The sequence below is a fragment of the Flavobacterium sp. genome, from assembly GCF_027490375.1.
In the GTDB taxonomy this organism is placed as follows: Bacteria; Bacteroidota; Bacteroidia; order Flavobacteriales; family Flavobacteriaceae; genus Flavobacterium.
The window spans coordinates 1-83352 of sequence record NZ_JAIXYH010000075.1; the positions used below are offsets into that span (position 1 = coordinate 1).

At 39.7% G+C, this 83352-nt stretch carries 75 protein-coding genes; 41 read left to right on the top strand and 34 right to left on the bottom strand.

The window, feature by feature from the left end; translation table 11 throughout:
- The first annotated feature begins 532 nt into the window (after positions 1-532).
- Positions 533-1045 carry a hypothetical protein gene (locus tag Q0064_RS11135; RefSeq protein ID WP_298148309.1) on the top strand — a complete coding sequence of 171 codons (513 nt, stop codon included), beginning with the start codon at positions 533-535 and terminating at the stop codon, positions 1043-1045.
- Between the two features lie 768 nt (positions 1046-1813).
- On the opposite strand, the gene Q0064_RS11140 is transcribed toward Q0064_RS11135, so the two are convergent.
- The 7 genes from Q0064_RS11140 to xrtF form a co-directional block, all read right to left on the bottom strand.
- Positions 1814-2512, bottom strand: a complete 699-nt coding sequence (locus Q0064_RS11140; RefSeq protein WP_298148310.1) for a VTT domain-containing protein — start codon at positions 2510-2512, stop codon at positions 1814-1816.
- A gap of 151 nt (positions 2513-2663) precedes the next feature.
- Positions 2664-3395, bottom strand: coding sequence for a heavy-metal-associated domain-containing protein (locus Q0064_RS11145; RefSeq protein ID WP_298148311.1), 732 nt, complete (start codon positions 3393-3395; stop codon positions 2664-2666).
- Position 3396: 1 nt separating this feature from the next.
- Positions 3397-3735, bottom strand: a complete 339-nt coding sequence (locus tag Q0064_RS11150; RefSeq protein WP_298148312.1) for a cation transporter — start codon at positions 3733-3735, stop codon at positions 3397-3399.
- A gap of 9 nt (positions 3736-3744) precedes the next feature.
- Positions 3745-5748 (bottom strand): TonB-dependent receptor, encoded by a 2004-nt coding sequence (locus Q0064_RS11155; RefSeq protein WP_298148313.1) that lies wholly within the window; start codon positions 5746-5748, stop codon positions 3745-3747.
- A gap of 46 nt (positions 5749-5794) precedes the next feature.
- The gene (locus tag Q0064_RS11160) at positions 5795-6211 is read right to left on the bottom strand and encodes a hypothetical protein (protein WP_298148314.1); all 417 of its coding nucleotides are present in this window, start codon (positions 6209-6211) and stop codon (positions 5795-5797) included.
- Between the two features lie 112 nt (positions 6212-6323).
- On the bottom strand, positions 6324-6779 hold the full coding sequence (locus Q0064_RS11165; protein ID WP_298148315.1) for an exosortase F system-associated protein: 456 nt from the start codon (positions 6777-6779) through the stop codon (positions 6324-6326).
- Complete coding sequence (gene xrtF / locus Q0064_RS11170) at positions 6769-7308, bottom strand: exosortase family protein XrtF (RefSeq protein ID WP_298148316.1); 540 nt, start codon at positions 7306-7308, stop codon at positions 6769-6771. Before xrtF ends, Q0064_RS11165 begins: the two co-directional genes overlap by 11 nt.
- Before the next feature lie 67 nt (positions 7309-7375).
- Between xrtF and Q0064_RS11175 the strand changes: the two genes are divergently transcribed.
- From Q0064_RS11175 to Q0064_RS11255, 17 genes are all read left to right on the top strand, one after another.
- Entirely contained in the window at positions 7376-7831 is a 456-nt protein-coding gene (locus Q0064_RS11175; protein ID WP_298148317.1) for a GAF domain-containing protein, read from the top strand.
- Between the two features lie 7 nt (positions 7832-7838).
- The gene (locus tag Q0064_RS11180; RefSeq protein ID WP_298148318.1) at positions 7839-8771 is read left to right on the top strand and encodes a hypothetical protein; all 933 of its coding nucleotides are present in this window, start codon (positions 7839-7841) and stop codon (positions 8769-8771) included.
- A 353-nt stretch (positions 8772-9124) separates the two neighbouring features.
- The gene (gene rpsO / locus Q0064_RS11185; RefSeq protein WP_094487111.1) at positions 9125-9394 is read left to right on the top strand and encodes a 30S ribosomal protein S15; all 270 of its coding nucleotides are present in this window, start codon (positions 9125-9127) and stop codon (positions 9392-9394) included.
- A gap of 172 nt (positions 9395-9566) precedes the next feature.
- Positions 9567-11822 carry a polyribonucleotide nucleotidyltransferase gene (locus tag Q0064_RS11190; protein ID WP_298148319.1) on the top strand — a complete coding sequence of 752 codons (2256 nt, stop codon included), beginning with the start codon at positions 9567-9569 and terminating at the stop codon, positions 11820-11822.
- A gap of 189 nt (positions 11823-12011) precedes the next feature.
- Positions 12012-12677 carry a hypothetical protein gene (locus tag Q0064_RS11195; RefSeq protein WP_298148320.1) on the top strand — a complete coding sequence of 222 codons (666 nt, stop codon included), beginning with the start codon at positions 12012-12014 and terminating at the stop codon, positions 12675-12677.
- A 385-nt stretch (positions 12678-13062) separates the two neighbouring features.
- Positions 13063-13569 carry a hypothetical protein gene (locus Q0064_RS11200; RefSeq protein ID WP_298148321.1) on the top strand — a complete coding sequence of 169 codons (507 nt, stop codon included), beginning with the start codon at positions 13063-13065 and terminating at the stop codon, positions 13567-13569.
- Between the two features lie 239 nt (positions 13570-13808).
- A complete protein-coding gene (locus Q0064_RS11205) occupies positions 13809-14159 on the top strand; it encodes a hypothetical protein (protein ID WP_298148322.1) in 351 nt (116 codons plus the stop codon).
- Positions 14160-14371: 212 nt separating this feature from the next.
- The gene (locus tag Q0064_RS11210) at positions 14372-14644 is read left to right on the top strand and encodes a hypothetical protein (protein WP_298148323.1); all 273 of its coding nucleotides are present in this window, start codon (positions 14372-14374) and stop codon (positions 14642-14644) included.
- Positions 14645-15126: 482 nt separating this feature from the next.
- Complete coding sequence (locus Q0064_RS11215) at positions 15127-15726, top strand: Crp/Fnr family transcriptional regulator (protein ID WP_366095171.1); 600 nt, start codon at positions 15127-15129, stop codon at positions 15724-15726.
- Positions 15727-15862: 136 nt separating this feature from the next.
- Positions 15863-16870 (top strand): zinc-dependent alcohol dehydrogenase family protein, encoded by a 1008-nt coding sequence (locus Q0064_RS11220; protein ID WP_298148324.1) that lies wholly within the window; start codon positions 15863-15865, stop codon positions 16868-16870.
- A 136-nt stretch (positions 16871-17006) separates the two neighbouring features.
- Positions 17007-17435, top strand: a complete 429-nt coding sequence (locus tag Q0064_RS11225; RefSeq protein WP_298148325.1) for a nuclear transport factor 2 family protein — start codon at positions 17007-17009, stop codon at positions 17433-17435.
- Between the two features lie 148 nt (positions 17436-17583).
- Complete coding sequence (locus Q0064_RS11230) at positions 17584-17940, top strand: DoxX family protein (RefSeq protein WP_298148326.1); 357 nt, start codon at positions 17584-17586, stop codon at positions 17938-17940.
- A gap of 103 nt (positions 17941-18043) precedes the next feature.
- Entirely contained in the window at positions 18044-18910 is an 867-nt protein-coding gene (locus Q0064_RS11235; RefSeq protein WP_298148327.1) for a pirin family protein, read from the top strand.
- A 4-nt stretch (positions 18911-18914) separates the two neighbouring features.
- Complete coding sequence (locus Q0064_RS11240) at positions 18915-19994, top strand: alkene reductase (RefSeq protein WP_298148328.1); 1080 nt, start codon at positions 18915-18917, stop codon at positions 19992-19994.
- A 67-nt stretch (positions 19995-20061) separates the two neighbouring features.
- The gene (locus Q0064_RS11245; protein WP_298148329.1) at positions 20062-20808 is read left to right on the top strand and encodes a glucose 1-dehydrogenase; all 747 of its coding nucleotides are present in this window, start codon (positions 20062-20064) and stop codon (positions 20806-20808) included.
- A 54-nt stretch (positions 20809-20862) separates the two neighbouring features.
- Positions 20863-21630 carry an SDR family oxidoreductase gene (locus tag Q0064_RS11250; RefSeq protein ID WP_298148330.1) on the top strand — a complete coding sequence of 256 codons (768 nt, stop codon included), beginning with the start codon at positions 20863-20865 and terminating at the stop codon, positions 21628-21630.
- Between the two features lie 798 nt (positions 21631-22428).
- Positions 22429-23292 (top strand): sigma-70 family RNA polymerase sigma factor, encoded by an 864-nt coding sequence (locus Q0064_RS11255; protein ID WP_026707723.1) that lies wholly within the window; start codon positions 22429-22431, stop codon positions 23290-23292.
- Positions 23293-23560: 268 nt separating this feature from the next.
- On the opposite strand, the gene Q0064_RS11260 is transcribed toward Q0064_RS11255, so the two are convergent.
- Positions 23561-23851, bottom strand: a complete 291-nt coding sequence (locus Q0064_RS11260; protein ID WP_298148331.1) for a helix-turn-helix transcriptional regulator — start codon at positions 23849-23851, stop codon at positions 23561-23563.
- Positions 23852-23874: 23 nt separating this feature from the next.
- On the opposite strand from Q0064_RS11260, the gene Q0064_RS11265 reads away from it, so the two are divergent.
- From Q0064_RS11265 to Q0064_RS11290, 6 genes are all read left to right on the top strand, one after another.
- Positions 23875-25671, top strand: coding sequence for an AHH domain-containing protein (locus Q0064_RS11265; protein WP_298148332.1), 1797 nt, complete (start codon positions 23875-23877; stop codon positions 25669-25671).
- 3 nt (positions 25672-25674) lie between these two features.
- Positions 25675-26385: a hypothetical protein gene (locus Q0064_RS11270; protein ID WP_298148333.1), complete on the top strand. Its 711-nt coding sequence runs from the start codon at positions 25675-25677 to the stop codon at positions 26383-26385.
- Complete coding sequence (locus Q0064_RS11275; protein ID WP_298148334.1) at positions 26382-26864, top strand: hypothetical protein; 483 nt, start codon at positions 26382-26384, stop codon at positions 26862-26864. The genes Q0064_RS11270 and Q0064_RS11275 overlap by 4 nt, the downstream gene beginning before the upstream one ends.
- 323 nt (positions 26865-27187) lie before the next feature.
- A complete protein-coding gene (locus tag Q0064_RS11280) occupies positions 27188-27430 on the top strand; it encodes a hypothetical protein (RefSeq protein ID WP_298148335.1) in 243 nt (80 codons plus the stop codon).
- Positions 27414-28256, top strand: a complete 843-nt coding sequence (locus Q0064_RS11285) for a GLPGLI family protein (protein ID WP_298148336.1) — start codon at positions 27414-27416, stop codon at positions 28254-28256. Before Q0064_RS11280 ends, Q0064_RS11285 begins: the two co-directional genes overlap by 17 nt.
- 328 nt (positions 28257-28584) lie before the next feature.
- Positions 28585-31224, top strand: coding sequence for a hypothetical protein (locus Q0064_RS11290; protein WP_298148337.1), 2640 nt, complete (start codon positions 28585-28587; stop codon positions 31222-31224).
- A 31-nt stretch (positions 31225-31255) separates the two neighbouring features.
- Here the strand turns inward: Q0064_RS11290 and Q0064_RS11295 are convergent, their stop codons facing one another.
- Complete coding sequence (locus tag Q0064_RS11295; protein WP_298148338.1) at positions 31256-32392, bottom strand: Fic family protein; 1137 nt, start codon at positions 32390-32392, stop codon at positions 31256-31258.
- 296 nt (positions 32393-32688) lie between these two features.
- Here Q0064_RS11295 and Q0064_RS11300 point away from each other — a divergent pair, with 296 nt between their 5' ends.
- Positions 32689-33408 (top strand): MotA/TolQ/ExbB proton channel family protein, encoded by a 720-nt coding sequence (locus Q0064_RS11300; protein WP_298148339.1) that lies wholly within the window; start codon positions 32689-32691, stop codon positions 33406-33408.
- Complete coding sequence (locus Q0064_RS11305; RefSeq protein ID WP_094487033.1) at positions 33398-33790, top strand: biopolymer transporter ExbD; 393 nt, start codon at positions 33398-33400, stop codon at positions 33788-33790. The genes Q0064_RS11300 and Q0064_RS11305 overlap by 11 nt, the downstream gene beginning before the upstream one ends.
- Before the next feature lie 184 nt (positions 33791-33974).
- Here Q0064_RS11305 and Q0064_RS11310 read toward each other — a convergent pair whose 3' ends face one another.
- From Q0064_RS11310 to Q0064_RS11330, 5 genes are all read right to left on the bottom strand, one after another.
- Complete coding sequence (locus Q0064_RS11310) at positions 33975-36755, bottom strand: AsmA family protein (RefSeq protein WP_298148340.1); 2781 nt, start codon at positions 36753-36755, stop codon at positions 33975-33977.
- A gap of 81 nt (positions 36756-36836) precedes the next feature.
- Positions 36837-39725, bottom strand: a complete 2889-nt coding sequence (locus Q0064_RS11315) for an alpha-amylase family glycosyl hydrolase (RefSeq protein ID WP_298148341.1) — start codon at positions 39723-39725, stop codon at positions 36837-36839.
- A 76-nt stretch (positions 39726-39801) separates the two neighbouring features.
- Positions 39802-40821 carry a SusE domain-containing protein gene (locus tag Q0064_RS11320; RefSeq protein ID WP_298148342.1) on the bottom strand — a complete coding sequence of 340 codons (1020 nt, stop codon included), beginning with the start codon at positions 40819-40821 and terminating at the stop codon, positions 39802-39804.
- A 51-nt stretch (positions 40822-40872) separates the two neighbouring features.
- Positions 40873-42453 carry a RagB/SusD family nutrient uptake outer membrane protein gene (locus tag Q0064_RS11325; protein WP_366095179.1) on the bottom strand — a complete coding sequence of 527 codons (1581 nt, stop codon included), beginning with the start codon at positions 42451-42453 and terminating at the stop codon, positions 40873-40875.
- A gap of 21 nt (positions 42454-42474) precedes the next feature.
- Positions 42475-45483, bottom strand: coding sequence for a SusC/RagA family TonB-linked outer membrane protein (locus Q0064_RS11330; RefSeq protein WP_298148344.1), 3009 nt, complete (start codon positions 45481-45483; stop codon positions 42475-42477).
- A gap of 226 nt (positions 45484-45709) precedes the next feature.
- Between Q0064_RS11330 and Q0064_RS11335 the strand changes: the two genes are divergently transcribed.
- The 9 genes from Q0064_RS11335 to Q0064_RS11375 all read left to right on the top strand — a co-directional run bounded on the left by Q0064_RS11335 (position 45710) and on the right by Q0064_RS11375 (position 59348).
- A complete protein-coding gene (locus tag Q0064_RS11335; RefSeq protein ID WP_298148345.1) occupies positions 45710-46738 on the top strand; it encodes a LacI family DNA-binding transcriptional regulator in 1029 nt (342 codons plus the stop codon).
- 152 nt (positions 46739-46890) lie between these two features.
- A complete protein-coding gene (locus Q0064_RS11340; RefSeq protein ID WP_298148346.1) occupies positions 46891-48444 on the top strand; it encodes an MFS transporter in 1554 nt (517 codons plus the stop codon).
- A complete protein-coding gene (gene pgmB / locus Q0064_RS11345) occupies positions 48437-49102 on the top strand; it encodes a beta-phosphoglucomutase (RefSeq protein ID WP_298148347.1) in 666 nt (221 codons plus the stop codon). Before Q0064_RS11340 ends, pgmB begins: the two co-directional genes overlap by 8 nt.
- A 42-nt stretch (positions 49103-49144) precedes the next feature.
- On the top strand, positions 49145-51445 hold the full coding sequence (locus Q0064_RS11350) for a glycoside hydrolase family 65 protein (RefSeq protein ID WP_298148348.1): 2301 nt from the start codon (positions 49145-49147) through the stop codon (positions 51443-51445).
- A 170-nt stretch (positions 51446-51615) separates the two neighbouring features.
- A complete protein-coding gene (locus tag Q0064_RS11355; RefSeq protein ID WP_298148349.1) occupies positions 51616-53445 on the top strand; it encodes a glycoside hydrolase family 13 protein in 1830 nt (609 codons plus the stop codon).
- A 2-nt stretch (positions 53446-53447) separates the two neighbouring features.
- Positions 53448-55805 (top strand): TIM-barrel domain-containing protein, encoded by a 2358-nt coding sequence (locus Q0064_RS11360; protein ID WP_298148350.1) that lies wholly within the window; start codon positions 53448-53450, stop codon positions 55803-55805.
- Positions 55802-57460 (top strand): alpha-amylase family glycosyl hydrolase, encoded by a 1659-nt coding sequence (locus tag Q0064_RS11365; RefSeq protein ID WP_298148351.1) that lies wholly within the window; start codon positions 55802-55804, stop codon positions 57458-57460. Before Q0064_RS11360 ends, Q0064_RS11365 begins: the two co-directional genes overlap by 4 nt.
- Positions 57461-57469: 9 nt before the next feature.
- Positions 57470-58147 (top strand): glycerophosphodiester phosphodiesterase, encoded by a 678-nt coding sequence (locus Q0064_RS11370; RefSeq protein WP_298148352.1) that lies wholly within the window; start codon positions 57470-57472, stop codon positions 58145-58147.
- Positions 58137-59348, top strand: coding sequence for an NAD(P)/FAD-dependent oxidoreductase (locus Q0064_RS11375; protein ID WP_298148353.1), 1212 nt, complete (start codon positions 58137-58139; stop codon positions 59346-59348). Before Q0064_RS11370 ends, Q0064_RS11375 begins: the two co-directional genes overlap by 11 nt.
- Here Q0064_RS11375 and Q0064_RS11380 read toward each other — a convergent pair.
- The 17 genes from Q0064_RS11380 to Q0064_RS11460 all read right to left on the bottom strand — a co-directional run bounded on the left by Q0064_RS11380 (position 59337) and on the right by Q0064_RS11460 (position 73713).
- Positions 59337-60707, bottom strand: a complete 1371-nt coding sequence (locus Q0064_RS11380; protein ID WP_298148354.1) for an NADH-quinone oxidoreductase subunit N — start codon at positions 60705-60707, stop codon at positions 59337-59339. The genes Q0064_RS11375 and Q0064_RS11380 overlap by 12 nt on opposite strands.
- A 9-nt stretch (positions 60708-60716) precedes the next feature.
- Positions 60717-62159, bottom strand: a complete 1443-nt coding sequence (locus Q0064_RS11385; RefSeq protein WP_298148355.1) for an NADH-quinone oxidoreductase subunit M — start codon at positions 62157-62159, stop codon at positions 60717-60719.
- Between the two features lie 9 nt (positions 62160-62168).
- Positions 62169-64055: an NADH-quinone oxidoreductase subunit L gene (gene nuoL, locus Q0064_RS11390; RefSeq protein WP_298148356.1), complete on the bottom strand. Its 1887-nt coding sequence runs from the start codon at positions 64053-64055 to the stop codon at positions 62169-62171.
- Positions 64056-64058: 3 nt separating this feature from the next.
- On the bottom strand, positions 64059-64379 hold the full coding sequence (gene nuoK / locus Q0064_RS11395) for an NADH-quinone oxidoreductase subunit NuoK (RefSeq protein WP_094487052.1): 321 nt from the start codon (positions 64377-64379) through the stop codon (positions 64059-64061).
- Positions 64379-64900, bottom strand: a complete 522-nt coding sequence (locus Q0064_RS11400; RefSeq protein WP_298148357.1) for an NADH-quinone oxidoreductase subunit J — start codon at positions 64898-64900, stop codon at positions 64379-64381. Before Q0064_RS11400 ends, nuoK begins: the two co-directional genes overlap by 1 nt.
- Positions 64900-65445 carry an NADH-quinone oxidoreductase subunit I gene (locus Q0064_RS11405; RefSeq protein ID WP_094487054.1) on the bottom strand — a complete coding sequence of 182 codons (546 nt, stop codon included), beginning with the start codon at positions 65443-65445 and terminating at the stop codon, positions 64900-64902. The genes Q0064_RS11400 and Q0064_RS11405 overlap by 1 nt, the downstream gene beginning before the upstream one ends.
- A gap of 262 nt (positions 65446-65707) precedes the next feature.
- Entirely contained in the window at positions 65708-66760 is a 1053-nt protein-coding gene (gene nuoH / locus Q0064_RS11410) for an NADH-quinone oxidoreductase subunit NuoH (RefSeq protein WP_298148358.1), read from the bottom strand.
- A 3-nt stretch (positions 66761-66763) separates the two neighbouring features.
- Complete coding sequence (locus tag Q0064_RS11415; protein ID WP_094487056.1) at positions 66764-67807, bottom strand: 2Fe-2S iron-sulfur cluster-binding protein; 1044 nt, start codon at positions 67805-67807, stop codon at positions 66764-66766.
- 31 nt (positions 67808-67838) lie between these two features.
- Positions 67839-69206 (bottom strand): NADH-quinone oxidoreductase subunit NuoF, encoded by a 1368-nt coding sequence (nuoF, locus tag Q0064_RS11420; protein WP_298148359.1) that lies wholly within the window; start codon positions 69204-69206, stop codon positions 67839-67841.
- A 1-nt stretch (position 69207) separates the two neighbouring features.
- Positions 69208-69570, bottom strand: coding sequence for a HepT-like ribonuclease domain-containing protein (locus Q0064_RS11425; RefSeq protein WP_298148360.1), 363 nt, complete (start codon positions 69568-69570; stop codon positions 69208-69210).
- Entirely contained in the window at positions 69560-69853 is a 294-nt protein-coding gene (locus Q0064_RS11430) for a nucleotidyltransferase domain-containing protein (protein WP_298148361.1), read from the bottom strand. Before Q0064_RS11430 ends, Q0064_RS11425 begins: the two co-directional genes overlap by 11 nt.
- Positions 69853-70383 carry an NAD(P)H-dependent oxidoreductase subunit E gene (locus Q0064_RS11435; protein WP_298148362.1) on the bottom strand — a complete coding sequence of 177 codons (531 nt, stop codon included), beginning with the start codon at positions 70381-70383 and terminating at the stop codon, positions 69853-69855. Before Q0064_RS11435 ends, Q0064_RS11430 begins: the two co-directional genes overlap by 1 nt.
- 7 nt (positions 70384-70390) lie before the next feature.
- Positions 70391-71626, bottom strand: coding sequence for an NADH-quinone oxidoreductase subunit D (locus Q0064_RS11440; protein ID WP_094487061.1), 1236 nt, complete (start codon positions 71624-71626; stop codon positions 70391-70393).
- Positions 71627-71641: 15 nt separating this feature from the next.
- Positions 71642-72163: an NADH-quinone oxidoreductase subunit C gene (locus Q0064_RS11445; RefSeq protein ID WP_298148363.1), complete on the bottom strand. Its 522-nt coding sequence runs from the start codon at positions 72161-72163 to the stop codon at positions 71642-71644.
- Between the two features lies 1 nt (position 72164).
- Positions 72165-72716, bottom strand: coding sequence for an NADH-quinone oxidoreductase subunit B (locus Q0064_RS11450; RefSeq protein WP_094487063.1), 552 nt, complete (start codon positions 72714-72716; stop codon positions 72165-72167).
- Between the two features lie 25 nt (positions 72717-72741).
- Entirely contained in the window at positions 72742-73107 is a 366-nt protein-coding gene (locus Q0064_RS11455; protein ID WP_298148375.1) for an NADH-quinone oxidoreductase subunit A, read from the bottom strand.
- A 120-nt stretch (positions 73108-73227) separates the two neighbouring features.
- Positions 73228-73713: a TspO/MBR family protein gene (locus Q0064_RS11460; RefSeq protein ID WP_298148364.1), complete on the bottom strand. Its 486-nt coding sequence runs from the start codon at positions 73711-73713 to the stop codon at positions 73228-73230.
- Positions 73714-73769: 56 nt separating this feature from the next.
- On the opposite strand from Q0064_RS11460, the gene mvaD reads away from it, so the two are divergent.
- From mvaD to Q0064_RS11490, 6 genes are all read left to right on the top strand, one after another.
- Positions 73770-74846, top strand: a complete 1077-nt coding sequence (mvaD, locus tag Q0064_RS11465) for a diphosphomevalonate decarboxylase (RefSeq protein WP_298148365.1) — start codon at positions 73770-73772, stop codon at positions 74844-74846.
- A 15-nt stretch (positions 74847-74861) separates the two neighbouring features.
- Positions 74862-75800 (top strand): mevalonate kinase, encoded by a 939-nt coding sequence (locus tag Q0064_RS11470; RefSeq protein ID WP_298148366.1) that lies wholly within the window; start codon positions 74862-74864, stop codon positions 75798-75800.
- Between the two features lie 6 nt (positions 75801-75806).
- The gene (locus Q0064_RS11475) at positions 75807-76718 is read left to right on the top strand and encodes a geranylgeranylglycerol-phosphate geranylgeranyltransferase (RefSeq protein WP_298148367.1); all 912 of its coding nucleotides are present in this window, start codon (positions 75807-75809) and stop codon (positions 76716-76718) included.
- 618 nt (positions 76719-77336) lie between these two features.
- Positions 77337-78767 carry a hypothetical protein gene (locus Q0064_RS11480; protein ID WP_298148368.1) on the top strand — a complete coding sequence of 477 codons (1431 nt, stop codon included), beginning with the start codon at positions 77337-77339 and terminating at the stop codon, positions 78765-78767.
- Complete coding sequence (locus Q0064_RS11485) at positions 78752-79282, top strand: hypothetical protein (RefSeq protein ID WP_298148369.1); 531 nt, start codon at positions 78752-78754, stop codon at positions 79280-79282. Before Q0064_RS11480 ends, Q0064_RS11485 begins: the two co-directional genes overlap by 16 nt.
- Positions 79283-79705: 423 nt before the next feature.
- Positions 79706-80566 (top strand): pseudouridine synthase, encoded by an 861-nt coding sequence (locus tag Q0064_RS11490; protein ID WP_298148370.1) that lies wholly within the window; start codon positions 79706-79708, stop codon positions 80564-80566.
- Between the two features lie 22 nt (positions 80567-80588).
- Here Q0064_RS11490 and tsaB read toward each other — a convergent pair whose 3' ends face one another.
- The 3 genes from tsaB to Q0064_RS11505 all read right to left on the bottom strand — a co-directional run.
- Complete coding sequence (tsaB, locus tag Q0064_RS11495; RefSeq protein WP_298148371.1) at positions 80589-81257, bottom strand: tRNA (adenosine(37)-N6)-threonylcarbamoyltransferase complex dimerization subunit type 1 TsaB; 669 nt, start codon at positions 81255-81257, stop codon at positions 80589-80591.
- On the bottom strand, positions 81257-82555 hold the full coding sequence (locus tag Q0064_RS11500; RefSeq protein WP_298148372.1) for an efflux RND transporter periplasmic adaptor subunit: 1299 nt from the start codon (positions 82553-82555) through the stop codon (positions 81257-81259). Before Q0064_RS11500 ends, tsaB begins: the two co-directional genes overlap by 1 nt.
- Before the next feature lie 2 nt (positions 82556-82557).
- The coding region (locus Q0064_RS11505) for a TolC family protein (protein ID WP_298148373.1) at positions 82558-83352 on the bottom strand (795 nt) is incomplete at its 5' end.

Here is an 83352-nt window from a genome sequence, read left to right on the forward strand (position 1 = left end):
TAGACTCGATGAATTCACCACTTAACTTGTCGATTTAGTATTAAGATTGGAGTATTAAGTATTAAGACTTTAATGAGTTTGCCACTTGACGTGCCGTCTATCTGCCCGAACCCCGAATCGTCGGTGCCTGAGCCTGTCGAAGGCAGATGTCATTTTTGGATAACGAAACGTTCTGCGTTTTCCTCAGCGGTATAGAATTCGACAAAATTCTGTGCGTTTCAGTGTTTTCTGCGAGCTAAAAAAGCTGCTAGTAGAGCCTGACAAATGCAAACATCGTGTACTTTGTGAAACACTTTGTGAAACATTGTGCTCCCAAAATCTTGCATTCTCAAAATCTCAAAATCTTAGAATTCCTAACCCGATTCCCTCCTGAAATTAAATCCGACTGAGGCAATCATTTGCAAAATTCAAACATACCTAATTACTAAACTGATAAAACACTTAGTTTTAACGAATATACTTTAAAAGAACCATTCTCAATTTCAGTAAAAAATTGCTGATCTTAGCAATCTAATATCAATTAAAAAAGTATATGGAGATTAACACTTTTTGGAACTTGGTCTTGAAGGGTATTGGGCTATGGCTATTGATGAATTGTCTTTACATTTTTCCTCAGCTTACCTCTTTACTACTCGTAAGCCAAATAGAGGATGGCTGGAACTCTTCTATTTCAGAAATATCTATTGGACTATTTGCCCTATTTGCTTATCTGTATATTTCCGTCCTTTTCTTGTTCAAATCTGCTTGGCTTATAAAAGTTTTAAAATTGGAACGAAATTTTAAAGAGAGCAGACTTGAAATAAGTACTTCTAAACATACCGTTTTGAAAATTATCATTGTTCTCATCGGCGGACTTACCTTTATTGAAAGTTTACCGAGCCTGATTCAAAACATTTATCAATTCCTGCAACAGAAAGAACTTATTACCGATTACCGCGATGCCTCTTGGATCGTTTTCGATAGCTTAAATTCTTTAATTGGCTACTTATTTATTACAAATAGCAGCGTAATTGCTACCTTTATAGATAAACAAGAAGAAAAATAAAACAACTACTAAGCAATTGGTAATTAATTCTTTACAGATACCTCGTTGCTAAATGAAATCAGACAGCATCTTATCTTAGCGTGGTTTAAACAAACTTTTTTTACCGCAAAGAACACAAAGCTATTACGCAAAGAACGCAAAGCAAATTCTCAGCAGCTTTCAATCTCGAAATCTATCAATCTTTCAATCTCGAAATCTTTCAATCTCGAAATCTCGAAATCTCGAAATTTTAAAAAAGTATGGTTTTTCCGTAAAATTAATTTTTAGGAATTTCGTATGGGGAATGTCCCTACGTATCCCTCCCGCCCTACGTGACGAAGTTTTCGAAAAAAATCGACATACAATTACGGTTTTTCCACATTTTTTAACCGACAAGATTGGCGTAATGAGTTTTAAGACTTTGATGAGTTCACTACTTAACGTGTCGATTTTCCTCCCGAACCGCCATTAAATTAACCGCAAAGAACACAAAGCTATTACGCAAAGAACGCAAAGCAAATTCTCAGCAGCTTTCAATTTCGAAATCTCAAAATCTCGAAATCTTTCAATTTTTCAATCTTGTAATCTTGTAATCTTGTAATCTCATAATCTTCCCCCCCTTCCCTGCCCCGGATAGAAACGGAAAGCCTTTGGTAAAAAAGCCGTTTTGCCAAACAACAAAAAAAGCGCGACCAACGGAAGCGCTTTTTTTGTTTGTGAGGCACGGCTTTTTGACAAAGCTTGCAGTGTATAGCCGGATTAGGCCCTTAAAATAATTAACATTGACAACTACTCCGGATCGGTTTCGTTTGTTGGCGCTACCGATTTTTTGCCGAACTTGTATATCACCGGAATCATAGTAACAGCAACTAAGCCAATAACAATAACTTCGATGTGTTCTTTTAAATCGATTTGATAATTCTCCAACAAGAAACCGTACAAATAATGCCCGGCGAAAATGAGCGAAAACGACCAAACGAAGGAGCTTAGAATGTTGTAAAACATAAACTTTTTGCGATCCATGTTTACAATACCTGCCACAATGGGTGCAAAGGTTCGGAAAATGGGAACGAAACGCGCAAAAATGATGGCGCGACCTCCGTGCTTTTCGAAGAAATCTTTCGACTGAACCAAGTACTTTTTCTTCCACCAAAAACTGTCTTCTTTACTATACAAATAATAACCGCTTTTGGCACCAAACCAATACCCTACAATGTTGCCCAAAATTCCCGCAACTGCTACGAGCGTAGATAAAAGGGTAACGTTTAAAAAAGCACTTTCGATGAAAACCACGTTTTCGATGAGTTCGCGGTTGTAGATACCTGCTAGAAAAAGCAAGCTATCACCGGGAAGAAAGAAACCCGCGAACAAACCGGTTTCGGCAAAAACGATAAACAACACGATGAATAAGCCAACTTTTAGACCGTTTATATCGAAATGAATATAGAACAACGGGTCTAGTAAGTTTTTCCATTCAAAATTTTCCATCTGTGTTTGTTTTGTGATTGTATGGGCGAAAATACTAATTAATGCGGCTACTGCCTAGCGCAGCCAATGTGTTTACCAATTTATTAACGCGTTTTTAAGCGATTTAAAAGCAACTACCTTTTCAGAACGCTAACGATCAGTCAACTACAAGTTAGCCGAACAACATAGCCACTCCCAAAACGATCATGATGCTGTTCTCGATAAAAGTTGCTTCGGTCATCGGCAATTTAAGCACGGTTCCCAAACAGGCACAGCGGATTTTTTGCTTGTGCAATAAGGTTCGCGTTACGCCTAAAGTGGTGGGAATTAACGTTATTAAACTCACTATAATCGCCGGAACAATTGCCATTTCAAGCAAAAACAAAATGCCTAAAAGCAGTTCCAGAAAAGGGTAAGCGCGTGCGTAGCTTTGGCTCTTGGCGGCAATCGGATCGTACATGGCAAAACTTTGTGCAAAACCGCTCACGTCTAGGAGTTTGAAAAACGAGAAAACAAGATAAAACACGCCCATAAAAAGCAGCATCATTCGTTTGGGTTCAAACTCGGGAACGCTTCCGAGAACGGTGCCGAGCAAAAGAAATCCGAAGATTAAAAAAAGCGGAAACAGTTGTTTTAATTTAGAAACCTCAGCTTCGGTTTCGATTACTTTCTGCTTTACAGGCGCGGGTTCTTCTACTTCGTGATAAGCCGTTACGGTATATTTTCCGGGCAAGGCTTCGTTTAGTGCTTCTGCCGAATAGCGAACAGCAGCATCTACTACGAGCTTTCCTTCGGCCATGTCAACCAAAACGTGTTGCATATCGGGCAAAACCGACAATGTACTTTCAACGGTAGCTTTACAACTTGTGCACGTCAGTCCGTTTATATGATATATGGTCCGCATATCACTCCTTGCGATCGTATTTACAACAATGGTGCAGTTTGTTGTAGGTGTCGTCGCTGGCTTTTACATTGTTGGTGTCGTGCCCTATTTTTGCGATCGCCTTCTCAACATCGGCTACTGAACATTTGGTTTCGTTTATGATGAGGTGTAAAACCTTGTCGTCGATATGCCATTCGGCCGATTTAACACCAGGTACGCTGTACGCAGCCTTTTCGATGCGTTTCTTGCATTGCTCGCAATTGCCGTTTACTTCGATATTTACTTTTGCATTTTTATTTTTTTGTTGTGCTTGTGCGGAAAAAGCCACAAACAACAAAACGAGGTATACTAAATTTTTCATGATATATAGTTAATTGATTTTAAAACGCAATCCTGCGTAATACATTCTTCCAAAAACAGGGCCATAAACTACCGAGGCCTCGAAATTGTTGCCAAACGGATCGTTAGCACCACTAATTACTTGAGGTTGTCTAAAATTTGTTGCGTTTTCAATGCCGCCGTACACTTCGAAAACTTTGGAGAAAACGCGGGTTACTTGGGTGTTTAGCGTGCCGAATGCAGCCGACTTCTGCGGCAAATCGGTTGTGGCAGGTAGTACTTGCGATCCGAGCCAATTATACGTTGCATCGAACTTCCAGCGTGAACCATTTTCGTGTTCATGTGTCGAAAACTCGCCGTTTACAAAAAAACGGTGTTTTGCTTGCAGCGGTCGTTGATTTGCACCCGACGCAAAATCGGTTTTCATGTCGTAATATTTATACGAAGTTCGCAAGTTCAGATGCGTTAAGATGTTGATGCTAAAATCGAGCTGTACGGCATTAACAAACGAATCGCCTTGAAGCATACGAACCGATAATTCATTGGCTCGGTACGGATCAATAACCACTTGTTGTTGAAAATCGGTGCGGTAAATATCGGCACCAATACTGGCACTACGTTTAAAAAGTTTAAACGATTGTGAGTAGCTAAAACCGTAATTCCACGCAATTTCTGGATCTAGTCCATAAATTTCGCCGTTGCCGCTAGCTACATTCCAAATTCGATTGCTGGCAAGAAATTGTTGGTTTTCGGCAAAGATATTGGCAATGCGTTTGCCGCGTCCGGCGCTAACTCGAAGTGTACCGCCTTCCCAAGGGTTGTAACGTGCGTGTAAACGCGGTGTAGCAAAAACGCCCAAACGGTTGTGATAATCTACTCGAGCGCCAGCTACTACACTAAAATCGTCGGTATTGTCGTACGTATATTCAAAGAAAGCTCCAACCGAAGTATCGATGCGATGCGGGTTTGCCACGAAATTGGGTACACGAACTGTTTCGCCATACTGATCGAAATTAAACGACAATCCAGCTGCAAATTTGTTTAACGTATTCGAGATGATAGAATTAAAAATCAAATTTGAATAGAAATTTGTTTGGCTAATTCCGTATTGATTTAGTCCGTAAAACCCTTCTTGATTGTGATACGAAAATGCGTTTTGAAATCCGATGGATTGGAACGGCATGTCTGGAAACACGTAGCCAACTTTAGTTGACGCATCGAATCTCTGCGTATTGATTTCGGAACCCCAAGCGCCGTCGTGCAGAAATCCGGCATGGTCGCGAAAATCTTTTTGGCCGGCTATTTTCTGGTCGTTTAGGTATCGGAACGTAAAAAATCCGACGACTCCTTTTTCGTTGTTGGTGTACTGATACCGATTGAGAATATTGACTTGTTGTCCGGTTGGATTGTCGAGAAAACCATCGTGATTCATGTCGTTTTGAACAACACGAGCATTTCCGTGCACCAGCAAAAGTGATTTCCATCGCTGCGATAGGGTTTGGGAAATATGCGTATTGAGTTCAAATCGCGCATCGGAAGAGCCGTAGAAATTGACGAAAAATCGTTCTGCCTCGAACGGCTTAAGCAATTCGGTATTAATTTGTCCGGAAATACTTTCAAAACCGTTGACTACCGAACCGGCACCTTTTGTAATTTGAATACTCTCAATCCACGTGCCTGGCGTAAACGACAAACCAAAAGCCTGACTGGCACCTCGAACCGACGGAATATTCTCTTCAGTGATTGTAAGATACGGCGATGTTAAGCCGAGCATTTTTATTTGCCTTGCGCCGGTTAACGCATCTGCGAAAGCAACATCAATAACCGGATTGGTATCGAAACTTTCTGCCAAATTACAACATGCAGCTTTTAGCAACTCCTTTTTTGTCATCACATAGGTGTTGGCTGCGGGCTTTTTCAGTTGTTTTAGCGAGCGTTCATTCGCTTTTAGATTTACTTCCTGTAAGGTATCTTGCGCGAAAGTATTAGCACTAAACACAAGTGCAAAAAGGCATAAAACCTTTATTTTATTCATTATAAAAATCCATTAAAAGTTAATTACTGATTCAAAAACCAATAATTTAACCCAAATGGATTCTTAGCGCACAAAATAAAATGTAAAGCGGTGGTGCGTGCGCATCGGGAAGTAGTTCTAAGATTTGTTCTTGCTCGCATTTTGAAACAAGTACAGCTTTTAGGGCTTGCGATTGGAAAGCTGTTGCGACCACCGCAGAAAAGTCGGGATACTTTTCAACCAGAAAATCTTTTTTGGCTTTTAGCTCTACTTTTTTGTCGGTACAGCAAGGTTTGTCTTGTTTTGCTTTGATAGCGCAACATCCTTGATCTTTTTTGGTAACTGGTTCGCAATTGTCTTCTTGACTAAAGAAATCGAGCGAAGCTAATTTATCGCCACAAAAATGAGCGGTAAATGCGAATCCCTGAGCGGTACTCATTACCGTCAGTGCTAAGAAAATCGCTATGTACTTCTTAAAATTCACAGTACAAAGATATGGAGGTCTGTCTTAAAAAACTTAAATGCTTACTTAAAATCTTCGTAATGTAGCTGTTCCACGAAGAACGTCGCCAGAAATTAGAGAGAAATTGGATAATTTACTTTTGTTTGACAATTGTGTTTCGTTGAAAGTAAAAAGCCGGCACGAATAGCAAAACTAAAATCGGATGAATGATAAAACGGCGAGCGTAGAACATGGGCATCAGGTTTTCATTTCGCGTCCACACTAAAATGGCTAGGAAGATAAACATCGCAACCAGAAAGAAAATTCCGTAAAGAACTGCCGAAAATCGAACTAATTTCCAGTCTTTAAACAAGGCATAAATTATTCCGAGGGAAAAGAGCGTATTGAGTGAAAATCGAAAAAGCATGCTCAGCGATAAAAGCATGGTATTGGCGTGCGGCAATTGCTTTCCGTAAAAATCTTGCTTAAAAAAGTAAATAAAAGGATCGTAGAACAAATCGTTTTCAAATGAACGAACTGCAGCTAATAAAACCACAAACACGGCAAAAAGCAAAACACGTAATTTATGTTGGAGGAGTTTATTTAGCATAATTCGAAAATTTAGTTACCCAGACAATCCAGAGCACAAACGTTACACCGTAAATCAGCAACGGAAAGACAACATCGTGCATTAAATTTCCGTATTCGGGATATGCATTCAGTCCCAAAATCAGCGCAACAATTCTGGCAATATTCAAAAAGTGAATGATGAGAACACCGCTTACTATAAAGAGAACGGTCGATTTCAATTTACCGGTAAAAGCAATCACAAACGCAGTGAATAAAATCATGATGCTAACCGCGTTGCAGCCTTCGACGATACGTACCACAGACTCGGCGCCTAGGTAAATGCGAAAAGCGGGTTCGTTGATGCTCGGCCCCATGGATGCTACGTAACCCAAGGTGTTTAAAAGCCACACGCTTTGTTCGGTAACGATTTTAGTGAAAAAATCGGGTTCGAAAATCGCTAAATCTAATGATCTTAAATAGGTTTGATATATAACGGTTGCTACAATATACGACAAGAAAAAGCGTCCAAGAAAGTGTATAAACGGCTTATATTGTTGATAATAATTCAATTCCTTTTTTTAACAAAAGTATGTAAATCGATGCGAGTTCCTGTAATACCTTTGCAAAAAAATACGAATGGAATTTACGGCATTACTCGGTCAAGTGCAGCAAATTTGCGCACAAGAAACTTCTTCCAGAACAGAAAAGCTGCAAGGAATATGCGATTTATTGAAGGAGAACATCAGTTATTACGACTGGGTTGGCTTCTATTTTAGAAACGGCGATAAAGAAGAACTGATCTTGGGTCCGTACGCGGGTGCAGAAACCGATCATACAGTTATTCCGTTCGGAAAAGGAATCTGCGGACAAGTAGCGGTTTCGAATCAGAATTTTGTGGTTCCGGATGTGAGTGCGCAGGATAATTACATTGCATGCAGCATGACGGTAAAGTCGGAAATAGTTGTGCCCTTATTCGTAAATGGCGCGAATATTGGCCAGATCGACATCGACTCTGAAACCCTCGATGCCTTCGGCGTTGCCGACGAGCGCTTTTTGGAGCAGGTGAATGTCGAAGTTGTGAAGTTGTATTAAATAAATTATGAGAATTTTACGATTATTATTAGTAACGACGCTATTCTTTGAAGTTTCACTAGCACAAGAAACTTCTAATAGAGTTGACCTTGATTCTCTAGGTAATGAAACTTCAAACAAATATTCCCACTATTATTTAAATTTCGGAAAGTTTGACGACAATAAGCAAGCTTTTGAAGTAACGCAATACTTGAAAAACGGAACGCTATATGCAAAAGGTTGGTCTAAGTCTGAAAAATTTTGGAAAAAAACAGGTGAAGAGACTACCTATTTCGGTAGTGGTGAGATAAAATCGATACGGATTTACAGTGATACTTCTGATAGCAGTAGAATCATTACGTACTACGAAACCGGCGCTAAAAAACTAGAGGGTACATACGAAAAAAGCGACGATGATTTACACCCACCAATACTTAAAACAGTATCGTTTTGGGATAAATCTGGAAAACAGCTTATAACTGACGGCAAAGGCATTTTCGAAGATAATAACGACAATGTTATAGAAAAAGGGCAAATTGTGGATGGCTTTCAAAATGGCAATTGGATTAGACACAATTTAATAACAAAGGAGCGCTGGATAAAACTGTACAAAATGGGGAAATTTGTTTCAGGTATTTACATCGACGCTCAAAATAAAGAACACAAATTTTCCAATGCTATTGTAAGACCTCAACCTCCCGGTGGAACGCTAGCTTTTAACAAATATCTAGCTTCAAATTTTAAAGTTAGAGATGAGTGGATCGGACAAGGTAAAATTATAACTCAATTTGTTGTGGACATTGATGGAAGTTTAGTAGACATAAAGGTGCTAAAAAAAGTAGCGCCCGACATCGAGGAAGAAATTATGCGATTGCTTAAGAAGGCTCCAAGGTGGGTTCCTGCCGAAATGTATGGTAAGAAAATACGTGCTTTATATACGTTGCCTATAACTATTAGATAATTTAGACCAGAAGCTTGAAAGTTGATAGTAATCTATCGTTTGTCATATTAACTCAGGTTAAAAAAATAGAAACATCGAAGCCGGTTACAACAAAGGAACATAAGCCAAAATATCTTCTTTAATTTGATGAGAATAAACTGCTTTTAACTAGCAGCCTTCTAATTTGACACCTGCTTACAACACTTCAATTCTATAGAAGCTAAAGTAATATTTCTTGATTTGAGACCTTACATAAACTCGACCAAAACAACTCCATTAAATTTTATTTGGCACAACACAAATTAAAACATACCTTTGCAGCCGAATTGCAAAAACAACAATTCATACATAATAATCATTTTAACAATATTAGCATGTACTTAACTAAAGAAGTAAAAGAAGAAATTTTCACAAAGCACGGCGGTTCAGCTGGAAACACAGGTTCGGCTGAAGGTCAAATCGCTTTGTTCACATTCCGTATCAACCACCTAACAGGTCACTTGAAAAAGAATCGCCACGATTACAACACCGAGCGATCTCTTGTAAAGCTGGTAGGAAAGCGCAGAAGCTTGCTTGATTATCTGAAAAACAAAGATATCAACAGATACCGCGAAATCATCAAGGAATTGAATATTAGAAAATAATCAAAAGGGAAAAGAGGTGCTTACGCGCCTCTTTTTTTTACACGACTTTCAGCCCTAAACAACTGATAGTCAAATTGCCAAAAGCAGAAAAAAAGTACGGTTTTTCATTGGGCGCACACAACTACAACAACAACACAGCTACCCATTGTTTAATCAAGTGAATTAAATTTTTATGATTCCAAACGTATTTAAAGAGGTTATCGATTTAGGAGACGGAAGAACCATCTCAATCGAAACCGGAAAACTTGCCAAACAGGCAGACGGCTCTGTTGTAATTAGAATGGGCGACACCATGTTGCTCGGAACGGTTGTTTCCGCAAGAAAAGCTAGTCCAGGCATCGATTTTCTACCCCTAACCGTAGATTATCGCGAAAAATTCGCCGCCGCCGGACGATTCCCAGGAGGATTCTTCAAAAGAGAAGCCCGACCAAGCGACGCCGAGGTGCTTACCATGCGACTAGTAGATCGCGTTCTCAGACCTCTTTTCCCTGACGATTATCACGCCGAAACGCAAGTGATGATTCAACTGATGTCGCACGACGAATCGGTTATGCCCGATGCACTCGCAGGTCTTGCGGCATCTGCTGCCCTTGCCCTATCGGATATTCCGTTCCCAACACTTATTTCAGAAGTGCGCGTAGGTCGTATCAACGGTCAATTCGTGATCAACCCGAGTAAAGAACAACTCGAAAATTCCGACATCGACATGATTATCGGTGCTTCACGCGATACCATTGCTATGGTGGAAGGTGAAATGAAAGAAATTTCTGAAAAAGAAATGGTAGAAGCCATCAAATTTGCACACGAAGCCATCAAAATTCAAATCGATGCCCAAGAACGTTTGCGCGATGCTTTCGGCAAAAAAGAAGTGCGTACCTACGAAGAAGAACGACACGATGCCGAACTAGAAGCGAAAATTCACGAGTTGGTGTACAACCAATACTACGAAGTAGCACAGTCGGGAACAGGAAAACAAGAACGTGGCGAGCGTTTTTCTGAAATTAAAGAAGCTGCTAAAGCTACTTTTACCGAAGAAGAATTGGCAGAAAACGGCGACTTAATTAGCAAGTACATTTACAAAACGCAAAAAGAAGCCGTTAGAAACGTGATTCTTGATTTAGGACTTCGCCTCGACGGCAGAAAAACTACCGAAATCAGACCTATTTGGTGCGAGGTGGATTATTTGCCACGTGTTCACGGATCGGCTTTGTTTACACGAGGTGAAACGCAAGCTTTAGCAACCGCTACATTAGGTACGTCGCGCGAAGCAAACATCATCGATTCGCCTTCAGAACAAGGAGAAGAAAAATTCTACTTACACTATAATTTCCCACCATTCTCAACCGGAGAAGCTAAACCATTACGCGGAACGTCGCGTCGTGAGGTTGGACACGGAAACTTGGCGCAACGTGCCTTGAAAAACATGATTCCTGCTGATTGCCCGTACACCGTGCGTATCGTTTCTGAAGTTTTAGAATCGAACGGATCGTCGTCTATGGCAACCGTTTGTGCCGGAACCTTGGCGTTAATGGATGCGGGTGTACAAATGATTAAGCCCGTTTCAGGTATAGCCATGGGATTGATTAGCGACAGCAAAACCGGTCGTTGGGCGGTATTGTCAGACATCTTAGGTGATGAAGACCACTTAGGTGATATGGACTTTAAAGTTACCGGAACTGCCGACGGTATTACGGCTTGCCAGATGGATATTAAAATCGACGGTTTGGCTTACGATATCATGGAAAAAGCTTTGGATCAAGCACGTGAAGGCCGACTTCATATCTTGGGCAAGCTTACCGAAACGATGGCGCAACCGCGTGCCGATGTGAAAACATTTGCACCGAAAATCATTATGCGAACCATTCCTGGAGCATACATCGGAGCGCTTATCGGACCTGGTGGAAAAGTGATTCAAGAATTGCAAAAAGCGACCAAAACTACGATTGTTATCAATGAAGTTGACGAACAAGGCGTTGTTGAAATTTTAGGTACCGATCCGGATGGAATTGCAGCGGTATTGGCGAAAATTGATAGCATCATCTTTAAACCAGAAGTAGGCGAAACCTACGAGGTCAAAGTGATTAAATTACTAGATTTTGGTGCAGTTGTAGAGTACACAGCGGCGCCTGGAAACGAAATTTTGCTACACGTTTCGGAACTTTCATGGGAACGTACTGAAAATGTAACCGATGTGGTAAACATGGGCGATGTTTTCGAAGTGAAATACATGGGTATCGATCCGAAAACGAAGAAAGAACGTGTTTCGAAAAAGGCTTTATTGCCACGTCCTCCAAGAGACGAGAATCGTCCGCCGCGCGATGAAAACCGTGGGCCACGCAACGACGATCGCGGACCTAGAAAAGATTTCAAAGGCCCAAGACCAGATAACAGAGGACCGCGCGAAAACCGCGACGAAAAATCCGAATAAATACAAAATTCGAATAATAAAGAAGACCGCTGCATTGGCGGTCTTTTTTTTGTAGTTAAGATATATTTGTATATTCGTTCGATGTTAGTATTACAACGGATAAATGTACAGTTAAATTTAAAGGAGTATTTTCGGCCTTTTTTTGAATGGAAAGTAATTTTATTTTTCCTGACTTGCTCTTTATTATCCATGTCATCCTACTCGCAGCAAGATTATCACTTTGATTATTGCGTTACTTATAAAATTGATCGGCGGAGTTATGAGCCCTTCGTGTATTTAAAATCTATTTACACTAGCAGCAAGGATAGCTTAATTTTAGCGAATGTTATAACTACCAAGAAAGGTAAAATTTCTGCAACTATTATAGATTATCGATCTCGTATAATCCATTACTACACTAATCGTCCGAGAAGGGATAAACCAACTGAACACAATTTTGTTTACGACTTTTCTTATAGAATGAAGGGAACGCAAATCAACGCTCCTGATTTAAAAATTTATACTGAAAGGGAAAACGTCTATCAAGACAGTATCGTAACGAAATCTAATATTAAGATGTTTTTGGTTAAACGTAAAAAGAAACACATCTTTGATATCTATTTAGAAGCCGAAACAACAGAGAAAGATTTCTTTCCGACCTTTCAAAGAATGGCATTTCGCCATTTTGAAGAAGTGCAACATCGGTTTATGGACCGTAACGTACTTGTTAAAACAGCCATTGTTCGAAATTTAAGTGAGACCAATTTGTCCGATTATTTTCAACTAATCTTTAATGGCCCTACAGATTTTAGTTTATCGATTGATAAACTTGTAGTAGTAAAGAAACCTAAAAGCTTCGAAGTAACAAAGTCTTAAGATAAGACTATGAGTGTAATCTTTGGCGCAGCATCAAACGAATAACGCTTAGAGCAGCTGCTGTATGTCGAAGAATCAAACCCCTCGCTCCGAAAAGTCTCCCGACTTTGAGGTATAATTAAAAAAAGCGCACTAACAAGACATTACAAATACACAAGACGCTGTTTTGCTGGTTTTTGAGCTTTGAAAGATTGCTCAGAAGTCGGAAGACTTCAGAGAGTGTGGTAAAAATTATCCCGAAGTCGGGAGACTTCGGAGAGCGTGAGAAAGACTTCAATGGCATGTTTATAATAATTCTTACGTTTACCGCTATTTATTTAAAGAAAGAACTGCAAAACAAATAGGCAATATTGCAAATTTCCTTCAAGATACGGGGGACTTATCAGTGCTCATTGATACTGCTTTAATTTTAAAAGGGTTTGGAGCACCATTCGGCGCGCTTTTAATTTCCTACGGTGGTATTGTATCTTTAACGGGGACAGTTGTAGATTTGGGTAATGATATTTATAAGGAAAAATGGCCGACTGAAAAATTCTTGACCAAAACTGCATTACAGATTATACCATCTGCAAAGTTCGGCGAGAAATTTTTTAAATATCTAGACGCAGAAAACGCAAATCACGTTTTGAATGCAGGAACGATATTTGCCAACAGAACACTTGATTTTTTTGAGATACAAAAATTAGACTATATAGAGAAAATTAAAATGGAAGATATCTTAACACTTTTAGGGTTTTCAATTGCATTAGCTGCTTATATATATTACAGCAGAAAAGATTTTGCAGAATGGAATCAACTTAATCCTGTACAAAAATTTAATTTGGTTAGGTTTCCGCTTTTAGCATCTGCTATAGTTATAATGCTATTCGTAAAAATTTGTTTTGACCTATAGCGGTCAGCATATAATGTTATTGTAAGACCTGGTTATAAATATGGTTTTCAGCACTAAAACTAGGCTGAGCTTAGCGAAAACAACTACGCCATGACCTTCCGCGCGTACGACCCAGCCTTAGGCCGCTTCACCGGCGTAGATTTATTGGCCGAATTGCAATACGAACACACGCCTTACTACTTTTGGGTACGGAAACCCAAATGTCTCAACAAAATTTCGCGTCTTGTAAAAAGTGATAAATGAAGAAAATTTTGAAAATCAAATTGATAATAGCATCAATCTTAGGCTTAGTTTTATCGATTAGCTTTTTTTCTGAATATACTGCCATAACTGAAAATCCAACAGATTACATAAATGTTTACCAAATATGGAGCGGTAGTTCTTCATGGAAGTTTCAAAGCATTGCCAACTTTCAAAAATGGAATTTAATAGCTGGAACTTTAGCTTTCCTATATTCATACTTAAACGGCTTGTGTATGATCACAAAAAATCAAAGATTAAAACAGTGTGTCTTACTAATCGATGTCTTGTTAATACTAGCATGTGTAACTGGCTTTTTCTATTGGTATGCTTCAGGATCTGATCATTGATGAGTTTTACTCTTGAGAAATTTAACTTTAGATGAAATAGTTGGCAAAAAATTTCCATCTTTAACTTCCGAAGCTTTATGAATTGGAGGAATAATGATTACACCGCTTATAACCTCGCCATCTGGATTTATCACTTTTATGAAAAATCCTTCTTTCTACAACACCAACAATAACTGGCTACTTAAATGATACGCTTTCTGAATAACATCTCTTTGGCATTAATTGTACTTATATTGATGCAAGTTTTTGCACATTATAATCTAATGGTATCACTAAAATATGAAGCAGACTATGTACTGATAACTACTGAAAAAAATCTTTCTGAAGAGACAAAATCGAAATGGCTTGAAGAAACGCGCATGCGGGAAAACGAAATAATGCAACAGCAGAAGAAAAAAATTAACTTAATCTGGATTTTCTCTATCCTATTGCTCATAAATATTCTAGTAACCGCTTTTTACCGCCGCCGAAAAAGTAAGGTTTGATATAAAACTCGTTTCAACTGTTATTTAAAATTAGAATCTGATAGCTTTGACAAAATACGAGTTGTTTTAAATTAGAACTATTTCTCTCTGTAACACAATATTATAATCCAAACCTTCAAAAAATATAAAAACACATCTCAACGACGTCTTTTTTAGATTAGTTTTGAAAATGATTTCGGGGCACGTTGCTCCAAAACTTTAGCCGTACAGACGAAGTAAATTCGCGCTATCGGATTGGTAATAAATTTACTCAAGTAGATAATGCTGACAGCAATGAATAAGTGATAGCTTACGAAAGCTAAAATGGAAATTATAAAATTACAAGCAAATTATTCATCGCAATAATAGCTCACGTTTGGAAATTGGAAAAGGGTAAAATCATCAGTTTTAAGCATTCTGTAGATATTCAAAAAGTAAATGATACCACAAAGTAAACAACTAATGCTCTGCCGAGAAAATATTTTATATTTTGCATTGCTTTAATGAAATCTTTAAAATTGATGCACGAAAAATTAATAGCATACATCAATCAGTATAGTAAATTGCCGCTTACTGCTGAAGAACAGGCATTAGTTACAACCTCTTTTCAACCCAAAAAACTCAGAAAAAAACAATACTTTTTACAAGAAGGCGATGTTTGTAAATATGCTGGCTTTATCGTTAAAGGTGCGATGCGACAATACCGCGTAGATGACAAAGGTGTAGAACATATTGTACAACTATTCATTGAAAATTATTGGGCAAACGACCGAGAAAGCTCTACTATGCTTACACCATCTGTTTATAATATTGATGCATGGGAAGATACCGACATACTACTTATAACTAGAGCCGATATGCTTGATTTAATGGCTAAAATCCCATCAATTACAGAAATGATTCGAATAATGGATGAACGAAATGCTATTGCCAACCAACGAAGATTAAACTCTACTATTAGCAATACAGCTGAAAAACGGTATGAAGAATTTGCAAAAAATCATCCTCAATTTATTCAACGATTTCCGCAACATCTTATTGCTTCCTTCTTAGGCATAACCAAAGAAACCCTGAGCCGAATTAGAAAAAACGCAAAAAAGTAAAGACTCAATTTTACATTTCACAAAAACCGTTGACAAATGTCAACGGTTTTTTTTATCATATCTCATTGTGGCTAGGCACACGCTTGATGCAACTTTGCCTTATCAAAAATTAGTATAATCTAAAAAAAATAAAACAATGAGTAATGTATCAAAAATGTCTAAAACGGTTGTTTTCCATGAAGCAGGAACACCAGAAGTATTAAAAGTAGAACAAGTTGAAGTTGCTTTTCCAGCAGCGCAAGAAATACGAATTCAAGTGAAGTCAATAGGTGTTAACAGAGCCGATGCTATGTACCGTCAAGGAATGTACATCGAAAATCCTATTTTTCCTGCCAAAATTGGTTACGAAGCCGCAGGAATTGTTGAAGCCGTTGGAGCTGAAGTTACCAATATTTCTGTTGGTGACCTAGTAAATGTTGTTCCAGGTTTTTCGTTACACTCTTATGCTTCTTATGGCGAATATATTAATATGCCAGCCTATGCAGTACACAAATATCCATCTAACTTATCATTTGAGGAAGCTGCATCTGTTTGGACAAGTTATTTAACAATGTATGGCATGGTGGTGCATTCAGGTCAATTAAAAGAGGGACAATTTGTAGTAATTAATGCCGCTTCAAGCAGTGCTGGATTGGCAGCCATTCAAATGACCAACTACGTTGGAGGTATTGCTATCGCTTTGACTACTTCGCAAAAGAAAAAAGAAGCTTTGTTAAAAGCGGGTGCGGCCCACGTAATTGTAACATCAGAACAAGACATTGCAGCTGAGGTGTTAAAAATCACAGATAATGGAGGTGCAAATCTAATTTTAGATCCTGTTGTTGGAGCAAAATTCAGTACTCTATTAAGCTCGGTAGCCGAAAACGGAAAAGTATTTGTTTACGGCACATTGAGTCACGAACCGGCTAGTTTTCCTGCATTTGATGTTTTAATGAAAACACTAACTATTCGAGGCTATTCAGCTATTGAAGTAATGGGTAATATGGAAGTTTTAATTCAAGCCATCACTTTTATTGACAAAGGATTAGCCGAAGGAAAATTAAAACCTGTTATCGATAAAGTTTTTAATATTGATGACATCGTCGCTTCACACAATTATTTAGAATCCAACCAACAATTTGGAAAAATTGTAGTGAATATATAACTGCATTTTAGCGATATCAATAAAAACCGTTGATAAATGGCAACGATCTTTTTTACCATATAGCATCTATATCAGCATTGATTGTGATGCAACTTTACCTTATAAAATCAATAATATAAATAACATTAAATCAAAAATGGAAAATTTAAAAAACAAAACAGCTGCTCAACTTTTACGAAATAGTTTAGACACATTTCTAGCAAAAGATATGAAAGGTTGGTCTGAGCTTTGTGCCGATGATGTAGTGGCTGAATTCCCTTTTGCTCCAGAAGGTTCTCAAGCACGATTTGAAGGTCGTGAAGCATTGTATGCTTATTTGAAAGATTACCCAAATTTCATTAATGTAAAATCACTTCCTACATTAAAAATCTACGAGACAGATGACGCCAATGTTGCTATTGCTGAATGGAGTGCTTCAGGTGTTGTTATTGGTAATGGTAATCCGTATGAAATGAGTTATGCTACTTTCGTAACCTTTCGAGATGGACTTATAGTGCACTACCGTGAGTACTGGAATCCACAAGCTTTCATGAAAGCTATGAGTGGCGGAAGTTTTGCAGAATAATAATTACTAGTAAACCAAACCTACTTTGAAAACCATTGACATTTGTCAATGGTTTTTTTTATCATATCGCATCGTTTTATGGGGTAGTACTATTGCAATTTTACAGTATCAAAATAGACATAAAATAACCATTTAAAAATTAGAAAAAATGAACAAGAACAAAATCATTTATTGGACAACTACAGGAATTATTAGTGCCATGATGCTTTTTAGTGCATTCGGGTATTTTACTAACGAGGAGATGAAAGCAGCATTTGTACATTTAGGATTTCCCGATTATTTTAGAATTGAACTCGGTGTTCTCAAAGTTTTAGGCGCTTTAGCATTAATTCTTCCACATGTTCCTAATAAAATTAAATCCTTCGCTTATTTTGGATTTGCTGTAACCTTTGTTTCTGCATTTATCGCTCATACAGCCAGTGGAGATTCAATTTCAGTAGCCGTTGCACCAATTGTGTTTTTAACAATTTTAGGAGTATCCTATTACTATCAAGATAAAATTTAAATAATAAAATCTTCACTAACAAAAAGTTTATTTCAGCTAAAACAGAAATGAAGTTAGCAATGAATAGTTAAAAAAGGTGAATAAAATAAACAAACCCTATACAATGAAAAAGGAAGCCAGTTTCTCAACCAAAGGGAATAAAACAGACCTCGGTCCTTTGATTATCAATCGAATGTTGCCTAATAGCTATACCAAAAAAGTAGGGCCCTTTGTGTTTCTAGATTACGTAGCACCAACTATCAAAGAAGTTGTCAATAAAAACGGAATGGGTGCACATCCGCATCGTGGAATTGCAACATTAACTTATATTCTTCAGGGAGAAGTAGAACATTTTGACAGTGCAGGACATACAGGAAAAATATATTCAGGCGGTATGCAATGGATGAAAGCAGGAAATGGAATCGTACACGACGAAAATTTTAATTTCGACTCTCAAACAGATAGTAAAATAATTCAAGGCTTTCAGTTTTGGATTAATCTGCCTGCTAAAAATAAATCAGAGAAACCAGATCATATTGCGATTCAAGCAGATCAAGTACCCAAAAAAGTATTATCCAATGATGCAGGTTGGATAAAGGTAATTGTAGGTAACTATGAAGAATTGAGTTCCAAGATTCCAAATTATTCTGAACAGTTTTTATATCATATTCATTTAGAAAAGGGGAAGCAATTTTCTGTCAACTTTCAGGATAAAATTGAGGTAGCCGCTTTTTTGACCACACAAAATACAATACTCAACGATGCCGAATTTCAGGCTGGAGAGTTTGTAGAATTTGGATGGAAAGCAGGAGAAATTGAAATAAAAAACACATCAGAAACCACTATCGATGTTATAGTATTTGGTGGAGAAGAATATACAGAACCAATTGTATCAGAGGGTCCGTTTGTGATGAACTCGCTAGATGATATATGCGTTGCTTATCGAGATTTTTATGCCGGAAGATATGGCGAAATTAATAGTATTAAGTAAAAAAATGAAATTATTAGAAGCAAATAAAATTGGAAACTTAATCCTAAAAAACAGGATAGTTATGGCTCCTATGACACGTGCTCGTGGAGAAGGAAAAGGTGTAGCAAATGATTTAACCGCATTGTATTACTCCCAAAGAGCCACTGCTGGTTTAATCATTACAGAAGGCATTAATATTTCCGAACAAGCATTAGGAAGTCCTTTCACTCTAGGAATTTATACTGAAGAACAAATTGTAGGCTGGAAAAAAGTAACTGACGCAGTACATCAATATGGAGGTAAAATTTTCGCCCAACTTTGGCATACCGGTCGTGTAGCACATTCGGCAGATAAAAATGGAATATTACCAGTTGCACCATCGGCAATTGCTATTACAGGACAACAACATTTTTCATCACAAGGACTAGTAGATTACGAAAAACCAAGAGTATTAGAAACAGCAGAAGTAAAACAAGTTATTCAAGACTACAAACAAGCGGCGATAAACGCAATCAAAGCAGGTTTTGACGGAGTTGAACTACACGCCGCGACTGGTTACTTACCAAATCAGTTTTTAGCCGAAAGTGCTAATATTCGTACTGATGAATATGGTGGAAACATCAAAAACCGTAGTCGTTTTATTCTGGAAGCAATGCAAGAAATGGTAGCAGCAATTGGAATAAATAAAGTAGGTATCAAATTATCGCCTAGTATTCCTTATAACAGCATTCTCGAAAGCGATCCAATTGCAACCTATTCTTACTTAATTAAAGAATTGAACAATTTGCCTTTGGCATACATTCACCTTATGAATCCTTTGTTTCTTCCCGAAGTTGGCTTTGAACAGTATGCAAAAGATGTTATGGGAACATTTGGCACACTAACTCATCATACCATCATTGCGAATGCGGGTTATACTCGTGAATCTGCGGAACAAGAATTACAAAAAGGAATAGCCAAAATGATTTCTTTCGGAGTTCCTTTTATCGCCAATCCCGATTTAGTAAAACGTTTTGAACTTAACGCTGAACTCAATGAAGCTGACCGTGCTACTTTTTATGGGGGTAATGAAAAAGGCTATACCGATTATCCAGGTTTACAATAAATCAATTCATAAATTGAATGTAAAATAGGTTTTATTAAACATAATAAAGGATTTAAAGTTATAAAGTATGACAACCTCAACAACAAAAATAGCATTGGTAACAGGAGCGGCGACAGGTATCGGTCGGGCTATTGCCATTCGCTTAGCTAAAGACGGAATCACAGTAGCCGTTAATTATATTGGAGATGCGACGCAAGCTAATGAAGTGGTAAATGAGATACAGAAAAATGGTGGCAACGCGGTAGCTTTTGAAGCAAATGTTGGTGAAGTTTCAGAAATAATTGGTCTTTTTGATGCAGTTATTGAAAAGTTTGGTGGTATCGACATTGTAGTGGCAAATGCTGGAATTGCAAAAATGGGCATCCCTATTGCCGATGTTACCGAAGAGGACTTCGATCGAATCAATGCTGTGAATCACAAAGGAACTTATTTTGTCTTTCAACAAGCAGCCAAAAAAGTTAGAAATGGTGGACGTATTATTCAAATTTCCTCCTCAAGTGCACTATATCCTGCAGCAGGTCTAGGTATTTATTCGCCTAGTAAAGCAGCCGGAAAAGTAGTTACCGAAATTTTGGCTCAAGAACTTGGGCATCGACAAATATCCGTCAACAGTGTTTTGCCTGGACCAACCAGAACACCTTTGATGGAAAAAGAAGTTTCAAAAGAAGAAATGAAACGAATTGCCCAAGGAATGAATTTAGGAAGAATGGGAGAACCAGAGGACATTGCTGGTGTAGTAGCATTTCTTGCAAGCCTTGAAGGTGCTTGGATAAACGGACAACAAATAATCGTAAATGGTGGGGGTAGGATGTAACTAAGAATAGTCAAAGGAAAACAAATTTGATAGGAACTAAAAAGTATTTATAAAATGAAAAACAATTCAAGTAAAATAGTATTAGTAACTGGTGGAAGCCGCGGACTTGGAAAAGAATCAGCTTTACAATTAGCAAAAAGTGGTTTTGATGTAATTATTACATTTCAAAACAACAAAACAGATGCAGAAAACGTAGTAAACCAAATAAAAGCATTGGGCAGAAAATCGGCCAATCTTCAATTGAATTTAGCAAAAGTGAATTCTTTTGATGAATTCGTTTCGGACTTAAAGAAAATTTTGGAGAGAGATTTTGGAAAAAACAGAATAGATGCTTTGGTAAACAATGCAGGAACAGGATATTACGCATCAATAGAAAATACTACCGAAGAAGGTTTTGACGAAATGGCAACAACCCACCTTAAAGCACCTTTTTTCCTTACTCAAAAATTATTATCCTTAATAAATGAAGGCGGAAGTATGGTTAACACCTCTTCGGGTTTAGCTCGTTTTAGCTATCCAAATTATGCGGCATATGCTATTATGAAAGCGGGCATAGACTCCTTAACTCGTTATCAAGCTTTAGAATTTGGTTCTCGAAAAATCAGAGTAAACTCTATTGCGCCTGGTGCAATTGAAACCGATTTTGGTGGAGGTGCCGTACGAGATAACAAAGCATTAAATGATATGATTGCTGGCAATACGGCACTTGGCAGAGTAGGTTTGCCTGATGATGTAGGTAGAGTTGTTGTTTTCTTATGTTCCGCTGATTCAAAATGGATCAATGCTCAGAGGATTGAAGTATCGGGCGGAATTCACATCTAAAAGTGCCACAAGATAAAGCCCGTATTGAATATTTAATACGGATTTTTCTTCTTATTACTGCTTAAATGATATAGATCACGATTTAACTTTTTTCAATTAAAAATCAAATACTCGTAATTTTTTTATCTCAAGTAAACTTCACCAATTCTTATTATATTTTTGAAGTGAAGTTCAGAATTTAATTTTAAACATCTATTCGAGGCTTCTCCTAATTTGAACCGTTCATAAATCAAATTTATGTTTTTCGTTTTAAAATAAAATGGCTTTCTCTGAGGTTTTTTCACTAAAACCTCGATAGCGCAAACTTACAACCTCCACCTTCAAAAAGATACAAAAACACATCTCAATAACGTCTTTTTTAGATTAGTTTTGAAAATGGTTTTGGTACGGTTTACATCACAGATGTTAGCGAAACTAATGAAGTAACTTAGTGCTATCGAGATTTAGTCGGTTGAAAAGCACTTTTCGTCAAGATTTTTTTTGGAAACGATACGCCGCAATAGCGATTGACGCGGAAAGGGGACAAAAAACAGCGCGTGCGCACCGCGAGTTTTAAGAGCGACCAGCGGAAGCACGCTAAACCGCCGGTGTGCCGCAGCTGTTTGCGAACCCTTGCAGCAAAAAGCGCGACGCTGCGGTGTACGGAATTTCCACTATTGCCGCAGCGGATTGCCCAAAAAATAACAATTAGATAATCAGGTATTTACAAATAATTTCTGAGAATTTTGAATGGCTGTGTAACTTTTTGACAGACCGCTGCGTACAAGTACTGTATCCATAACAGCAAGGAGTTAAAAAATGAGACAACTCAAAATTACCAAGCAGGTTACCAATCGGGAAACTGCATCGTTAGATAAGTATTTACAAGAAATCGGAAAGGTTGATTTGATTACCGCTGATGAGGAAGTTGAATTGGCACAGAAGATTAAAGCCGGCGACCAACGCGCGTTAGAAAAGCTTACCAAAGCCAACTTGCGTTTCGTGGTTTCGGTTGCTAAACAATATCAGAATCAAGGACTTACACTTCCGGATTTAATTAATGAAGGAAACTTAGGATTGATAAAAGCCGCACAACGTTTTGACGAAACACGTGGATTTAAATTCATTTCGTACGCCGTTTGGTGGATCAGACAATCGATTTTACAAGCTTTGGCCGAGCAATCGCGTATTGTGCGTTTGCCGCTGAACAAAATCGGTTCGATCAATAAAATTAACAAAATGTACGCTTTGTTGGAGCAATCGAACGAGCGTCCGCCCAGTGCCGAGGAAATTGCGAAAGAGCTCGACATGACGGTAAACGACGTGAAGGAGTCGATGAAAAACTCAGGCCGTCACCTTTCGATGGATGCTCCTTTAGTGGAAGGTGAAGATTCGAATTTATACGACGTATTGCGCTCGGGCGAATCGCCGAATCCGGATCGCGAATTGATTCACGAATCGTTGCGCACCGAAATTGAGCGTTCGTTAGAGACCCTAACTCCAAGAGAAGCCGATGTAGTGCGCTTGTATTTTGGTTTGGGCGACCAACACCCGATGACCTTAGAAGAAATTGGTGAAACCTTTGATTTGACTCGCGAACGCGTGCGCCAAATTAAAGAAAAAGCAATCAGACGCTTAAAACATACCTCAAGAAGCAAAATTTTAAAAACTTATTTGGGATAAATAATAAGTTTTACGATTTTTACGGCGAACAACAGTCTGATTAACTGTTCGTTTTTTGATTGATGATTGAAACTCCGGCTGATTACCGGAGTTTTGTTTTTTGGGAGATTGCGAGATTAAAAGATTGCGAGATTGCGAGATTGCGAGATTTTGAGATTGCGAGATTTTGAGATTACAAGATTTCGAGATTGAAAGATTGGAAGATTGGGAGATTGAAAGATTGGGAGGTTTTAAAAAACCTTAAAAATTACTTTTTACTACAAATAAATCATTTGCGCTCGCTGTGAGCCTTAAAAAAGTCTTCAAGCGAAATACCCATAGCACGGCATATACGGTCTAATGTATAAACTGTCGTTGCTATTCTTCCGGATTCAATTCGAGATAAATTTGTTGTATCAAACTCACCGTCAATTTTACTAGCCACGTCAAGTTGGCTCAACTGTAGCGCTGTGCGAACTTCTTTAATTGTTTTTCCGAGGGCTATATTAAAATCACTTTTTTTCACTTGCCATATCTGACAAGTAAAATTCTTTTTTATATTCGTGATTATTAATGCCATATATGGCAACAAAAACCATTTTTATGAAAAAACTAATTTTATGGACATTGTTCATTTTTACAGCTTTTTTATGGAGTTGTGAAGACACAGAACTGCATGAAAGTCATTCTGAAAACAAAAATGAAATCAGTATCGAGCAGTTTAAAGAGGAAACAGGCATAACCGACTTTCCTAAAACTTTAAAAATTTCAAACAATCAAAACACAGGGAGAAGATCAATGGAAGCTCCCGAGCTACTTGAGTTCGACATAGATTGGGAACTAATTAAAAAAGCTACTGTCGATGAAAGAATTACTTACAGTTTTAGAGTAGAGCCTAAAATAGTCAAGGAAAAAAGTCTCTTCAATTTAGTCGTTTACCACGATGGCTTGCAATGGCAATATAGCTTGTTAGAAATCAAACCTGATGACCAAGTATGGAGCGATTTAACAAACAATCAAGAAGTAACTTTGAGTGGCAGCATTAAGGAAATCACTAACACTGAAGCTGCAAACCGAATTGTTGTCATAAACGTTATAGTTGACGTGCATTGCGTCGGAGGTGGTAGATGTGCACAAAGAGGCACTTGTGATTTATGCCACTTATGTGCCGATTATGCCAATGTTAGTCTTTTTTTACCTAACGATTATACGATCATGCAACCTGTAGCCGGACCTGGTGGCGGCGGACCAGCCTCTCATGGATTTAACAACCCGTACCCCACAATAGCTCCTGAAGGCGGTTTCGCATTTGATCCAAACTACGGGCTGGAATCTGATAAAAAATTTACGAGAATACAACGTGCAGCCCAAATTTGGAATTCTCTAGATTATGGACAAATGGCATGGGCTAGCAACAACAGTGGAGCATACAATGCAATGATGAGCGAACTTCTCGCAAATTTCAATGATTACAACAGGCAAAATTTCACAAACCTACTATCACTTCTATCAAATAACGAAATATCGAATATTTCAGCCGAAGCTTTGGCTGCTTGTGTCGCCATAGAAGCGGAAGATGTCGACGAGTTGAAGCTCGTTGCAAATGCTGTATGCTATGCAAATAGTTCAGGATATTTTGCTGACCCTTCTAATTCTGAACATTTCGAGACATTTATCACTGAAAATCAAAACCTTTTCAATGACCCAATTTATTGGTTGCAAGTAGGGTTTAGAATTTTTTCGCATCAATGTGCAATCATAAAGCAACGAGAACCTAACATTTCACAGTATCGACTTTATGCAAAAGCATATCTTGAGACATGTCATCTAATCCTAGATTTAGGCGGCTTAGTTCCTGGTTTTGGCGAAATTTGTGATTTAGTGAATGGTACAATTTATACTGTTGAAGGCGACGGAGTAAATGCTACGCTTAGTTTTGCAAGTGCTATGCCATTTGTAGGTTGGTTTTCAGCTGGAGTTAAGTTTGCTAGACGTGCTGATAATTTAGTTTATGTAGTGGTAGATAATTTAATTACATTTGGTGGGCGAAATTCAACAGCTTTTAGGAAAAAACTTGGCATGTTGGCTGGAGACTCTAGGATTGCGCATCACATTATACCAAGAGCTCTTTTTTACCACCCTGCTATCCAAAAAGCAGCGCAATCCACGATTAATCAAGGTTTTCATTTAGATACTGCTTTGAATGGAATTCCTTTATCGACAACGAGGCATAGCGGTTCACATCATCAGTATACACAAAGGATATACGCTCTTCTGAACGATATAAATTTAAATCAAACAAATGATGCTGTATACAACGAAGTACTATCGAAAATCAATTATATAAAGAATAAAATCAATCAAAATTCCAATTTAAATATCAATCAAATAGAATTTTAAACAATGAAATTTTTTTGTCTTAGAAACTCAACCGAGAAAAAAATTGTGGGGCAATTTCCACCTGTCATTACTGCATTGTATAATTGCGACGTTTGGAATGAAAAACGATTTACACAACAAATCAATTTTGAAAAATTTGATTTCGATCCTATAATTGCTACACCAGTTTTAAGAAAAGGTGCAAAAAAAATTGACTTTATAAACGCTAGTATTGTTGGTTTTCAGTTTAAACCAATCATAAGTGAAAAATTATTTAAAATATTTGCACAGTTGGAAGGCATTAATTTCAAATTTTTTGCCTGTGGACTTTCCCATAAAGAGGTGATTTATGACTATTATGTCATGATACCTACCAGCGCTAATATGGAGTATGTAGATTTTCCAAAATCAATTGTAATCGAAAAGAAAATTAGCAGTAGTGGTGAAGCTGCAGTTAAAAATTTATCATTTAACTCATTTGAAGATTTTCTTGCCGCAAAAAAATCAGATGTTAAAAACGATATCTTAATAAGCAATTTGACAATTAAACCAGAAGTTGATACCGACTTGTTTGTCATTCGCTATGCTCAAGGGGGAGCTAAATTCATCGCTTCAGAGCGATTAAAAGAAGAAATTGAAAAAAATTCAATTACCGGTATAGAATTTCAGCCTTTAACTTATTCTTTTAGCGAGTGGCTCAACAGCGAAGAACGCTTAAAAATTTACGGTAAATGAAAAATGAAATCACACCCGAGCGCCTTCAAGAATGGATTGAAAAGGATGCAAAACTAAGCGCCTTACTCGTTGAAATTCAAGAAAAACCACTAAGCATCGTAGAACAAGCTGAATTAGCGTATCATGAAATTCCGAAATTAATAGGTATTCCGAAGGACAATTTTAATGAGAATTATGACCCTGAAGAATCAGTTTCTGAATTTGGTAACGATAGTTTGTATCAGCAATTGGGTTATATTAATTATATGAATCCAAATGCCGATCCGCGTGGACGCCTGCTTACAGCTGCTTACCTAGTTAAACACGGTACTTCTGTTCCTCAACAAGACATTCTTAAAAAATACAAAACTGAGAGTGAAGAAGAATGTATAGGAATTGGCTTTATTGGAAACGCTCTTGATGTACGACTAATTTTTGTCAAAAAAGGCGAAAACTGGTTCGAATTAGGCTGTAAAATGTTTATTTCGTTAGCAAAATAAACCAGTAAACTCTGGCTCATTTTGCAACGCACAGCGGTTTCGTAAACTCGACTTTTAAGTTCTATTTTATTTCACAAGAGATAATAAGCTTGTTAGCTGCTTATACAAATAAAGTATTGGTTATAAACAAATATTTCACAATCGCTTTTCGAGAAAATAAATTCATTCGTTTAATAGGTTATTTTGATACATAAGTTAACTTAGATTCACTATAATCCCCAAAAAGTGACATAAAAGGATTCATAAATGTTAAATTATACAGTGCGCGTTGAAATACAACTAATATTGATTACATTCGCTGTATAACTTTAAAATTTTAACTTATGAAAAAACTATTTTTTACCCTTTTTGCGGTAATTGGTTTTGCGACTACTTCTAACGCACAGTGTAATGAACAGTCCACGTTGTTAACTAACGCATGTGGAAGCTGGTGCGTTTCTGTAGAAATTCCTTACACAGGCTATCTAGAAGTTGATGTTGCCAATTTGATAAAATCAAATGGTACTATGCGAAGAAAGCCAAATGTTCGTGAACTATTAGCCGTTTCGAATGCACTTTGCGAATAGGCAGCTTTACTGTGTAATTTTCTGCTTAATTTCGATGAATGTACTTGGGCAAAAATCAAGCCCAAGTACTTCATTTAAAGCAATATACACTTTCGCTTACAAGAAATTTGTTTCCTCTAAGTTTTACAAAACAACCAATACTGTTTTACTTTGTAACGGCAAAGAGTCTCTGTTTACGTTTGATCAAATGGTGAATTTCGCTACGATACAAGAGGAACGACAACTCACTGTGGACGAAATAATGATGAACGTTTTACCGTTTTATTATTTAATCTATTTGCAAAACAATGAGGTTATGCACTACGAAGCGATTGGCAGTGACACTTATAAATTTTCAAATAAAATACATCTTAATTGGCAATTGCATGAAAACGATACGCTAATTGGTAATTATAAGTGTAAAAAGGCAACTTTAGATTTTTATGGACGAAATTGGACAGCATGGTACGCGCCAGATATACCAATATCTGCGGGGCCTTATAAATTTAAAGGGCTTCCAGGTTTAATTTTGAGAATTTTTGACTCAGAAAAAACTTTTGACTTTACTCTAAATGAGTTCAAAAAAGGTTATTTTGATTTTAATAAAAAGTTTGAAATTTATTTCTTTAACGAAGACAATAGACCAACTGTAAGTATTGAAGCTAATGAATTTTATCGCCTGCGAAAAAAGTTTAACGAAATGAGCTTAGACGAAAAAATAAAGTTTATGAATCGAGATGACTCCGCGGGCGGAAATATTCAGCTTGAAAGTGCCACTGGTGAACCAGTACGAGCTGCTGAAGTAAGAAATGTAATCAATTCTATTGAACGGTTAAATGAACCTTAGTTTTAAAGACTGCGCTAAAATTGCTTTTAATAATTATACTCTTACACTTATAAGAAAATTGCCACAACAATAGATAACTGCGAGTGTTAAGATAAAATCTCTTGTTTTTTGAAAACAAATAATTTTAATCTGCGGTTTTCGGTAATTTTATGAATCTTAGTTAAAGCAAGATTCTTAACATTCTAAAATACTAAAAATAGAACAGGTTATTGCCTAAGAGAAAGAAAATCGTCGTTTCTTTAACTCATTCGCTAAAAAACATGAAAAAACCTTCTGAAAGAGAATAATTGTAATGCTACTAGTAAAAGTATTTTACAAATTAATTGTTTTGGCATCTCTATTTGGGGTGCCATTTTCTATGTATAGTCAGCAAATTACAATCAAAGGAGCAATCACAGATGAGAAAAATGAGGCAATTCAAGGTTGCATATTAACTGTAAGCACAGACAATACGCTCGATAAAATCTTAGCCTATGATACTTCTACAATCAACGGATCCTTTGAAATAAACCTCGAAAATACCTCCAAAATCGATTCTATTTATCTTGCTGTGAAACACTTCAGCTATGAATCGGTTTTAATCAAAATTCCTGCAAAAAGTAGCATTCAAAACTTCAAGCTTACGGAGAAAATCAACGAGTTAAACGAAGTCATAATTAAAAAAGAAAGCAAGCTAGAAGTAAAAGGCGATACATTATCGTATAATGTGGAAGGTATAAAATCGGAAAAAGATTACACGATTGAAGATGTCATTAAACGAATTCCGGGCATAATTGTTAAAGAAAACGGCCAAATCACTTACAACGAAAAGCCTATTAGTCATTTGTATATCAATGGCGTTGATTTACTCGAGGGCCGATACAGCATCGCTACACAAGGTATTCCTGCTGATGCCGTAAAGACTATTGATGTGATGAAAAGGCACCATCACAAACGTATCGACATTGGTAGAACTGAAAGTGATCAAGTTTCCTTAAATCTGAAAATTAAAGACGGCGTTGATGCGTTCTTCGGCACACTCAAAACCGAAATTGGAGTTCCGTTTCTTACCGCAAACGCCGACGCTACACCGATCTATCTTAAAAATAAATTTCAGAACATCGGTTCTCTAAAAGTAAATAACATCGGGAAAACACTAAAAAATGTAGGTGACGACTTGCAATCCGACAATTTGAATTTATACGCACTCAAACTTGAAGAGCTTCAAATAATCAATCCGCCGAACATCAATGGAGTGGCTATTTCCGATAAATTTTGGCTCGACAACGATTCGAAAGCCATCACCAACGACGCTTTGTATAAAGTAAACGACTCAACTTTGGTAAAATGGAATGCCAACTACGTGAACGAGTTAAGTAGCATTGAAAGCAAAATTACAACGTCATTTTTAGCAAACGACGCCACAAATACCAATGTAAATCTGAGTAAAAATCAACTCAGAATACAGCGATTTCAAACCGGCAATAATCTGGAAATCAACAAGAAAAATTATTATCTCAAAAATAATTTTAACATCAAACTTATAGACAACTCTGGAAATGAAAATAGCAATTTGAATAACGTTGAAATTCTTTCAAACTACAATCGCCGTGATTTCTTTTTAAGCAACAACCTAAATTTCAAAAAAGCACTTGGTAAAAACAGAATGATTGAAACAGGTATAGTATTGGATTACGAGCAAAAAGACGAAAATTTGTTAGTTGCTCCTCCCGTCTTTGAAGCGCTATTCAATTCAACTTCCGCAAACGCACAAACAAGACAAGAAATTCAATTGAACCGATTTAATGCGGGCGCTTTCGCAGAATACCAATTTGCATTCGCAAAAATGGAATGGAAAGTAAAACAAAACGTAAACTATCAACACTTTCAATTCAATAGCGCACTTCAACAACAGCCGACAACTGAAAGCGATGTGTTTCCTTTCACAGGCAACTTTAAATTCAATAAAACCGCTTCAACTACCGAACTCAAATCGAATGTAACCTTCGGGAAAACACGTATTTCTTGGAATTTAGCTAGCGAGTTGATAAACGTTCAAGCCAACGAAAATGCCAACAGCAATTTGCAATTAAATAAAAGCTACTTCTTTTTTCAACCTCGATTTAATGTAAAGCACAGATTCAATTCAACTTGGTCAGCAGGAGCTAACTATGTCCTTAATAACGCTATTTCTGACTTCAGAAACTTATATCCGTCATTAATTTTAAGCAGCTTCAATACGCTAACGCAAAACCCTTTCTTTATCAATAAAACGAAAACGCAATCTGTAACGCCCTATTTAAACTACGATAATATCCTTCAAAGCTTTTACGTAAATATCAATGCCGGCTGGGAACAAACAAACTCCGATGTGACCTTCGCCAGTGAACTAAATCCGAACGGTTTTATAACTAATAACGTTATCCTAAGACCAAATACCTTTCTTAGTTATCGCTTAGGTACAACAATTCGTAAAAGTTTTCTTGGTTCATTCAGCGCAACCTTGAATTACAATTTTAGATATACCGAAAACGAACTATTCTTCAACAACGAATTCTTAAATTCCAGAAACAAATCACATAACATTGATTTTGAAATCAGTTGGGATAAAGGAACTTGGTTTGCAGCAGGTTACAAGGCAAACGCTTTCTACAGCAGCTCGTTACTGCAAATAAATCAGATAGATAACAAAGCCTTGTTTCAAACGGCAACACTCGATTTTTACACCAGTAAAGTAACTCGCATTAGTTTCGGAACTGAGGCGGCTACCGCTACCACTTCGCAAACAGAAAATACAGACACCAACGTACTTTTCAATGCACATTTTTTTTATAAACCATCAAGCAAAATGTTTTTTTCAGCCGGATTACTAAATATCTTCGATACCGACTTTTTCACTACTACAAACAGCTTAGCCAACATTGTAAATGTGTACCAATTTTCGCTAAGACCGAGGCAATTTACAGTCGGGTGGAACTACAGTTTTTAACTAAGATTCTTTTCAAATCATTCCACCCTCCTCAAACCAACAAATACGAAGTACTTCTGCCACCACTGTCCGATTTCGTAAAAACGTTTTTGGCAATTAAATCGTTTAAATCACGTACCGCGCTATCTTTAGAACATTTGCCAATTTTAGCGTATTTCTCCGAAGTTAATTTTCCTTCAAAACCGTCTAAAACTTTATTGATAATCAGTTTTTGTCGCTCGCTGAGTATCGTTTCGGCATGCTTTTTCCAGAAGTTTACCTTTGCAAAAACCAAACTCAAATTAATCTCTGTTAACTTCAACGAATTCAGCAAACAGAGTAAAAACCAAACCATCCACTCGGTGATGTCTAAACTGCCGCGCTGCGTTTTCTCTAAAATTTCGTAATAGTTTTTTCGATCAATTCGAATACTGGCCGACAAACTGTAAAAACGTTGCGAACTCGAATCGGAACGAGCCAAAAGCATGTCAGTAAGCGCGCGCCCAATCCGGCCATTGCCGTCCGAAAACGGATGTATCGTTACAAACCACAAATGCGCCATCGCAGCTTTTAAGACCTGATCGGGAGTTTCATCGCTGTTAAACCACTCCAAAAAAACTTCCATCTCTCTTGAAATTAATGCAGCATCTGGAGCTTCAAAATGAACCGTTTCCCTGCCTATCGCACCCGAAACTACTTGCATTGGCCCGTTAGAACCCGTGCGGTAAGCACCAACCGTCATTCGATGTAAGCCGCTTGGCCTCGACGGAAACAACCACTTATGCCACATAAACAAACGCTCGTGTGTTAACGGCTCTTGGTAATTTTGCGTAGCGTCGAGCATCATTTCAACAACACCGTCAATGTTGCGGTCGAGCTTCAAACTACCACCAATGTCAACTCCCAATTTTTGAGCAATTGACGAACGAACCAAATGCTGATCTAGATACTCGCCCTCTATTTCCGAAGTTTTTAGCACATCCAAAGTGAGCGTATTCAAAACGGCAGCCGATTGCAAGTCAAAACCAATCGCCTCCATCTTCCCCATCAAACGGCCTTGTAAGTTTCGAGCGTGACTTAGCAACGGAAGTATTTCCGAATCATCGTACGCAAACTTTGGCCAACCACGCAACTGATGTATATACAATCCCATACCGCTTCCTTTCACCAAAAATAGTATTTTTTTCACGGTAAAAAAATTATTCGCCGCATTTTTTGCATTTATTAAAGCAATTATTCGACGCAAAATGTATTATTATTCCATTAAAACTCATAATCAAAGCATAAAATACCTGATTTTTATCTGTATTCGTTGCACATTTTCCCATTCAAACGAGCATACGAACAATGCACCCAATGTGTACCGAACGCCATACATTTAAAAAACTGTTCACAATTAATGCAAACTTCAATCGTTATGGTTTGTAGAAAGGAAAATAATTAAAGTATTTTTGTTTTTAATCGTTTGATCTAAAACCACAACATATGAGCCTAAACGCAATTTTATTGCAAACCGAAACCGTAGCCGACACGCTTGCAAATGCAGCCGCTGCAGCCACAACCGATGTTAGTGTAACCGAAAATGTATCCTACCTCGAATTTTTGATGAAGGGCGGTATCATGATTATCCCAATCATCATCCTGCTGTTTTATTGCATTTTCGTCATCGTCGAACGCTACCTTTCCATCAAAAAAGCAACCAAACAAGACGTGCTATTGCTACACGACGTGAAAGCACAGCTTAAAGCCGGAAAAATCGATAATGCACTTATGGTGTGTAACCGCCAAAATACCGCGTCTGGTAATATTTTACGCAGCGGAATTGCTATAATCGGACGTCCGATCAGCGAAATAGAGTCGGTTATGGAAAAAACCGCAAACGTCGAAATTTCCCAAATGGAAAAAGGACTTGGCCACCTCGGACTCATCTCCGGTATCGCGCCAATCCTCGGATTTATTGGAACTATTTCCGGTGTAATCAAAATTTTCCACACCATTTCAAACACCGGTAATTTGAATATTCAGACCATTTCGGGCGGACTCTACGAAAAGATGATTAGCTCCGGAGCCGGACTCGTTGTTGGGGTTGTGGCTTACGCCGCTTACCATTTGTACAATATGTGGATCGACAGCTTTGCGCTTAAAGTCGAAAAACAAACACTCGAATTAATCAACATTATTCACGAACCACAACATGGCAATTAAGCGAAATAGACGATTTCATCCCGAAATTCCGACGGCATCGCTCAGCGATATCATGTTCTTTTTGTTCCTGTTTTTCTTGATTATCTCGACCTTGGCGAATCCAAACGTGATTAAACTTACCTTGCCAAAAGCAAAATCAAACGAAACAACGAACAAAGATCACATTACACTTTCCGTTACCGAAGATCAACGCTATTTTGTCGATAAAACTGAGGTAAGTTTCTCTGAACTCGAGAACAAACTCTTAGAGCAAACTACGCTTAAAGGTGATAAAGTAGTGGTAGTGCGACTCCCGGCCGACAATAAAGTGCAAGATTTAGTCGACGTAATGCAAATCGGCGTAAAACTCAAACTCAATTTTGTAATCGCAACGGCGAAATAGATTCTCTTTATTGCTGAAATTTTCAGAAGCTATTCCGGCTGTTCGCTGTAGTCCGCAAAAAATACGGTTCGTTCAATCGGCAGGCATTGGGCTTCTTTGGTCGCCCTTGCCCACCGTTTCACGAAACCGTATTTTTTTTACGGGCTGCCGCTGCCATCCGGGCTAGGGTAATCGTTACCGAAAATTAGTTTCCTTTTGCGGGCAACGAATCGTTCTTAATTAACATCGATTCTTTGGGCGCTTCACTTTCCGTTTCATCAGTTTTCTTACTAAAAAAACGAATCTTCGGATTGTCTTTCGTTCCACGAACCGTGCACGGAATTCCAATCAAACCAAAAGGCGGCAAACCAACGCGCAGTTTCAAATTCATCTGCCCGTTAAAATTTGTTTTTCCTTCAAATCGCAAACGAAACAATCCGGCGCCAAATTTCGTCCGATCTATCGTAATCACATTGTTTCGAATGCTGCTTTTTACGACAACTTTTTTCAAATCCGGATTGGCTACAGCATCCGAACCCGTTTTCTTTCCAACAATCGAAAACATCTTTAATCCTTTTACCTTAATGTCTTCCAAAGTCAACGAGCCCGCACCTACGATGCTCGGATATATCGGCTCCATATTTTCGTTTAATACGCCATTCAAGCGATAATCCAACGATACTAAACCCGAAGCATTCGCTGCCGAACTTGCTGCCGTTCTAAACAATTCGATTTCGTTATACGCGCGTTTAATATCGAAATTTGAAGCGGTAAGTCGTAAATCGTAACCTGCTTTTTCCGTTCCGAAATTTTTGTACGTTCCATTGGCAGCCACTTTACAACCAATTAAATCGAAACCTGTTTTGGCTAATCGCAAAGTTCCGCGATCGGCATGTACGGCGCCAGAGAAATCGTTCAGATTCAAATCGTTATAAATAATTTTTTGCGCTTTTGCACGCAAGGTAATATCCAGATTTGCGGGCACTACCACTACACCACTGGCTTTCGCTGCTTCAGTCTTGGCTTTAGTTGCAGCATCTGTGTCGCGTTCTTGCGTTTGCGGCGCTGCGGCCATCCATTCCGACACAACCAACTGATCGGCTTCAAACAAGAAATTCCCTTTCAACACCGCATCTTTCTCAAACAAAAACGGAATTACATCTAAAATTTGTCCGTTCATGCGCAACTCCGACGAACCGTAACGAGCAGTAAACGCATCAAACTTCATTTGATTCTTCACAAAAGAAAAATCGCCTTTCTCGACCTTAAAATCCAACGGAAGTACGCCTGCTTTCAAACGGATGTTCCGAACTTTCAGATAACCATCGTTTTGCAAGGCACCAAAGTTCTTTGCCGCAATAGCCGACGCAGCGCCCGATACAATTAATTTCATATCGAGAAAACCATCAACATTCGAAACTTTGAAAACTTTAGCTATTCGACCTACATCTAGTGCACCAGCCGCTTTAATTTTGTACGATACATCTTCTGGGTTCACAAATAAAGCCGAAGCGGTAAAAGCTTGCTTTTCGAAAGTAAATTGTATGTTACTTAAATCAACTTTGGTGCTGCTTAACTTGGGCGTTTTGTTAAAAACTCCGGCAACTATATCAATATTCTGGATCGGATTTGGGTAGTAACTACTTCGTATCTCACCGTTTTTCAAACTCAAATCGAAATCGGTTTTCGGCATCAGCGATTTGCTTGCTTCGTATACACCGGCTATGGTCCCTTCTGCCTTGAGCGAGCCGCGGAGCTTCACAAAATCCAAATTCAATGCTTCAGAAAAGTCTTTTAAATCAAAACGTGCTTGCACATCCGATTTCATCAAAATCCGATCGATACCTGTAGAAACATAATTTGCTTTTGCAAAACCGTTCCCAAGCTTAAAATTAAAATCCTTTAGAGAAACATTGGTTTGCGAAAAGTTGAGTTGCCGCGCCGAAACCAACAATTTAAAATTCAAGTTTTCAATAGGCATGGGCGCCGATTTACTTTTCACCAAACCATTTCGCACGTTAAATAAAAAATTGAAATTCGGGTTGGTATTGGTTGCAGCAGCATATTTTCCTTTTATAGAAAAACCAACGTCGGCTTTGCCTTGAAGCGTTGTTTGGCTTTGCCATTGCGTATATTCAGGAGGTAATGCCGAGAACAAATCGTCGAGATTACAATCACTGGCACGGGCTGAGATATCCATAAAATAACCGTCGTTCAAAAATTCGAACAAACCATTAAATCGAACGGCTAATTTATTGATGATCAGATCGTTCTTTTCAAAAGTAAAAGCCAACGAGTTGGTATTAATTTTTGTGATTAATTCAGCCTGAACTTTCTTGTCTTTTAAATACTGTTTTCCACCATATGCTAAATCCAAAGCTTGAATGGAAGCAGTAGTTTGCAAATCAAAAACTGCTTGATTTAAGTTTCCGACACCCAAGTAATTAAAACCTGCTGCATTAAACAAGAAATTCAGTGATTGGTCGGCGTAATCGAGTTTTGCATTATTAATCTCGATGTGTTCCAAACGAATGGCCGTAGATGAAGAATCGGATTTCGACGTGGGTTCAGCAGATTTATAGACGTTGTAATTGGCGCGACCTTGCGTATCGACTTTGATGTTTATTTCGGGATTTTCGACGTAAATTTCATCGATTTCAACTGTACTTTCAAATACCAACTTATACAAATCGACGCCAAAAGCTATTTCTTCAGCACGAACTAAATTCTGATCTTGAAAGGGCGCCGAACCGTTTAACTTAAATCGCTCTAAGGATAAGGTAAGCGACGGGAAGTGGTTGAAGAACGACAAACTGCTCGATTGAAAATCCAGTTTACCGTCAATATGTTGGTTTGCATACGCCTTTACCTCTTTTTCAATAAACTCGGGAAAAAGGAGCGGAAACAAAAACATGAGCAACAAAACCAACACTACAGAGCCGGCAGTGTACTTTATAATTTTTAAAAGTATCTTAGGAAGTTTCATCGTCACAAAGGTAACGGGCTGTTTCTAAACAGCAAACAAAGACTAAAAAAAAGCCGCTCTATTGGAGCGGCTCTTTAAAACTTAGTTTTTCACAAGTTTGACACTTGAAGTTCGGCTAAAGGCATCAGTTGCCTTTACAATATATACTCCAGGAGTTAAATCTGAAATATCGAAACTGAATTCAGCGTCGTAACTATTTGAAAACGATTTTACTTGCTGGCCTCGGATGTTATAGATCTGAACATCGGCTACGGCTTTATTTAAAGCAAAACTATTGGTTGTTGGATTCGGACTAGCCACAAGTGCTTGGATGTCTTCAAACGAATCCACATTTAATAAAGCTTGTTGATTTCCGTAAACTCTGAAACCACCTGCTGGAATCGAAATTGGGGTGGTAGTATTGGTTACAACCAATTGTGTATTGTCCATTAAATTGTACCAAGTTCCAGTAAATGGGAAACTTGGGTTAATGTTCTGCTGTGCTACAGAAAAGTTCGCTAAAACAACTACATTTCGTAATTGTGTTGTTGGCAAAGCGTTATTGAAAATGTAGATACGCTGACGGATATTGTTTCCGTCTGGACTAATAGCATAGTCGCCTTCAAAAACAGGCTCGTTAATTTTCAATTCTATTAATCTCTTGAACGCCTGATAAATCGGACCTCTATTCGCGCTACCTAGCCAGTTGTTTGTCCACTGATACTGTGGTTTTGTGTCTAGTTTACAATCGCCAGCAGTTACGTCAAAATCGGTATTAACAGTTCCATTATTACAAGTGAAAATTGAATCATCACAACCCAATTCAGCAAAGTGCCAAATCATTTTTGGACCTGGTACCAATAAAGACGTAGCTCCAATAGAAGCGGCTCTGCTAAGGGTATTAGTTAAGTTGTTTAATGGAGGGAAAGCACCACCACCGTTTCCGTAAGCTCGTGCGCTGTACATAACGCGTTCTTTATCGTGTGATTCTGGATAACCAATAAGACGCTTTGCAGAGAAACCTCTTGAATTATGACCAACGCGAGTGATATCTGCATCTGTAGAATAACCACCAGCTAATTGTGAATAGGCGAATGTCAATTCCCCCCACATCATCACACCCTTGCTTGGGTTTTCGTTAATACGGTAATTTGCCCACTGCTGCTCTTCGCCATCGCTACCTAAGTGCTCAAAAATCGCTAAGTGAGTTGGGTCAAGCGACCAGGTGAAATCAGCATATTCTCGTAATACATCAACACGATCTTGCTGGTAGGCATTTGTACAAGATTCCTGGTTATTTCCAGGAGGACAGTTTTGGGTAAATCCTTTGGTCAAATCCCAACGGAAACCATCTACTTTAAATTCTTCAATCCAGTGCTTAACGACTCTTTTTACGTAATTTCTTGTACGTGATTGTTGGTGGTTAAAATCGGAACCTACGTTATAACTGTGCATTGCCTGCGTATTGAAATACGGGTTCTCAGAACTTGGATCACCCCAACCATCTCCGTCTGGGTCGTTCATCCACATACGAACCATAGGATTGCGACCAAAAGCGTGGTTAAGTGCGATATCAAGAATTACAGCGATACCGTTTTGGTGACATAAATCTACAAACTCTTTGAATTTATCGGAAGTTCCATAGAATTTATCCAAAGCCATGTGGAACGAAGTATTGTAGCCCCAGCTTTCGTTGCCTTCGAATTCCATAACGGGCATCAATTGAATAGCGTTAATTTTCAGGTTAACAAAGTAATCCATTTTATCGATTAAGTCTTGGTAACTGCGATTTGAATCGAAGTCGCGTACTAAAAGTTCGTAAATAACCAAGTCTTCTTTCTTGGGTTTAACGAAATTGGTAACCTGCCAATTATAAGGAGTTGGATTTGTTTTGAAAACAGTAATCTCTCTGTTTTGTCCGGCTGGATATGCCGGAATGTTCGGATACTTTGAACTAGGAATCCACGGATCGTCGAAGTTAGAGATCACTAAAGTTGAGTATGGATCTGCTGTTCGAACGAGTGAAGGCGAATTGTTAATTGGAGTCGTATCTACTACCCAATATTGATACAAGATGTTTTCGCCTGGAGTTAAATTTTCTAGTGTCAACCAAAATTTTGTGGAACCTGGTGCAGAATCTCTGCGCATCGCGTGAACTGCAGTAGGCTGCCAGTTGTTAAAGCTACCTGCTACGTAAACGAAATCTTTTCCTGGCGCATCGAGAACTAAAGTAGCCTTAGTTTGATCGGCCATTAAGTTAACGCCATCAAGCATATTAGCCGGCATCGCTTGCGAAATTGTTCCTGGATTTACTAATGCCGAAAATCTTTTTGTAATGGTAAAAGCCCCTTGTGTTACTTCTAATTCGTAAACTTGATTTCCATTAATATTTGTATGATTAAAGGAAAATGTAGCGGTAGCGGGATTTGTAGACAACACATTGCCATTAGCTCTCAAAACATAAGCTGCATCACCATTAGTGTTGTTTGCAGTAATATTCAACGAACCATTAGCTGCTAGAAGCGTCGTGCTGTTTTCAAGTGGAGCTGTTAAATTTACTTGAAACGCACCTACTTCTGTTAAGATATCTTGCGACTTTTTATCACCCGTACCGTTTTTAGCTTTCACCAAAAATCCAATTCTACCAATACCTACGCGATTGTAGAAGGTGGTTGGTGTCATTGTGAAGGTATAGGTATCATTGCCTGCGTTGTAAGTGAACTTGTTTGCTTCGTTAGAGTTTATCCATTGACCGTTTGTAGGACAATCTTGGATGTTTGCATCGTTGATATCAAAGCTCCAAGCCCAGATATACAATGCATTGTTAGTTACGCCCCAAGTAGATTCATTGACGCTATTACCGTTAATGGTAATAGTAATTGAAGTAGTTTCCTCAAATAGTGCGGGTGTTATACTGTGGGTTACAGTTTGTTGTTGCCCCACTGCAGTAACACTGATCAAAAAACATAGAAACAGTATAATTTTTTTCATTTTGGAGAATTTTGTTGCGGAAGATAAAAAGGGCTATCGAAAAGACAGCCCTCTTTAAATAAATTTTAAGACCGAATTAGTTTAGGGTCAGTGTGTAAGTGTACTGTCTTGGGTTACTAAGATCAAGTACCACACGATAGTTTCCACTATCAGCTAAGGTAATATCTGGACCGTCATAGTTCATTGACCCATCATCATCGCTATCGCCACCGAGGTTAATTGTCCATGCATTGTTAGCACGGAATTTGTAAGCGCCCGCAGTCATTTGAACATCACCTTCCCACTTTTTAGTAGTTGGATTATATGTCAAAGCAGTACTTGCATCCCATCCACCTGGAGTTGCAGAACCTACAATTCCCCACGCTGTTGGCTCAACTGTGTATACTAGTGTAGTGGTATTTGCTCGCACTCTGTAATAGCCAGCAGAAGCCGTACAATTTTGACCAACCGCAACTAAAACGCCAGAGAACGAACCGTCATCTCCATATTCATTGGTACCCCAGTTAAAATTACCTGCTTGGTCTGCCCCTACAAATTTGAAACCTCCGTCAAGATAAACGAAACCTTCATAGTCGGTTTCTCCAAAAGCTGAAGCTGCCAATTGTGGTGCTGTTGGAGGATTCCATCCTTGGTGGTTACCTGGAACAGCTAATTTTGGTAATGATGTTGAATAAGGAGTAACCAAATAGGTAATTACGTCAGAAAAACGCTCTTGCGATGCTGGCTCACCAACGCTTGATTTTACACGGATTTCAATCGCTCCTTGTGTAAAAGGAGTTAATCCTACAGAAACAGAAGCTCCATTTAAAGCTTCAGAAATTACGCTTGCATATGTGTTAGAAGTTGAAACTAAATCTAGTGGACTATCGAAATTATCACCAGCTTTATCAATCTGAACTACGTAAGTTATACTAGTTGGCGTACCGTAATCCATAGCAGCCCACGTTAAACTTAATCCTGGATTCAGAGGCGTTTCAGGACCTAATACCACTGCATCGCCAGATGTTGGAGATAAAATTGCAAAATCTCCTTTAGCTTCTAAAAATCGAAGCTCTTGTTCGTCTTCACAAGCAACAAAGCCTGTAAACAATGACAATAAAAAAACGGACTTTAATATTCTTTTCATTTTTAATACTTTTTATTTTTTTTAATAACCAGGGTTTTGAGTAAGGTTTGGATTTGCAGAAATAGCTAAAATCGGAACTGGATATACTGCTCTGAAAGCTCCAATTGCTACACCATTTTGAGCATTACCTTTCCATGCCCAATTGTAAGTTCCACCAGTGAATCTGCCAAATCTGATTAAATCTTGGCGTCTGTGAGCTTCCCAATGTAATTCGCGGGCACGTTCATCTAAGATAAAATCTAATGTTAACTGATTCGCTGTTATATTCTGGGAACTATCGCCATTTGCTCGCTCTCGTAAAGCGTTAACATAACCAAGTGCATTGGCTTGGTTTGCGTTACTTGCTCCTCTCAAGAAACATTCAGCATACATCAAATAGGCATCACCAAGTCTGAAAAGTGGAAAATCAGTATCTACAAAAGTTGGGTTAGTCCCAGCTGCTCCAGTTGAAGACTTGTTGCTATATTTTGCAAGGATAAAACCTTGATCTCTATTAGCTACATCTGTAATAACACGATCCCGAACGCCGCTAATGATTGTATTTCTAGCATCATTACTGAAAGCAGTTCCATCAAACTTAGACACGAATTGTTCTCTCAAGCGTAGGGCACCGCCCCAACCACCAGCACTTACACCAAGATTGGCGCCGTTTTGCTCAATTGATCCAACTGATCCATTAATCATTACTGTTGTAGGTCCAAAATTCTGTGTAAATCGTCCGTCAGATTGGATTGCGAATATCATTTCAGGAGATGTATTATTATCAGCTGAAAAGTTTAATAAATAATTTGGTGCTAACTGATAACCACCTGCGATTATTGCATCCAATTGAGTTACACACTCATTGTATTTTGGCTGTCCAATATACACTTCAGCATTTAAATACATCTTTGCCAAAATCATCCGAGCCATTGCTGCATCCAAGCGACCTTCTTGATTAGTTCTTGGCGCTTTTAACGAAGGTAAAACTTCGAGTAATTCTGACTCTATGTACTCAAACAACTGCTGTCTGTTATACTCTTCGCCTGCTTGTACTACTGAAAAAGTCTCATCGGTAAAAACAGCTTTACCGAAGAGGTCCATCATGTGATAGTAAGCAAGTGCTCTTAAAACACGAACTTCTTGTCTATACTCTTCAATTACAGCAGGATTTGCAACATTTCTACTAGCAACCAAACTTGGCGTACTTTGACGCAAAAACTCGTTACAAATTGCTACTTGGAAGTGAGCTCTACTAAAAATACCTCTAATAATTGGGTTGTCGGAAACCCAAACATTTCGTTGCAAATCTCGAACACCTCCGTCGCCTTCATAAGACCAGATGGCTTCATCGGTTACCAGTTCTTGCATGTACCAAAGGCATCGCCCATATTGGCTAGTTCCGGCATCTAACCCCCCGATATTGGAGCTGCCTGGCCCCTCGGTACCCGTTAATGCTAGATTTGCGTAAACGCCCGCAATCGCATTCTGATAAGCATTAGGTTGTGCAAAAAATTCATCTGATAAGAAAACATTCCCTGCTTCGGGCTTTATATCTAAATCGGATTCACATGATTGCAACGAAATAAGGCTTACCAACATAAAAAGTAGTGGAAACTTCATTTTTTTCATTGTCGTATCGAATTAAAATTTTATCGACGCACCAAATAAAACTTGGCGTTGTCTTGGATATATTAAATTATCGCGTCCACCGTTATTGATCTCTGGATCTAGACCATCATATTTAGTGATAACAAACGCATTCTGAACTCCAGTAAACAATCTTAAGGATGCTTTTCCATCTAACCATTTTGGAAATGTATAACCGAAAGTTACGTTGTCCATTCTTAAAAATGAACCATTCTTGATGTAGATATCAGACAGACCCGTAGCAGTATTCGAATTTATGACGAAACTATTATCGTAATAAGTTGTTGGAATATTCGACAACTGAGAATCTCCGTTAACTACGTAATTAGAATATGATCTTGCTGCACTCACCATATCATATATTCTATTCCCGATACTTGCTCTCATAAAAAATGAGAAATCAAAATTACCTACTGTAAGATTTGAAGAAAAGCCAAAGGTTGCGTCTGGATCTGGATTTTTATAAATATATCTATCATCGTTATTAATGATACCATCATCATTCAAATCAGCGAAGGCTCCTTCTATGGCAGTACCATCATTGTTGTATAATTGTTTGAACACGTAAAACGAATCAGGAGTCCAACCTTCTCTAAAAATCTGGCTTCTTCCACCGATACCAATCGCAGCTTGACCAGTCTCAATGTCACTTCCATTTGCTAACTCTTCGATTCTTCGTTCGAATTTAGTTGCGTTAAAATTGATATCCCAATTAACTTTCTCATTTCTAAATACTGCAACATTTACCGCAAATTCGATACCTTTTGTAGAGAAGCTACCAACATTTGCGGGACCTTGATTACCAAAATTACTTCCATCAGGGAATGGAGTATCGTTGAAGAATAAATCGTCTGTTAACTTATAAAATGCGTCGATAGCACCATTTACTCTTCCATTGAAAAAGCCATAATCAAATCCGACGTTATAGGTAGTAGTTTCTTCCCACTTTAAATTAGGGTTGTAAATTTGAGGGGTTCCAGACCCAAAAAATGTCCCTCCGATATTATATTGAGAATTTTCAAAACCTACATTGTATCTTGGTAAGTAACGGTCTCCGACGGGAATAGCTTGTTGTCCTGTAATACCATATCCCAAACGAAGTTTTAAATCAGACAGTACTGTGGAATTCTTAAAGAAATCTTCTTTCACTTTCCATGCAAAAGCCGCTGAGGGGAAATTACCCCATCTATTGTCCTCAGAAAATCTTGAAGTCCCATCTCTACGGAAAGCAAATGTGAATAAATATTTATCACTAATGTTAATGTTAGCTCTTGTAAAATAACCAATCAGCACCTCATCTGGATCCGCTGGAAAAGTCGGAAACGATTCAGGATTGTTTTGATTGCCTGTAGTAAAACCTGAATATTGAAAAATTTGATATGAATAACCCGCAGTTACATCGAAATTTGTGGCACCTAAATCTTTGCTATATACAAAATAAGCATCGAGTAATTTATTTCTTCTTGTGTCGGCGTTATACTCTCTGTTGCCTATAAAAACCTCATTAGCTCCAGTACCAAAAGTAGGGGAAGTCGCTACACCTGTAGCTTCTCTAACAATCCTTCTAACACCGGTAGACTCATCAAATCCAAGATTCACGACCGCTCTTAAATCAGGGAAAAAGTGAAACTTATAATCGAATTCTATGTTACCAAAAACACGATCATTTCTACCAGTATCGTTTGTTTGTAACAACTCAGCTACAGGGTTTCTGGGAGACTGTGGTGCTAAACCAGTCGGCAACGACGCACTTTGATACTCGAAAAATCCAGAAAATCGGCTTGGAGTGTAATAAACAGGCTTTGTAGGATCAAATCTTATTGCAGAACCTTCAACTCCATTTGCAAATCTGTTCTTTTCCAATCCATAATTTGCAGATAAATTAATTTTAAGGTGATCTTTAAAAAATCTCGGATTCATGGCCAAAGAAACGGTCGTTCTTTGAAATGAGTTAGTTAATCTGAGACCTTCCTGATAAGTGTTACCTATTGTTAACTTAGTAGGTAGCATTTTAAACAATTCGCCACGAACTGACAAATTATTGTCAACAAAATCGGTTCTTCTGTAGATGGCATCTTGCCAATTGGTATTATAAATCGTTCTGTCTTCACGCTCCGTTGTAGCAGGATTATCCGGCAAGCCCGAAGGCACACCAAGCTCTCCAAGTCTTGCAGGGAAGTTATCGCTAATAAACTGAGTAAACTGCCTTGAATTAAGCACATTAACTTGTCGATACGCCTCTCCACTACCATATTGGAAGTTGTAATCCACAGAAAACTTCTTACTTCCGCGCTTAGTATTAATGATAATTACACCATTTGACGCTCGAGAACCATAAATAGCAGTTGCAGATGCGTCCTTTAGAATGTTGAAGCTTTCAATATCATTCGGGTTAATTGTAGAAAGTATCGAGGTTGACCCAGTATTCGAGTTATTTGTTACCGGCAAACCGTCAATTACAATTAATGGATCATTCGAAGCCGACAGTGACGAACCTCCACGAATTCGGATTTGAGCACCCGAACCCGGAGCTCCACCACCTAAGTTTACAGTTACACCAGCAACTCTACCAGCAAGTAGGTTTTCAGCTGTTACGTTTGCTCCTTTGTTAAACTCTTTCGAACTCAACTGCGTCACAGATCCCGTTGCATCCTTTTTACGAACGCTACCGTAACCAATTTGAACTACAACTTCTGACAGCTCATTGGCTTCTTCGACTAAAGAAATGGTAACAGATTTTTGCCCGGTAAACGTCTCCGATACTTCCTTGTAACCAATAAAAGAGAAGACGACAACCTGTCCGTTCTTTAAACCAGACAGACTAAATTTCCCGTCGAAATCTGTGGAAGTACCGTTTGTGGTACCTTGAACGACTACGCTGACCCCCGGCAACGGCTGCCCTGATGCTTTATCAGTTACCGTTCCCGTTAAAGTGCTCTGTGCTAGAACACTAAACGGCAGAAGTAGTACGGAAAGTAACAACTTTTTGTAAATTGTTTTCATACATTTTGTTTAGGTTAAAATTGAGTTTTTTTGCTTGTAATTTTGCTTCGAGTGTTAAATTTATGTAAATCTGTCACGAAAAAAAATTTAGCCTCGTTAAAGATACGCCGAAAACGTTTTCGTGTTGAAAACTTTTACAATCACGCATATTTTTAAGGAAGTAATTCACAGAATAGAAAATTCGAATTACCTTTATTCACAAATCAATATTTCTTAAATCGTCAAAATGAAGCGCAAAGTCACACTAAAGCAAATTGCAAAAGAGTTAGATGTTTCCATTTCAACCGTCTCAAAATCACTTCGCGATTCACCCGAAATATCTGAAGAAACCAGACTCAAGGTCCAAGCATTTGCTAAATTGTACAACTACAAACCCAACAATATTGCTCTTAGTCTAAAAAACAGAAAAACTAAAACCATTGGCGTTATCATTCCAGAAATTGTTCACCACTTTTTTAGTACCGTCATTAGTGGTGTAGAAAGCGTTGCCAACGAATACGGCTACAGCGTAGTAGTATGTCTTTCCAACGAATCTTTCGACAAAGAAGTAATCAATATGGAAATGCTTGCTAACGGTAGTATCGACGGCTTTATCATGTCGCTTTCAAAAGAAACGCAATTCAAAAAAGATTTTCACCACATAAATGAAGTGATTAGCCAGGGCATGCCCGTGGTTATGTTTGATCGAATTACTAATGAAATTTTTTGCGATAAAGTAATCATCGACGATAAACAAGCTGCCTACGAAGCCGTATCGTATCTAATCGAAAAAGGACGAAAACAAATTGCTTTAGTTACCACAGCCGATTACGTTTCAGTTGGCAAACTACGAACCGACGGCTACATGAAAGCACTTACCGACCACGATATTGCTGTCAATGAAAAGCTCATCATTCGTGCCGACGACGAAATTCAGTGCAAACACGAGGTTCAAAAACTGCTTGAGCAAGGCGCGATCGATGGTGTTTTGGCTGTAAACGAATTGTATGCCGTAACCATTATTAAAACAGCCAACGAAATGCAAATTACCGTTCCGGAACAACTTGCTGTCATTGCATTTACCGACGGAATTATTTCGCAATATGCAACTCCAACAATCACTACTGTAAGTCAAAACGGCATCAAAATGGGGCAAACCGCTGCCAAAATGCTCATCGACCGTTTGGAAGAAGAGGAAACCGAATACAGTACTGCCGAGCAATACACCACAGAAGTAATTGAAACCAGTTTAATTATCCGAGATTCAACAAATTAACAGTCGTTTCCAAATTTTAATTTTTTAAAACTTATTGAAATTCTATTTTTTCGATATATTTGGCAGCAATTATCAAAGCTTGTAATTTACTTCGAAAACAAATAAAGTTTTGATAAGCAACGCGCTTATCGTATCTCATTTTAATTACGATAATGGAAAAGCGTAAATTAAGTTTTTGGCAAATCTGGAACATGAGTTTTGGATTTCTCGGAATTCAGTTCGGGTTTGCATTGCAGAACGCAAATACATCAAGAATTTTTGACACTCTTGGTGCCGACCCAGATAAGATTGGATTTTACTGGTTAGCAGCCCCACTTACAGGTCTTATTGTACAACCAATTGTTGGCTATTTTTCTGATCGAACATGGACTCGATTAGGGAGAAGACGTCCGTATTTCTTGGTCGGTGCAATTTTAGCTTCACTGGCATTATTCGCCATGCCTAATTCGCCTAGTCTTTGGATTGCAATTGGAACGTTGTGGATTATGGACTCTTCCATAAACATTTCCATGGAACCTTTTCGCGCCTTTGTTGGTGACAACCTGCCCGAAAACCAAAGAACTCTAGGCTTTGCCATGCAAAGTTTCTTTATCGGACTTGGAGCGGTTGTAGGCTCGGCATTGCCCTGGATATTTACCAACATTTTCGAACTTTCAAACACGGCTGCTGAAGGCGTAATTCCGGACTCTGTAAAATGGTCTTTTTATGTCGGAGCAATTGTCTTTTTTCTAGCGGTATTATGGACGGTTCTTAAATCGAAAGAATATTCTCCCGAGGAACTACAAGCGTTTGAGGACGCCAAAAGAGCAACATCTACCAAAGACCACCACGAAAAGGTGAGCACACAAAAGAACGTAACTACAAAACTACAAGCAACTTACGGCGGAATACTCGCACTTGTAGGCGGAATACTCACCTATTTTGTACATCAACTTAATCTTAAAGCCGATGCAAATGGGGAAACTGGAGCACATAAAGAATTGTATCTACTATCCATTGGTCTGTTAGTTGTTGGAGTGCTTTTCCTAATCGTATCGCAACTAAGAAAAAATGAGGTACGAAATGGCTTTACCGTTATCATCACCGATTTATTAAACATGCCAAAAACCATGAAACAACTTGCCTACGTGCAGTTTTTTTCGTGGTTTGCGCTTTTTGCCATGTGGATTTACACCACACAGGCGGTAACAGGCCACGTTTTTGGCACAACAGACTCCACCACGAAAGAGTACAACGATGCTGCCGATTGGGTTGCGGTGATGTTTACCATCTACAACTTAGTAGCTGCTGCAGTGGCATTTTTGCTTCCAGCTTTAGCTCGTCGAACCAGTAACAAGTTTACACATATGCTGGCGCTCATCGCGGGAGGTATCGGATTGATTTCAATCTATTTCCTTTCCGACAAAGTAGGATTACTGTTGGCTATGACTGGCGTTGGAATTGCTTGGGCAAGTATTCTTTCTATTCCTTATGCCATGTTGTCGGGTTCCTTACCAGCTGCAAAAATGGGCTACTACATGGGAGTTTTTAACTTCTTTATAGTTATTCCGCAAATCGTTGCAGGAACGGTTCTCGGATTTATAGTTAAAGAATGGTTCAACGAACAACCTGTTTATGCATTAATTGTTGGCGGATGTTCGATGATTTTTGCGGGAATTTTAACGCTTGGTGTTTCTACCAATAAAAAAATTGACATTAATGAGTAAAAAAGGTTTCATATTCGATTTAGACGGCGTAATTGTTGACACTGCGAAGTATCACTACTTGGCGTGGCAAAAAATTGCTGAAAAGCTCGGAATCGAATTTACACCACACCACAATGAAAAACTAAAAGGCGTTAGCCGCGTTCGATCGCTGGAAATAATTCTGGAACTCGGAAAAATTACAGCGACCGAACAGGAAAAACAACTTTGGCTCACACAAAAGAACGACGATTACTTATCCTATCTAACCGATATTGATAGTTCTGAGATCTTACCAGGCGTGATGCCAATTTTGTCGCATCTAGAAACACTAAAACAACCTATTGCTTTAGGTTCGGCGAGCAAAAACGCACGACCGATTTTAGAAAAAACCGGCATCATTGATTTGTTCGACGCCATAGTAGATGGAAACGACGTATCACAGGCGAAACCCGATCCGGAAGTTTTTATAGTCGCAGCTCGTAAACTTAATCTAGCTCCTGAAGATTGTATCGTTTTTGAAGATTCGGAAGCTGGAATTCAGGCAGCAAACATTGCCGGTATGGTAAGTGTAGGAATTGGCGATGCGAAAGTACTTCATGAAGCCGCTTTCAATTTCCCGGATTTCACACACATGGACACCGCATTTATTGACGGTTTATTAAAAAAAGTAAAAGCTTAATGTAGAATGATGCAGGACAACTGCAAAACAAAATTTATTTAAATGAATCAGGATTATATCAAACCCGATGGATGGTCGATTATCGAAGAAGGATTTGATCAGGAACGCGTAAAATCATCTGAAAGTTTGTTCAGTATTGGAAACGGAGCTATGGGGCAACGTGCCAATTTTGAAGAAAATTACAGCGGAGAAACGTTCCAAGGAAGCTATATCGCAGGGATTTACTATCCCGACAAAACCAAAGTGGGTTGGTGGAAAAACGGTTATCCCGAGTACTTCGCAAAAGTACTTAATGCACCGAACTGGATCGGAATCGACTTTTCCGTAAACGGAGAGTCGTTCGATTTGGCGAAATGCACCGCAGTCGCTGATTTTAAACGGGAACTAAATATGAAAGCCGGTTGGTACCGCAGAAGCTTCACGGCAACACTCGCCAACCAGTCGCAAATTGCCGTCGAAGTAACGCGCTTTTTATCGCTCGAACTCGACGAAGTTGGCGTTATTCAATACAACATTACTGCTTTATCTGGCGCGCTTTCGCTGAAAATAAACTCGTACGTAGATGCTGCTGTACACAACGAAGATGCCAACTGGGAAGAACGCTTTTGGGAAACCTTAAGCAGCACCAAAGCAACCGACGCCGTTTACGTTACCGCACGCACTTTTAAGACACACTTTGAAGCGACCACATTTGGCGCAACAAACGTGAGCAACAACGGAACAGCTATCGACGCGAAAGAAATTTCACAAGAATCGGCCGATAAATTAGGTGTTGTTTTTGAAACTACTGTTGCTCAAAACACAACCCTAGGTATCACCAAATTTGGTGGCTATACAGTTTCGATGAACCATGAAAACACGCTAGCTGCTGCGCAAAAAGCTGTAGAACAAGCACGTGCTTTAGGCTACGACAAATTACTGCAAATGCAAGCCGAAGCGTGGTCGAAAATTTGGGAAATGAGCGATATCACTATAGAAGGTGATGTGAAAGCGCAACAAGGAATTCGATTCAATATCTTCCAACTCAATCAAACGTATTTAGGAAAAGATTCGCGTTTGAACATTGGACCGAAAGGCTTTACCGGTGAAAAATACGGCGGATCAACCTACTGGGATACCGAAGCCTATTGCATTCCGTTTTACATGGCTACAAAAGATCAGGAAGTTGCGCGTAACCTACTTACGTACCGTTACAACCAACTCGATCGCGCGATCGAAAACGCAGCTAAACTCGGTTTTAATAATGGTGCCGCACTCTATCCGATGGTTACTATGAACGGAGAAGAGTGTCATAATGAATGGGAAATTACTTTCGAAGAAATTCACCGAAACGGCGCTATTGCTTTTGCTATTTACAATTACTACCGCTACACCGGCGATTACAGCTACATTCCGGAAAAAGGTCTTGAAGTTTTAATTGGTATTGCTCGGTTCTGGAAACAGCGCGCCAACTTCTCGACAGACAAAAATAAGTATGTGATTTTAGGTGTAACAGGACCAAACGAATACGAGAATAATGTAAACAACAACTGGTACACCAATTATATTGCGAAATGGTGTATGGAATACGCAGCCGAACAAACCGAGCGCGTAGCTGAGGAATATCCTTCGGATTACAGCCGAATTGTCGCAAAAGTTAAATTAGGTTCACAAGAAATTAGCGAATGGCGCGAAGTGGGCACCAATATGTATTTCCCTTATTCGGAAACGTATGGCGTTTACTTACAACAAGACGGTTTCTTGGATAAAGAGTTGGTTAAAGTTGACAAGCTCGACCGTTCGCAGCGTCCGATTAACCAAAAATGGTCGTGGGATCGTATTTTACGTTCACCATATATCAAGCAAGCCGACGTACTTCAAGGATTTTATTTCTTTGAAGATCATTTTACCACAGAAGAATTAGAGAAGCATTTTGATTTCTATGAGCCTTTTACCGTTCATGAAAGTTCGCTTTCGCCTTGCGTTCACTCGATACAGGCGGCAGTTCTTGGAAAAATGGAAATGGCTTATACTTTTTACTTGCGTACATCGCGCTTAGATTTAGACGATTACAACAAGGAAGTGGAAGAAGGCTGCCACATTACCTCGATGGCCGGAACTTGGATGAGTATTGTAGAAGGTTTTGGCGGCATGCGCGTAAAAGACAATCAGTTGCACTTTACACCACGCATACCGAAAGAATGGGAAGGATATTCGTTTAAGATTAATTTCAGACACCAAATTTTAAAAGTTACCGTAAAACACGGCGAAACGCAGTTTATGGTGGATGGCGACAAACCGCTGCACGTCATTGTAAACGGAAAAGCTGTAGAAGTGATACCCAACAGTTTAATTGCTGTTTAATAAAACTGCCCGTTTTTTCGGGCAGTTTTTGGTTACTGCTGTTTGGATAACGATTGCCGCGGCAAGGATTGCAGCAAGGTGCCGTGCACCGCGGAAAGCCTGGCGGCAGCCGAAAACTCTTTTTTTGAAGTACGAACGTTGGCTGCCGAGCCGCCCAAAAAATAAAAAAAATGAAAAAACTTATTGCTTTACTCCTACTTGCTCAGATTGGATTTGCACAGATTCAAAAAGTAGAACCGCCGTTTTGGTACAGCGGCATGAAAAAAACCGAATTGCAATTGATGCTTTACGGTAAAAATATTGGAAATGCCGTGGTGAGTTGTGATAAAGCAACTGTTGTTGGCGTAATTCGCACGGAAAATCCGAATTATTTATTTGTGAATTTGGATTTGAAAAACGTTCCGGCTGGATCACTTGAACTGTCTTTAACGCAAGGGAAAAAAGTTGAAAAACGCACGTACGAACTACGAGCACGCAGAAAAGACAGCGCGAATCGAAAAGGATTTGACTCGAGTGATGTTATGTATTTACTGATGCCGGACCGCTTTGCTAACGGAAATCCGAATAACGACAGCACTCCAGACACGGCCGATAAATTTAACCGCAGTTCGCAAGACGGACGTCACGGTGGCGATATTGCCGGTATGAAGAAACATTTGGATTATCTGGAAGACTTAGGCGTTACAGCAGTTTGGAGTACGCCTTTATGCGAAGACAACGACCCGAAAACCTCGTATCACGGCTACGCACAATCGGATGTTTACCGCATTGACCCGCGTTACGGCAGCAATGAAGAATATGTAGATTTTGTGGAAGCTGCACATCAGAAAGGCATAAAAGTGGTTAAAGATTACGTGACCAACCACTGGGGAACTGAACATTGGCTTTTAAAAGATTTACCTACGTACAAATGGGTGCATCAATTTCCGGGTTACGGCCAAACCAATTACCGCATGACCACGCAATTCGATGTAAACGCTTCGGAAATTGACAGCAGATACTGCATGGACGGCTGGTTTGTGCGTTCTATGCCCGATTTAGATCAGACCAATGAATTGGTTTTAAACTACCTGACACAAAACGCATTATGGTGGATCGAATACGCCAATTTGGATGGATTTAGAGTAGATACGTACAGCTACGCCGACAAGCACGCTATTGCAAAATGGACCAAAGCGATTATGGATGAATATCCGAATTTCAACATAGTGGGCGAAGTTTGGATGTACGACCAAGCACAAATGGCGTATTGGCAGAAGGATAGTAAAATTGGCGCGATACAATCGTACAACTCGTATTTGCCGTCGGTTATGGATTTTACGCTTCAAGGAGAATTAGGTTCGGCTTTGAAAGAAGAAGAATCGAATTGGACCAATGGATTAATCAAGGTTTACAACAATTTTACAAATGATTTTCTATATCCGAATACCGATAATTTGTTGGTGTTTTTTGAAAATCACGATACCCAGCGTTTCAACCACATTTACAACGGAAATTTCGCGAAATACAAGATGGCACTTGCCCTTATTGCAACGGTACGAGGAATTCCGCAAATTTATTACGGCAGTGAAATTGGCATGCAAGGCAACAAAGACAAGGGAGACGGCGATATTCGCAGAGATTTTCCAGGAGGTTGGAACGGCGATACCAATAATGCCTTTACGTTAGCTGGTAGAACTGCCGAACAAAACAAATTTCATGAATTCACGAAAAAAGTGTTCAATTACCGCAAGAACAATCCGGTTTTGCACTTTGGAAAGATGAAACACTATCTGCCGATTAACAACGTTTATGTGTATTTCCGTACGTTGAATGAGAAGTCGGTTATGGTGGTAGTGAATAACAACAAAGAAGCACAAGTCCTTGATCTGGCAACCTACAACGAAAGTTTAGCGGGTTACAGCGCTGGAAAAGAGATTTTAACGGGTTCGAAATTAGAAATCAATAAATCGCTCTCGGTTCCGGCACAAGACGTGTTAATCATAGAGCTACAAAAATAATTATGCGTTTTACAATTCGTATTTTCCTTTTACTTGCGGTAACAGTTGGTTATGCGCAGCGCGAATACCAATCGTATTCCAACGACAACGGCATTCACACGATTCGAGTTTCCGATGGTGTTTACAAAATCCGATTTTTTAGCAACGAAGCAGTTGAAACGGAATTTATTGCCAACGGCAGTGTGAGTGAAAATTCGCTTGCGGTAGTAGATAAATCTGTTTTTCAAAGTATAAAAGCTCAGGAACTTCGCGATAAAATTGACTTTTCGTCGGGCTTAATCCGTGTCGTTGTAACTTACAAACCGTTTAGCATAGCGTATTACAAATCCGGACAATTAATAGCCACCGAATTGGCAGCTTCGCGAACAAACAAAGAAACTTCGGTGAAACTCAGCGTAAATGCTGATGAGAGCTTGCTGGGAGGCGGTTCGCGGGTTTTAGGAATGAACCGACGCGGCAACAAACTGCGACTGTATAACAAGGCACATTACGGGTATGAAACGCGTTCGGAGTTGATGAACTATTGTATTCCGATGTATTTATCGTCGGAAGTATACGGCGTTCATTTCGACAATACGTGGGTAGGAGATTTGGATTTAGACAGCGGAAAACAAAATGTAGTTACCTATTCGGCGGAAGGTGGGCCGGTACGCTACCAGATTTTTGCAGGCAGAACATGGAAAGATTTGGTTAAAACGTATACGACTTTAACGGGACGTCAACCGCTACCGCCGCGTTATACCTTGGGCAATTTTAGTAGCCGATTTGGTTATCATTCGCAAAAGGAAGCTGAAAAAACAATTGCTGCGTTCAAGAAAGAAGGAATTCCTGTAGACGCAATCATCTTTGATTTATACTGGTTTGGAACAACGATCAAAGAAACTATGGGAAATTTAGACGTATGGCGCGACAGCTTTCCGAAGTTTGAAAAAATGATTTCGAAGTTCTCAAAACAGGGTATTAAAACCATTTTAATAACTGAACCATTCATTCTTAAATCGTCGTCGAAGTGGAATGAAGCTGTTGCAGAAGGAATCTTAGCGAAAGATTCGCTTTCACAACCTGCGGTTTACGACTTTTACTTTGGAACGACTGGTTTAATTGACCTCGACAAACCTAAGGCGAAAGAATGGTTTTGGAATGTGTACGATAAATTCATAAAGAAAGGCGTTGCTGGTTGGTGGGGCGATTTAGGTGAACCCGAAGTACATCCAAAATGGGTGCGTCACGAATCGGGATTAGCGCACCAGGTACACAATGTATACGGACACAAATGGGCGGAACTTTTAGCTACGAAATATGCTGAAAATTACCCAAATACGCGTCCGTTTATTTTAATGCGTTCGGGTTATTCGGGTTCGCAACGTTTCGGAATGATTCCGTGGTCGGGTGATGTCAACCGAACCTGGGGCGGTTTAAAAGCACAACCTGAAATCGCACTCCAAATGGGATTGCAAGGTTTAGGCTTTATGCATTCGGATTTGGGAGGTTTTGCAGGAGCGAATCTCGACGACGAATTGTACGTTCGCTGGTTGCAATACGGCGTTTTTCAACCTATTTTCCGACCTCATGCACAAGAAGAAGTTGCTTCGGAGCCCGTATTTAGAAGTGAAAACGCCAAAAAACTAGCTCGTAAAGCTATTTTGGAGCGCTACGCCTTACTGCCGTACAATTACAGTTTAGCGTTTGAAAACAACCAAAACGGAACACCGCTCATGCGACCATTGTTTTTTGAAGAGCCAACCAATAAATCTCTTTTTGTAAATGCAGATGGCTACTTGTGGGGAAATGATTTCTTAGTTGTTCCTGTTACCGATGCTAAGTTGACCGAAAAAACCGTTTACTTTTCGAAAACAGCGCGTTGGGTAGATTATTACGATGCAACAAAAATCTACGAAGGCGGAAAATACGTTTCCGTAAAAACAGCGGAAGACCACATACCGGTTTTCGTGCGTTCAGGAGCAGTTATTCCTACTTGCAACGACTTAAATGCGGGTTCTGCTTCGATGAAAGAGCTTACATTAAGTTATTATTACAACGAAAATTACCCGACTGTCGCGACGGTTTATTTTGACGACGGTACTACGACAAACGCTTTCGAAAAAGGAAATTACGAATTGCTACGCATTACGAAAGATACGGGTAGCGAAACGCTGAATATAAAATCAGAAAAGGGAACTGCTTTTAAAGCGGTTAAGCGAAAAATCACTTTGAAAATCATTCACGCACCGAAAACACTTACTGCAATTGAAGTGAATGGAAAATTAGTAAAAAACAACTCGAAATCGGCTGATGCAGCTCCAAGCTTTTCTTTTGAAATAACTTCAGGACAGGAAATAAAAATCAATCTTAAAAAATGAAAGGGATTAAAATCGGATTATTAGCGCTACTTATTTTTGCAAGCTCGTGTAAATCAACCGAAACGGCAGAAAAAACAGCGAGTAAAAAACCATTTGTTTGGGAAGCGGCCAACGTTTACTTCTTACTTACCGATCGTTTTTACGATGGAAACGCAAGTAAAACCATTTACTTAGATCGGACTAAAGAAACGGGAAAGTTGCGCGGATTTGAAGGCGGCAATTTAAAAGGTGTGATCAAGAAAATGAAAGAAGGTTATTTCGAAGATTTGGGTATCAACGCCATTTGGATGACTCCGTTGGTAGAGCAAATTCATGAAGGAACCGACGAAGGAACCGGATTTAGCTACGGTTTTCACGGATATTGGGCGAAAGATTGGACGCGATTGGATCCGAATTTTGGTACCGAAGCCGATTTAGCCGAACTCGTTAAACTTGCCCACAGCAAAGGCATTCGGATCATTCTCGACGGAGTTGTAAATCATACCGGCCCGGTAACTCCGAAAGATCCGGTATGGCCCGACGACTGGGTGCGTACGAGTCCACAATGCGTATATCAAACATACGAAAACACGATTAGCTGTACGTTGGTGAAGAATCTTCCGGATGTAAAAACCGAATCTGAAGCCAATGTTTCCCTCCCTCCTGCCTTAGTTGAGAAATGGAAAAAAGAAGGTCGGTACGAATCCGAAATCGCATCTTTGGATAAATTTTTCAAAGAAACGGGCTATCCACGCGCACCCAAATACTACATCATAAAATGGTTGGCTGATTATGTATTGAAATATGGAATCGATGGTTACCGTGCAGATACAGCTAAACATACCGAAGAAGATGTATGGATGGCGCTAAAAAACAGTTGTTCTTCTGCTTTTGAACAGTGGAAAAAACAAAATCCGAATGATGTTCTCGACGATAATACGTTTTATATGATTGGCGAAGTGTACAATTACAGCATTCACGACGGACGCCAGTTCAAATTTTCAGACAAGACAGTCGATTATTTCGCCAACGGATTCGATAATCTCATCAATTTTTCGTTCAAAGGAGATGCCAATAAACCTTACGAGGAACTGTTTTCACAGTACAACAATTACTTACAAAACCAGCTAAAAGGCAAAAGTGTATTGAACTACGTTTCATCGCACGACGATGGAGGTCCGTTTGATAAGCAACGTAAAAAACCATACGAATCGGCCACGAAATTGCTGCTCTGTCCGGGAATTGCTCAAATTTATTACGGAGATGAAACGGCGCGCCCACTCGATATTCCGGGTACTCAGGGCGATGCCACCCTGCGTTCGTTCATGAATTGGAACGATTTGAAAGAAAATAAAGCCACCCAAGATATTTACGCACACTGGAAAAAACTGGCAAACTTCCGTAAAAACCACACGGCGGTTGGCGCGGGAGTACATCAGAAAATTAGCAGTAAAAACGGCTATTTCTTTAAACGAACGTATCAAAAAAACAATATCAAAGATGTGGTTATTGTTGGTTTAGATTTGAATGAAGGAAGTAAGGAAATTCCGGTTGATAGCGCTTTCGCGGAAGGAACGAAAGTGCGCGACACGTATTCTGGACAAACAACTGTTATCAAAAATGGTGTTGCAGTTATTGATTCCAATTTCAAAATTGTATTACTCGAGGCACTATAAAATATCGAAATGCTAAAAATTGGTCATCGCGGAATTCCGACGCAGTTTTTGGAAAATAGCCTAAAAGGTTTTGAATACTGCTCGGAATTTGGCGCCAATGCTATTGAATACGACGTTCGAACAGACCGCGACGGCGTATTTTGGATTATGCACGACCGTTCGACCAAACGTACTTGTACAGAAGCCGTTCTTGTGGCCGACACAGCTACTGTCTTACTAGAACAAATTCGGATGTGCGACGGCAGTACTATTCCAAAATTGCGAACGGTATTAGAGCGTTTTCCATATCTGCTGCACAATATTGAATTAAAAACGACGGCAGCCGCAGCCTTGATTTCATTTTTAGATGAAACCCTTGCTGAAGTTCGATTTCCTAAAGAACAAATTGTACTCACGAGCTTTTTACCCGAAAATTGGCCGATATTTGCCCAAAGTAGGTATCGATTCGGATGTTTGTTCGAACATATAAATGAACAAGACATTGCCCATATCGCAGAATTACAGCCCGAATTTGTAGTCTTAAACCACGTTTTCGCGGAAGAAAAAACCGTTCGAAGCTGCGTTGATTCTAAACTGAAAGTCTGGCTCTACACGGTAAACGATCGGGCTGCCGTTCGATTTTGGAAAAGTACCGAATTGATCGACGGAATTATAAGTGACGACTTTACGTTTTTAAATGAAATGTGATATTGCAATAATTGGCGGCGGCGCAGCGGGTTTCTTTACGGCCATCAATGCGGCAACTCAAAATCCGAAACTAAAAATTGTGATTTTAGAACGCGGAAAAGAGGTGCTTTCGAAAGTGCGTATCAGCGGCGGCGGACGTTGCAACGTAACGCACGATTGTATGGATACGCGTGAATTGGTAAAGAATTACCCGCGTGGCGAAAAAGAACTATTAGGTCCGTTTTCAAAATTTGGCCCGAAACAAACCATTGAGTGGTTCGAATCACGAGGCGTTGCGTTAAAAACCGAATCCGACGGCCGCATGTTTCCGATTAGCAATAAAAGTCAAACGATAATCGATTGCTTTCTAAACGAATGCAGTAAACTCGGCATCATCATCGAAACGGGAATTGTTGTAAAAGACATTCAAAAAACGGTCGAAAGCTTTGAAATCACAACAACAACGCAGCCCATACATGCACAGAAAGTCGTTGTAGCTGCTGGCTCGAGTGCTAAAGTTTGGGATATTTTACAAAATCTCGGTCATAATATCATCGCTCCCATTCCGTCGTTGTTCACATTCAATGTAGTTGAAAAAGAAATTACAGCCCTTGCAGGAATTTCTAAACAAGTTAGCGTATCGATTCCACAACTGAAATTAAAACAAGCGGGGAATTTACTAATTACCCATTGGGGATTCAGCGGACCCGCGGTTCTGAGATTGAGCGCCGTTGCTGCCCGTGAACTGGCGAAATTGGAATACCGCTTTCAAATTCAAATCGATTGGCTCAACGAAGAATCGAGCACATCCGATTATGAAAGTGAGCTGCGAACCCTACTTTCAGAACACCACAAAAAAACGATTGTCAACACCAATTTATTCGGATTTTCGAACCGGCATTGGTTGTTTCTGCTGGAAAAAACTCAAATTCCTCAGCAAAAGAAAATCGCTGAGTTAAGCAAAAAAGATTACCGTGCACTGGCAACGGTGCTGCGTTCTGATGCGTACCAAATCAACGGAAAAAGTACGTTTAAAGAAGAATTCGTAACCGCAGGAGGCGTTTCTTTAAAAGACATCAACTTCAAAGATTTTTCCAGCAAAAAAACAGAAAACCTCTATATCGTGGGCGAATGTTTAGACATCGACGCCGTAACAGGAGGTTTTAACTTTCAAAACGCGTGGACAGGCGGCTTTCTTGCCGCTATGGCATTAACGCAATAAATCGGTTACTAAAGAGGGAAATAATCCAATCGTTAGATTCAATAGCAAAGCAACTGTTGCCACTGCGTAGATATAAAATGGCCGACCGGTTCTCTCGTGTTGCGGTTCTTTGGTGTACATCGCTAAAATCAGTTTGAAATAATAACCTACAGCGATAATCGAATTCACTACTGCTACGATTACTAAAGCCAGATGCCCGCTTTCTAAAACTTGCGAAAACAACATTAATTTAGCGAAGAAGCCTGCAAAGATGGGTATACCCGCCATCGAGAGCAAAGAAGTGGTGAGCACGAATGCCAAGAAAGGATTTGATTTTCCTAAACCTTGAAAGTTCACGATATCTTCGTTTTCTAAATGTCTGCACACGTATAGAATAACACTAAATGCACCAATTCCTGCGAAAGCATAAGCCGTACCGTAGTAAAGAAGTGTTCCTGCAGAAATCTGAGTTCCTATTAATGTCATTAGCATAAAACCAGCATGAGATATCCCTGAAAAAGCCAACATACGTTTTACATTCGCTTGGCGTAACGCCATGATGTTTCCAACGGTCATCGACAAACCGGAAAGCACAATAAGTACCGTTTGCGACGTTTCGGGTAAATTACCGCTCATTGCGAAGAAAAGCTTAAAGAAGGTTGCCATAGCGGTTACCTTCGCCAAAGTACTCATTGTTGCAGTAGTTAATGCTGGTGCGCCTTCATAAACGTCGGGAGCCCAGAAATGGAAAGGAACTGCTGCAATTTTGAACAAGAGTCCGATAGCGAGCAAAATTCCACCGATGTAGAACCATTCTTCAACGTCGGCTGAAACGGCAGCTTCCATAATCACACGCATATCAAACGATCCGATGGCACCATAAATCAAGCAAATTCCAAAAAGAATAATACCCGAAGCAAACGAACCCATTAAGAAATATTTCATTCCCGATTCGTTCGACTTAATATTCAAACGGCGACTTGCAGCTAAGATGTACAGAGAAATAGAAAGTACTTCGATTCCTAAAAAAAACATGGCTAGATTTCCGAAACTAACCATAGCGGCGGCTCCTGAAAGTAAGAAAATTTTAATGGCAACGAAATCGCTCAATTTCTCCGGTACGTCGTCGTAAAAATGATGTCCTAAGGCAACCAAAAAGGTTGTAAGCACGATAAACAAAGCTGTAAAAGTCACCGAGAAGTTATCTACTACAATCATGTTATTGTAGTACGAAGCTGTTTGGTTATAATCTAGACTATTTAGGTATAAAATTCCGCACAATGCCACGATTGAGAACGGAACTAAAATCTTTCTGAGATTCAGTAATTCGAATATCAGACAAATAACGCCAAGTGCTGTAATTGCTATTAAAGTGTTCATTCCGGTTGGTTAGTTTGTGCTAATTTGAGCGATAATTTCATTTACGGCTGGTGCAATCAAATCGTTTATTGGTTGCGGATAAATTCCAAAGAAGAAGATAACAGCGGCTAGTGCGCCAAAAATAAGCGACTCCGTCACGGTTAAATCGGCAAAAGGCTTTTTGTTTGCCTCACCCAACATAACTTGCTGATACATTTTCAACATGTAGTAAGCTCCCAATACAATGGTTAAACCTCCGACAACGGCAAACCAAACGTTTTGTGTAGATAGTGAAAACAATAAACCGAATTCACCGACGAAATTCACAGTACCAGGAAGCGCAACCGACGCAAGCGTAACAATCAAGAACGCAGAAGCAAACTTAACGGCTTGTGCTCTAATTCCGCCGAGTTCACTGATGGCGCGTGTGTGGTAACGGCGTTCAATTACTTCAACAGCAAAGAAAACGCCAACTACAACTAAACCATGGCCAAACATTTGAATGATACCGCTGGTGATGCCATCGGTGGTTAAACCATAGAAACCTGCAGCAATTAATCCTACGTGTGCCAGAGATGAGTATGCTAGTAGTTTTTTCACGTCGCGCTGACGTAAAGCAACGATAGAACCATAAATAACACCCGCAATTCCGATCCATACCAAATAAGGCATTAACTCTTTCGATGCATCGGGCGAAATAGGAATTTGCCAACGAATCACACTATATAATCCCATTTTAAGCATGATACCCGAAAGTAACATGGTTCCCATGGCAGGTGCTTTTTGATAAACGTTTGCTTGCCAGGTGTGAAACGGAATCAATGGAATCTTAATCGCATACGCTAAAAAGAAGCCTCCAAAAACAAGTAGCTGTTCGTTGTAAGAAAGTTCTAAATTATATAAATCGGTTAGCAACAAACTTCCCGCTTTTCCATACAGGTAAACAAAACCAACAAGCATAAACAGCGAACCGGCAAATGTGTAGATAAAGAATTTCACCACTTGCTTTTTGCGCTCTTCAGCATCGCCACTTCCCCAAATTAATGCAATGAAGTAAATCGGAATTAAGGCAACTTCCCAGAAGATGTAGTATAATAATCCGTTTGAAGCCACAAAGGTTCCGCACATGGCGAATGCCATTAACAAAACAAGTGCATAAAGTGATTTTGCGTTTGCGAATTTTGTTTCGATGCCGCTCGCTACGATTAGCGGAAGCAATGTTGTGGTGAGCACCAGCATGAGAAGTCCTAAACCATCAAGTCGTAAATCGAAACCAATGCTTGGCTTTGAAATCCAATCGAAATGAATATTTTCTGGCAACTGCCCGCCGTAATGCAGCGAAACCAGATAAAGCGAATATCCGAACGCTACTGTTGAGATCAACAATGCAACACGAGATGCCGCTTTATCACCGGAAAAATAGGTAAGACCGGCGCCCACTAAAAGTAAAATAAGTAAGTAGATAACTTCCATACGTGCTGATTATTGAGCTAAAAATAAATACGATACTATAAGACAGAATCCGATTACAAAAACGAATAAGTACAATCCGATACTGCCGTTGTGTACTTTTCTTCCCTGATTGCTGATTTCTGCAGCAGCTTTTCCGAATCCATATACCAACGAACCTAGAGCCGTTTCCACCACATCCCTGAAGAAACGCGCCAATAAATTAATCGGTTTTACAAAAACGCTGTCGTACAATTCGTCAACGTAGTATTTTTCAGCCAGTACTTTCGTGAATCCAGTTACTTCGCTGTCTTCACCCGGAACTTCTTTGTTTGAAATGTATTTTCTGTACGCGATAAAGATTCCAACAAGCGCACCTACCGAGGCAACGGCCATCAAGATATAAGCTGTTTGATCTAATGCGTGATGCTCTGGCGCACCATCTGCATGAAGCAAGGGCTCTAAAAAGTGCATCAACCAACTTGATCCTGGAATACTGATTAATCCGCCAACGGCAGCTAGAGTTGCCAAAATAACAAGCGGTATCGTCATTAAAGCAGGACTTTCATGTAAATGACTCTTTGCGTGTTCTGTTCCTCTAAATTCACCAAAAAAGGTCAAAAACATCAAACGGAACATATAAAAAGCTGTAAGAATTGAAGCTAGCGAAGCTACTGCCCAAAACGGAATGCTGTAATGGAAGGCTTCTAATAAAATTTCGTCCTTAGACCAAAAACCTGAGAGTGGAAAAATACCTGCAATTGCTAAACTCGAGATAAGCATGGTAATGAACGTGATTGGCATTACTTTACGCAAACCACCCATTTTTCGCATGTCTTGTTCGTCGGAATTCGCGTGAATTACCGAACCTGCACCCAAGAACAAACACGCCTTAAAAAACGCATGTGTGATTACATGAAAAACGGCAACTTCATACGCTCCAACTCCCAAGGCTAAGAACATAAGTCCTAATTGCGAAACTGTTGAATACGCCAGTACTTTCTTGATATCATTCTGCGCTAAGCCAATCGTAGCCGCGAAAAGTGCTGTTGCTACACCAACCACGGCGATAACATTCTGAATAGCAGGAACTAAATCAAATAAGAAATGTAGTCGAGTAACCATAAAGATACCCGCCGTTACCATTGTTGCTGCGTGAATTAATGCAGAAACTGGCGTCGGACCAGCCATGGCGTCGGGTAACCAAGTGTATAGTGGCAACTGTGCCGACTTTCCGCAGGCACCAATAAATAAACAAAGTGCTGCAACTGCCAACCAAGTAGAATCAACCAAACTACCTTTCGTTTGAAAAAATGTTTCCAAACCTTGATAATCGAGCGTTCCAGCTACAGTTGCTAAAATGAATATACCGATAAGTAAGCCTAAATCGCCCACACGGTTCATGATGAACGCTTTCTTTGCAGCATCGTTGTAAGCCTGATTGCTGTACCAAAATCCGATTAGCAAATACGAGCACAATCCCACGCCCTCCCAACCGATAAACAAAATGGGTAAGTTACTTCCGCTGACCAAAACGATCATAAAGAAGACAAACAGGTTCAGATACGAGAAAAACTTATGAAAATCTTTATCGTGGTGCATGTAGCTGATCGAATACAAGTGAATCAGCGAACCGATACCCGTCACGAAAAGCAACCACAATAAACTCAATTGATCGAATTGAAAAGAAAAATCAACACTAAAGTTTTGGAATGTTAACCAGTGAAATAAATCGGCTTTCGTATTCGCGCCGGGTTCCAAACCCATAAACAGCAACAACGTACAAATGAAACTAATAACAATAGCTAAAGTTCCGATAGCACCTGAAGCACCTTTCCCGAGCTGTTTACCTAAAAAAGTATTGATTAAAAAGCCACCTAACGGAGCTAATAACAGCAGTAAAATAATCGATAAATCCATTAGTTATCCTCTAAGCTTTTTAAGATTTGACACATCAATCGACCCGATATTTCTGAAAATAGAAACCAAAATAGCCAAACCAACAGCTACTTCGGCTGCGGCTACAGCCATCGAGAAAAATACAAACACTTGCCCTTGAGCGTCTTCATGATACGTCGAAAACGCAACAAAAAGAAGGTTCACTGCATTGAGCATAATTTCAATCGACATCAATACAATAATCGCATTTCGACGATAGAGCACACCGAAAACTCCGATGCAGAACAACAACACCGATAAAAAGATGTAATTGTTTATTCCAACTTGATTTAAAACGTCCTGCATTATAGTTGTACTTTTTCTTTTTTAGACAATAAAACAGTTCCAATCATCGCTACTAGAAGCAATATCGATGCAAATTCAAACGGAACCATATAACCTTCTTCGCCATCAAGTAAAACTTGACCTAATACTTTAATCGATTGATAATCAATTCCACTAGCCGGAACCAAGTCGGCCACCGGTTGCGAATTCACAAAAATCGTAAGCATAATGAGGCACATGCAGCAAAAAACCACCACAGCGCCTAAGCGAGTGATACGCGGTTTGTGCACTTCGTCTTCTTTGTTCAGGTTCATTAACATGATCGTAAACAAAAGCAGAATCATAATTGCACCCGAATACACGATGATGTGAACGATAGCTAAAAATTGTGCATTGAGTAGCAGATAGTGTCCAGCAATCGTAAAGAAACAAATCACCAAATAAATAGCCGAGTGAATCGGATTTCTGCTGTAAATCGTTAAAAACGCTGTAGCAAGCGTGATTGCCGATAAGATGTAAAAAGTGAGTAGTACTGCCGACATTAACGTGTCATTTGAGATTGAGCATTAATCATTGCCTGAGTTAAAGGCATTACTAAACGGTCTTTTCCAAAGATAAAGTCTTCACGACCGTACATCGCTGGAACCAACTGCTTAGATTCTGTAAGATAAATTGCGTCTTTCGGACAGGCTTCTTCGCACAATCCACAAAAAATGCAACGCAACATATTAATTTCGTAAACCGAAGCATACTTTTCCTCGCGATACAAATGCTTTTCTTCAGGCTTGCGCTCGGCTGCAGTCATCGTAATCGCTTCAGCCGGACACGACAAAGCGCATAAACCACAAGCCGTGCAGTTTTCACGACCCAATTCATCGCGCTTTAATTGATGCTGGCCCCGATACACATCGCTGCGCTCACGCACTTGCTCTGGATATTTGATGGTAACTTTTCGCTTAAATAAGTGCCTGATTGTGATAAACAATCCCTTAATAATCGCAACTAAATAAAGGCCTTCCCAAAAATTCATTTTTTTGTTCACCACCTCTTTTTTGCGTCCCGATAATGAAATCGTTTCTATTGCCATCTCTAATTTACTTTTTCGTTTTTATAGACTCTATATGTCTAAGTATTTTATAAAAGGTGTCCCAATTACTATCGGAACTATATCCTGTCCCATGACTATCGAGAAAACTTTTCAACTCTCACTTCTCGTTTCTCGTTTCTCGCTTCTCAAAACTATTCTCTTTTTTTGAAGCTATTCCCGCTATCCGCTGTATCTTTTTTATTCCGCGAAGCTCCATAAAAAAGGATGCCGCTCCTATCGGGGCTAGGGCAATCGTTTCAGATTAAAATCCTAACGCCTCTAAAATCTCGCTCTTCAATACAAATACGCCCGTCAAAAATATGTTCACAATTGCCAACGGAATCAATATTTTCCAACCTAAACGCATCAACTGATCGTAACGAAAACGCGGAATCGTCCATCTTACCCACATAAAGAAGAAGATGAAGAAACATATTTTCGCAAATAAAACAACTATTCCTAAGATATTAGCCGGATTCACACCCCAGTTATTAACCACCCATTCCATACCTGGATAGTTGTATCCACCAAAGTACAGGGTCGCCAAAATTGTCGATGAAATAAACATACTCGCGTACTCAGCAAAGAGATAGAATCCCATACGCATCGACGAATACTCGGTGTGATAACCACCAATTAACTCGGCTTCACATTCCGCTAAATCGAAAGGCGTACGATTTGTTTCTGCGAAAGAACAAACCAAGAAGATTACAAAACCAATCGGTTGGTAAAACACGTTCCACTGCATGCCCGGCTGCTGCGCCACGATTTCGCGTAAGCTCAACGAACCACTCATCATCAACAAAGCAATAATGGCCAATCCCATTGCAATTTCGTACGAAATCATTTGGCTGGCCGCACGCATAGCACTCATCAAAGAGAATTTGTTGTTCGATGCCCAACCGCCAATCATGATTCCATAAACACCAACCGACAAAACGCCAAAGATGTACAATAAAGCCACATCGATGTCGGTTGCTTGTAAAATCACTGTTCTTCCAAACATTTCCAACTTATCACCCCACGGAATCACGGCGCTGGTCATTAATGCCACACTCATCGAAATTCCTGGGCCTACGATAAATAAAAATTTGTTTGGCGTATCCGGTAAAAATTCTTCTTTGCTAAATAATTTCAAACCGTCGGCAAGAGGCTGTAAAATTCCGCCTTTACCAGCGCGATTCGGACCTATACGATCCTGTAACCAAGCCGCAACTTTACGTTCCGCTAAAGTCGAATACATAGCCATAAGCATCGTAATCGCGAAAATGACTACAATGAAAATGCTCTTTTCTATAATGATTGCACTATCCATAGACTACAGGTTTCCTTTTAAAAACGTTTCTTGCTCTTCCGGCTTCAAAGGTACACTCGTCATCGAGATTTTCTTGCGATCTTGGTCGCGACCTTTCAAAATATTTTTTTCCGTAGCAATTACTACTTTGTCCAACGGACGAGTATAATTGTTTTGATTGATAACCGAGTCTTTTTCAAACTTACGTGGTCCTTCAATAACCCAATCCGCAACGTTTTTGTGCTCAAATCGACACTCGTTGCAAATGAATTCTTCCACTTCGTGATATTCATCTTTACGCCCGGTTACGCGCTGTATTTCGTTTCCAAACATCCAAACGGTAACTTTTCCGCAACACTTATCGCAATCGCGGTGTGCATTAAACGGCTTGTTAAACCAAACGCGCGATTTAAAACGGAAGGTTTTGTCGGTAAGTGCACCAACTGGGCAAACATCGATCATGTTTCCAGAAAACTCATTGTCGATTGCTTTTGAGATACAAGTCGAAATATTAGAGTGATCACCGCGATCGAGTACGCCGTGCACGCGATTATCGGTAAGCTGATCGGCTACCATAACGCAGCGATAGCACAAAATACAACGATTCATGTGCAATTGGATATTCGGGCCGATATCTTCGGGTTCGAAGGTGCGTTTTTCTTCGATAAAGCGCGTCTGACTTTTCCCGTGCTTAAAGCTCAAGTTTTGCAAGTCGCACTCACCGGCTTGGTCGCAAATCGGACAATCTAATGGGTGATTGATCAACAAAAATTCGGTAACCGACTTACGGGCGTCTTGCACGCGTTGCGAACTGGCGCTGTTCACTTCCATCCCGTCCATACAACCGGTAACGCACGAAGCCATAAGTTTTGGCATCGGACGTGGGTCGGCATCTGAACCTTTGCTCACTTCTACCAAACAACAACGACATTTTCCGCCGCTTCCTTTTAGTTTCGAATAGTAGCACATTGCCGGCGGAACGCTTTCGCCTCCCAACATTCTTGCAGCTTGCAAGATGGTTGTTCCCGGTTCTACTTCAATCGGTTGCCCGTCTATTGTTACTTTCATTGTATGAAATCTACTTTCTAATAATTGGTATTTAAACTCCTACTCCAGCCACTAAATGCTTCACCTTTTCAAACGGCTCTGCTACAAAATGGTCGCGATTTTTTATTTTTTCAGGGAAACGAACATGGTATTCAAATTCATCTCTAAAATGACGAATGGCAGCAGCAACTGGCCATGCAGCGGCGTCGCCTAACGGACAAATCGTATTTCCTTCAATTTTCGATTGAATATCCCACAGTAAGTCGATGTCTTCTTCGCGACCATGACCGTTTTCAATACGATGTAGTACTTTCTCCAACCAGCCCGTTCCTTCGCGACAAGGCGAACATTGGCCGCAGCTTTCGTGGTGGTAAAACCGTGCAAAATTCCATGTATTGCGAACAATACACGCGCGATCGTCGTACACTATAAATCCGCCTGATCCAAGCATTGAACCTGTAGCAAATCCGCCGTCGCTCAAGCTTTCGTACGTCATTAAACGATCTTCGCCGTTTGCTGTCTTGTATATTAAATTCGCTGGTAAAATCGGCACTGAACTTCCGCCTGGCACAAACGCCTTTAACGGACGATCGGTACTCATTCCACCTAAATATTCGTCGGAATTCATGAATTCATAAACCGACAAACCTAATTCTATTTCGTAAACACCTGGATTTTTAATATTTCCAGAAGCTGAGATCAATTTTGTACCTGTTGAGCGTCCGATGCCAATTTTAGCGTAATCGGCACCGCTGTTATTTACAATCCACGGCACTGCCGCAATCGTTTCAACGTTATTTACCACCGTTGGATTAGCCCACAGACCCGATACCGCTGGAAACGGTGGCTTAATACGCGGATTTCCACGCTTGCCTTCCAACGATTCGATTAATGCAGTTTCCTCACCACAAATGTACGCGCCGGCACCACAGTGCACGTGTAACTCTAAGTCGTAACCCGAACCTAGGATGTTCTTTCCGAGAAATCCTGCGGCTTTGGCTTCGGCAATAGCCCGTTCCAAGATTTTGTACACCCACATATACTCACCACGGATGTAGATGTAGGATAAATTCGCGCCAAGTGCATAGGATGAGGTAATCATTCCCTCGATTAGCAAATGCGGAATGTACTCCATCAAAAAGCGATCTTTGAAAGTTCCCGGCTCCGACTCGTCGGCGTTGCAAACCAAATGTCTTGGCTTACCACTTTTTTTATCGATAAAGCTCCACTTCATTCCAGCTGGGAAACCCGCGCCTCCGCGTCCGCGTAAACCAGACGTTTTCACTTCTTCCACAACCTCGTCCGGCGTCATATTCTTCAGTGCCTTTTCTACGGAAACATAACCTCCCTCCCGACGGTACACCTCGAAAGTCTTGATTCCAGGAACGTTGATCTTATCCAGTAATATTTTTTGTGCCATATTATGATAAATATTGCTCTAAATTATTTAGTATTTCTTCAATTTCACTTTTCAGTGGAATTATTTCCTCTTTTGCTATTTTATAAACAATTTCGATGTCAACTTTAAAATATTCATGAATAATAATATTTCTTGTATTGACAATCTTTCGCCATGGTGTTGAAATCTGTGGATGATAAAAAATCCTTTCAGAAAGCTTGTTAGCAGCCTCACCAATTATTTCTAGTTTTCGCTCAACCGCAGCTTGCTTTTCTTTATTTGATTCAAATAACTCAAAACTCACATCTTTCATAAAAAACTCTAAATCACAAATCGCCTCAAGGATGTGTTCTATCCTTATACTATCTGATAATTTAGGCTTCATAAATCAAGATCTTTTCTTTATTGATGTACTCCTCAATTAAATGAGAAACATACTTCGCAGATACAAAATCAACTTCCTTTTTTAAAATTACCTTAATCTCATCCCACCAAGTCACAAAATCAAATCCTTTCATTTTAGCATAATCCCAATCGATAAGTAAATCAATATCACTATTTTCATCTGCCTCGCCTCGTGCGTACGATCCAAACAAATATACTTTATGTACCGGTTTATCCCGGAAGAAAGTTCGTATTTGTTCAACTTGAGAGGCTGACAATTGCATTACTTATCGTGTAAGGTTATCTTATTCTCTTTGCAATCTGCGATCAATTGATCGATCTTTTCTTCATTGAGGTGCTCCACGTAGAAATCGCCCAACTGCATCATTGGTGCGTATCCGCAAGCTCCCAAACACTCTACTCCGCGAACTTCAAATAAGCCATCGGCAGTTGGCTCTGCCACATTAACACCTAATTTCTTACATGTATAATCCATTAAGTTTTCCACACCGTTCAAACAGCAAGGCGAAGTTTGACAAAACTCGAACATATACTTGCCAATCGGACGCTGATTATACATGGTGTAAAAGGTCACAACTTCGTATACCTCGATAGGTTTAATACCCAGAATTTCGGCAACTTTATCTTGAAGCGGTACACTCAACCAATTGTCGTGCGCATCTTGCACTTCGTGTAAAACAGGTAACAAAGCCGACTTGCGTTTATCCGCCGGATAACGCGAAATCAACTCGTCGATACGTGCTTGAAGTTCAGGTGTTATATTGATTTCTTGATGGTACTGTTTTCTTTCCATAATTTCGTTATGCATCTAATTCGCCAGCAATTACATTTAAGCTTGAAAGTGTTGCAATCGCATCGGATAACATTTCACCTTTCACCATATAATTAAAGGCTTGGTAGTAAATAAAACACGGACGTCGGAAGTGTAATCGGTAAGGTGTGCGACTTCCGTCGGTAATTAAATAAAACCCGAGTTCTCCGTTTCCGCCTTCTACTGGATGATATACTTCGGTAACCGGAACCGGCACTTCGCCCATTACAATTTTAAAGTGGTAGATTAAGCCTTCCATAGTGTTGTATACTTCATCTTTTGGAGGAAGGTAATAATCTGGAACGTCGGCGTGATACGGACCTTCTGGCATTTTGTCGATAGCCTGACGGATAATTTTCAAACTTTCCCAAACTTCGGCATTACGAACACAAAACCGATCGTAAGTATCGCCTGATTTTCCAACAGGGATTTCAAAATCAAAATCTTCGTAAGAAGAATACGGCTGCATTACACGAATGTCGTAATCAACTCCAGTTGCACGTAAATTCGGGCCTGTAAACCCGAAATTCATGGCGTCTTCAGCTGAAATCGCACCCACGTTGATGGTACGATCCATGAAGATTCTGTTTCGCGTAAGTAAACTTTCAAACTCGGTCCAGATTGGTGGAAATTCTTCCAAAAGTTTTTCGATTTTTTCAAAAACTTTCGGCGACCAATCGCGTTCAAAACCACCGATTCGGCCCATATTTGTTGTAAGACGTGCACCGCAAATCTCTTCGTAAATCTCATAAATCTTCTCGCGATACTGGAACACATACAAGAAACCCGTTAGAGCACCCGTATCAACTCCTAGAACCGAATTACAAATAATGTGGTCGGCAATACGAGCAAGTTCCATTACGATTACGCGCATGTATTGAACACGCTTCGGAACTTCAATTCCCAAAGCCTTTTCTAAAGTCATCCACCAACCCATATTGTTGATTGGCGACGAACAGTAGTTCATACGGTCGGTCAGTGGCGTAATTTGATAAAACGGGCGGTTTTCGGCAATCTTTTCAAAGGCGCGGTGAATGTAACCAACCGTTCCTTCGCCCTCAATAATACGCTCGCCATCCATTAACAAAATATTTTGAAATATTCCGTGAGTTGCTGGGTGGGTAGGTCCTAAATTGAGGATGGAAAGCTCACTGCCGTCATCGTTTTTATGCTTTTCGATAATTGTAGCAAAACGTTGTTCTGGTGGTAAAAGTAACTCTGACATGGTACTGCTTTTAGATTAACAATTATCTGTGGTTCTTCCGAAGAAACGGTCGTCTTTATCGGTACGACCACCATCTTCTAGTGGATATTCTTTACGAAGCGGAAACACCGTCATTTCATCCATATTTAAGATGCGCTTAAGCTGCGGATGTCCCATAAAACGGATGCCGTAAAAATCGTAGGTTTCGCGTTCTTGCCAGTTTGCACTTCGGAACAAATCAGATACCGTAGGGATTTCAGGCTGCGCACCACTCAAAAAGCATTTGATGCGAATACGAACGTTTTCAAACCAATTATGCATGTGATACACTACCGCATACTGCCTGTCTTCACTAGCTTCTGGATAATGTACGCCGCACAAATCGGTTAAAAAATTAAAGTTCAATGACGGTTCACTTTTCAAAAACTGAATCACCTCTTTGATTACAGCTGGCTCAGCTTCAAAAGTTAATATGTCGTGAATCTGATTAAAATCGGAAACGCTGTCCCCAAACTTGGCAAGCAGCGTTTCGTGAATAAATTGGTTTTCTAAACCCATTTTATTGGATGTTGTATGAGGCTAATAATTCAGTGTACTCAGGTGAACTGCGGCGGCGTACCGACTCGCTTTTCACTAAATCTTGCAAACGCATAATACCGTCTAGGATTTGCTCCGGACGCGGCGGACAACCTGGCACGTAAACATCGACTGGAATTACTTTATCAATTCCTTGAAGTACGCTGTAAGTATCGAAAATTCCGCCCGAACACGCACAGGCTCCAACAGATATAACCCATTTAGGCTCAGCCATTTGTTCGTATACCTGACGCAAAATGGGCGCCATTTTTTTTGCGATAGTTCCCATTACCAGTAGCATATCAGCTTGGCGTGGTGAAAAACTCATACGCTCCGAACCAAAACGCGCCACATCGTAATGAGACGCCATGGTAGCCATGAATTCAATACCACAACAAGAAGTTGCAAAAGGCAAAGGCCAAAGCGAATTAGCACGTGCTAATCCTACTACTGAATCGAGTTTAGTTGCAAAAAAACCTTCTCCGGCAAAGCCTTCTGGAGCAGGTGCATTGGTAATTATTTTTGAATCGCTCATAGTTGTATCATCGTTACGTTAAGGATTACTCCCACTCCAAACCTTTTTTCTTGATTACATAAAAGAAACCAACCAACAACAAAGCCATAAAGATGCCCATTTTAAGGAAGCCTTCCATACCCATAGCCTTGAAATTGACCGCCCACGGATACAAGAAAATTACTTCCACATCAAACAAAACAAACAAGATGGCTACGAGAAAATACTTGACAGAAAACGGAATCCGAGCATTTCCAATAGACTCAATTCCACACTCAAAATTTTTGTCTTTGTTCTTCGACATCCGACGTGGACCGAGAAAACTCGAACCCACAATGGTTAGCGCAACGAATCCTACCGCTAACAACATCTGCATCAAAATCGGAACATAATCAACCTGAGAAGATTGCATCATTTTGTTTAAATTTTTGCCCACAAAGATAAACGGCAACGCGGATATTAACAACCTTATTAGGTTCGACAAATATTAAAGTTGTTTATTTTTAATGATTATAAATAATATGTCCGTTTTTTAGTTCAGCCACCAAATCGAGGCGTTCAAAATTGCCGCAAAAACAACCCATATCATATACGGAATCAATAACTTAGCTGAAACAACATCGATTTTCCGAAATTGCAGGTAGGTTTCGTAAATCAGCAACTCTAATAAAACAATCTCAATTAATGCCAAAAGCGGATTTTTCAATCCGAAAAACAAAAACGACCATGCCGTGTTCAAGGCCAATTGAATCCACCAAAATAAAAGTGCTTTTCTGATCACAGCCACTTCCGATTTTGTGTTACTCCATACTCGAGCAGCAGCTATGGCCATAAAAACGTACAATACACTCCAAACAGGCGCAAACAACCAATTTGGCGGATTGAAAAAAGGCTTTTCTAAATATACAAACCAAGATTCGATTCCCGGCTGCGTTACTTTTCCAGCTAAAAAGCCGATTCCTAAAGTAGCAGCAATTAACGTTGCGCTTTTAACTACTAAATCTGTACTTATCTTCATTTTCATAATTTGAAAGTTGATACACGCGCTTTCTATTATCTTTGCGCAAAAACTTCATGCAGCTTCACGAAGATTTTATCACAAACCTTTTTCCTACCGCAAATTTTCAGCACAAATCTACGTTTAGTGCGCCAAGTAATATCGCTCTGGTTAAATATTGGGGGAAAAATCCGGATCAAACCCCAGCAAATCCGTCGATTAGTTTCACACTGAACGACTGCAAAACCATCACTTCCGTAGAAGCAAGCTTCGCAAATCAGTTTTCATTTGATTTTTATTTCGAAGGCGAACGCAAACAAAGTTTCTTGCCTAAACTACAAACGTTTTTCGACAAGATTCTTCCCTACTGCACATTCTTAAACGGATTAGCTCTAAAAATAGATTCTAAAAACACCTTTCCACATTCGTCCGGAATTGCTTCATCGGCCTCGGCTTTAGCAGCTTTAGCCATGAACATCTGCGACATCGAACGGCAGCTTAATCAAGAATCCAACGAAATACAATTACTAAAAAAAGCGTCGTTCTTAGCCCGAATTGGTTCTGGCAGCGCCTGCCGAAGTATTTCTGGAAATCCTGTTATCTGGGGAAAAAACGAAACCTTTCCAGCGGCATCCGATTTGTACGGCATCGCTTTTCCAAATACCTTACACGCGGTTTTTCACAACTTTCAAGATACTATAATGCTTGTAGATGTTGGCCAAAAAGTAGTTTCCAGCACAGCCGGACACGCACTGATGAACAACCATCCGTTTGCCGCAAGTCGATTTGAACAAGCACACCGCAATCTGGCAATAATTTCAAAAGCTTTAGAACAAGGCGATCTCGATAAATTCATCGAAATAACCGAAAGCGAAGCCCTGACCTTACACGCGATGATGCTTACCTCGACACCGTCGTTTATTCTGATGCACGCCAATACGTTACAGATTATCGAACGGGTACGTCGCTTCCGCGAAAGCACAAAATTACCCCTTTGCTTCACACTCGATGCCGGCGCAAATGTTCACTTACTTTATCCTGAAAGCATTAAAAGTGAAATTTTAGAATTTATTAAGGAAAATCTTATTGAATTTTGCCAAAATCAGCAGTACCTTTGTGATACTGTTGGCAACGGAGCACAAAAGTTGAACTAACAGGAAATCAACAACATGAAAGGACCACTTTTTTACTCTAAGATATTACTGTTCGGAGAATACGGAATCATCAAAGATTCAAAAGGTTTATCCATTCCTTACAACTTTTACAACGGTGCGCTAAAAATAGATGGCGCTTCAACCGAACAAGCACAAGCATCAAACCAAAGTTTGATCCGCTTTACCAACTATTTAAAAGAACTCACTAAGCAGCAACCCGAATTGGTGCAATTCGATTTCGAAAGTCTCGATCGCGATTTACAAGCGGGCATGCACTTCGATTCTTCGATTCCACAAGGTTACGGCGTTGGAAGTAGCGGTGCACTCGTAGCTGCCATTTACGATAAGTACGCGCTTTCTAAAATCAGCGTACTTGAAAACTTAACCCGTGAGAAACTGTTGCGATTGAAAGAGATTTTCGCAAATATGGAATCGTTCTTCCACGGAAAAAGCTCCGGACTCGATCCCGTAAATTCATACCTCAGCATTCCAATTCTCATCAATTCGAAAGATAACATCGAAGCAACCGGAATTCCGACCCAGCGCCCAGAAGGTAGCGGCGCCGTTTTCTTGCTCGATAGCGGCATTGTTGGCGAGACCGCTCCTATGGTGCAAATTTTTATGGAAAACCTAAAAGATAAAGGTTTCCGAAACATGCTGAAAAATCAGTTTGTGAAATATACCGACGCTTGTGTGGAGAATTTCTTGGCGGGCGACCTCAAATCGCTTTTCGAGAACACCAAACAACTTTCTAAAGTTGCTTTCAATCATTTCAAACCCATGATTCCTTCGCAATTTCACGAAATTTGGGAACGCGGTATCGAAACAAACGATTACTACTTGAAGTTGTGCGGATCTGGTGGCGGCGGTTACATCTTAGGATTTACCCAAGATTACGAAAAAGCAGCCGAAGCACTCAAAAACTACAAGCTCGAAGTGGTGTACCGCTTCTAAAAGCAAATGCTTAGCCGTAAAAATAAACGCTTGCTGATGAAATGCGTCAGCTTGTTTTCAGTAGTTCGCGGTTACAACATTCCTATTATTTTTCTGGCTCAATACTTATCGGCCATTTTTATTCTCGCCGGCGATATGCGTGCACTACACGTCTTGCTCGACCCGCTTTTGTTATGTATCGTACTGGCGTCGGCTATTACTATTGCTTCGGGCTACATCATCAACAATTTCTACGATTCGCAGAAAGATTTAATCAACCGACCGCGGAAATCCTTACTCGATCGTTTGGTTTCGCAAGGCACCAAACTGCGCGTGTACTTTACGCTCAATTTCATTGCTGTAGCCATTGCCTTTATTGTTTCGTGGCGCGCCGCAGCTTTTTTTAGCGTGTACATTTTCCTAATTTGGTTTTACTCGCACAAAGTTAAAAAGTACTTGTTGGTTGGGAACTTAATGTCGACACTCCTCGCCATCTTTCCCTTCTTCGCTATTTTACTTTATTACAAAAATTTCGAGCCCGTTATTTTCGGGCACGCCACTTTTTTGTGGTTGCTGCTGCTCATGCGCGAAATCGTTAAAGATTTAGAAAACCTGACGGGCGATTTAGCCAACAACTACCACACGATAGCGGTAGAGTACGGCGAGTCTAAAAGCAAGCAAGCCTTCACCACGGCGTCGGTACTCACGCTCATTCCCGTGTATTTGCTTATCGAACGCTACGATGTTGGGTACATGGATTTATACTTGTACGTTTCGTTGATTGTACTCACCATTTTAAACATCCTACTCTGGAAAAAGAGCGAAAAAAGTCGGTATTTACTGGTTCACAACGGCATTAAAGCACTTATCGTTGCAGGCGTTTTCTGCATTGTGCTTATCGATCCAGGTGTATTGTTGCACGGAAAGAAATTGTTGTAGATTTCGATTTTCTGGGCAGCTATTCCCGCTGTTCACTGCAAGTTTTACGCTTGGTGCGCGTTCGAAAATCGCGTGGCAACGGCTTCCTTTGGTCGCCGCCGCAACGCGTTTCTCACAGCGCACCAAACGCAAAAGCTTTTCGTTTCCATCGGGGCTGCAATAAAAGTAGCATTCTAACAATAATTTAACAATTGCTGAATTATAAAGTTATGGTACATTATTACTTTTATAACCGTTAACCTAATTTTTAAAACATTAAGCAATGACTAAATTACCCCCCCCCCGAAAATCACTCAAAATGTTAATACCATCCTGACTAATAGCACTAACAGACGTAAGGAGAGTTATTCTTTATTTTGGCTAAACTGTTTTATTTTTACAAAAAAAATAAAAACGTCGCTTCATTACAAAGAGCTTATCATTGCGACATTTTTTTCTAGTTTATTAGTAAGCTGTAGTAGTGATTTAGACACAATAGAGAAATCTAGTTTTAAAATAAAAGCTTCTACCTCTACCTTTTCTCAGATTCAAAATGACGACCTTGCATTATTCTCTGCAATTAATCCATACGTTACAGCAGAACAGGTTCAAAGGCGGGATGAGGGTAATGGAGAATACTTGATTGACACTACAAAAATCGAGAAAGTTGAAATCGAAGGCTCTTATTTATCTTATACTTTCTACATCAAACAACCACAAGCTATACCGTCGGTAATTAAGAACATTATTGTAAGTCAAAATAAAGATGAGGAAGTTAAAGTTTACCTTGCAAATTATACAATTTCAAATACTGATTTAATTAATGCTTTAACGGGCAAAACTTTTTCTATTGATAACTCCCAATTAAGACTGCTTAGCAGCGAAGAACCATCTGGCGTTGTTTATGTTGGTAGTGATGGAACGTGTTACGGCTACCGACGCATTGAAGTTGCTCCCAGACAGTATAAAGTCATGATTGTAGCCATAGACTGCCCAGAAGGTGAAGCAGACGGAAACTCTGGCAGTTCAGGCGGCGGTGGCTCTACTGGCAGTTCAGGAGGCGGCGGATATACAGGTGGTTGGGGTGGAAATTGGGGTGGTAGCACGCCACCAGTTGGAACAAATCCGGGGAATGGAGGTGGAGGGTATACTCCTGTCACAGGAGTCGGCAATAATGGTACGCAACAATCTCCAAACTTGTTTCCCGCTGTTATTAATCCTGATTCAAATGATTGCCTCACAATTAGACCCGTATCACAGACTTTAAGTCCTACTTCTAATTGCAATGATTACCTTATTACCAACCCCTTAATTCTTATCCGATTAATTGATATTTTTGTAACAGAACTAGATCCAACCGAACGAAACATTTGGAATGAATTAGAAGGTAATCCGTTAAAAAATAAGATTATAAATCTATTAGAAAGTAACAACTATCAACCCGCAACGAAAGCGTTTATTAGACAAGTTTTAAATGTGATTAATGCGGTACCAATAGAAAATTTTGACGAACTAAACTATCCGGGCAAAAACGAGGGTTGGCCGTATGAGTGGTGGTTAAATAATCTCGAAATTATTGACAGATTACCAATACAACCAGATAACCAAACTCTAGAACCAACTCCTAACATTTATGAACTTTTAGCTTTTTCGGTTTATCCTTCCCAAGCCGTCATTCATAAATTTAATGCAGATACGTCGCTTGCCTACGCCCGGTATCTTCAAAATATCAATTTTGATTATTGGAAAGTGCATAACGGTCATGCTGATGCAGTACGCCATGCTCTTTGGAATGCGCTTGGAGCAAACAGATTTCAAAAAGAAGTAATGCAGCTCTTTGCTGCTGCACATGAAATGCCGATAAATAGCGGCTTAGAATTTTTAATGGATTCACACAACAATGAGCGTGGACAAGATATTGGTGACGCTTATCCAGCATGGACCGATACTGACGATATGAAAACAATTATAATTTCAGAACATAATGATGGTACTTTAAAATATCTAACTCCATTACAAGAAAATGGAGGACTTTTACCTAATTCAACATTAAAATGGACAAATCAATAACCCTATCTTGTAAAAGAATACATTTAATCATTCTATTTTATTGTGTACTCTTATCGGCATGCACGGCTCGTCCGCAAGAAATTAGTCTAACTTTAGTAAATGAAAGTAGCGCTCCTATCAAAACCTTTGCTTTCTATTCCCTATCCGCTAAAAAATTTATTTGCGGAAAGGATTTGATGCCTCAAGATTCAATTCAGCAAGTAGTTGTATTCGATCCCACCATAAGTGATGTAAAAACTGGCTCAAAAGCAATGATAATTTTCGAGATCAATAATATACATTACCATATTGATACAGGCTTCTATGAAAAACAAAAATGGAATTCTTCAAAGGATGATTTAGCTGTATATATAACAGATAGTGGCATATATTATCGCGAATTTAAATTTGATGAATATACTGGTTATGTATACAAACGTAGCCCAGCTGTTGGTTATTTTGAATTAAAGACAAGAGGAAAGCTAAGAAAGATATCTGATTGCAAATATGAGTATTTAGATAAAACTGCTCTATAATTTAAAATTCATAAAATCGGATCAGCTGCTAAGAACAGAAATATAAAACAGAAATTGATAGTATTTTTGAAAGTTGAAAATCGTCTCTTTCCAATTATCTAGGCAGCTAATCCCGCTGTTCACTACAAGTTTTACGTTTGGTGCGCGCTCGAAAATCGCGTGGCAACGGCTTCCTTTGGTCGCCGCTGCAAAGCGTTTCTCGCAGCGCACCAACCGCAAAAGCTTTTCGTTGCCATCGGGGCTGCGGCATTCGTGCACAAAACAACTTGCTAACCTGAGTTAGATTTTTTTTACGACACTAGTGTATCCCAAAACAAATATGCTTTGTAATCAACCATTTATCTGTTTTCTGACCTCGATTTATAAATCGAACTCAGGTTGCTAATTGACGGGCATTGACTACCTTTGCCAAAATTTTGAATTATGCCGGGGAAATCAGAAAAACCGAGAAAGACAGCTACATCGAAGCCGAAAAATAAAAAAACAACGTACAAAAAAGATTATAAGCCTGCCGACAGTCGCAAGGAAATTTCTGCCGTAAAACCCGCTGCAAGACAACCTAAAAAAACTGCTGCCGACGAGATTCGCCTCAACAAATACATCGCAAACAGCGGTGTGTGCTCGCGCCGAGAAGCCGATATTTACATCCAATCCGGAAACGTAAAAGTAAACGGCGAACCCATTACCGAATTGGGTTACAAGGTAAAACCAACCGATAAAGTAGAATTCGACGGCGTAAAACTCACACCCGAAAAGAAAGTGTACGTTTTACTAAACAAACCCAAAAGCTTTACCACTTCTACCGATGAATCGGGCGGACAACGCAACGTAAACGAACTTATAAAATCGGCCGCAAACACTCCTTTGTATCCAATTGGTCGTATGGATAAAACCACCACAGGCCTACTACTTTTCACCAACGACCACGACCTTATCAATAAATTCGGTTCGCCAAATCAACGCAGTTCGAAAATCTACCAGGTTTCGCTCGATCGCAACTTGAAATTCGAAGATTTAGAACGTATCGAAAAAGGTGTTGAAATGGACGGACATTTCCTACGTGTCGATTCCATCAGCTACATCGACGATGCACCAAAAAGCGAAATTGGTTTACAAGTGAATTCTTCAAACCCAAAACACGTGCGTGCTATTTTCGAATCCATGAAATACGACGTGCTAAAAATCGATCGTGTGGCATTCGCCGGACTCACCAAGAAAAACCTAGCGCGCGGCCAATGGCGTTTCCTTACCGAACAAGAAATTATTAATTTGAAGAATGTGTAAGCCGTCGCCAGACGAATGCACTTTACTTCCCTCCGCCGACAATAAAATCCTTTAAGTAAAAAGGTTCAAAGTACGCAACGTCTTCAAAATCGCCGTTGGTGAAACGCTTATGCGCCAAGGCAAGCATGTCTTTCGCCGATGGATACGGCAAACTTTCGTCGATGATAATATTTGTGCGGTTCGCAAACAGTTCTTTACACTTATGGGCACCATCGCCAAATAAAAACAGTGTTTCGTTGTACGTGTCAAACGACTGTTCGTCGAGTATCTTAGCCGAAACCGCTTCTATCAATTGGTTGTTTGTATCGTAAACCGCTGTATACACCTCCATACGGCGCGCATCGAGCATGGGTACTTTATAACCCGAAGTAATTTGCTTTGCTGTAGCTAAAATTTCGAGTGTAGAAACGGAAAGCAACGGAATATCAAGCGCGTAACACAAGCCTTTAGCTGCGGCAACCCCAATACGCAAACCCGTGTACGAACCCGGCCCCGCGCTAACAGCTACTGCATTTAAATCGGAAAAAGCAAGATTAGCTTCATCTAAAACATCTTGAATAAACAAGTGTAACAACTCAGCTTGCGAGTAATTCTCGCCTGCAAATTCTTTTGCTGCTAAAAATGCTCCGTCTTTCGATAAAGCTACCGAACAGTTCTTGGTAGCCGTTTCCAAACACAAGATAAGCGCCATTATTTAGTGGCTTTTAAATCTTTGGTTTTAACCAAATCGCCCGAATTAAGTTCTTTACTTACTAGACCAAACGGACCTGTAATAACCACATCGCCTTTCTTCAAACCTGAAATAATTTCGATGTTGCTGTTATCTTGGATTCCTGTTTTTACGATTCGTATTTTGGCTTTATTGCCCACTTTCACAAACACGCACTCCAAACGTTTGTCGGATTTTGGCGCAGGAGTTTCTTCTGGCTTGGCTTCGTCGGGCATTTCAAATTGTGGCTTCTTCACCGGAAGTGTATCGCTTTTTACCACCACACTACTAATCGGTACGGCAATAACATTTACACGTGTTTTGGTGATGATATCTACTGTTGCTGTCATTCCCGGACGAAAAGGCGAATAAGTTGCTGGTTTACCTTCCAACAAATCGGCGTATGATTCTTTTAACAAGCGTACTTTTACCTTGAAGTTCGTTACTTGGTCGGCTGTGGTTGCTGTACTAGCCGAATTCGAAATACTGGTAACAATTCCTTTAAATTCTTTTTTCAAATAGGCATCTACTTGAATTTTAGCAGAATCGCCGATACTTACTTTAACAATGTCGTTTTCGTTCACATCAACTTCTACTTCCATTTGGTTTAGGTTTGCCACGCGCAAGAGTTCGGTTCCCGCCATTTGCTGCGTTCCGAGAACACGTTCGCCTAACTCCACATTGAGCATCGAGATGGTTCCGTCGGCAGGAGCATAAATGGTTGTGCGTCCTAAATTGTCTTTAGCTTCTTTCACAGTAGCGCTCGCCGATGCCACATTGTAATACGCCGATTGCTTATTTGCTTTAGCTACTTCAAACGCCGATACGGCTTTTTCAAAATCTGCACGAGAAATGATACCCTTATCGTATAACGTTTTATTTCGGTCGTAAGCGGCTTTAGCTTCGGTAAATTGCGCATCGGCTTGCGACAAGCCTGCTTTGGTTTGCGAGAGTCCGGCAACGGTACGATTTAGTCCTGACGTATACAAATCGGGATTGATACGCACGAGCAAATCGCCTTTTTTTACAACTTGACCTTCTTTTACAGGTAAAGCAATGATTTCGCCTGAAACTTCCGACGAAATCTTCACTTCCACTTCTGGCTGAATTTTTCCGGTTGCTGAAACGGTTTCAACAATGGTTTGTGTGCTGGCAACAACGGTTTCTACTTCTTTTTCTTCACCAGATTTCTTAAAAGCACCGGTTGATGCGGCGTACAACAAACCGCCGATTACGGCTACTAAAACGATTACTATAATCCAAACTTTTTTCTTTCCCATAACTATTGTTGCATAATTGGAATTCCGAAATAGAATTCGACGACTTTAACTTTAAAGATGTAATCATATTTGGCGCGACTTAGCTCGGCCTGTGCGTTTACGAATAGTGTTTGTGCCTGACTTAAATCGAAAGCATTCATTAAGCCTACGCTGAAACGTTCGGTGGCGTATTTAAACGCTTCGCCGCGCGCTTCTACAGCTGTTACGGCTGCTTCGTACGTTTTCAATGCAGCATTGGCGTCGGTGAAGGCTTGGAACACGTTACGCTCGAGCGTTAGATTTTCCTGATCGAGGTTGGTTTGTGCGCGTTGGAAGGCAATTTTTGCGCGACGAACTGAATTTCGTGAGGAGAATCCGTTTAGAATCGGAATCGTAAGTTGTAAACCAAACTGGTGACCTTTATTCTCAACGAATTGATCGGCAACCGAACGTGGCCCACCTAAAACGGGACGGAAATTGGGTTGCAGAACGTTAAATGTACTGCCGTTAACATCGACAGTTCCGATTACCGAAGTTGGGTTATCGGTATTGGGTTCAAAACCTACAATTCGATCGGTGTAGGCGGCACGAGTATTGAAACTGTAAAAACCTTGTAAAGTTGGCGAATAGGCTGCTTTGGCTATTTGAATGTCGCGTTGTGCTAAATCGAGATTGGCTTGTGCAATTTTAATTTCGACGCGTTCTTTTTTGGCTTTCTCGTAAATGGTTTCAGGCGACTCGAGCATGGTGGCGCTGTTTTGCACCGGATAATCGGCATCGACTGTATCGAAATTTCTAAAATCTTCCAATTGAAGCAA

Excerpts from the sequence above, each read along its gene's own strand:
- Q0064_RS11135 (WP_298148309.1), top strand. The coding sequence starts at position 533 with ATGGAGATTAACACTTTTTGGAACTTGGTCTTGAAGGGTATTGGGCTA.
- Q0064_RS11140 (WP_298148310.1), bottom strand. The coding sequence starts at position 2,512 with ATGGAAAATTTTGAATGGAAAAACTTACTAGACCCGTTGTTCTATATT.
- Q0064_RS11145 (WP_298148311.1), bottom strand. The coding sequence starts at position 3,395 with ATGCGGACCATATATCATATAAACGGACTGACGTGCACAAGTTGTAAA.
- Q0064_RS11150 (WP_298148312.1), bottom strand. The coding sequence starts at position 3,735 with ATGAAAAATTTAGTATACCTCGTTTTGTTGTTTGTGGCTTTTTCCGCA.
- Q0064_RS11155 (WP_298148313.1), bottom strand. The coding sequence starts at position 5,748 with ATGAATAAAATAAAGGTTTTATGCCTTTTTGCACTTGTGTTTAGTGCT.
- Q0064_RS11165 (WP_298148315.1), bottom strand. The coding sequence starts at position 6,779 with ATGCTAAATAAACTCCTCCAACATAAATTACGTGTTTTGCTTTTTGCC.
- Q0064_RS11175 (WP_298148317.1), top strand. The coding sequence starts at position 7,376 with ATGGAATTTACGGCATTACTCGGTCAAGTGCAGCAAATTTGCGCACAA.
- Q0064_RS11180 (WP_298148318.1), top strand. The coding sequence starts at position 7,839 with ATGAGAATTTTACGATTATTATTAGTAACGACGCTATTCTTTGAAGTT.
- rpsO (WP_094487111.1), top strand. The coding sequence starts at position 9,125 with ATGTACTTAACTAAAGAAGTAAAAGAAGAAATTTTCACAAAGCACGGC.
- Q0064_RS11190 (WP_298148319.1), top strand. The coding sequence starts at position 9,567 with ATGATTCCAAACGTATTTAAAGAGGTTATCGATTTAGGAGACGGAAGA.
- Q0064_RS11195 (WP_298148320.1), top strand. The coding sequence starts at position 12,012 with ATGTCATCCTACTCGCAGCAAGATTATCACTTTGATTATTGCGTTACT.
- Q0064_RS11205 (WP_298148322.1), top strand. The coding sequence starts at position 13,809 with ATGAAGAAAATTTTGAAAATCAAATTGATAATAGCATCAATCTTAGGC.
- Q0064_RS11215 (WP_366095171.1), top strand. The coding sequence starts at position 15,127 with ATGAAATCTTTAAAATTGATGCACGAAAAATTAATAGCATACATCAAT.
- Q0064_RS11220 (WP_298148324.1), top strand. The coding sequence starts at position 15,863 with ATGAGTAATGTATCAAAAATGTCTAAAACGGTTGTTTTCCATGAAGCA.
- Q0064_RS11225 (WP_298148325.1), top strand. The coding sequence starts at position 17,007 with ATGGAAAATTTAAAAAACAAAACAGCTGCTCAACTTTTACGAAATAGT.
- Q0064_RS11230 (WP_298148326.1), top strand. The coding sequence starts at position 17,584 with ATGAACAAGAACAAAATCATTTATTGGACAACTACAGGAATTATTAGT.
- Q0064_RS11235 (WP_298148327.1), top strand. The coding sequence starts at position 18,044 with ATGAAAAAGGAAGCCAGTTTCTCAACCAAAGGGAATAAAACAGACCTC.
- Q0064_RS11240 (WP_298148328.1), top strand. The coding sequence starts at position 18,915 with ATGAAATTATTAGAAGCAAATAAAATTGGAAACTTAATCCTAAAAAAC.
- Q0064_RS11245 (WP_298148329.1), top strand. The coding sequence starts at position 20,062 with ATGACAACCTCAACAACAAAAATAGCATTGGTAACAGGAGCGGCGACA.
- Q0064_RS11250 (WP_298148330.1), top strand. The coding sequence starts at position 20,863 with ATGAAAAACAATTCAAGTAAAATAGTATTAGTAACTGGTGGAAGCCGC.
- Q0064_RS11255 (WP_026707723.1), top strand. The coding sequence starts at position 22,429 with ATGAGACAACTCAAAATTACCAAGCAGGTTACCAATCGGGAAACTGCA.
- Q0064_RS11260 (WP_298148331.1), bottom strand. The coding sequence starts at position 23,851 with ATGGCATTAATAATCACGAATATAAAAAAGAATTTTACTTGTCAGATA.
- Q0064_RS11265 (WP_298148332.1), top strand. The coding sequence starts at position 23,875 with ATGAAAAAACTAATTTTATGGACATTGTTCATTTTTACAGCTTTTTTA.
- Q0064_RS11270 (WP_298148333.1), top strand. The coding sequence starts at position 25,675 with ATGAAATTTTTTTGTCTTAGAAACTCAACCGAGAAAAAAATTGTGGGG.
- Q0064_RS11275 (WP_298148334.1), top strand. The coding sequence starts at position 26,382 with ATGAAAAATGAAATCACACCCGAGCGCCTTCAAGAATGGATTGAAAAG.
- Q0064_RS11280 (WP_298148335.1), top strand. The coding sequence starts at position 27,188 with ATGAAAAAACTATTTTTTACCCTTTTTGCGGTAATTGGTTTTGCGACT.
- Q0064_RS11285 (WP_298148336.1), top strand. The coding sequence starts at position 27,414 with ATGCACTTTGCGAATAGGCAGCTTTACTGTGTAATTTTCTGCTTAATT.
- Q0064_RS11300 (WP_298148339.1), top strand. The coding sequence starts at position 32,689 with ATGAGCCTAAACGCAATTTTATTGCAAACCGAAACCGTAGCCGACACG.
- Q0064_RS11305 (WP_094487033.1), top strand. The coding sequence starts at position 33,398 with ATGGCAATTAAGCGAAATAGACGATTTCATCCCGAAATTCCGACGGCA.
- Q0064_RS11310 (WP_298148340.1), bottom strand. The coding sequence starts at position 36,755 with ATGAAACTTCCTAAGATACTTTTAAAAATTATAAAGTACACTGCCGGC.
- Q0064_RS11315 (WP_298148341.1), bottom strand. The coding sequence starts at position 39,725 with ATGAAAAAAATTATACTGTTTCTATGTTTTTTGATCAGTGTTACTGCA.
- Q0064_RS11325 (WP_366095179.1), bottom strand. The coding sequence starts at position 42,453 with ATGAAGTTTCCACTACTTTTTATGTTGGTAAGCCTTATTTCGTTGCAA.
- Q0064_RS11330 (WP_298148344.1), bottom strand. The coding sequence starts at position 45,483 with ATGAAAACAATTTACAAAAAGTTGTTACTTTCCGTACTACTTCTGCCG.
- Q0064_RS11335 (WP_298148345.1), top strand. The coding sequence starts at position 45,710 with ATGAAGCGCAAAGTCACACTAAAGCAAATTGCAAAAGAGTTAGATGTT.
- Q0064_RS11340 (WP_298148346.1), top strand. The coding sequence starts at position 46,891 with ATGGAAAAGCGTAAATTAAGTTTTTGGCAAATCTGGAACATGAGTTTT.
- pgmB (WP_298148347.1), top strand. The coding sequence starts at position 48,437 with ATGAGTAAAAAAGGTTTCATATTCGATTTAGACGGCGTAATTGTTGAC.
- Q0064_RS11350 (WP_298148348.1), top strand. The coding sequence starts at position 49,145 with ATGAATCAGGATTATATCAAACCCGATGGATGGTCGATTATCGAAGAA.
- Q0064_RS11355 (WP_298148349.1), top strand. The coding sequence starts at position 51,616 with ATGAAAAAACTTATTGCTTTACTCCTACTTGCTCAGATTGGATTTGCA.
- Q0064_RS11360 (WP_298148350.1), top strand. The coding sequence starts at position 53,448 with ATGCGTTTTACAATTCGTATTTTCCTTTTACTTGCGGTAACAGTTGGT.
- Q0064_RS11365 (WP_298148351.1), top strand. The coding sequence starts at position 55,802 with ATGAAAGGGATTAAAATCGGATTATTAGCGCTACTTATTTTTGCAAGC.
- Q0064_RS11370 (WP_298148352.1), top strand. The coding sequence starts at position 57,470 with ATGCTAAAAATTGGTCATCGCGGAATTCCGACGCAGTTTTTGGAAAAT.
- Q0064_RS11375 (WP_298148353.1), top strand. The coding sequence starts at position 58,137 with ATGAAATGTGATATTGCAATAATTGGCGGCGGCGCAGCGGGTTTCTTT.
- Q0064_RS11380 (WP_298148354.1), bottom strand. The coding sequence starts at position 60,707 with ATGAACACTTTAATAGCAATTACAGCACTTGGCGTTATTTGTCTGATA.
- Q0064_RS11385 (WP_298148355.1), bottom strand. The coding sequence starts at position 62,159 with ATGGAAGTTATCTACTTACTTATTTTACTTTTAGTGGGCGCCGGTCTT.
- nuoL (WP_298148356.1), bottom strand. The coding sequence starts at position 64,055 with ATGGATTTATCGATTATTTTACTGCTGTTATTAGCTCCGTTAGGTGGC.
- nuoK (WP_094487052.1), bottom strand. The coding sequence starts at position 64,379 with ATGCAGGACGTTTTAAATCAAGTTGGAATAAACAATTACATCTTTTTA.
- Q0064_RS11400 (WP_298148357.1), bottom strand. The coding sequence starts at position 64,900 with ATGTCGGCAGTACTACTCACTTTTTACATCTTATCGGCAATCACGCTT.
- Q0064_RS11405 (WP_094487054.1), bottom strand. The coding sequence starts at position 65,445 with ATGGCAATAGAAACGATTTCATTATCGGGACGCAAAAAAGAGGTGGTG.
- nuoH (WP_298148358.1), bottom strand. The coding sequence starts at position 66,760 with ATGGATAGTGCAATCATTATAGAAAAGAGCATTTTCATTGTAGTCATT.
- Q0064_RS11415 (WP_094487056.1), bottom strand. The coding sequence starts at position 67,807 with ATGAAAGTAACAATAGACGGGCAACCGATTGAAGTAGAACCGGGAACA.
- nuoF (WP_298148359.1), bottom strand. The coding sequence starts at position 69,206 with ATGGCACAAAAAATATTACTGGATAAGATCAACGTTCCTGGAATCAAG.
- Q0064_RS11425 (WP_298148360.1), bottom strand. The coding sequence starts at position 69,570 with ATGAAGCCTAAATTATCAGATAGTATAAGGATAGAACACATCCTTGAG.
- Q0064_RS11430 (WP_298148361.1), bottom strand. The coding sequence starts at position 69,853 with ATGCAATTGTCAGCCTCTCAAGTTGAACAAATACGAACTTTCTTCCGG.
- Q0064_RS11435 (WP_298148362.1), bottom strand. The coding sequence starts at position 70,383 with ATGGAAAGAAAACAGTACCATCAAGAAATCAATATAACACCTGAACTT.
- Q0064_RS11440 (WP_094487061.1), bottom strand. The coding sequence starts at position 71,626 with ATGTCAGAGTTACTTTTACCACCAGAACAACGTTTTGCTACAATTATC.
- Q0064_RS11445 (WP_298148363.1), bottom strand. The coding sequence starts at position 72,163 with ATGGGTTTAGAAAACCAATTTATTCACGAAACGCTGCTTGCCAAGTTT.
- Q0064_RS11450 (WP_094487063.1), bottom strand. The coding sequence starts at position 72,716 with ATGAGCGATTCAAAAATAATTACCAATGCACCTGCTCCAGAAGGCTTT.
- Q0064_RS11455 (WP_298148375.1), bottom strand. The coding sequence starts at position 73,107 with ATGCAATCTTCTCAGGTTGATTATGTTCCGATTTTGATGCAGATGTTG.
- Q0064_RS11460 (WP_298148364.1), bottom strand. The coding sequence starts at position 73,713 with ATGAAGATAAGTACAGATTTAGTAGTTAAAAGCGCAACGTTAATTGCT.
- mvaD (WP_298148365.1), top strand. The coding sequence starts at position 73,770 with ATGCAGCTTCACGAAGATTTTATCACAAACCTTTTTCCTACCGCAAAT.
- Q0064_RS11470 (WP_298148366.1), top strand. The coding sequence starts at position 74,862 with ATGAAAGGACCACTTTTTTACTCTAAGATATTACTGTTCGGAGAATAC.
- Q0064_RS11475 (WP_298148367.1), top strand. The coding sequence starts at position 75,807 with ATGCTTAGCCGTAAAAATAAACGCTTGCTGATGAAATGCGTCAGCTTG.
- Q0064_RS11485 (WP_298148369.1), top strand. The coding sequence starts at position 78,752 with ATGGACAAATCAATAACCCTATCTTGTAAAAGAATACATTTAATCATT.
- Q0064_RS11490 (WP_298148370.1), top strand. The coding sequence starts at position 79,706 with ATGCCGGGGAAATCAGAAAAACCGAGAAAGACAGCTACATCGAAGCCG.
- tsaB (WP_298148371.1), bottom strand. The coding sequence starts at position 81,257 with ATGGCGCTTATCTTGTGTTTGGAAACGGCTACCAAGAACTGTTCGGTA.
- Q0064_RS11500 (WP_298148372.1), bottom strand. The coding sequence starts at position 82,555 with ATGGGAAAGAAAAAAGTTTGGATTATAGTAATCGTTTTAGTAGCCGTA.